At 70.6% G+C, this 113535-nt stretch carries 104 protein-coding genes and 2 pseudogenes (2 of these 106 running past the window's edge); 72 read left to right on the plus strand and 34 right to left on the minus strand.

Annotated features, from left to right (window positions below):
- Together ACIBX3_RS32005 and ACIBX3_RS32010 are read left to right on the plus strand one after the other, a co-directional pair.
- A protein-coding gene (locus ACIBX3_RS32005) for a hypothetical protein (protein ID WP_397123465.1) crosses the window boundary here: on the plus strand, window positions 1–398 show its final stretch. 442 nt of this gene lie to the left of the window's left edge; the window shows 398 of its 840 coding nt (coding positions 443–840); the start codon falls outside the window, past its left edge; it ends in the stop codon at window positions 396–398.
- Between the two features lie 163 nt (window positions 399–561).
- Window positions 562–1830, plus strand: coding sequence for a hypothetical protein (locus ACIBX3_RS32010; RefSeq protein ID WP_397123467.1), 1269 nt, complete (start codon window positions 562–564; stop codon window positions 1828–1830).
- A gap of 1 nt (window position 1831) precedes the next feature.
- On the opposite strand, the gene ACIBX3_RS32015 is transcribed toward ACIBX3_RS32010, so the two are convergent.
- Entirely contained in the window at window positions 1832–2404 is a 573-nt protein-coding gene (locus ACIBX3_RS32015) for an RNA polymerase sigma factor (protein WP_397123469.1), read from the minus strand.
- Between the two features lie 188 nt (window positions 2405–2592).
- Here ACIBX3_RS32015 and ACIBX3_RS32020 point away from each other — a divergent pair, with 188 nt between their 5' ends.
- From ACIBX3_RS32020 to ACIBX3_RS32030, 3 genes are all read left to right on the plus strand, one after another.
- Entirely contained in the window at window positions 2593–3303 is a 711-nt protein-coding gene (locus ACIBX3_RS32020) for a Crp/Fnr family transcriptional regulator (protein ID WP_397123471.1), read from the plus strand.
- Window positions 3304–3517: 214 nt separating this feature from the next.
- Window positions 3518–4807 carry an oxygenase MpaB family protein gene (locus tag ACIBX3_RS32025; protein ID WP_397123473.1) on the plus strand — a complete coding sequence of 430 codons (1290 nt, stop codon included), beginning with the start codon at window positions 3518–3520 and terminating at the stop codon, window positions 4805–4807.
- On the plus strand, window positions 4804–8010 hold the full coding sequence (locus ACIBX3_RS32030; RefSeq protein ID WP_397123475.1) for an ATP-binding protein: 3207 nt from the start codon (window positions 4804–4806) through the stop codon (window positions 8008–8010). Before ACIBX3_RS32025 ends, ACIBX3_RS32030 begins: the two co-directional genes overlap by 4 nt.
- Here the strand turns inward: ACIBX3_RS32030 and ACIBX3_RS32035 are convergent, their stop codons facing one another.
- Window positions 8011–8430 carry a hypothetical protein gene (locus ACIBX3_RS32035; protein ID WP_397123477.1) on the minus strand — a complete coding sequence of 140 codons (420 nt, stop codon included), beginning with the start codon at window positions 8428–8430 and terminating at the stop codon, window positions 8011–8013.
- 117 nt (window positions 8431–8547) lie between these two features.
- Window positions 8548–9714: an alpha-hydroxy acid oxidase gene (locus tag ACIBX3_RS32040; RefSeq protein WP_397123479.1), complete on the minus strand. Its 1167-nt coding sequence runs from the start codon at window positions 9712–9714 to the stop codon at window positions 8548–8550.
- Between the two features lie 205 nt (window positions 9715–9919).
- Here ACIBX3_RS32040 and ACIBX3_RS32045 point away from each other — a divergent pair, with 205 nt between their 5' ends.
- Window positions 9920–10549, plus strand: coding sequence for a metal-dependent phosphohydrolase (locus ACIBX3_RS32045; protein WP_397123742.1), 630 nt, complete (start codon window positions 9920–9922; stop codon window positions 10547–10549).
- Here the strand turns inward: ACIBX3_RS32045 and ACIBX3_RS32050 are convergent.
- Genes ACIBX3_RS32050 through ACIBX3_RS32060 form a run of 3 tightly spaced genes read right to left on the minus strand, consistent with a single transcriptional unit; the run spans window position 10502 to window position 12711 of the window.
- A complete protein-coding gene (locus tag ACIBX3_RS32050) occupies window positions 10502–10765 on the minus strand; it encodes a DUF4031 domain-containing protein (protein WP_397123481.1) in 264 nt (87 codons plus the stop codon). The two genes, ACIBX3_RS32045 and ACIBX3_RS32050, sit on opposite strands and share 48 nt — an antisense overlap.
- Window positions 10762–11517, minus strand: coding sequence for an HAD family hydrolase (locus ACIBX3_RS32055; RefSeq protein ID WP_397123483.1), 756 nt, complete (start codon window positions 11515–11517; stop codon window positions 10762–10764). The genes ACIBX3_RS32050 and ACIBX3_RS32055 overlap by 4 nt, the downstream gene beginning before the upstream one ends.
- Window positions 11518–11535: 18 nt before the next feature.
- Window positions 11536–12711, minus strand: a complete 1176-nt coding sequence (locus ACIBX3_RS32060; protein WP_397123485.1) for a cytochrome P450 — start codon at window positions 12709–12711, stop codon at window positions 11536–11538.
- A gap of 349 nt (window positions 12712–13060) precedes the next feature.
- Here ACIBX3_RS32060 and ACIBX3_RS32065 point away from each other — a divergent pair, with 349 nt between their 5' ends.
- The 8 genes and pseudogenes from ACIBX3_RS32065 to ACIBX3_RS32100 all read left to right on the plus strand — a co-directional run bounded on the left by ACIBX3_RS32065 (window position 13061) and on the right by ACIBX3_RS32100 (window position 20784).
- Window positions 13061–14299: a hypothetical protein gene (locus tag ACIBX3_RS32065; RefSeq protein WP_397123487.1), complete on the plus strand. Its 1239-nt coding sequence runs from the start codon at window positions 13061–13063 to the stop codon at window positions 14297–14299.
- Window positions 14300–14309: 10 nt separating this feature from the next.
- Window positions 14310–15002, plus strand: coding sequence for a DUF2786 domain-containing protein (locus tag ACIBX3_RS32070; RefSeq protein ID WP_397123489.1), 693 nt, complete (start codon window positions 14310–14312; stop codon window positions 15000–15002).
- Window positions 15003–15102: 100 nt separating this feature from the next.
- A pseudogene (locus tag ACIBX3_RS32075) lies at window positions 15103–15252 on the plus strand (hypothetical protein); the annotation flags it as partial.
- Window positions 15253–15367: 115 nt separating this feature from the next.
- Complete coding sequence (locus ACIBX3_RS32080) at window positions 15368–16066, plus strand: hypothetical protein (protein WP_397123491.1); 699 nt, start codon at window positions 15368–15370, stop codon at window positions 16064–16066.
- A gap of 117 nt (window positions 16067–16183) precedes the next feature.
- The gene (locus ACIBX3_RS32085; RefSeq protein ID WP_397123493.1) at window positions 16184–17197 is read left to right on the plus strand and encodes an Ldh family oxidoreductase; all 1014 of its coding nucleotides are present in this window, start codon (window positions 16184–16186) and stop codon (window positions 17195–17197) included.
- A 72-nt stretch (window positions 17198–17269) separates the two neighbouring features.
- Complete coding sequence (locus tag ACIBX3_RS32090) at window positions 17270–18580, plus strand: MFS transporter (RefSeq protein WP_397123495.1); 1311 nt, start codon at window positions 17270–17272, stop codon at window positions 18578–18580.
- Between the two features lie 3 nt (window positions 18581–18583).
- Entirely contained in the window at window positions 18584–19348 is a 765-nt protein-coding gene (locus ACIBX3_RS32095; RefSeq protein WP_397123497.1) for an SDR family NAD(P)-dependent oxidoreductase, read from the plus strand.
- Complete coding sequence (locus ACIBX3_RS32100) at window positions 19348–20784, plus strand: mannitol dehydrogenase family protein (RefSeq protein WP_397123499.1); 1437 nt, start codon at window positions 19348–19350, stop codon at window positions 20782–20784. The genes ACIBX3_RS32095 and ACIBX3_RS32100 overlap by 1 nt, the downstream gene beginning before the upstream one ends.
- Window positions 20785–20822: 38 nt before the next feature.
- Here ACIBX3_RS32100 and pgm read toward each other — a convergent pair whose 3' ends face one another.
- Window positions 20823–22451, minus strand: a complete 1629-nt coding sequence (pgm, locus tag ACIBX3_RS32105) for a phosphoglucomutase (alpha-D-glucose-1,6-bisphosphate-dependent) (protein ID WP_397123501.1) — start codon at window positions 22449–22451, stop codon at window positions 20823–20825.
- 97 nt (window positions 22452–22548) lie between these two features.
- On the opposite strand from pgm, the gene ACIBX3_RS32110 reads away from it, so the two are divergent.
- The 3 genes from ACIBX3_RS32110 (at window position 22549) to thrS (ending at window position 26117) form a co-directional block, all read left to right on the plus strand.
- Window positions 22549–23448 (plus strand): TIGR03564 family F420-dependent LLM class oxidoreductase, encoded by a 900-nt coding sequence (locus ACIBX3_RS32110; RefSeq protein WP_397123503.1) that lies wholly within the window; start codon window positions 22549–22551, stop codon window positions 23446–23448.
- A 30-nt stretch (window positions 23449–23478) separates the two neighbouring features.
- A complete protein-coding gene (locus ACIBX3_RS32115) occupies window positions 23479–24084 on the plus strand; it encodes a glycoside hydrolase family 25 protein (RefSeq protein ID WP_397123505.1) in 606 nt (201 codons plus the stop codon).
- A 68-nt stretch (window positions 24085–24152) separates the two neighbouring features.
- Window positions 24153–26117: a threonine--tRNA ligase gene (gene thrS, locus ACIBX3_RS32120; protein WP_397123507.1), complete on the plus strand. Its 1965-nt coding sequence runs from the start codon at window positions 24153–24155 to the stop codon at window positions 26115–26117.
- Between the two features lie 78 nt (window positions 26118–26195).
- On the opposite strand, the gene ACIBX3_RS32125 is transcribed toward thrS, so the two are convergent.
- Window positions 26196–26921, minus strand: coding sequence for a PIG-L deacetylase family protein (locus tag ACIBX3_RS32125; RefSeq protein ID WP_397123509.1), 726 nt, complete (start codon window positions 26919–26921; stop codon window positions 26196–26198).
- A gap of 59 nt (window positions 26922–26980) precedes the next feature.
- Between ACIBX3_RS32125 and ACIBX3_RS32130 the strand changes: the two genes are divergently transcribed.
- From ACIBX3_RS32130 to ACIBX3_RS32140, 3 genes are all read left to right on the plus strand, one after another.
- Window positions 26981–27472 carry a sigma-70 family RNA polymerase sigma factor gene (locus ACIBX3_RS32130; protein WP_397123511.1) on the plus strand — a complete coding sequence of 164 codons (492 nt, stop codon included), beginning with the start codon at window positions 26981–26983 and terminating at the stop codon, window positions 27470–27472.
- Window positions 27473–27474: 2 nt separating this feature from the next.
- Window positions 27475–27633 carry a hypothetical protein gene (locus ACIBX3_RS32135; RefSeq protein WP_397123513.1) on the plus strand — a complete coding sequence of 53 codons (159 nt, stop codon included), beginning with the start codon at window positions 27475–27477 and terminating at the stop codon, window positions 27631–27633.
- A gap of 258 nt (window positions 27634–27891) precedes the next feature.
- On the plus strand, window positions 27892–28101 hold the full coding sequence (locus ACIBX3_RS32140) for a hypothetical protein (protein ID WP_397123515.1): 210 nt from the start codon (window positions 27892–27894) through the stop codon (window positions 28099–28101).
- A gap of 262 nt (window positions 28102–28363) precedes the next feature.
- On the opposite strand, the gene ACIBX3_RS32145 is transcribed toward ACIBX3_RS32140, so the two are convergent.
- Window positions 28364–28846 (minus strand): Asp23/Gls24 family envelope stress response protein, encoded by a 483-nt coding sequence (locus tag ACIBX3_RS32145; RefSeq protein ID WP_397123517.1) that lies wholly within the window; start codon window positions 28844–28846, stop codon window positions 28364–28366.
- Window positions 28847–28923: 77 nt separating this feature from the next.
- Here ACIBX3_RS32145 and ACIBX3_RS32150 point away from each other — a divergent pair, with 77 nt between their 5' ends.
- A complete protein-coding gene (locus tag ACIBX3_RS32150) occupies window positions 28924–29454 on the plus strand; it encodes an HIT family protein (RefSeq protein WP_397123519.1) in 531 nt (176 codons plus the stop codon).
- Here ACIBX3_RS32150 and ACIBX3_RS32155 read toward each other — a convergent pair.
- From ACIBX3_RS32155 to ACIBX3_RS32170, 4 genes are all read right to left on the minus strand, one after another.
- Entirely contained in the window at window positions 29410–31491 is a 2082-nt protein-coding gene (locus ACIBX3_RS32155) for a hypothetical protein (RefSeq protein WP_397123521.1), read from the minus strand. The two genes, ACIBX3_RS32150 and ACIBX3_RS32155, sit on opposite strands and share 45 nt — an antisense overlap.
- Window positions 31492–31653: 162 nt before the next feature.
- Complete coding sequence (locus ACIBX3_RS32160; RefSeq protein ID WP_397123523.1) at window positions 31654–31851, minus strand: hypothetical protein; 198 nt, start codon at window positions 31849–31851, stop codon at window positions 31654–31656.
- A 131-nt stretch (window positions 31852–31982) separates the two neighbouring features.
- A complete protein-coding gene (locus tag ACIBX3_RS32165) occupies window positions 31983–33545 on the minus strand; it encodes a glycoside hydrolase family 10 protein (protein ID WP_397123525.1) in 1563 nt (520 codons plus the stop codon).
- Between the two features lie 136 nt (window positions 33546–33681).
- The gene (locus ACIBX3_RS32170) at window positions 33682–35820 is read right to left on the minus strand and encodes an elongation factor G-like protein EF-G2 (RefSeq protein WP_397123527.1); all 2139 of its coding nucleotides are present in this window, start codon (window positions 35818–35820) and stop codon (window positions 33682–33684) included.
- Window positions 35821–35966: 146 nt separating this feature from the next.
- On the opposite strand from ACIBX3_RS32170, the gene pgsA reads away from it, so the two are divergent.
- The 20 genes from pgsA (at window position 35967) to ACIBX3_RS32270 (ending at window position 58420) form a co-directional block, all read left to right on the plus strand.
- Window positions 35967–36590: a phosphatidylinositol phosphate synthase gene (gene pgsA, locus ACIBX3_RS32175; protein ID WP_397123529.1), complete on the plus strand. Its 624-nt coding sequence runs from the start codon at window positions 35967–35969 to the stop codon at window positions 36588–36590.
- A complete protein-coding gene (locus ACIBX3_RS32180) occupies window positions 36587–37510 on the plus strand; it encodes a phosphatidylinositol mannoside acyltransferase (RefSeq protein ID WP_397123531.1) in 924 nt (307 codons plus the stop codon). The genes pgsA and ACIBX3_RS32180 overlap by 4 nt, the downstream gene beginning before the upstream one ends.
- Window positions 37507–38637 (plus strand): glycosyltransferase family 4 protein, encoded by a 1131-nt coding sequence (locus tag ACIBX3_RS32185; protein WP_397123533.1) that lies wholly within the window; start codon window positions 37507–37509, stop codon window positions 38635–38637. The genes ACIBX3_RS32180 and ACIBX3_RS32185 overlap by 4 nt, the downstream gene beginning before the upstream one ends.
- 8 nt (window positions 38638–38645) lie before the next feature.
- Window positions 38646–39176: a hypothetical protein gene (locus ACIBX3_RS32190; protein ID WP_397123744.1), complete on the plus strand. Its 531-nt coding sequence runs from the start codon at window positions 38646–38648 to the stop codon at window positions 39174–39176.
- 63 nt (window positions 39177–39239) lie between these two features.
- Complete coding sequence (locus ACIBX3_RS32195; protein WP_397123535.1) at window positions 39240–40256, plus strand: DUF3048 domain-containing protein; 1017 nt, start codon at window positions 39240–39242, stop codon at window positions 40254–40256.
- A gap of 105 nt (window positions 40257–40361) precedes the next feature.
- The gene (gene pdxS, locus ACIBX3_RS32200; protein ID WP_397123746.1) at window positions 40362–41276 is read left to right on the plus strand and encodes a pyridoxal 5'-phosphate synthase lyase subunit PdxS; all 915 of its coding nucleotides are present in this window, start codon (window positions 40362–40364) and stop codon (window positions 41274–41276) included.
- A 216-nt stretch (window positions 41277–41492) separates the two neighbouring features.
- Entirely contained in the window at window positions 41493–43175 is a 1683-nt protein-coding gene (locus tag ACIBX3_RS32205; RefSeq protein ID WP_397123537.1) for an alkaline phosphatase D family protein, read from the plus strand.
- A 45-nt stretch (window positions 43176–43220) separates the two neighbouring features.
- A complete protein-coding gene (locus ACIBX3_RS32210; protein ID WP_397123539.1) occupies window positions 43221–44069 on the plus strand; it encodes an endonuclease/exonuclease/phosphatase family protein in 849 nt (282 codons plus the stop codon).
- A 115-nt stretch (window positions 44070–44184) separates the two neighbouring features.
- Entirely contained in the window at window positions 44185–44763 is a 579-nt protein-coding gene (pdxT, locus tag ACIBX3_RS32215; RefSeq protein ID WP_397123541.1) for a pyridoxal 5'-phosphate synthase glutaminase subunit PdxT, read from the plus strand.
- 3 nt (window positions 44764–44766) lie between these two features.
- The gene (locus ACIBX3_RS32220; protein ID WP_397123543.1) at window positions 44767–45522 is read left to right on the plus strand and encodes a YebC/PmpR family DNA-binding transcriptional regulator; all 756 of its coding nucleotides are present in this window, start codon (window positions 44767–44769) and stop codon (window positions 45520–45522) included.
- A gap of 117 nt (window positions 45523–45639) precedes the next feature.
- Window positions 45640–47604 carry a hypothetical protein gene (locus ACIBX3_RS32225; protein ID WP_397123545.1) on the plus strand — a complete coding sequence of 655 codons (1965 nt, stop codon included), beginning with the start codon at window positions 45640–45642 and terminating at the stop codon, window positions 47602–47604.
- A gap of 11 nt (window positions 47605–47615) precedes the next feature.
- On the plus strand, window positions 47616–48773 hold the full coding sequence (gene eis / locus ACIBX3_RS32230; protein WP_397123547.1) for an enhanced intracellular survival protein Eis: 1158 nt from the start codon (window positions 47616–47618) through the stop codon (window positions 48771–48773).
- A 401-nt stretch (window positions 48774–49174) separates the two neighbouring features.
- Window positions 49175–49705, plus strand: a complete 531-nt coding sequence (gene ruvC / locus ACIBX3_RS32235) for a crossover junction endodeoxyribonuclease RuvC (RefSeq protein ID WP_397123549.1) — start codon at window positions 49175–49177, stop codon at window positions 49703–49705.
- A gap of 91 nt (window positions 49706–49796) precedes the next feature.
- On the plus strand, window positions 49797–50417 hold the full coding sequence (gene ruvA / locus ACIBX3_RS32240) for a Holliday junction branch migration protein RuvA (protein ID WP_397123551.1): 621 nt from the start codon (window positions 49797–49799) through the stop codon (window positions 50415–50417).
- 348 nt (window positions 50418–50765) lie between these two features.
- Window positions 50766–51797, plus strand: coding sequence for a Holliday junction branch migration DNA helicase RuvB (ruvB, locus tag ACIBX3_RS32245; RefSeq protein WP_397123553.1), 1032 nt, complete (start codon window positions 50766–50768; stop codon window positions 51795–51797).
- A gap of 217 nt (window positions 51798–52014) precedes the next feature.
- Entirely contained in the window at window positions 52015–52389 is a 375-nt protein-coding gene (yajC, locus tag ACIBX3_RS32250) for a preprotein translocase subunit YajC (protein ID WP_397123555.1), read from the plus strand.
- A gap of 43 nt (window positions 52390–52432) precedes the next feature.
- Window positions 52433–54250, plus strand: coding sequence for a protein translocase subunit SecD (secD, locus tag ACIBX3_RS32255; RefSeq protein WP_397123557.1), 1818 nt, complete (start codon window positions 52433–52435; stop codon window positions 54248–54250).
- A 1-nt stretch (window position 54251) separates the two neighbouring features.
- Complete coding sequence (secF, locus tag ACIBX3_RS32260) at window positions 54252–55241, plus strand: protein translocase subunit SecF (RefSeq protein WP_397123559.1); 990 nt, start codon at window positions 54252–54254, stop codon at window positions 55239–55241.
- A gap of 267 nt (window positions 55242–55508) precedes the next feature.
- Complete coding sequence (locus tag ACIBX3_RS32265) at window positions 55509–56027, plus strand: adenine phosphoribosyltransferase (protein ID WP_397123561.1); 519 nt, start codon at window positions 55509–55511, stop codon at window positions 56025–56027.
- A 203-nt stretch (window positions 56028–56230) separates the two neighbouring features.
- The gene (locus ACIBX3_RS32270; RefSeq protein WP_397123563.1) at window positions 56231–58420 is read left to right on the plus strand and encodes a RelA/SpoT family protein; all 2190 of its coding nucleotides are present in this window, start codon (window positions 56231–56233) and stop codon (window positions 58418–58420) included.
- A gap of 31 nt (window positions 58421–58451) precedes the next feature.
- On the opposite strand, the gene ACIBX3_RS32275 is transcribed toward ACIBX3_RS32270, so the two are convergent.
- The 3 genes from ACIBX3_RS32275 to ACIBX3_RS32285 all read right to left on the minus strand — a co-directional run bounded on the left by ACIBX3_RS32275 (window position 58452) and on the right by ACIBX3_RS32285 (window position 61829).
- Window positions 58452–59543, minus strand: a complete 1092-nt coding sequence (locus ACIBX3_RS32275) for a cupin domain-containing protein (protein WP_397123565.1) — start codon at window positions 59541–59543, stop codon at window positions 58452–58454.
- Between the two features lie 109 nt (window positions 59544–59652).
- Window positions 59653–60882 (minus strand): DUF349 domain-containing protein, encoded by a 1230-nt coding sequence (locus tag ACIBX3_RS32280; RefSeq protein ID WP_397123567.1) that lies wholly within the window; start codon window positions 60880–60882, stop codon window positions 59653–59655.
- 62 nt (window positions 60883–60944) lie between these two features.
- Complete coding sequence (locus ACIBX3_RS32285) at window positions 60945–61829, minus strand: peptidylprolyl isomerase (RefSeq protein ID WP_397123569.1); 885 nt, start codon at window positions 61827–61829, stop codon at window positions 60945–60947.
- Between the two features lie 138 nt (window positions 61830–61967).
- Here ACIBX3_RS32285 and ACIBX3_RS32290 point away from each other — a divergent pair, with 138 nt between their 5' ends.
- The 3 genes from ACIBX3_RS32290 to aspS all read left to right on the plus strand — a co-directional run bounded on the left by ACIBX3_RS32290 (window position 61968) and on the right by aspS (window position 65723).
- Window positions 61968–62648 carry an MBL fold metallo-hydrolase gene (locus ACIBX3_RS32290; protein ID WP_397123571.1) on the plus strand — a complete coding sequence of 227 codons (681 nt, stop codon included), beginning with the start codon at window positions 61968–61970 and terminating at the stop codon, window positions 62646–62648.
- Entirely contained in the window at window positions 62648–63904 is a 1257-nt protein-coding gene (hisS, locus tag ACIBX3_RS32295; RefSeq protein ID WP_397123574.1) for a histidine--tRNA ligase, read from the plus strand. The genes ACIBX3_RS32290 and hisS overlap by 1 nt, the downstream gene beginning before the upstream one ends.
- A gap of 70 nt (window positions 63905–63974) precedes the next feature.
- Window positions 63975–65723, plus strand: coding sequence for an aspartate--tRNA ligase (aspS, locus tag ACIBX3_RS32300; protein ID WP_397123576.1), 1749 nt, complete (start codon window positions 63975–63977; stop codon window positions 65721–65723).
- 52 nt (window positions 65724–65775) lie between these two features.
- Here the strand turns inward: aspS and ACIBX3_RS32305 are convergent, their stop codons facing one another.
- Window positions 65776–66684 (minus strand): peptidylprolyl isomerase, encoded by a 909-nt coding sequence (locus tag ACIBX3_RS32305; RefSeq protein WP_397123578.1) that lies wholly within the window; start codon window positions 66682–66684, stop codon window positions 65776–65778.
- Between the two features lie 169 nt (window positions 66685–66853).
- Between ACIBX3_RS32305 and ACIBX3_RS32310 the strand changes: the two genes are divergently transcribed.
- The 11 genes from ACIBX3_RS32310 to ACIBX3_RS32360 all read left to right on the plus strand — a co-directional run bounded on the left by ACIBX3_RS32310 (window position 66854) and on the right by ACIBX3_RS32360 (window position 78675).
- Window positions 66854–67336 carry a DUF2231 domain-containing protein gene (locus ACIBX3_RS32310; RefSeq protein ID WP_397123580.1) on the plus strand — a complete coding sequence of 161 codons (483 nt, stop codon included), beginning with the start codon at window positions 66854–66856 and terminating at the stop codon, window positions 67334–67336.
- A gap of 207 nt (window positions 67337–67543) precedes the next feature.
- Entirely contained in the window at window positions 67544–68845 is a 1302-nt protein-coding gene (locus ACIBX3_RS32315; RefSeq protein WP_397123582.1) for a replication-associated recombination protein A, read from the plus strand.
- A gap of 99 nt (window positions 68846–68944) precedes the next feature.
- Window positions 68945–69694, plus strand: a complete 750-nt coding sequence (locus tag ACIBX3_RS32320) for a cyclase family protein (RefSeq protein WP_397123584.1) — start codon at window positions 68945–68947, stop codon at window positions 69692–69694.
- A gap of 40 nt (window positions 69695–69734) precedes the next feature.
- The gene (locus ACIBX3_RS32325; protein WP_397123586.1) at window positions 69735–70598 is read left to right on the plus strand and encodes an oxygenase MpaB family protein; all 864 of its coding nucleotides are present in this window, start codon (window positions 69735–69737) and stop codon (window positions 70596–70598) included.
- 86 nt (window positions 70599–70684) lie between these two features.
- Window positions 70685–71074 (plus strand): DUF948 domain-containing protein, encoded by a 390-nt coding sequence (locus tag ACIBX3_RS32330; RefSeq protein WP_397123588.1) that lies wholly within the window; start codon window positions 70685–70687, stop codon window positions 71072–71074.
- On the plus strand, window positions 71071–71301 hold the full coding sequence (locus tag ACIBX3_RS32335; protein ID WP_397123590.1) for a hypothetical protein: 231 nt from the start codon (window positions 71071–71073) through the stop codon (window positions 71299–71301). Before ACIBX3_RS32330 ends, ACIBX3_RS32335 begins: the two co-directional genes overlap by 4 nt.
- 21 nt (window positions 71302–71322) lie before the next feature.
- Entirely contained in the window at window positions 71323–73995 is a 2673-nt protein-coding gene (alaS, locus tag ACIBX3_RS32340; RefSeq protein ID WP_397123592.1) for an alanine--tRNA ligase, read from the plus strand.
- A 1-nt stretch (window position 73996) separates the two neighbouring features.
- On the plus strand, window positions 73997–74476 hold the full coding sequence (ruvX, locus tag ACIBX3_RS32345; RefSeq protein ID WP_397123594.1) for a Holliday junction resolvase RuvX: 480 nt from the start codon (window positions 73997–73999) through the stop codon (window positions 74474–74476).
- 346 nt (window positions 74477–74822) lie between these two features.
- On the plus strand, window positions 74823–76358 hold the full coding sequence (mltG, locus tag ACIBX3_RS32350; RefSeq protein WP_397123596.1) for an endolytic transglycosylase MltG: 1536 nt from the start codon (window positions 74823–74825) through the stop codon (window positions 76356–76358).
- 210 nt (window positions 76359–76568) lie between these two features.
- Entirely contained in the window at window positions 76569–77729 is a 1161-nt protein-coding gene (gene mltG, locus ACIBX3_RS32355; protein ID WP_397123598.1) for an endolytic transglycosylase MltG, read from the plus strand.
- 88 nt (window positions 77730–77817) lie between these two features.
- On the plus strand, window positions 77818–78675 hold the full coding sequence (locus tag ACIBX3_RS32360; protein ID WP_397123600.1) for a shikimate dehydrogenase: 858 nt from the start codon (window positions 77818–77820) through the stop codon (window positions 78673–78675).
- Here ACIBX3_RS32360 and ACIBX3_RS32365 read toward each other — a convergent pair.
- Both ACIBX3_RS32365 and ACIBX3_RS32370 read right to left on the minus strand, forming a co-directional pair.
- Entirely contained in the window at window positions 78647–79066 is a 420-nt protein-coding gene (locus tag ACIBX3_RS32365) for a type II toxin-antitoxin system VapC family toxin (protein ID WP_397123602.1), read from the minus strand. The two genes, ACIBX3_RS32360 and ACIBX3_RS32365, sit on opposite strands and share 29 nt — an antisense overlap.
- Entirely contained in the window at window positions 79063–79350 is a 288-nt protein-coding gene (locus ACIBX3_RS32370; RefSeq protein WP_397123604.1) for a type II toxin-antitoxin system Phd/YefM family antitoxin, read from the minus strand. The genes ACIBX3_RS32365 and ACIBX3_RS32370 overlap by 4 nt, the downstream gene beginning before the upstream one ends.
- 335 nt (window positions 79351–79685) lie before the next feature.
- Here ACIBX3_RS32370 and infC point away from each other — a divergent pair, with 335 nt between their 5' ends.
- The 7 genes from infC (at window position 79686) to ACIBX3_RS32405 (ending at window position 86868) form a co-directional block, all read left to right on the plus strand.
- On the plus strand, window positions 79686–80273 hold the full coding sequence (gene infC, locus ACIBX3_RS32375) for a translation initiation factor IF-3 (RefSeq protein WP_342779225.1): 588 nt from the start codon (window positions 79686–79688) through the stop codon (window positions 80271–80273).
- A gap of 122 nt (window positions 80274–80395) precedes the next feature.
- On the plus strand, window positions 80396–80590 hold the full coding sequence (gene rpmI, locus ACIBX3_RS32380; protein ID WP_397123606.1) for a 50S ribosomal protein L35: 195 nt from the start codon (window positions 80396–80398) through the stop codon (window positions 80588–80590).
- A gap of 28 nt (window positions 80591–80618) precedes the next feature.
- A complete protein-coding gene (rplT, locus tag ACIBX3_RS32385) occupies window positions 80619–81002 on the plus strand; it encodes a 50S ribosomal protein L20 (RefSeq protein ID WP_043622113.1) in 384 nt (127 codons plus the stop codon).
- 174 nt (window positions 81003–81176) lie between these two features.
- The gene (locus ACIBX3_RS32390; protein WP_397123608.1) at window positions 81177–81977 is read left to right on the plus strand and encodes a TrmH family RNA methyltransferase; all 801 of its coding nucleotides are present in this window, start codon (window positions 81177–81179) and stop codon (window positions 81975–81977) included.
- 50 nt (window positions 81978–82027) lie between these two features.
- Window positions 82028–83122: an ATP-binding protein gene (locus ACIBX3_RS32395; protein ID WP_397123610.1), complete on the plus strand. Its 1095-nt coding sequence runs from the start codon at window positions 82028–82030 to the stop codon at window positions 83120–83122.
- A gap of 141 nt (window positions 83123–83263) precedes the next feature.
- Window positions 83264–84304: a phenylalanine--tRNA ligase subunit alpha gene (gene pheS / locus ACIBX3_RS32400; RefSeq protein ID WP_397123748.1), complete on the plus strand. Its 1041-nt coding sequence runs from the start codon at window positions 83264–83266 to the stop codon at window positions 84302–84304.
- Window positions 84304–86868 (plus strand): phenylalanine--tRNA ligase subunit beta, encoded by a 2565-nt coding sequence (locus ACIBX3_RS32405; protein ID WP_397123612.1) that lies wholly within the window; start codon window positions 84304–84306, stop codon window positions 86866–86868. The genes pheS and ACIBX3_RS32405 overlap by 1 nt, the downstream gene beginning before the upstream one ends.
- 45 nt (window positions 86869–86913) lie before the next feature.
- Here ACIBX3_RS32405 and ACIBX3_RS32410 read toward each other — a convergent pair whose 3' ends face one another.
- Complete coding sequence (locus tag ACIBX3_RS32410) at window positions 86914–87489, minus strand: Uma2 family endonuclease (protein WP_397123750.1); 576 nt, start codon at window positions 87487–87489, stop codon at window positions 86914–86916.
- Between the two features lie 104 nt (window positions 87490–87593).
- Here ACIBX3_RS32410 and ACIBX3_RS32415 point away from each other — a divergent pair, with 104 nt between their 5' ends.
- On the plus strand, window positions 87594–87827 hold the full coding sequence (locus ACIBX3_RS32415; protein WP_397123614.1) for a hypothetical protein: 234 nt from the start codon (window positions 87594–87596) through the stop codon (window positions 87825–87827).
- A gap of 7 nt (window positions 87828–87834) precedes the next feature.
- On the opposite strand, the gene ACIBX3_RS32420 is transcribed toward ACIBX3_RS32415, so the two are convergent.
- Complete coding sequence (locus tag ACIBX3_RS32420) at window positions 87835–88449, minus strand: Uma2 family endonuclease (protein WP_397123616.1); 615 nt, start codon at window positions 88447–88449, stop codon at window positions 87835–87837.
- Window positions 88450–88566: 117 nt separating this feature from the next.
- Here ACIBX3_RS32420 and ACIBX3_RS32425 point away from each other — a divergent pair, with 117 nt between their 5' ends.
- On the plus strand, window positions 88567–89313 hold the full coding sequence (locus ACIBX3_RS32425; RefSeq protein WP_397123618.1) for a metallophosphoesterase family protein: 747 nt from the start codon (window positions 88567–88569) through the stop codon (window positions 89311–89313).
- Here ACIBX3_RS32425 and ACIBX3_RS32430 read toward each other — a convergent pair.
- From ACIBX3_RS32430 to ACIBX3_RS32455, 6 genes are all read right to left on the minus strand, one after another.
- Window positions 89310–90596: an MFS transporter gene (locus ACIBX3_RS32430; RefSeq protein ID WP_397123620.1), complete on the minus strand. Its 1287-nt coding sequence runs from the start codon at window positions 90594–90596 to the stop codon at window positions 89310–89312. The two genes, ACIBX3_RS32425 and ACIBX3_RS32430, sit on opposite strands and share 4 nt — an antisense overlap.
- A 107-nt stretch (window positions 90597–90703) precedes the next feature.
- Window positions 90704–91057, minus strand: coding sequence for a nuclear transport factor 2 family protein (locus tag ACIBX3_RS32435; RefSeq protein WP_397123622.1), 354 nt, complete (start codon window positions 91055–91057; stop codon window positions 90704–90706).
- Window positions 91058–91073: 16 nt separating this feature from the next.
- Window positions 91074–91481 (minus strand): hypothetical protein, encoded by a 408-nt coding sequence (locus ACIBX3_RS32440; RefSeq protein WP_397123624.1) that lies wholly within the window; start codon window positions 91479–91481, stop codon window positions 91074–91076.
- A 141-nt stretch (window positions 91482–91622) separates the two neighbouring features.
- On the minus strand, window positions 91623–91745 hold the full coding sequence (locus ACIBX3_RS32445; RefSeq protein WP_397123626.1) for a hypothetical protein: 123 nt from the start codon (window positions 91743–91745) through the stop codon (window positions 91623–91625).
- Window positions 91746–91958: 213 nt separating this feature from the next.
- Complete coding sequence (locus tag ACIBX3_RS32450) at window positions 91959–92156, minus strand: hypothetical protein (RefSeq protein ID WP_397123628.1); 198 nt, start codon at window positions 92154–92156, stop codon at window positions 91959–91961.
- Window positions 92157–92447: 291 nt separating this feature from the next.
- Window positions 92448–94112 (minus strand): class I adenylate-forming enzyme family protein, encoded by a 1665-nt coding sequence (locus tag ACIBX3_RS32455; protein ID WP_397123630.1) that lies wholly within the window; start codon window positions 94110–94112, stop codon window positions 92448–92450.
- A 300-nt stretch (window positions 94113–94412) separates the two neighbouring features.
- Between ACIBX3_RS32455 and ACIBX3_RS32460 the strand changes: the two genes are divergently transcribed.
- Window positions 94413–96029 carry an endo-1,4-beta-xylanase gene (locus tag ACIBX3_RS32460; protein ID WP_397123632.1) on the plus strand — a complete coding sequence of 539 codons (1617 nt, stop codon included), beginning with the start codon at window positions 94413–94415 and terminating at the stop codon, window positions 96027–96029.
- Between the two features lie 256 nt (window positions 96030–96285).
- Window positions 96286–97104, plus strand: a complete 819-nt coding sequence (locus ACIBX3_RS32465) for a maleylpyruvate isomerase family mycothiol-dependent enzyme (RefSeq protein ID WP_397123634.1) — start codon at window positions 96286–96288, stop codon at window positions 97102–97104.
- Between the two features lie 212 nt (window positions 97105–97316).
- Here the strand turns inward: ACIBX3_RS32465 and ACIBX3_RS32470 are convergent, their stop codons facing one another.
- From ACIBX3_RS32470 to ACIBX3_RS32480, 3 genes are all read right to left on the minus strand, one after another.
- A complete protein-coding gene (locus tag ACIBX3_RS32470) occupies window positions 97317–98723 on the minus strand; it encodes a serine hydrolase domain-containing protein (protein WP_397123636.1) in 1407 nt (468 codons plus the stop codon).
- A 1-nt stretch (window position 98724) separates the two neighbouring features.
- The gene (locus tag ACIBX3_RS32475) at window positions 98725–99783 is read right to left on the minus strand and encodes an alpha/beta hydrolase (RefSeq protein ID WP_397123638.1); all 1059 of its coding nucleotides are present in this window, start codon (window positions 99781–99783) and stop codon (window positions 98725–98727) included.
- A gap of 62 nt (window positions 99784–99845) precedes the next feature.
- Complete coding sequence (locus ACIBX3_RS32480) at window positions 99846–100307, minus strand: hypothetical protein (protein ID WP_397123640.1); 462 nt, start codon at window positions 100305–100307, stop codon at window positions 99846–99848.
- A gap of 457 nt (window positions 100308–100764) precedes the next feature.
- On the opposite strand from ACIBX3_RS32480, the gene ACIBX3_RS32485 reads away from it, so the two are divergent.
- The gene (locus ACIBX3_RS32485) at window positions 100765–102045 is read left to right on the plus strand and encodes a histidine kinase (RefSeq protein ID WP_397123642.1); all 1281 of its coding nucleotides are present in this window, start codon (window positions 100765–100767) and stop codon (window positions 102043–102045) included.
- Window positions 102023–102709 (plus strand): response regulator, encoded by a 687-nt coding sequence (locus tag ACIBX3_RS32490; RefSeq protein WP_397123644.1) that lies wholly within the window; start codon window positions 102023–102025, stop codon window positions 102707–102709. The genes ACIBX3_RS32485 and ACIBX3_RS32490 overlap by 23 nt, the downstream gene beginning before the upstream one ends.
- Window positions 102710–102717: 8 nt before the next feature.
- On the opposite strand, the pseudogene ACIBX3_RS32495 reads toward ACIBX3_RS32490, so the two are convergent.
- Window positions 102718–102843: pseudogene (locus ACIBX3_RS32495) on the minus strand (zinc-binding dehydrogenase); the annotation flags it as partial.
- Between the two features lie 47 nt (window positions 102844–102890).
- On the opposite strand from ACIBX3_RS32495, the gene ACIBX3_RS32500 reads away from it, so the two are divergent.
- From ACIBX3_RS32500 to ACIBX3_RS32515, 4 genes are all read left to right on the plus strand, one after another.
- On the plus strand, window positions 102891–103295 hold the full coding sequence (locus ACIBX3_RS32500) for a VOC family protein (RefSeq protein WP_397123646.1): 405 nt from the start codon (window positions 102891–102893) through the stop codon (window positions 103293–103295).
- A gap of 270 nt (window positions 103296–103565) precedes the next feature.
- Window positions 103566–104492 (plus strand): hypothetical protein, encoded by a 927-nt coding sequence (locus tag ACIBX3_RS32505; RefSeq protein WP_397123648.1) that lies wholly within the window; start codon window positions 103566–103568, stop codon window positions 104490–104492.
- 3 nt (window positions 104493–104495) lie between these two features.
- Window positions 104496–105350: a hypothetical protein gene (locus ACIBX3_RS32510; RefSeq protein ID WP_397123650.1), complete on the plus strand. Its 855-nt coding sequence runs from the start codon at window positions 104496–104498 to the stop codon at window positions 105348–105350.
- 134 nt (window positions 105351–105484) lie between these two features.
- Complete coding sequence (locus ACIBX3_RS32515) at window positions 105485–105838, plus strand: hypothetical protein (protein WP_397123652.1); 354 nt, start codon at window positions 105485–105487, stop codon at window positions 105836–105838.
- 97 nt (window positions 105839–105935) lie between these two features.
- Here the strand turns inward: ACIBX3_RS32515 and ACIBX3_RS32520 are convergent, their stop codons facing one another.
- The 3 genes from ACIBX3_RS32520 to ACIBX3_RS32530 form a co-directional block, all read right to left on the minus strand.
- Window positions 105936–111149, minus strand: coding sequence for a DNRLRE domain-containing protein (locus ACIBX3_RS32520; RefSeq protein WP_397123654.1), 5214 nt, complete (start codon window positions 111147–111149; stop codon window positions 105936–105938).
- Between the two features lie 85 nt (window positions 111150–111234).
- Window positions 111235–112197, minus strand: a complete 963-nt coding sequence (locus tag ACIBX3_RS32525; RefSeq protein ID WP_397123656.1) for a hypothetical protein — start codon at window positions 112195–112197, stop codon at window positions 111235–111237.
- A gap of 160 nt (window positions 112198–112357) precedes the next feature.
- Window positions 112358–113535, minus strand: partial view of an AMP-binding protein gene (locus tag ACIBX3_RS32530; protein WP_397123658.1) — the 3' portion only. 250 nt of this gene lie beyond the right edge of the window; the window shows 1178 of its 1428 coding nt (coding positions 251–1428); the start codon falls outside the window, past its right edge — the gene reads right to left on this strand; it ends in the stop codon at window positions 112358–112360.

The following is a 113535-nucleotide window of genomic DNA, read 5'->3' on the forward strand; positions in this document are numbered from 1 at the left end:
ACGAGGTGCTGCTTCCCCGCCAGGTCTGGGAGATCGCCAGGCTCCTGCGGACGCAGACGGACCTGCAGGAGGAGCAGGACCGGGCCCGGCAGGGCCTGGTGACGCCGGAGCTGCTGGCCGTCCTCGAGCCCCAGCAGGAGGCGCTGAACCGCTCGGTCGCCGCCGTGACCGCCAGGGTCGAGGGCCTGGAGCGGTACGCCCGCCGCGTCCAAGAGGCCGACGCCGCCCTGCGCGCCCGCGAGGCGCTGGACAACAACGACAAGTACCGCGACCTGCTGGCCCACACGGACGACGAAGAGGGCATGCGCGCCCTCGCCGCCCACGGCGACGCGCTCGAGGAGACCCTGGCCGAGAGCGTGCGCGAGGCCATCGAGGCGGGCCAGACCCTCACCCCCTGATCGATTCTCCTGCAAGCCCTTCGCAAGTCACTCCTCCTACGCTCGGTGCCCGGCGGCCGCGGGGAGGCCGGCGGCTCAACGGGCCGGCCGCCGCCTGTATCTGACGCCCGTGGGGACGCTCTTACTCCGTGAGGCGACGGGACCAGTGAAACGGGGAGACCTCATGTCCGACACTCCGATGACAGCGGACGACGTGCTGCGCATCGCGGCCTACAAGGACCGGAGCCCGGCCCTGGAAGCGATGGTCATCGCCTACGCCTACCACCGCGTCGCCGGGGACCTGGCCGAGCATCTCGGCAAGGACGCCAACAACTGGTACTGCTACGCCACCTGGACCTCCAAGGCGGTGGGAGAGAGCCTCGACCTCACTCCCGACTCGCCGTTCATCGAGGACTTCGGCCGCAGGTTCCGGGTGCCGCGCCGTTTCCGCCGGCTCTTCCGCGCCACGCTGCTCACCCTGCTCGGCCCCAGCTACCAGCTCGGGCTCGCGCTGGCCAACCGGGCCATCTTCCTGGAGACGGCCAGCCTCGCGGTCAACCTGTGGAACGACACGCCGGATCGGTTCCTGAAGGTGAGCCCGGAGTCCGACCTGACGCCGCGGCCGCCGGAGTTCCTGACGGAGCTGCTGGAGCAGGCCGACGCCCGCTACCTGCGGGACGCCGCGCGGCTGCTGCTGGAGGCCAAGGAGGCCGCCGACCCGCGGGCGCGGGCCGAGCTGATGCTGGGGGCCAACATCGCGCTGTCGGCGTACGAGCAGAAACGCGCCCAGAAGGCCCTGGAGCTGGTGCTCTACCGGCCGGTGAGGTGGCTGACACGGGTGTCGTGGCGGTCGCTGCGCTCGCTGGTGACCCGCCGTCCCTTCCCCAGGTTCCGCCTGTACGCCGCCCGGCACGAGGACCAGCCGTGGCTGACCCGCAAGCTGGAGGACCTGTGGGCGGGGCTCTACACCCGCCACCTGTTCTACGTGCGCACGCCGCTGAGCGACATCAAGGTCGGCAGGCCGCTGGAGGCGCCCGAGGGTGTGGACATGGCGAAGGCGTGGGCGCCGATCCAGGACGAGCGGGTCCGCAAGCTGGCCGAGGAGTTCATCACCGACGACCAGGAGGCGTCCACGGCTGGGGTGGCCAACTGGGTGTCCTACCCCGACCGGATGCGCTTCATCGTCAGCTACTTCCGCGTCTACCAGCACGTACGCGCCCTCTACGACGTGCCCTTCGACAAGAAGATCGCCGACGGGCTCGCCGAGGAGATGGCCCGCGGCCTGGTGCCGCAGGCCGTCAGCGAGATGTTCAAGAACAACCCCGGCCTGCCCGCCATCCGACGCAAGGTCTACCGCTACCCGGCCGAGACCGACCCGGACGCGTACGAGATGGCGCACTTCGACTTCGAGCCGTTCCTGGAGGCGATCCGGCTTGACCCCAGCACGAAGTAGTTCAGTCCAGGAAGTCCCTGGTGATCTCGCGGGCCTGGAGAAGCCCGCGTAGCTTCGCGAAACAGCGGGCTCGGGTGGGCCCGATGCTCCCGACCGGCCTGCCCAGCCTGCGTGCCACGTCCACGTAGTGCGGCTCGGAGGTTTCCGTGAGCACCCTGAACAGGACCCGTTGCGCGTCCGGCAGCTCCTCGACCAGCTCGTCGAGCGTGCCGGCCAGCCACGCCCTGGCCAGCTCCCTGTCCACGTCGTCGGTGCTGCCCAGCGTGTCGAGGTCGGGCGTGCAGATCTCCTTCGTCCGCCTGGTGACCTTCAGGCACTCGCGGAAGGCGATCGTGGCCAGCCAGCCGGCCATCCGCTGCCCGTCGGCCACGCTCTTGAGGTTCTGCCAGGCCAGCAGCCAGGTGGTCTGCAGCACGTCCTGGGCGTCCTCGTGGCCGAGCCGGAAGCGGCGGATGCGCGCCTTCAGCATCGGGGTGAACTCCTCGACCAGGCGTTCCCAGGCGCCGGCGTCGCCGTCTTGCGCGGCGGACACCAGCGCGCCCGTGTCGAGGCGTTCGATGGTCTCCAACTGCATGTCTGACTCCTCACCGGTCCGGGTACTCGGGGGGCCATTTCCGGCCGGCAACCCCACGGTCCGCCTGAAGATCCGCCAGGGCTGTCTCGGACGTGACAGTCTTGATGTGGTCTCCGTCACATTCGCGACATGGGAGAGATCGCTTGCCGCTTACTGCCCGGACGCCGATTGCGGCCTAAAGTTCTTTCATGAACGGGCGCAGCGGGGCTCCACAGGATGTTCAGCCGGTCGCGGCCGTGCTGGCGGAGGTCCCGTTGTTCCGCGTACTCGGAGAGAGCGGCATCCAGAGCGCGGCGCGGGCCGGGCTGGCGCGCCGCTACCGGTCCGGGCAGATCATCTTCCACCAGGGGGACCCGGGGGAGTCCCTGCACGTCCTGCTGGACGGCCTGGTGAAGGTGGTGTTCACCACCGAGCACGGCGACGAGATCGTGCTCAACATGCTGACCCGCGGCGACACCTTCGGGGAGATGGCGCTGCTGGACGGCTCGCCGCGGTCGGCCTCGATCGTCACCGTGCGGCCGTCGTGGGTGTTCGCGCTGCCCCGGGTCCGGCTGCTGGAGCTCATGCGCGGGCACCCGGCACTGGCCGACGAGTTCCTGCGCATGCTCGGGCACATGGTGCGCAGGCTCACCGGCCAGGCGGCGGACCTGGCCTTCCTGGACCTGGGCGGGCGGCTGGCGAAGCTGCTGCTGCAGCTGGCCGACAAGCACGGCAGCACGGAGGGCGTGGTGAACCTGCCCGGGCTGACGCAGTCGGACCTCGCCGCGCTGATCGGCGCGACGCGGCCGGCCGTCAACCGGGCCCTGCAGTCGCTCGTGTCACGGCGCCTCATCGCCATCGAGGGCCGGACGATCACGCTGCTGGACGTCGCCGCCCTGCGCAAGCGGGGCGGGCTCTGACCGAATCTGGAGTACGGGGCACATGAACGAACGCAACGACAGGGAGCGAACCCGACGCGGCGAGTGGAGTGGAGGCCCGGCGGAGGAGGGACTCCGCGGAGCGAGTGAGGAGGGTGAGCGACCTATGAGCAGGGAGCGAACCCGACGCAGCGAGTGGAGTGGAGGCCCGGCGGAGGAGGGATTCCGCGGAGCGAGTGAGGAGGGTGAGCGACCCATGGGCAGGGACGAACGCTGGCCCGAGGAGAGATTCCGGCAGCTGAGACAGCAGGCGGATCCGGAGATCGACGAGGTGGTGGCCCGCTATCTGAAGGAGCAGCCCGACGGGAGCGGCCCGCTGGAGCTGGTGAAGGCGGTGATCGAGGAGCTGGGCCGGGCCAAGCGGGAGGCCAGGGCGCCCGCGGGCGAGCCGCCCGCCTCCTGGATCTTCGACGCGCTCGGCTTCGCCAGGGAGCTGCCCGACTGGGGAGATGACACGGAGCTGCTGGCCAGGGGGCAGGCGGTGTTCGCCCACTACGGGCTCTACCAGTCGGCCGCGCTGTTCTGCAAGTGCCTGCCCATGGCGTACGTCGAGGTGTCCAGCGCCAAGGTGCTGGCCGGCGTGTCCAACCTGGCCACGCACAGCCTCACCCGCCGGGTGGCCGAGACCGGGCAGATGCTGATCGACGTGATGGGGCTGAAGGCCACCGGCAGCCTGCTGCCCGGCGGGCCCGGCCACACGACGGCGCTCGGGCTGCGCATCCTGCACTCGTTCGTGCGCGCCCTGGTCGAGGAGCGCTTCGGCGACCACTGGGACACCGCGAAGTACGGCCCGCCGGTCAACCAGGAGCTGCTGCTGGCCACGATCTTCGACTTCTCCGTGGTGACGTGGGAGGCACTGGAGTGCATGGGCGTGACGCTGACGGACGAGGAGCGCGCCGCCCACCTCTACACGTGGAGCGTGTTCGGCCACCTCATGGGCGTGGAGGCGTGCCGGGAGGGGCCGCTCACGCTCGACGACGTCGGCCCGGTCAGCGAGCGCATGGGCCGCCTGTACGAGTCCAGCGACGAGGGCCGCATGCTCATGGCCAAGCTCCTGGAGGAGATGGAGGAGTTCATGCATCTGGGCTGGCGCAAGCTGCCGCGCAGCCTGGTGCACTGGGTCTTCCGCGACGCCGCCCACGGCGCCGCCCGGGTGCCCGAGCTGCTGGGCGTGCCGCCGGCCGCGTGGTGGTGCACCGCCCTGTTCACGCTGGCGCGGGCGGCGCACCGGCGGCCGTGGCTGGGCCGCCCGGTCGACGGGGTGGTCCGCTGGCTGGTGCGCAGGGCCGGGCGGCACATCGTCATCGCCCTGGTCGACCGCCACTCCGACGGGAAGGCGCCGTTCCGGATCCCCGGTGAGCTGGCCCGCGCCTGGCGGATCAGACAGTCGGCGGTCGCCGTTAAAACCCGCGAGATCCGGCGCGGCGTGCGGCAAAATATCCGGCAGAAGGTACGAGCGCCCTCGCGGAAGGGGCTGCGCGCGTGACTGTCCCGCACGAGCCAGGCACGCTGACCACGGCGACGATTCTGTTCACCGACGTGGTCAGCTCCACCGCGCTGCGGATCAGGCTCGGCGAGGAGCGGGCCAACGTCGTCTTCCGCCGCCTCTACCAGCTGCTCCACTCCGTGGTGACGGCGAGCGGCTCGACGTTCACCAAGAGCCTGGGCGACGGGCTGATGGCCGTGTTCGACTCGGCGACCGCCGGGCTCGACGCGATCATCGCGGTGGAGCAGGCGGTGGCCGACGAGAACGAGCGGGCGCTGGAGAAGATCTCCATCAAGGCCGCGCTCGCCGCCGGCGACGTGTGCTGGGGCCATGACGACGTCAGCGGGCTGCCGACGGTGGAGGCGGCCCGGCTGGTCGCCGTGGCGGAGGGCGGCCAGGTGCTCTGCACGGACCTGGTGCGGCGGCTGGCCCAGGGGCGCAGCCGGCACGAGTTCAAGGACCTGGGGCGGCTGCCGGGCAAGGGGTTGCGCGAGCCGCTGCACACGTACGAGCTGCATTGGCAGAACGCCGACCACCACCAGAGCGGCGGGCTGCCCACCTGGCTGGACAACGGCCACGTGCTGCCGTTCGTGGGCCGGGACGAGGAGCTGCGGGCGCTGGACGGGGAGCTGGCGGCGGCCGAGTTCGGCAGCGGGCTGGTGATACTCCAGGGGGAGCCCGGCGTCGGCAAGACCCGGCTGGCGTCCATGGTGGCCAGGCAGGCGCTCAAACGGCAGTTCACGGTGCTGGCGGGGCGGTGCACGGATCCGGCGCGGCAGGCGTACGAGCCGATCGCCGGCGCGGTGGAGCGGCTGGCCCGCACCTCGCCCGCGCTGCTCCTGCGGGCCGGGGTCGACCAGCAGTGCGGCCAGCTCGTCCGGCTGGCCCCGTCGCTGGGCGCGCCGCCGCTCTCACTGGAAGTGCCGCCGGCCACGGAGCCGGTCTCGGAGCGCTACCACCTGATGGCGGCGGCCCGCACCCTCATCGAGCGGCTGACCACCGTGCGGCCGGTGCTGCTGGTGATCGACGACCTGCAGTGGGCGACGCTGGAGTCGCTGCAGATGCTCCACGCCCTCATGTACGACGCCGACGCCATGCCGCTGCTCATCCTGGCCACCTCGCGGCCGGTCCCGGTCGAGTCGGCCATGCCTGAGCTGCACAAGCTGACCGCCGACGGCCGCGTCGTGCAGGTGTCGTCGTTCGGCCTCGACGAGGTCTCCGACGTGCTGGCGGAGGTCCGTCCCGGCGGCGACGCCGAGCTGCTGCACCGCATCACCGGCGGCAACGCGTTCCTGATCAGCGAGGTCGCCAGGGAGCTGGCGGCCGGCACGGACCTGGAAGCGCTGACCGTGCCCGACTCGGTCACCAGGATGGTGCTGGCCCGGCTGGCGCAGCTGCACCCGGACGCCAGGGAGCTGGTCAGCCTGCTGGCGGTGGGCGAGCGGATGGAGCCGGCGGAGCTGCGCCTGGGGATCGGCCTCGACGAGGCCCGCTTCGTGGCCGCCGTGGAGGAGGCGATGGGCGCCGGCCTGGTCACCATGTCGGGCCGCGGGACCTGCCGGTTCTCCCACGAGCTGACCAGGAACGCCCTGTACGCCACGCTCTCCCCGCCGCGGGCCGGGCTGCTGCACGGGCGGGTGGCCGACGCGTTGTGCCGGACGGACCCGAAGGCCATGGAGTCGCGGCCGTACGTCGTGGCCGCGCATCTGCTGGCCGCCGCCGAGCACGGCCGCGACCCGGCCCGGGTGGGCGCAGCCGCGGACGCGGCGGTGCGCGCGGCCGAGCACGCGCTGGAGGGGCTGGCCCACCGCGAGGCCGTCACCTGGTACCAGCGGGTGCTGGAGCTGCTGGCGGACTTCCCAGGCGCCACCCTGGAGCGGCGCGCGGAGCTGCTGATGGAGTGCGGCAGGGCGATGTGGCTGGCCGGCCACCCGGACGCCAGGCCGACCCTGGTGGCGGCCGCCGGCCTGGCCAGGGAGTGCGAGCGCGGCGACCTGATCGTCACGGCGGCGCTCGGCGGCGACCGCGGCTTCACCAGCATCTCGGCCACGCCCGACCAGCAGCGCATCGCGTTGCTGACCGAGGCCAGGCGGCTGGTCGACTCCACCGACGTGAGCACCCGGGCGCTGCTGGCGGCCCACCTCGCCGCGGAGCTGATCTGGGCGCCCGACGGGGAGCGGCGCTTCGCGCTGAGCGACGAGGCGGTGGCCCTGGCCCGCAAGTCCGGCGACCCGCGCACGCTCGCCCTCGTGTTGTGCCTGCGCAGCCTGACCATCATCCCCGCCGACCCGCTGCACCAGCGCCACCGCGACGGCGACGAGATGCTGGAGGCGGCCCGCCGCACGGGCGACGACCTGGCGCTGTTCCACGCGTACGTGCAGCGCACCCCACCCGTCCTGGACAGCGGCGACGCCGCCCGCGCGGCCACGCTGCTCGACCAGGCCGACGAGATGGCCCACCGGCTGGCGCAGCCGCACCTCCACTGGCTGGTCGGCTACTCCAGGGCGGGCCTGACCCTGATGCAGGGCGACCTGGCGCAGGCCGAGGCGGAGGCCACCGCGGCCATGCGGCTCGGCTCGGAGATCGGCAGCCGGCTGGAGGCCGTGGCGATCTACGCCGAGCAGATCGCCGAGATCCGGCGGCTGCAGGGCCGGCTGTGGGAGCTGCGTGACCGGCTGCGCCGCGCCGCCCAGGCGCCCCGCGTGGACCCCGTGCACGCGGTGCTGCGGTACCTGTGCGAGCTGGACGACGAGGAGGCCGGCCCGCTGCTCGAACGCATCCTGACCGAGCAGGGCGTCGTTCCGCCGCGGAACATGGCGCACCGGCCCGCCCTGGACAATCTGGCCGTCGCCGCCGGCCGGCTGGGCCGGGCGGACCTGGCCGGGCGGCTGTACGCCTCCTTGGCCGCCGAGGGCGAGACCTTCGGGCACGGGACGGTCGCGCACCACTGCGGCCACCACTACCTGGCCCACCTGTCCATGACCATGGGCGACCCGGGCCGGGCCGCCGAGCACTTCGAGGCGGCCGCCGAGGTGCACGAGCGGCGCGAGGTGCCGCTCATGCTCGCCGAGTCCCTCCTGGACTGGGCGGACCTGCTGGAAGGGGGCGAGGTGAGCGGACCCAAACCGGCGGACCTGCGCGAGTGGTGCGCCACGCTGCTGTCCGGCCGCGGCGCCCTCCTCCTGGAGCGCCGCCTTCGTTGATCATTCCTTCACCACGATCTTGCTGATCACCACGAACCCGCCGAGCGCCCCCGCGGTGCCGGCGGCGGTCGTGGTGGTGAGGTTGACCACGAGGTCATAGGTGCCCGCGTCGAGCTGGCCGCGCATCGGAATGGAGGCGGTATATCGGCCCGAACCAGGGGTGAAGGTCATCTCCACCGGAGGCGAGGGGTGTCTCGACTCACCGCCGCCGAGCAAGTCGGCGATGATCTCCAATTGCCAGCAACCGGCCAGCCAGTCGACGAGCTCGCCCGATACCTCCCAGCTCACGTCCACGGTCCAACCCTCGCCGCGCCGTACGACATTCGTGGGCTGCGCGCCCGGATCGACAACCTGCCCGTGAAGAATGCCGGTCAACTGCTCGGCCGGCACTTTCATCACTTGGAACTCTCCGGTTGCCATCTCGATCTCCTTTCCGGGTGAGGACCAGGTCCCCGTGTGAAGGAGCAGAGGGGCCACACCTCTGGCTAAATACGCGTCATGTCTGACAAGAACCGCCGGACACCGGTGAGGGCCGCTCTAGCGGAGGCGTACGACGTCCCGGTCGAGACCGGCTACGCCGCCGCTCACGCCGAGCAGCCGCAACGTCCGTACGAGCTCGGCGCGCAGCAGGTCGAGCGCCCGCGTCACCCCCGGCTCGCCGCCGGCCATCAGCCCGTACAGGTAGGCCCGGCCGACGAAGCAGGCCCGCGCCCCCAGCGCGACCGCGGCGGCCACGTCCGCCCCGGTGCGGACACCGCCGTCCAGGAACACCTCCGTGCGGTCGCCCACCGCGTCCACCACCTCGGGCAGAAGCTCCAGCGGCGTGGGGGAGCGGTCGAGCTGCCGCCCGCCGTGGTTGGACACCACCAGCCCGTCCACCCCGACGGCCGCCAGGTCCTTGGCGTCGTCCACCCGCTGCACGCCCTTGACCAGCAGCGGCCCCCGCCACGCCGACCTGATCCACTCCAAGTCCTTGATCGTCACCGAGGGGTCGAACATCATGTTCGTGATGCCCGCCAGGTCGCCCGGCGCGCCGTCCACGGTGGCGAACCTCAGCGGCTCGCTGGTGAGGAAGTCGAACCACCACGCCGGGCGCCGCAGCGCCTGCAACGCGCTGCGCCAGCGCAGCGACGGAGGGACCGTCAGGCCGTGCCTCACGTCCCGCAGCCGCGCCCCGGCCACCGGCACGTCCACGGTCACCACCAGGACGTCCATGCCCGCCTCCCGGGCCAGGGACAGCGTGTCCAGGCTGCGGGCACGGTCGCGGACGACGTACAGCTGGAACCAGTTCCACCCGCCGGGCGCCGCCGCCGTCACGTCACGCGCGGTCGTGGTGCCCATGGTGGACAGCGTGTACGGCACGCCCGCCCGCTCCGCCGCCCTGGCCACGGCCCGCTCACCCGCCCGGTGCATCATCCTGGTGAACCCGGTGGGCCCGAGCACGACCGGCATGGAGATCCGCCGGCCCAGGATCTCGGCCGCGGTCGGCGCCTCGGCGACGTCGCGCAACACCCGCGGGCGGAACTCGACCCGATCGAACGCCTCCGCCGCCCTGGCCATCGACCGCTCACCCTCCGCGCCGCCGTCCACGTAGTCGAAGACCATCCGCGGGGCCCGCTTGCGCGCGAGCTCCCGTAGATCGTGGATGTCCGCCGCCTGGGCCACGCGCTGCCGCCTGGACCATCGCGGCTTTTGGGGCAGCACGTCCCGCAGCTCCCGCCACCGTGGCAGGCGCCGCGGCTCCTCCTGATTCGCGCCTATGCCCAGGACGCTACCAAAGGCCCTCGGTGAGTACGGTGGGACGGTGATCGACGCCCATGGCCCCACGCCCGCGGACGACGACGTGACGCGACGCGCACACGGCCCCGATGCCCGCGGCGCAGACGATCGGGACCGCCGGACCCCGCTGATGGCCGATTGGGTCGCGCTCGTGGGTGACACGCCGGCCTCACTCGCCGTGGGGGCCGAGCTGATCGCCCGGTGGGCCGAGCCGCACCGCCGCTACCACGACCTCGATCACCTCGCCGCCGTCCTCGACGCCATCGACCGTCTCCCCGCGGAGGCCGGCGACGCGGCGGCGGTGCGGCTGGCGGCCTGGTTCCACGACGCCGTCTACGACGGGAGGCCGGGCTGGGACGAGGAGCGCAGCGCCCAGCTCGCCCAGTCCAGGCTGCCCAGGTGCGGGGTGCCCGCGGCCCGGGTCGCCGAGGTGGCCCGGCTGGTACGCCTCACCGCCGCGCACGACACCCTGACCGGCGGCGACGCCAACGGCGCCGTCCTGTGCGACGCCGACCTGGCCGTGCTCGGCGGCCGGGGATACGCCGCCTACGCGGCGGCCATCCGCCAGGAGTACGCCCACGTGCCGGACGACCTGTTCAGAAAGGGCCGCTCAGAGGTGCTGCGCCGCCTGCTGGCCACCGAGCGCCTCTACCGCACCGCCCGGGCACGCGACCTGTGGGAGGACCGGGCCCGCGCCAACATGGCCGCCGAGCTAGCGGCGCTTGCGGCGGCGCAGCCCGGCCGCGATCAGGCGTCGTAAGAGCTCCCGGGAGCTGACCGCCTCCGCCCCCAGGGACACCGCCCGCGCGTGCACGGTCTCCGGCACGTCGTAGTGATCCCGGTCGAACGCCCGCTCGGGCACGCCGAGCCGGTCCGCGAAGTCGTGCAGCTCCTCCAGCGAGTGATCGCTGACCAGGTGCGACCACATGAGGCCGCGCGGCCCCGGCCAGTTGGGCGGGTCGATGAGAACGGTCACGTGGTCAAGGGTAGGACCCGTCCGCGTACCTCGATCTCGCCCAGGTCGGACACCACGACGCCGGCCCCGTGGGCGCGCAGCTCGCCCGCGGTGCCGCCCTCCCTGACGACCCCCACCACCAGCCCGAACGAGCCCTTCCCGCCCGCCTCGACCCCGGGCAGCGCGGCGTCCACCACCGCGACCCCGGCCGGGGGCAGGTTGAGGCGGCGGGCCGCCTCCAGGAACAGGGCGGGATCGGGCATGCCCGGCAGGTTCATCAGCGCGGCGTCGTTCCCGTCGATCAGCACGTCGAACAGGTGGGACACGCCGGCCGAGTTCACCAGCTTGCGGCCGTGCAGGCTGGCGGACACGGCAGCCGTGCGCGCGCCCCGCCGCCGCAGCTCGTGCAGGAGCGAGACGGTGGCGGGGAACGCGGCCACCCCGTACTCGTCCACCTGCGCCATGAAGGTCTGGTCCTTGGCCAGGCCGAGCCCGTGCACGGTGGGCGCGCCGGGCTCGTCGTCCGCAGAGCCCTCGGGCGGCGTGATGCCGCGCGAGGCCAGGAACGTGCGGATGCCGTCGAGCCGCGGCCGCCCGTCCACGTGGCGCAGGTAGTCGTCGCGGATGTCGAACGGCGCCGAGCGGCCGCGCAGGAACGCGTCGAAGACGTGTTTCCAGGCGGCCGCGTGCCCCCGGGCGGTGTCGGTGACCACGCCGTCGGTGTTGAACACGACGGCCCTGATCCTGGCCAGGTCGATGACAGGCTCGCTCACACTGCGAACGTAGCCGCTCTACCAGGCGACGGGTAGCTCCTTGACGCCGTAGACGATGGCGAGCTCCCTGAACGGCACCTCGCCCGCGACCCGCAGTGCAGGGAAGCGGCGCAGCAGGGCGGGGAAGGCGATGCGCATCTCCATCTGCGCCAGCGGCGCGCCGATGCAGCGGTGGATGCCGTGGCCGAAGGCCAGGTGCGACACCTCGCGGCCGGGCCGGATCTCGTCCACGTCCTCGCCCATGGCCGCCGGGTCGCGGTTCGCGCCGATGAGCGAGCAGAGCACCAGCTCGCCCTTCTTGATCGTCACCCCGTGCAGCTTCAGGTCGTCGCGGGCGAAGCGCGGGAAGGCCACCTGCACGACCGACATGTACCGCAGCAGCTCCTCGACGACGTCGTTGATGTAGCCGTCGACCTCGCGGACCTTCGCCGCCTGCTCCGGGTTCCGCAGCAGCCACAGGGTGCCCAGGGCGAGCATGCTGGTGCTGGTGTCGTGCCCGCCGGTCAGCAGGCCGTCGGCCATGCTGGCCAGCGTACGGTCGTCCAGCTCGTCCCCGTGGTCGCGCAGCAGCTGCCCCAGCAGGCCCTCGCCGGGGTTCTGCCGCTCCCTGGCGACCAGCTCGATCAGGTACGTCATCGCGTCGTTGATCGCCTGCAGCGACGCCTCGGGCCCGGCCGTGAAGTCGAAGCGGTCCTTGCTGATCTTCACGAAGTCGGCGCGCTCGTCGTACGGGACGCCCAGCAGCTCGCACACCACCAGAGACGGGATGGGCAGCGCGAACTCCTCGAAGAGGTCCACCGGCATGCTCTCGGCGCCCCTGGCCTCGATGCGGTCGAGTGCTTCGGCCACGATGGCCTCGATGCGCGGCTCCAGCCGGCGCAGGCGCCGTACGGTGAACTCAGGGGTCAGGAACCTGCGCAACCGCGTGTGCTCGGGCGGGTCGCGGAATCCGAGGCCGCCCGGGTCCTCCTGGTTGGAGCCGAGACCGATCACGCCCGCGAAGTCGTTGCTGAAACGCTCGTGGTCCCCGAGCACCGCGCGGACGTCCTCCCAGCGGGTGACGAGGTACACGGTCTGGCCGCCGGGGATCTCCATCGGGAAGACCGGATGCTCGGCCCGGATGCGCCCGAGCTCGCCCACGGGGTGGAACCCGTCGCGCATGAATTGGACGAGCGGGAACTCATTGTCTGACATCGATATCCGTCCTGCTGGGATACATCGCACTGCTTGGGATAAATCCCTCGTCAGATGGTCCCATCCACAGGGGGTGCTCAGCGCCCTCCATAAGGACGAATTTTCCCTCAGCCCAGCGTATGGCTGAGGGCGCCATCGGCCCCGCGACGCCTCACCCGCCGGCCAGAATCTGGTCACCTCACCGGGCGGCGGCTCGGTGCGGTCGGCAGAGGCCGGGTACCGACCGTGTTGAAGGTGGGAAACGAGGGCAAAGTGGGGCAGCAGATGGTGTTTGGCGTACAAGGTGGCGACATTCTGCGATGATCTCGTCGCATAGAGCCGGAGTAGAGCCCCCCACGGATAGTGACAGATGCCGACATTCGAGGAAATAGCAGCCTTCGTCACGGAGAAGCCGCTCGCCACCGCTGTCATCGCGCTGCTCAGCCTAGCTGGGCTGGCGCTCGCGTTCCTGGTCCTCAGGATCGCCTGGAAGGCCACCTTCTGGTTGTTCTCCAGATACGTCGCCCAGCGTCCCATCGAAGACGTGCTGACCATCGTGGCCGCGTCCATCGCCACCGGCGTGTCGGCGCAGGGCATGTGGCGCTTCTCGGGCGACGTGCTGGGGCTCGACGGGCCGCTACGGCTGCTGCTGTTCGCGTTCATCGAGGTCGCGATCATCACCTCCGCCGTCCGCGCCCGCCGCAACATGCGCGAGAACTTCTCCGCCGGCATCGACGGCATCGCCGTGTGGGCGCTGACCTGCCTGACCGCCGTGCTGTCCAGCATGGACGCGCGCAGCCTGCCCGAGGCGCTGTTCCGGCTCGCCGCGCCGCTGGTGGCCGCCTGGCTGTGGGAGCGCGGCATGGCCATCGAACGCCACCGCATCCGCGGCACCGGGCGCATCAACTGGCGGCTCACCCCGGAGCGGCTGCTGGTGAGGCTCGGGCTGGCCGAGGTCAGCGACCGTACGGCGAGCGAGGTCGACGCCCACCGCAGGCTCACCCGGGTCGCGCTGGCCGCCAAGAAGGCCAAGGCGCTGCGCGAGAACGGCGCCCCCGAGCGCAAGATGCGCGCCGCGCTGGCCAGGCTCGACAAGGCCATGGACCAGGCCGTCGAGCACACCGGCCTGGCCGTGGACCCGGCCCGCCAGGAGGCGCTGCTGGCCCAGATCGCCGCGCTCTACAACACCACCGCGCTCATCGACGCCGACCCCCGCGTGCCCTGGGAGCACGACGCCGAGCAGCACCCGGTGCCCGCCCGCCCGGCGTTGCCGCCCGCGCTGGCCGAGCTCGTCGACGACGAGGACGAGGATGTCGAAGTGTTCGACACCACCCCGCAGGTCGTCTCCACCGCCGAGCGCGCGGCGCTCATGCGGGCCGCCCGCGAGTACTGGGACCGGCAGATCGCCAAGGGCATCGTGCCCCGTACCGTGGACATCGCCCAGGAGATCGGGATCTCGCTGGCCTCGGCACGCGAGTATCGTGCCCTGTGGAAACTGGAGCCGCAGGCGCACGCCCTCATCGAGGCGCTGTACCACCAGCACGGCATCGTCGACACGGGCGCCTTCCCCGTCATCGGGGCCGACGGGAGGGTGCTGACCAAGCACTAGGGGAGCGCGTTTGCCGCGTGATCGCACGCTCGACCGGGTCAGGAAACTCCTGGCCAAGGCCGAGCGCACCGACAACGAGCATGAGCGGGCCACGTTCATGGCGGCCGCGTCGGCGCTCATGGCCAAACACGGCATCGACGCGCTGCCGCCCGCCGGCACGCGGCAGGTCCCCGGTGACCGGATCGTCTCCCTGTCCAACCCCTGGGCCAGGGAGAAGGCCCGCCTCGTCAGCCTGGTGGCGCAGGCCGTACGCTGCCGGCCGCTGCTGATCGGGCGGGGCGACGGGGGCCAGCGGGTGCACGTGTTCGGCTTCGCCGCCGACCTCGAGCGCGCCGACCTGCTGGCCACCTCGCTGCTGCTCCAGATGGCCTCCGGTCTGGCCCGCGTGCGCCCGCCCGAGGACGTGACGGCCGTGCGGGCCTACCGGCGGTCGTGGCTGCTGGGTTTCACCGACGAGGTGTACCGCCTGCTGTGCGAGGCCGAATCCCGCGCCGAGTCGGAGTCCGCGGGCCCGGGGACCGTGCTGGTGCTGGCCGACCGCCGTGCCGAGGTGGAGCGCGCGGTGGCGGCGTACTACCCGAAGATCAGGATGAGCGTCCCCCGCACGAGCGGCACCGGCTACCACGACGGCGTGACCGCCGGCCGCCGCGCCGACCTCGGCCGCACCGGCATGACGACCGCGACCGCGCGCGAGCTCACCTGACGTGGCTTCCGAAGGATGCCGCCATCGATCGTGGCGGATGGTGACTTTCCCCTTTTCTTGATGTTCGGCCCTTGGCGAAGATCGGTGACGCGTTTACCGTGTGATCGTTTTGGCCTTCCGTCAATGGGGTGATCATGAGGGCTCCGCGCTCGACATCAACGACCGGGGGCAGATCTCCGGTTGGACGAGGAACGCGGCAGGCCGGTCACAAGCGATCCTCTGGGACGACGGCCATGTCGTCGATCTGGGCACCCTCGGAGGCCCGACGAGCAGCGGCTCGGCCATCGACGAGGAGGGCCGGGTCGCAGGCAGCAGCTACACGTGGGAGAGCAAGGGCCACGCCTTCCTCTGGCACGGACGGGACCATGCGGGATCTGGGCAACTTCGGCGGGCTCACATTCCCCAAGGACGTCAGCCAGGGCGTCGTCGTCGGGGAATACATCGCCTACGAGCCCGGCAACACCCGCCGCACGCAGGCATTCGTGGTCCGGAACGGCGTCAAGACCGACCTCGATGTCATCGCCGGCAGCGGGGCCTCGGACATCAACAGGGCCGGTCAGATCGCCGGAACGCACCGCCGCACAGACACGGTGGGCCTGCCGGCGGACCAGCAGACCCAGCGCGCCTTCCTCTGGGAGAACGGCACCGTCACGGAGCTGGGCACGCTGGGCGGCATCTGGAGCCAGGCCACCGGCCTCAACAACCACGGCCACGTCGTCGGCCAGTCGGCGCTCGGCACGGACGGCGTGCTCCAGGCCGGATTCGTGTGGAGCCGCGAGAGCGGCATGCGCCGCATCGCGGACGGCGGCGGTCAGGCGCGGCCGACGGCCGTCAACGACCACGGCGTGATCGTCGGAACCCACACCTGTGACCCGGCCGGCGGCACCGCCCACCCGGCGGTGTGGACCGACCAGGCCCAGGCACCGGTCCGGCTGCCGGACCCGGCGGGAGCTTCGGCGACGGCCGTCAACGCCATCAACGGCAAGGGAGAGATCGCCGGGACGGCGATCTCTCCCGACGGCGAGTGGCACGCCGTGCTCTGGAGGCCGGCGGCCGCAGGCTGAACCCCAGGGCGCGGACGAGGGGCCGGTAAGCCCTTTCCGGAGATCCGTTTGGGCGGGCGTGGAACGGGCATAAGCGCGCACACGGAACGCAGTCCTCACGATGCGGACAGGTGGCCCGTGAACACATCCCCTCATCTGGTCGCCGCCGACCCTCTCCGCGACCTCGCCAGGGATCTCCTGATCGCGGCCGGCGTGCCCGCCGACCTCGCCGCCACGGTCTCGGCGTCCCTCGTCGGGGCCGATCTCGCCGGGCACGGCTCCCACGGTGTGCGGCGGCTCATGCCGTACCTCGAGAGGATCGAGGCCGGTGTGATCGTGCCCACCGCCCGGCCAGAGGTGGTCTCCAGCCGTGGCGCCACCGCCGTGGTGTCCGGGCGGCGCGGGTTCGGGCAGGCCGCCGCCAGGCTGGCCGCCGAGCAGGCGGCGCGGCTGGCCCGGGAGCACGGTGCGGGGGTCGTGGCGATCAGGGAGTGCAACCACGTCGGCAGGCTCGGCGAGTACGCCGAGTCGCTGGCCGCGCAGGGCCTGATCGCGCAGGTCGTGGGCAACGCGGACCCGACCGTCGCCCCGTACGGCGGGCACCGCAGGATGCTCGGCACCAACCCCATGGCCTGGGCGGTGCCGCGGGCCGGCGGCGCGGCCGTGGTCATGGACTGGGCCACCGCCGCCATGGCCGAGGGCAAGCTCGGCCTCCTGCGCGTGGCCGGTTCGCCGGCGCCGGGCGGGGTGCTCGTGGATCCCGAGGGCCGCCCGTCCACCGACCCGGGCGACTTCTACCGGGGCGGCGCGCTGCTGCCGTTCGGCGGCCACAAGGGATACGGCCTGAGCGTCCTCATCGAGCTGGTCGGCGGCCTGCTCACGGGCACCGGCACCGCCCCCTCGCCGGAGTACGACGGCACCTTCGGCACGGTGATCAGCGCGGTCGACCCGGCCGCGTTCGTCCCTCTGGAGAGCTACGTCGCCCAGGTCGAGTTCTTCTGCGAGGCCTTGCGCGCCTCCGGCCCCGGAGTGGTCGTTCCGGGGGAGCCGGAGGCCGAGGCGCGCACGACGCGGCTGAAGGAGGGGATCCCGGTGCCCGCACCGGTGTGGGCGGAGCTGGCGGCGCTCGCCGCGCGGCTCGGCGTTCCGTAGGTGCAAACCCCGCTACCTGTGGCGAGCCGCTGGACGCGGCCCACCATGGCCGGAGAGGCCCCTGGAGGTTAGATGTCCGCCACACCCGAGTTAAGGCGCGTCGTCCTGGGCGCCCTCGTCGGCACCGCCCTGGAGTGGTACGACTTCTTCATCTACGGCACCGCCGCCGCCCTCGTCTTCAACCGGTTGTTCTTCACCGACGCCGACCCGGCGGCGGGCACGATCGCCGCGTTCGCCACGTTCGGCGTGGGGTTCGTGGTGCGGCCGTTCGGCGGCGTCCTGTTCGGCCACCTCGGCGACAGGATCGGCCGCCGCTCCACCCTGATCATCACCACCGTCATCATGGGCGTGTCCACCGGGCTGATCGGCCTGCTGCCGACCTACCCCGCCATCGGCGTGGCCGCTCCTCTGCTGCTCACGCTGCTGCGGGTCTGCCAGGGCCTGGGCGCGGGCGCGGAGTTCGGCGGCGCGGCCACGCTGCTTGCCGAGCACGCCCCGCCCGGCCGGCGCGGCTACTACGCCTCCTACGCCCAGACCGGCGTGCAGATCGGTCTCGTGCTCGGCACCTCGGCGTTCCTGCTGGTCCAGCTGCTGCCCGAGGAGGACTTCCTGGCCTGGGGCTGGCGGTTGCCGTTCCTGGTGAGCTTCGCGCTGATCGGCGTGGCCCTGTACGTGCGGCTGCGGGTGGCCGAGTCGCCGGTGTTCCGCGAGATGGAGCGCAGCCGCGAGATCGTCAAGCTGCCGATCAGGGACGCGCTGGCCCGCTACCCGCGGAACTTCTTCGTCGGCGTCGGGGCGCACATCTGCGACACGGCCGTGGTCTACACCCTCGCCACCTTCAGCGTCGCGTACGCCACCCGCGAACTCGGCCTGACCAGCCGGACGGCGCTGTTGGGGGTGATCCTGTTCGGGCTGACCGTGATCGTGCTCCAGCCGGTCTACGGGCACCTGTCGGACCGGGTGGGGCGGCGGCCGCTCAACCTGTTCAGCGTGGTGTTCGTGGCGGTGTTCGCGTACCCGTACTTCCTCATGGTCGACACCGGCGTGCCCCTGGTGGTGTGGCTGGCGATGATGATCATGGGGGCGTTCGGGTTCGCGCCGCAGGTGGCCGTGCAGCCGGTGTTCTACGCCGAGCTGTTCGGGGCGCGGGTCCGCTACACCGGGTTCGCCGCCTCGCGCGAGCTGGGGGCGGCGCTGGCCGGGTTCTCGCCGCTGATCGGCGCGGCGCTCGCGGCGCGGCTGGACGGGGAGCCCTGGCTGGTGGCGGCGTTCCTCATCGGGACCGCCGTGATCTCGTTCTGGGCGTTCTGGGCCTCGCGGGAGACCAAGGACATCGACATCGCGGCCGCCGACCCGCTGCGGAGACCACTCGTGGAGGAGTAGGGCATGGACATCAACGGGACGGTGGCCGTGATCACCGGCGGAGGCACCGGCATCGGCGCCGCCGTGGCGGAGAGCCTGGCCAGGAAGGGCGCGGCGGCCGTGGTCGTCAACTACTCGCGTTCGGCGGCGGACGCCCAGGCGACCGTCTCCCGGTTGGCTGAGCTGGGCTGCAAGGCCGAGGCCATGGCCGCCGACGTGGCCGACGACGCCGCCGTGCGCCGCATGGCCGAGCGCGTACGCGACCGGTACGGGCGCGTCGACGTGCTCGTCTGCAACGCGGGCACGACCAAATGGGTGCCGTTCGCCGACCTGGAGGGGCTCACCGACGACATCTGGCGGCAGATCATGGGCGTCAACCTCATGGGCCCGTACTACTGCGCCCGCGCCTTCGCCCCCGACCTGCGGGCCGCCCGCGGCGCCGTCGTCAACGTATCCTCCATCGCCGGGATCCTCGCCACCGGCTCCTCGATCGCCTACAGCGTCAGCAAGGCGGCCCTGCTCCAGCTCACCCGCGACCTGGCGGTCGCGCTCGGGCCCGAGGTCAGGGTGAACGCCGTCGCGCCCGGCATCGTGGCGACCCGCTGGCACATCGACCGGGTGGGGGAGCAGGGCTTCACCGAGATGGCGGCCAGGGAGGAGGCCAAGGCGCCGCTGCGGCGCACGGCCCGGCCCGAGCACATCGCCCAGATGGTGACCGCGCTGGTGGAGGCCGACATGGTGACGGGGGAGGTGCTGGTGGGCGACGGGGGCCGGCACCTGGGGTACTGATGCGGCTGTCGCGGCTCGCCCTGGCCGTGGTGCCCCCGTCGGCCAGGCCCGGGATCGGGCCGGGCGAGCTGCGCACCGGGATCGTGCACCTGGGCCTCGGCGCCTTCCACCGGGCACACCAGGCGCTCTACACCGAGGACGCAGGCGACCCCGCGTACGGCGTGTGCGGCGTGACGATGCGCAGCATGGCCGCGGCCGAGCTGCTGAGGGCGCAGGACCTGCTGTACTCGGTGCTCGAACTCGACGGCCAGGACGCCTCGATCCGGGTGTGCGGCATGCTGACGGAGGCCGTGGGCCCGCAGGAGGGGATCGCCAGGATCGCCGACCCCGCCGTGCGCGTGGTGACGACGACCGTGACCGAGCCCGGCTACCGGCACGACCCGGCCACCGGGCGGCTGCGCGCCGGCGATCCCGACGTGGCCGCCGACCTGGCCGGAGGGCCGCCGCGGACGCCGGTGGGGCGGCTGGTGGCGGGGCTGCGCGCCCGCCGCGCCGCCGGCGCCGGGCCGGTCACCGTCATCTGCTGCGACAACCTGGTGGGAGGGGGCCGGCTGCTGGGCGGGCTGGTGACCGAGTTCTGCGAGCTCGCCCGCGAGGAGGGCCTGCTGTCCTGGATCGGCGACGGGAACGTCGCCTTCCCGTCGTCCATGGTGGACCGGATCGTGCCGGCCCCCACCGGCGCCGACCGGGCCGCGGCGGCGCGGCTGCTCGGTGTGGAGGACCGGGCGGCGCTGGCCACCGAGCCGTTCCGGCAGTGGGTGATCGAGGACCGGTTCGCGGGCGGGCGGCCGCCGTGGGAGCGGGCGGGGGCGGTGATCACGCCGGACGTGGAGCCGTACGAGACGATGAAGCTGCGCCTGCTCAACGGCGTCCACTCGGTGCTGGCCTACCTGGGCGCGCTCGCGGGGCTCGGCACGGTCGCCGAGGCGATGGCGCGGCCCGAGCTGGCCGAGGCGGGCCGCCGCTACCTGGAGCTCGACGCCGCGCCCACGCTCGTGCCGCCGCCCGGGACGGATCTGGACGCCTACCGGGAACAGCTGCTCGCCCGCCTGTCGAACCCGGCGCTGCGGCACCCGATCGCGCAGGTGGCCGCCGACGGCACGCACAAGCTGCCCCAGCGGCTGCTCCCCGTGATCCGCGACCGCCTCGCCCGGGGCGCCGAGCCCCGCTGGGCGGCGCTGGGCGTGGCGGCCTGGATGCGGTACGTCTCCGCGGGCCGGGCGGACGACGGCACGCCGCTGACGGTCGCCGACGCGATGGCGGCGCGGCTGGCCATGCCCGGGGCCGGCCCGCGCGAGGTGGTGGACCGGCTGCTGGGCCTGACGGAGGTCTTCGGCGAGGACCTGCGCCAGGACGGGACCCTGCGCACGCTGCTGTCGGACTGGCTCACCCGCCTCACGGCCGACGGCGCGCTCGCGACCGCCCGCACCGGCTGACAGGCCCCTGCCTCAGCGGCCTGTGCCCGCACGGCCGGTCAGCCGAGGGCGGCCGAGACCAGGGACCGGGCCTCCTCCTGGACCTTGGCCAGGTGGTCGGGGCCGCGGAAGGACTCGGCGTAGATCTTGTAGACGTCCTCCGTGCCCGAGGGCCGGGCGGCGAACCAGGCGCTCTCCGTCGCGACCTTCACCCCGCCCAGCGAGGCCCCGTTGCCGGGCGCAGACGTCTGCACCGCCGTGATCGGCTCACCCGCCAGCGACGAGGCCGTCACCTGCTTGGCAGACAGCTTCCCGAGCACGGCCTTCTCCTCGCGCGTGGCCGGGGCGTCCACCCGGGCGTACGCGGGCTCGCCGAAGCGCCCGATGAGATCCTGGTAGTGCGCGCTCGGCGATCTGCCGGTGACGGCCAGGATCTCCGACGCCAGCAGCGCCAGGATGATCCCGTCCTTGTCGGTCGACCACACCGATCCGTCCCGCCGCAGGAAGGACGCCCCCGCGCTCTCCTCGCCGCCGAAGCCGAGCGACCCGTCGAGCAGTCCGGGCACGAACCACTTGAAGCCCACCGGCACCTCGTACAGCCGCCGCCCCAGCGATGCCGCGACCCGGTCGATGATGCCGCTGCTCACCATGGTCTTGCCGACCCCGGCGTCCGACGGCCAGCCGTCGCGGTGGGCGTACAGGTAGGAGATGGCGACGGCCAGGTAGTGGTTGGGGTTCAGGAGGCCGCCGTCGGGCGTGACGATGCCGTGGCGGTCCGCGTCGGCATCGTTTCCCGTGGAAATATCGTATTTGTCGCGATTTGCAATGAGTGAGGCCATCGCGTACGGCGACGAGCAGTCCATCCGGATCTTGCCGTCCCAGTCGAGCGTCATGAACCGCCACGTGGGATCGACCCGCGGGTTGACCACGGTCAGGTCGAGGCGGTGCCGCTCGGCGATCTCCCCCCAGTACGCCACGCTCGCCCCGCCGAGGGGGTCGGCCCCGATCCGCACCCCGGCCGCCCTGATCGCGTCCAGGTCCACGACCGACGGCAGGTCGTCGACGTACGAGCCGAGGAAGTCGTAGCGCCCGGCCAGCCCCACGGCCTTCGCGTACGGGATCCGCCGCACGGCGCTCATGTCGCGCAGCAACCGGTTGGCCCGGTCCTGGATCCACGTGGTCGCGTCGGTGTCGGCGGGCCCGCCGTGCGGCGGGTTGTACTTGAAGCCTCCGTCGCCGGGCGGGTTGTGCGACGGCGTGATCACGACCCCGTCGGCGAGCCCCGACATGCGCCTCCGGTTGTGCCGCAGGATGGCGTGCGAGACCGCCGGCGTGGGCGTGTAGCCGTCACGCGTGTCGATCAGCACCTCGACCCCGTTGGCCGCGAGCACCTCCAGCGCCGACACCCGCGCGGGCTCCGACAGCGCGTGCGAGTCGATGCCCAGGAACAGCGGCCCGTCGGTGCCCTGGGCCTGCCGGTATTCGCAGATGGCCTGGCTGGTGGCCACGATGTGGTCCTCGTTGAAGGCGGTCTTCAGCGACGACCCGCGGTGCCCCGACGTGCCGAACGCCACCCGTTGGCCCACCTCGTCGGGGTCGGGATGCAGGGAGTAGTAGGACGTCACCAGCCGGGCGACGTCGACCAGGTCGGCGGGCTGAGCGGGCTGTCCGGCGCGATCGTGGGTCATGAAGGCCACTTTACAAATGCGTTCCGGCCCGGCGGATGACCGCATGGCGGCGTGGGAGGGTAGATTCGCGTCAGCCACCAGAATGGAGTTCTGTTCCATGCGTTACGGTTACTACCTCACCGAGCCGAAAGGGCCCGACCCGATCGGCGGGCTGCGCGACCAGATCGCCCAAGCGGCCGCGGACGGCTTCACCTCGGCCTGGCTCTCCAACATCTTCAGCCTCGACGCCATCACCGCCCTGACCGCCGCCGGCGCCGGCGGGCCGGCCATCGAGCTCGGCACCGCCGTCGTGCCGACGTACCCACGGCACCCGGCCGTGCTCGCCCAGCAGGCCATGACCGCCAACGCCGCCCTCGGCGGCCGGCTCGTGCTCGGCATCGGGCTGTCCCACAAGATCGTCATCGAGGGCATGTACGGCTACGACTTCGACCGCCCCGGCCGGCACATGAAGGAGTACCTCGACATCCTGATCCCGGCCAGCCGCGGCGAGCACGTCAAATACACGGGCGAGACGCTCAAGGCCGACATCAGGCTGACCACGCCGGGAGCCGGTTTCCCCGTGCTGATGGCCGCGCTCGGCCCGCGCATGCTGAAGATGGCCGGCGCCGTGGCCGACGGCACCGTCCTGTGGATGACCGGCCCCAAGACCATCGCCGACCACATCGCTCCCACGATCACGGCGGCGGCCGCCGAGGCGGGCCGCGAGCCGCCGCGCATCGTCTGCGCGCTGCCGGTCTGCGTCACCGACGACCCCGAGGCGAGCGTCCAGCGCGCGAACGAGATCTTCGCGGTGTACGGACAGCTTCCCTCGTACCGTGCCATGCTCGACAGGGAAGGCGCCGCGAACCCCGGCGACGTGGCCATCGTCGGCGACGAGGAGACCGTGCTGGCCAAGCTCGAGGAGGTGGAGCGGGCCGGGGTGACCGATTTCGTGGCCTCCGTGTACGCCAACCGGGAACGCACACGAAACCTGCTGATCGGCGCGGCGAAGGTTTGATCTGAGCACATCTCAATAAACTCCGGCAAGGTGAAGCACGTGCTCCAAGGCATCGATGTGTCCAACTGGCAGGGTTCCGTCAACTGGACCGGTCACGCCGAAGCCGGAGTGGCCTTCGCCTTCGCCAAGGCGACCGAGGGCGGCGACTACGTCGACAAGTGGTTCGCGCGAAACTGGAACGGCATGCGCGAGAGCTGGATCGTCTCCGGCGCGTACCACTTCGCCCGGCCCAAGGGCGACCCCATCGCGCAGGCCCGCCACTTCCTGGCCACGATCAGGTCGGCCGGCGGCCTGCGTCGCGGCGACCTGGTCGCCCTCGACCTGGAGGACGCCGACGGGCTGCGGCCCGAGCAGGTCGCCAGGTACGCGCGCCGCTGGTGCCACCACGTCGAGCGGCACGGCCACGTGCGGCCGTTCATCTACACGTACTTCTCGTTCGCGAACGGCGGAAACTGCGCCGGCCTGGCCGAATACCCGCTCTGGGTCGCCGGTCCCGAGCATCCCCGCGGCCGTCCCCTGGTGCCCAGGCCGTGGCGCGACTGGACCATCCATCAGTACGCCAACAGCCCGATCGACCGCAACGTCTTCCACGGGACCCGCAAGGAGCTGACAAAGCTGGGGTTTCACCCGCGATAGCATCGGTGTTCACCATCGAAGCAGCGCCGGCGCCGAGCGCGCCGGAGCGCGATCTCAAGGGAGTCACCGTGTCAGCCGAGCTACGCATCACCCTCGCCGGAGCCGAGCGTGTGGTCGCGGCCGGCACGACGGCCGGTGAGGCGCTCGAGGCCGACGGCCGCACGGTCATCGCGGCCCGGGTCAACGGCGTGCCGCGCGACCTGGCCCATCCGCTGGCCCAGGACGACGTGGTCGAGCCGATCGAGGTCTCCAGCGAGGACGGCAGGGCCATCGTCCGCCACTCCACCGCCCATGTCATGGCGCAGGCGGTGCAGGAGCTGTTCCCCGAGGCCAGACTGGGCATCGGGCCGCCCGTGGACAACGGGTTCTACTACGACTTCGACGTCAAGCAGGCGTTCCAGCCCGACGATCTCAAGCGCATCGAGAAGCGGATGCGGGAGCTCGTCAAGGAGGGGCAGCTTTTCTCCCGCCGGCCCGTCACCGACGAGGAGGCACGCGAGGAGCTCGCCGCGGAGCCGTACAAACTGGAGCTGATCGGGCTGAAGGGCGGCGCCGACGCGGAGGAGTCCGTCGAGGTCGGCGCCGGGCAGCTGACCATCTACGACAACCTCGACGCCAAGACCGGCGAGCTGCGCTGGAAGGACCTGTGCCGCGGGCCGCACGTGCCGTCCACGCGGTCGATCCCGGCCTTCAAGCTCATGCGCTCCGGCGGCGCCTACTGGCGCGGCAGCGAGAAGAACCCGCAGCTGCAGCGCATCTACGGCACCGCGTGGGAGTCCCGCGACAAGCAGGACGAATACCTCAAGCTGCTGGAGGAGGCCGAGAAGCGCGACCACCGCAAGCTCGGCGTCGAGCTCGACCTGTTCAGCTTCCCGCCGGAGCTGGGCAGCGGCCTGCCGATCTTCCATCCCAAGGGCGGGATCATCCGCAAGGAGATGGAAGACTACATGCGCAGGCGGCAGGCCGAGGCCGGCTACGAGTTCGTCAACACGCCGCACATCACCAAGTCGTCGCTGTTCGAGACCTCGGGACACCTTCCGTGGTACGCCGACGACATGTTCCCGGCGTTCGAGCTGGAGGGCATCGAATACCGCGTCAAGCCGATGAACTGCCCGATGCACAACCTGATCTTCCGGGCGCGCGGGCGTTCTTACCGCGAGCTGCCGCTGCGGCTGTGCGAGTTCGGCTCGGTCTACCGCTACGAGAAGTCCGGCGTGGTGCACGGGCTGACCCGGGTGCGCGGCATGACGCAGGACGACGCGCACATCTACACCACCCGCGAGCAGATGGCCGACGAGATCAAGTCGCTGCTCAGGTTCGTGCTCAGCGTGCTGCGCGACTTCGGCCTGACCGACTTCTACCTGGAGCTGTCCACCCGCGACGACTCCGACAAGTTCATCGGCGACCCGGCCGAGTGGACGGAGGCCACCGACGCGCTGCGCCAGGTGGCCACCGAGTCGGGGCTGACGCTGGTGGACGACCCGGGCGGTGCGGCCTTCTACGGCCCGAAGATCTCCGTGCAGGCCAAGGACGCCATCGGCCGCACCTGGCAGCTGTCCACCATCCAGCTCGACCTCAACCAGCCCAAGCGCTTCGGCCTCGAATACCAGGCGGCGGACGGCAGCCGGCAGACCCCGGTGATGATCCACCGGGCGTTGTTCGGCTCCGTCGAGCGCTTCCTCGGCGTGCTCACCGAGCACTACGCCGGCGCCTTCCCGCCCTGGCTGGCGCCGGTGCAGGTGGTGGGCATCCCGATCGCCGACGCGCACGTGCCCTATCTGCAGGATGTGGCCAAGAAGCTGCGCGAGTCCGGCGTCAGGATCGACGTCGACGCCTCCGACGACCGCATGCAGAAGAAGATCCGCAACGCGCAGAAGGCCAAGGTGCCCTTCATGCTGCTGGCCGGTGACGACGACATCGCCAACGGGGCGGTCTCGTTCCGCTACCGCAGCGGCGAGCAGAAGAACGGCGTGCCGGTGGACGAGGCGATCACCGAGATCGTCAACGCCGTGGAGCGCCGCATCCAGGTCTGACGGCGCGTGGGACGGGGCGGCCGAGGGTGATGAGCTGGAGGACGCCCGTCCCGGTCTTCCCGACGCAGAAGCGGTGAATCAACAGGGAAACAGGCGGAATGTAACGGCGGGGCGGCCGCCGAACCGCTTCGCCTCCTCCCGGGCGTAGGTCTCGATGAGGTCGCGCGCGTACGCCTCGGGGTCCTCGGTGGTGAGGGCCTCGATGTAGGCGCGGTGCTCCATGAGGGAGCGCACGCCGCGCTCCAGGCCGTCGGTGACGTCCACGGCGTGGGTGGGGGAGTCGGTGCCGGCGACGGCGACCCAGCGGACGCCCTTCCAAGGCGCGGCGTCGGTGTCCGGAAATATCCATCGATTGCCGGCGTCGCCGGCGGCGTCCAGCACCGCCCTGCCGACCGCCCGGTGATCCGGCGTGTTCCAGTACGTGCCGCCCCACGTGTCGTCCGGGTTCAGGGTGATCACGAGCTCCGGGCGGTGCCTGCGGATGGCGGCGGCGATGTCCCTTCGCAGCGTGAGGCCGTATTCGATCACCCCGTCCCGGTGGTCGAGGAACTCCACGCTCGTCACCCCCACCACGGCGGCGCTGGCCCGCTCCTCGCGCTCGCGCGCCGGGCCGCTCTCGGCGGGTTCGAGCGTGTCGATGCCGGCCTCGCCCCTCGTGGCGATCACGTAGGCCACCTCGCGGCCGGCGTCGGTCCAGGTCGCGATCGCGGAGGCGCAGCCGTACTCCAGGTCGTCGGGGTGGGCGACGATGGCCAGGGCGCGCTGCCAGTCGCCGGGCATGGGCTCGAGCTGATCAGTGGTCATGGACCTCACCTTAGACAGCGGCGCGCGGCACTGACATGGCCGCCGGCAAGGAGGAGCCGATGGGGCGGCGGGACGACGTGGTGGCGGCCGTCCGCGCCGGTGACCGGGCCGGGTTCGGCGCGCTGGCCGAGGCGTACCGGCACGAACTGCACGTGCACTGCTACCGCATGCTGGGCTCGTACACCGACGCCGAGGACATGGTGCAGGAGACGCTGCTGCGGGCCTGGCGGCGGCGGGAGACGTTCGAGGGGCGCGCGACGCTGCGGGCCTGGCTCTACCGCATCGCCACCAACGCCTGCCTCGACCTGCTGTCCGGGCCCGCCCGCGCGCGCGAGGTCGCGGCCGGCGCGGGGAGCGAGCCGGGCTCGCCGCTCGCCGACGTGCCATGGCTGCAGCCCTACCCCGACCGGCTGCTCGACCTGGCCGCGCAGGGCGAGCCGGACGCGGTGACCGTCGCGCGCGAGACGATCGAGCTGGCCTACCTCGCCGCCATCCAGCACCTGCCGCCGCGCCAGCGAGCCGTGCTCATCCTGCGGGACGTGGCCGGCTGACGATGCCCCCGGCCGCACTGGTGTACGACGGCCGCACTGCCATCCTCGACATGTGGCGGCCCGTCATGACCGGGCCGGAGGCGTGGGGGACATGGAAGGCCCTGGAGACGCGGGCCAACCGCAGACCGGCCGTCGCCAACTACGTTCGCCGCACCGGGTAGTCCCGCTACACCGCCGTCAACGTCGACGTGCTGCGGATCGAGGACGGCCTGATCGTCGAGATCACGACGTTCGGCACCGAGCTGCACGCCGCGTTCGGCCTTCCCGAATTTCTGTGACATCGCCGATTCCTTCCGGCGGGCGCCGCCGTCATACGGGCGTACACCCCTTCAGGAAGGAATCGATCATGACCGAGTACGCGCAGCGGCAGCCCGACGCCCAGCTCAAGGCCCTGGACCGGCTGGCCGGCACCTGGCGGGGTGACCGGCGGCGCCCCGGGCACCGTGACCTACGACTGGATGGAGGGTGGCTTCTTCCTGCTCCAGGACGTGGATCTGGTGCAGGACGGGCAGCCGATCAAGGGAATGGAGATCATCGGCAGGGACATGCCGTTCGGCGCCGACAAACCGGGCGAGGACATCAAGTCCCGGTACTTCGACAGCCAGGGCAACACGCTCGACTACGTGTAGGAGCTGGAGGGGGACACACTGACCATCTGGGGCGGTGAGAAGGGCTCGCCCGCCTACCACCGTGGCACCTTCACGGCCGACGGCAAGACGGTCAGCGGCGCCTGGGTGTACCCGGGGGCGGCGGCTACCCGTCGGAGATGACCCGCGTGGACTGATCGCCCACCGGCCACCGCGGGGCCGGGCTCCGCTCCGGCGGGCGGCGTGAGGGGGCGACGCCCGCCGCGCCCGCCGTGGCCCCTCCCGTGGCGTGAGAGGTCCTGCGTCAGGTGGGCATGAGGGCGGGGTCCTCGGCGGCCGGGTCCTCGGCGGGGGACGGGCGGACCTCGCCGGGCATGCGAACGTCGTCCACCGTTACGTTCACCTCCATGACCCGCATGCCGAGCATCCGGCTGACGCTTCTGGCCACGTTGGTCTTGACCTCCGCGGCGACCTCCATCACCACGTGCCCGTACTCGACCACGATCGTCAGGCTCACGGCCACCTGGCGGTCGTGGATCTGCGCGCTGACGCCCTGGTTGCCGCGCCGAGCCCCGATGCCGATGCGGTCGCGTACGGACTCGAACGCCCGCGCCAGGTCGCCGCCCATGTCGGCGACCCCGGCCACCTCCAGGGCCGCCAGGGCGGCGACCTTCTCCACCACCTCGTCGGCCACCTTGATGCGTCCCTTCACGGTGGCACCAGGCGTGTAAGCGGGGACCGGGCTGTCGGCGGGCGGGACGGGGTGCTCGGCTAACGCGTCACTCATCACGGCCTCCTGTAGGCGAATGCTCAGGATTGTGCCGGAAGAGCATGCCGTTTGTCCGTGGTCCTATGCTGCTAGTTATGCACGATCAGGCAGGGGCAGGGACCCCGGACAACTTCGACCGTCTGTGGACCCCGCATCGCATGGCCTACATCAAGGGCGAGAACAAGCCGACGGGCACCGGCCCCGGCGACGGGTGCCCGTTCGACGCGATACCCAAGATGAGCGACGAGGACGGCCTGATCGTCGCGCGCGGGGAGAAGGTTTACACGGTGCTCAACCTTTACCCGTACAACTCCGGACACCTCATGGTCGTCCCCTACCGGCACGTGTCCGACTACGACGAGCTGCTCCCGGACGAGCTGGTGGAAATGGGGGAGTTCACCCAGAAGTCGCTGCGTGCCCTGCGCAAGGCGAGCGGCGCGCAGGGCTTCAACGTCGGCATGAACCTCGGCCACGTGGCGGGCGCGGGCATCGCCGCGCACCTGCACCAGCACGTGGTGCCCCGCTGGGGCGGCGACACGAACTTCATGCCGGTCGTCGCCCAGACCAAGGTCCTGCCGCAGCTACTTCGCGACACGCGCCAGCTGCTCGCCGACGCCTGGGACTGACTCCTCCCGCTGGGTGAGCACGCCGATTCCGGTGGCCAGCAGCAGCGGCACGGCCAGTGCCAGCGCCATGGACAGCACGGCCGCGCCCGAGTCGTTGACCAGCATCCCGACCACGCCGCTGACCAGCGTGCCGATGAGCCCGGCCCGCAGCGCGGGAGAGTGCTCGAACGCCGCCGGCACCACGCCGGCCGAGGCCTGCTCGGGCCGCAGGATCGCGTACACGAGGAACGCCACGGCGACGATCACGATCGGCATCAGGTTGGGGTTGAGCAGCGTGCCGAGCATGGCCATCAGCTTGCGCCAGATGACGTCGACGGCCTCGCCGTTCAGCACCTGGCCCACGAACCTGCCCAGGTGCGTCTGCTCGTTGGCCGGCTTGAGGTAGTTGATCCAGGCGAATGTCATCACGATCACCCCGCCGGCGACGCAGAACAGGCCCAGCTTCACCAGCGACACCCGCTTGCCCGACAGGATGAGCGCGGTCACAGCGATGCCCGGCACGAACGCGATGACGCCGCCGAAGTCGCTGCCCATCCCGGAGCCGCCGAGCACCATCGCCGCCGCCCCGAGCCCGACGATCGCGGCCAGGCCCACCTTGCCCGGCCAGCGGTGCGCGATGGTTGTCGTGGCCAGCAGCGTCCCGGTGGCCAGCAGCGCGAACGGGATGTTGCCCAGCCCGAAGTAGCGGGCCCCCTGCTCGGCGCTGTAGCCCATGAAGCTGTTGAGCTGGAGCGTGGTGCCGGTGAGCAGGTCGCCGGCCAGGGTGAGCGCGGTGACGCCGGCGACCACCGCCAGCGGGCCGAGCGGCCTGCGCCGCCAGGGCCCGGCCAGCGCCACCACGGTGATCGCGGCCCACCAGGCCAGCATGGCGCCGAACAGCTCGAGGTGGGTGGCCCACGGCAGCAGGTTGACCAGGAACGAGGTGACGGGCAGAGCGGCCAGGGCCACGGCGGCCACGCGTACCCAGGGCAGGTGCTTGCGGCGGCGCAGCAGCAGGAACGCCAGCACGTAGAACAGGACCTGCAGGACCGCCAGGGCCGTGAAGTATTGCCCCTTCGCCGAGCGCATGGTCTGGGCGGTGGCGTCGGCGCGCTGGAGGCGTTCGAACGTGGCGCCGGCCTCGCCGACCCGCATCGGCACGCCCACGACCGTGGCGGGCACCGGCACGCCGAGCTCGGTCAGCGTGGTCGAGGTCAGGTCGGGAAGGATCGAGATGTCGTCGCGGCGGGTGGAGGCGGCGCCGAGCAGACGGCCCTGCGCGCCCGGCTCACGCAGCGCGGCCACCCGCAAGTGGGGCACGGAGCCGTGGTCGGACAGGCCTGCGAGCAGCACCGTCGTGTCGGCGGGCAGGACCGACAGCAGCGCGCCGGCCTTGGCGTCGGCCAGGCGCAGCGCGTCGCGCCGCTGCGCGACGGTGAGCCGCTCGGGCACCTTGGGCAGTTTGTCTTCGGCGGTCAGGTAGGGGCGGACGAGATCGTCCACGTCCATGGCGATCATCCGGCACTTCTCCAGGTCGGGAGTCTTCACCTGGAGCGGCGAGGCGTGGTAGTGCTGCACCGCGCCCTGCCGGTCGGCCAGCGCCAGCGCGGCGCCCGGGCCGATGGCGATCGAGCACTGGCCGGCCGTCTTCAGCGACTCGCCCAGGACGCCGGCGTTGCGCTGCCCGGCCACGTCGATGAGGTAGCGGTAGTCGGGGACGACCGCGCCCTCGCCCTGGACCTCCGGCATCGGGGGCGCGCCGCAGCTGTAGCCGACAGCCGACCTGGTGCCCGCCGACACGGTCAGCCAGCCGTCGTAGGGGCAGGTCACGTTGCCGACCGTACGGACCGACAGGGAGCCGATCGCGCTCGCTCGGGCCAGCTCCCACAGGTTGGGCGTATCGGCCTGGGTGAGGTCGTTCCAGTGCAGCCCGGACACCCCGATGAGCGCCACCCGGCCGGTGCCGTCCTCCGCCCGGGCCTCCGCCCCGGCGGACGGCACATGGCCGAGCAGCAACTGGCCGAGCAGCACGGCCAGCACGATTACCGCGCGCCTCACCCCGATGACCTCCCGCTGTCGATGATGTCCGTGGCACGCCGGAGCAACGGCGCGTCCCGGCGCCACAGGCTCCGACTACCCTCTCACGAAGCGGAAGTACTCGGATGCGCCTTCGCGGTCGCGAGCAGCGCACGGGCGCCGCGGGAGCGGGCGGCCCGATGGTCAGGCCCGGACGGGTGTGAGCCAGGGGCGGTAGCGGTCGTCGCGGCCGTGCACGACGGCGCGCGTGTTGTGGGGGCGGGCTGCCGGTGTGGGCGCGGCTTGCTGGACCAGGCGGTGGCCGGGCTGGTCCGCGCCTGGGCCGAGCTCCGGATTACCCGCGACGAGAGCCGCACGGGCGCCTCCCAGCCCAGGCGTCATCCGGTCTGCGACGTGCCGGCACCCGCGGGCGGGACGAAGGGCCGACCGGAAACGGCCGGCCCTCGGATCGCGGACGATGGTGCCGAAGACGGGGCCGGTGTGGTGGGCGGCCCCGGCGGGTCAGGCGTGGATCAGATCTCGTCCACCCTCACCTTGACCGGCTTGCTCTCGTTGTGCAGGCGGTCGAGCGAGGTGATCAGATACGTCCCCGCCGCCTTGGCGGTGAAGGACGGCCCGGCGACCACGGCCACCAGGTTGCGGGCGTCCGTGCCCTGGCAGTTCTTGCCGGACTTCGGCACCTGGTAAACGGCGTACGCCCGGGCCCCCTCCGAGGCGGTCCACGTGAGCGTCGTGCCCGAGGCCTTGGCACCCGCAGGCTTGGCCGGGGCCTGGCCGCCGCGGTCCTTCATCAGCGGCAGCAGGGCAGGACGGCCGTAGTGGTCCTTGGCGACCCGGTCCATCGCGCCCAGCGGGTTGGTGAGCAGTTGCTTGGCGCTGAAGTAGACGTCGCCGTCCACCTGCCGGTACTTCCGGTTGAGCGTCAGGTGCGCCGACATCTCGCCCGGCTTGGTCCAGGCCTTGTCGTCCTTGGCGCCGACCCGGTAGAGGGCCTGCCCGATGTACAGGTGGACGTCGGAGTCCTTGACCGCCCCGGCCCACCACGGCGCGAGCGCCTTGTAGTCGGCCGCCTTGAAGCCGCGCGACCAGTAGAGCTGCGGCATCACGTAGTCGACGGTGCCCGCGTCGATCCACGCCTTCGCGTCGGCGTAAATCGAGTCATAGGCGGACATGCCGTTGGTGTTGGACCCGGACGGGTCGTTCGACTTGTTGCGCCAGATGCCGAACGGGCTGATGCCGAACTTGACGTGGGTCTTCCGCTCGTGGATGGCCTTGTCCACCTCGGCGACGAGCGTGTTGACGTTGTCGCGCCGCCAGCCGGCCAGGCTCTTGCCCTTGCCGTACTTTGTAAAGGCGGCCTTGTCGTTGAACTGCCCGCCCTCACCCGGATACGGGTAGAAGTAGTCGTCGAAGTGCACCCCGTCCACGTCGTAGCGGTCCACGACGTCCGAGATGACCTTGACGACGTGCTCGCGCACCTGCGGCAGGCCCGGGTTGAAGTAGACACGGTCGCCGTACTTGACCGTCCAGTCCGGATGTTGCCGAGCCGGGTGGGCGGCGGGGAGTTTGGCGACGTTGGCGTCGTACGAGGCCCGGTACGGGTTGAACCAGGCGTGGAACTCCAGGCCGCGCTTGTGCGCCTCCTCGATGAGGAACGGCAGCGGGTCCCAGCCGGGGTCCTTGCCCGCCTTGCCCGTCAGGAACTGCGACCAGGGCTCGATCGACGACTTGTAGAGCGCGTCGGAGGCGGGTCGCACCTGGACGAAGACGGCGTTGAGGTTGCGCCTGGCGGCGCTGTCGAGGATCTTGACGTACTCGGCCTTCTGCCGCTCGGCGGACAGGCCGGTGCGGGAGGGCCAGTCGATGTTCTTGACGGTGGCGATCCAGACGCCCCGAAGCTGGCGCTTCGGGTAGCGGGCGTCGGGCTTGCAGGCGGCCACGGGGGCGGCTGCGGTGGTCGTCTTCTTCTCGCTCGCTGCGGGGCTCTCGGTGGCACCGGGGCCGAACATGTAGGCGGCGGTGGTGGTGACGACGGCGAGGGCTGCGGCGGCTAGGAGTGGGCGTCCAGTTCGCATAGTGCCACCCAGTGTGACACCTGCTCGCAGATGCTCGGGACGGAAAACGCAACAAAGCCGTGATTGTTTTGTGATATAAGCGCACAGCTGGGCCGGGAGGGACCAGATTTCCCTCCCGGCTCCTCAGCTCCGCCGCTCAGTCCGTCGCCGCCACCTTGCCTGCGAGGTTCGGCGGCAACGGCTCATAGCGCAGGAACGAGCGTGTGAAGGTTCCCGTGCCGTGTGACATGGATCTCAGGTCGATGGCGTACCTGGTGATCTCCAGCTCGGGCACCTCGGCCTTGACCAGCGTGCGGCCGGCGCCGACGGGCTCGGTGCCGAGCACCCGCCCGCGCCGTGACGACAGGTCGGACATCACCGATCCGACGTGGTCGTCGGCGACGAGCACCGAGATCTCGTCCACCGGCTCCAGCAGCAGGGTCGGGACCTTCGCCGCCGCCTCCTTCAGGGCCAGCTGGCCGGCGATCTGGAAGGCCATGTCGGAGGAGTCGACCGAGTGGGCCTTGCCGTCGTACAGCGTGACGCGCACGTCGACCATCGGGTAGCCGGCGACGACGCCCCGCTCCATCTGGGCGCGCACGCCTTTCTCCACCGACGGGATGAACTGCCGGGGCACCACGCCGCCCACGATCTTGTCCACGAACTCGAACCCGGTGCCGGACGGCAGGGGCTCGACCTCCAGGTGGCAGATCGCGTACTGGCCGTGGCCGCCGGTCTGCTTGACGTTGCGGCCCATCGCCTGGCACTTGCCGCCGAACGTCTCGCGCAGCGGCACCCGCAGCTCGATCCGCTCGACCTCGACGCCGTGCCGCTTGGCCAGCCGGTCGAGCAGCACGTCGGTGTGGGCCTCGCCCATGCACCACAGGACGAGCTGTCGGGTCTCGGCGTTGTTCTCCAGCCGCAGCGTCGGGTCCTCGGCCACCAGCCTGCCGAGGGCCTGCGACAGTTTGTCCTCGTCGGCCTTGGACTTGGCCCTGATCGCCACGGGCAGCAGCGGCTCGGGCATGGCCCAGGCGGTCATGAGCAGCGGCCGGTCGACCTCGGACAACGTGTCGCCGGTCTCGGCCCGCGACAGCTTGGCCACGGCCACGACGTCGCCCGCGGCTCCCTTGGCTATGGGGCGCTGGTGCTTGCCGAGCGGGCAGGTCAGCGTGCCGATGCGCTCGTCCACGTCGTGGTCCTCGTGCCCGCGGTCGGCCAGGCCGTGCCCGGACACGTGGACGGTCATGTCGGGGCGGAGCGTGCCGGAGAAGACGCGGACGAGGCTGATGCGGCCCACGTACGGGTCGCTGGTGGTCTTGACGACCTCGGCCACCAGCGGGCCGTCGGGGTCGCAGGCATTGACCTTGACCGGTTTGCCGGACAGGTCGGTGATCTCGGGAAGCGGGTGTTCGAGGGGCGAGGGGAAACCCTGGGTGATGACCTCGAGGATCTCCTGCGCGCCGACGCCGAGCCCGCTGCACAGCACCGGGTAGAAGCTGCCGCGTGCGACGGCCTTCTCCAAGTCCTCGATGAGAACCTTGGTGTCGATCGGCTCGCCCTCGAGGTACCTCTCCATGAGCGTCTCGTCTTCGCTCTCCTGGATGATGCCCTCGATCAGGGAGCCGCGGTACTCCTCGATCTGCGCTTCGTACTCCGCGCCGGGGTCGTTCTCGGTGCGGGAGCCGGTCGCGTAGTTGTAGAACTTCTGGGTGAGCAGCCCGATCAGCCCGTTGACGTGCCCGTTGGTGATCACCGGCAGGTAGAGGGGCGCCACGCCGTCGCCGAAGACGTCCTGGCAGGTGGCGAGCACCTCGTCGAAGTCGGCCCGCTGGTGGTCGATCTTGGTGATCACGACCGCCCGCGGCATGCCGACCTGGGAGCACTCCTCCCAGAGCATCTGGGTGAGCCCGTCGATCCCGTCGGAGGCCGACACCACGAACAGCGCGGCGTCGGCCGCGCGCAGCCCGGCTCGCAGGTCGCCCACGAAGTCGGCGTAGCCCGGGGTGTCGAGAAGGTTGATCTTGATGCCGTTGTGCACCAGGGGCGCCACGGCGAGGTTGACCGACCGCTGCTGTCTGACCTCGACCTCGTCGAAGTCGCTGACCGTGTTGCCGTCCTCCACCCGTCCCGGGCGTTGAATGGTGCCCGTGGCGGCCAGCAGCTGCTCGACGAGTGTCGTCTTACCCGCTCCTGAGTGGCCGACCAGCACGACATTGCGTATCGCATCCGCCCTGTCGGCCGCGGGTGCCCTGCCCGCGGCTCCCACGGCGCCGCCTGAACTTCTTTCCGCCACATCAGCCTCCAGCGTTGGTAGTAGGTTTCCCAACGCCGCGCCCGCGCGGAAGGTGACAGAAACCGCATGGACGCGGTGTGTTCACCAAATACCCGTGTGGCGGATATCACAAGGGGGGCGGGGCAAAGAAAGTTGTCAGGTCTGTGATGGCCTACGATCGGACGGCGATGCTCAAACTCCTGCGCCCGGCCATGACCCGGATACTCACACCGCTGGGCAGGGCCCTCGTGGGCCGCGGGATCGGCCCGAACGCCATCACGGCGATCGGCACCCTCGGCACCGTCGTGTCCGCCCTGACCTTCTTTCCCCTGGGCCAGCTGACCTGGGGCGCCCTCGTGATCACGGTCTTCGTGCTGTTCGACCTGCTGGACGGCGTGGTGGCCCGGCTCGGCGGGAAGGGGGGCAGCACCTGGGGGGCGTTCCTGGACTCGACGCTCGACCGGGTGGCCGACGCCGCCATCTTCGCGGGCCTGATCTTGTATTTCGTCTCCGAAGGCGACACGCTGATGGCCTCGGTGACGCTGGTCTGCCTGATCGCCGGCGCCCTGGTCTCCTATGCCAAGGCCAGGGCCGAGGGGCTCGGGCTCACGGCCGACGTCGGGCTGGCCGAGCGGCCGGAGCGGCTGGTCGTGGCGCTGGTCGCGGCCTGCTTCTACGGGCTCGGCGTGCCGTACGTCCTCCCGGCGGGGATGTGGCTGCTCGCGGTCGCCAGCGTGATCACCGTTGGGCAGCGGGTGTGGCACGTGTACGAGCAGACGAGGGAGAGATGAGCGAGAAGGCGTCGTTCGGCGATCGCGTCGTGGCCGCGGGCTTCGCGGCAGGCTGGAAGCTCGTGCCGCTGCTGCCCGAGCGCCCGACGGCCGCGGTCTTCCGGCTGCTGGCCGACCGGGTGTGGGCCAGGCGGGGCAAGTCGGTGCGCCGGCTGGAGTCCAACCTGGCCAGGGTGACCGGCCTGGACGTCGGCAGCCGTGAGCTGCGTGAGCTCACCAGGGCGGGCATGCGCTCGTACTTCCGCTACTTCCACGAGGTCTTCCGGCTGCCGTCGATGCGGACCGAGGAGGTCGTGCGCCGCACCCACGTCATCGGCGCCGAGCACGTCCACGACAACGTGGCGGCGGGGCGGGGCGTGGTGCTGGCGCTGCCGCACATGGGCAACTGGGACCAGGCCGGAGCGTGGCTGGTGGGCGTGGGGCATCCGTTCACGACGGTGGCCGAGCGGCTCAGGCCTGAGTCGCTGTTCCGCCGGTACGTCGCCTTCCGAGAGGGGCTCGGCATGGAGGTGCTGCCGCTGACCGGCGGTGACGGCCACAACTTCGCCACGCTGGCCATGCGGGTGCGCAAGGGCGGCGTGGTGTGCCTGCCGGCCGAGCGCGACCTGACCAAGAGCGGCATCGAGGTGCGCTTCTTCGGCGCCACCACGAAGGTGCCCGCGGGACCGCCGCTGCTGGCGGTGCAGACCGGGGCGGCGCTGCTGCCGGCGACCGTCTACTTCGTGGGCGACGACTGGGGCATCCACATCCACGAGGAGATCCCGGTCCCGGAGGAGGGTACCCGGCAGGAGAAGGTCGCGGTGGTGGCGCAGCGGCTGGCCGACGTGTTCGAGAAGGGGATCTCCGAGCATCCGGAGGACTGGCACATGTTGCAGCGGCTCTGGCTGGAGGACCTGCCGCTCCAGAGGGTGGGCCCATGAGGGTGGGCCTCGTGTGTCCCTACTCGTGGGACATGCCCGGCGGGGTCAAACAGCACATCGACGACCTGGCTCAGGCGCTGGTGGCGCAGGGGCACGACGTGTCGGTGATCGCGCCGGCGGCCGACGACGTCGAGTTGCCTCCTTACGTGACGGGGGCGGGCCGGGCGGTGCCGGTGCCGTACAACGGGGCGGTGGCCAGGATGTCGTTCGGCTTCCTGTCCGCGGCGCGGGTGCGCCGGTGGGTGCGTACGGGCGAGTTCGACGTGCTGCACATCCACGAGCCGCTGATCCCGAGCCTGGGCGTGCTGGCCTGCTGGGCGGCGAAGGGGCCGATCGTGGCCACGTTCCACGCGTCGTGGTCGCGCTCGCGGGCGATCGCGGTGGCCGAGCCGCTGCTGCGCAGCGCGCTGGAGAAGCTCAGCGGCCGCATCGCGGTGTCGGACGCGGCGCGCAAGAGCCTGGTGGAGCAGTTCGGCGGCGACACGGTGCTGATCCCGAACGGCGTGACGGTCTCCCGCTACACCGAGGCCGAGCCGCTCGACGGGTGGGGCCCCGACGGGGCGACGATCGGTTTCCTGGGGCGGATGGACGAGGAGCGCAAGGGGCTGCCGATCCTGCTGGAGGCGTTCGCGACGCTGGCGGCCCGGCGGCCGGAGGTGAAGCTGCTCATCGCGGGACCCGGCGACGCCAAGGAGGTCTACGAGCGGGTGCCCAAGCGTTTCCACGACCGGGTGACGGTGCTGGGCATGGTGAGCGAGGCCGACAAGATCCGCGCCTATCACTCGGTGGACGTCTTCTGCGCGCCGAACACGCGCGGGGAGAGCTTCGGCATCGTGCTGGCCGAGGCGATGGCGTCCGGGGCGACGGTCCTGGCCAGCGACATCCCGGCCTTCCGCAAGGTGCTGGGTGAGGGGCAGGCGGGCGCGTTGTTCGCCAACGGTGACCCGGAGTCGCTGGCGCGCGAGGCGGCCGCGCTGCTGGACGCGCCGGAGCGGCGGTCCAAGCTGGCCGCGGAGGCGCTGGTGGCGGTCAGGAAATACGACTGGTCGACGGTGGCGCGCGACGTCGTTCGCGTCTACGAGACGGTCACCACGAGCGGCGCCGGGCGGGTGGAGGAGGACCTGTGACGTCCACGATGGTCGTGCTGATCGTGGGCATCGTCGTGGTGCTCATGGCGGTGTACGTCTCCTGGCGTGCGGGGCGGCTGGACCGGCTGCACATCCGCCTGGAGCTGGCCCGCGAGTCGCTGGAGGCGGCGCTGATGCGGCGCCGGGCGGTGGTGCTGGAGCTGGCCGGCTCGCGGCTGCTGGACCCGGCCACGTCGCTGGTGCTGGCCGCGGCCGCGCACGAGGCCAGGATCGCCGGTCCGGAGGAGCGCGAGCACGCCGAGAGCGACCTGTCGCGGGCGCTGCGTGCGGCGGTGGACCAGGAACGGTTCAGGGAGAAGCTGTCGGAGGCGCCGGGCGGCGGCGATCTGCTGGAGGAGCTCGACACGGCCGTGGCCAAGGTGGTCTACTCGCGGCGCTTTTACAACAACTCGGTGTCGGTCACGCGTGCGGCGCAGCGCCGGTGGCTGGCGCGGACACTGCGCCTGGCGGGGCACACCGAATACCCCGAATTCTTTGAGATTGATGACAATCCGCCTGCGACTATGGCAACTGAATGACCTGATTTGGGGAAGCCAGTAAGCTTCATCCCGTTTTGCGGGCTGAAGCGAGGAGAGTTACACGTGCGGCTACCCCGGATCATCACGGTCACGCTGGCCGGAGCGGCCGTCCTGCTCCCCGTCACGGCCTGCTCCTCCGATGAACCCGCTCCGGGCCAGGCGCCGCAGGCCTCCACGGCGGCGCCCAGCGAGGAGCCCACCGAGGCCGCCCCCGGGCACCCGTTCACCGGGCAGCCGTACGAGGAGCTCAAGCCGGTGGTCGCCGTGAAGATCGAGAACACCGCGGCCGGCAAGCCGCAGCTCGGGCTCAAGAGCGCGGACATCGTCTACATCGAGCAGGTCGAGGCCGGGCTGACCCGGCTCATGGCCATCTTCTCCTCCAGGCTGCCGGCCAAGGTGGGCCCGGTCCGCAGCGCCCGCATCTCCGACCTGCACCTGGCGGCGCAGTTCGGCAAGCCGGCCTTCTCCTACTCGGGCGCGCAGACCAAGATGCTGCCGCTCATCGCCGAGGCGTCGCTGTTCGACGTGGGCGACACCCGCAACCCCGGGGCGTACTTCCGCCAGCCGGGCCGCTTCGCCCCGTACAACCTGTTCGCCAACAGCAAGCAGCTGGTGGCCAAGGCGCCCAGGGCGAGCAAGGCCAAGGACATCGGCTTCACCTTCGGCGAGGCCCCGGCAGAGGGCGGCGTGGAGCGGAAGTCGTACACCGTCAAGTGGCCCGCCGCGCGCTTCACCTTCGCCTGGTCGCAGCAGCAGAAGAAGTGGATGATCTGGCAGGACGGCAAGAAGGACATGGCCGCCGAGGGCGGCCAGCTGGGCGCGCCGACGATCGTGGTCCAGTACACCAAGACCGAGCGCTCGCAGTTCCACGACAAGAACGACAGCTATACGCCGCTCGTGCACACCACGGGCAAGGGCAAGGCGATCGTGCTGCGCGACGGTAAAGCTTTCAAGGCGAACTGGGAACGGGAATCGGAGAAGGACGGCACGACGTTCACCACTGAGAGCGGCGAGCCGATGAACTTCGCGCCCGGCCAGGTCTGGGTGGCCCTCGCCAGCCGCAAGCCCGTCATCCCCTGAGAATTTCCCGGTAAGTCCTGACATAGTGGCATGTCGGGAGAGAGGTCTTTCAGGACCTACGATGGGCTTGATAACTTACCGATTCGCCGTTGAGAGCCCGTGAGGATGACCGTGTCCAGCAGCACGCCAGAGAACACCCCCGTCACCGGAAGCGCCCGCGTCAAGCGCGGCATGGCCGAGATGCTCAAGGGCGGCGTCATCATGGACGTCGTCACCGCCGAGCAGGCCAAGATCGCCGAGGACGCAGGCGCGGTCGCCGTCATGGCGCTCGAGCGCGTGCCCGCCGACATCCGTGCGCAGGGCGGCGTGTCCAGGATGAGCGACCCCGACATGATCGACGGCATCGTCGGCGCCGTGTCGATCCCCGTGATGGCCAAGGCCCGCATCGGCCACTTCGTCGAGGCTCAGGTGCTGCAGTCGCTCGGCGTCGACTACATCGACGAGTCGGAGGTGCTCACCCCCGCCGACTACGCCAACCACATCGACAAGTGGCAGTTCACGGTGCCGTTCGTGTGCGGCGCCACCAACCTGGGCGAGGCCCTGCGCCGCATCACCGAGGGCGCGGCCATGATCCGCTCCAAGGGTGAGGCGGGCACCGGCGACGTGTCCAACGCCGTCACCCACATGCGCACGATCCGCGGCGAGCTCAAGCGCCTGGCCTCGCTGCCCGAGGACGAGCTGTACGTCGCCGCCAAGGAGCTGCAGGCGCCGTACGAGCTGGTCGCCGAGGTCGCCAAGACCGGCAAGCTGCCGGTCGTGCTGTTCACCGCGGGCGGCATCGCCACCCCGGCCGACGCCGCGATGATGATGCAGCTCGGCGCCGAGGGCGTGTTCGTGGGCTCGGGCATCTTCAAGTCCGGCGACCCGGCCAAGCGCGCCGCGGCCATCGTCAAGGCCACCACCTTCCACGACGACCCCGACGTCATCGCCAAGGTCTCGCGCGGCCTGGGCGAGGCCATGGTCGGCATCAACGTCGACGAGATCCCGCAGCCGCACCGCCTGGCCGAGCGCGGCTGGTAGACCCGGCGCGCCGGCGCAGGTCACGGGCCCGCCCGCGTGAGAAGATCGCGTCGGCGGGGTGTGCCACGCGGCCGGGGGACATGGCGAAAAGTGCCGAATTTGGCGACATCCGCGAAGGATGTCGCCTTTTTCGTGTTGTGTGGTGTTCACCGCGTAGTCATGATCCTGAGTCAGGCTACGGGGCGTCCCTCACCCTGATCGTCCCAGGAGCCACACGTGTCCAAGCTGAACCGCCGGCATTTCCTCGTGACAGGGTTAGCGGCAGGCGCCGCCGCGGCCATCCCCGCCGGGGCCGCGCACGCCGGCGAACCCGATCCCGCCGCCGAGACCGCCCAGACGCTGGCCTCGCGCGGGCTGCGTACCGACCCGTTCACCTTGGGCGTCGCCTCCGGCGACCCCGACCACGAGGGCTTCGTGCTGTGGACCAGGCTCGCCCAGGAGCCCCTCGCCGAGGACGGGCTCGGCGGCATGCCGCAGCGGCCCTTCCCGGTGCTCTGGCAGGTGTACGCCGACGAGCGCGGCCGCCGCGTCGTCCGCTCCGGCGTGACCGTGGCCGCGCCGGAATGGGGCCACAGCATCCACGTAGAGCTCAAGAACCTCAGCTCCGACCGCGAGTACTGGTACCGCTTCCGCGTCGGCCCGTACGTCTCCCCGATGGGCCGCGCCCGCACCGCCCCGCACCCTCTGTCGTACGGCGGCGCCCTGGCCATGGCGTTCGTCTCCTGCGCCCAGTACGAGCACGGCTTCTTCACGTCCTACCGCCGGCTGGCCGACGAGCACCCCGACCTGATCCTGCACCTGGGCGACTACCAGTACGAGTACACCAAGAACACCTACAACATCCCCGGCGGCAACATCCGCCACCACGAGGGCCCTGAGACCGAGACGCTGGCCAACTACCGCCAGCGCCACGCCCAGTACAAGGCCGACCCCGACCTGCAGGCCGCGCACGCCGCCGCGCCGTGGCTGGTCGTGTGGGACGACCACGAACTGGACAACAACTGGGCCGACGAGATCCCGGAGAAGCCCGAGGTCCCGCAGCCGAACTTCCTGTCCCGCCGCGAGGCCGCCTTCCGCGCCTACTACGAGAACATGCCGCTGCGCCGCTCCTCCATCCCGCGCGGCATCGACATGCAGCTCTACCGGCGCATCCGGTGGGGCCGGATGGCCACCTTCCACATGCTCGACACCCGCCAGTACCGCGACGACCAGGGCTGCGGCGACGGCTACAAGGACTGCCCGGCCTCGATCGACCCCGCCCGCTCGATCACCGGCGCCGAGCAGGAGGCCTGGCTCCTGGACGGATTCCGGCACTCGCGGGCGCAGTGGGACATCCTTGGACAGCAGGTGTTCTTCGCCCAGCGTGACAACAACGCCGGCCCCGCCAAGGTCACCAGCCAGGACGCCTGGGACGGCTACGTCGCCTCCCGCCGGCGCATCACCCAGGGCTGGCTCGACGCCCAGGTGCGCAACCCCGTCGTGCTGACCGGCGACGTGCACGCGCACTGGGCCAGCGACCTCAAGCTCGACTACGACGACCCGACCGGGCCGTCCGTGGGCTCCGAGCTGGTGGCCAGCTCGATCTCCACGGGCGGCAACGGCGCCGACTCCGACCCGTCCGCGCATCCGTTCCTGAAGATCAACCCGCATCTGAAGTTCTACAACAACCAGCGCGGTTACGTGCTGACGAAGATCGAGCGCGAGCAGATGACGGCCGACTTCAAGGTCGTGCCCCGGGTCACCGAGCCCGCGGCCGAGGTCTACACGCGGGCCACGTTCGTCATCGAGGACCGGGCGCCCGGGGTGCAGCAGACGTACCTGAGGCCGCTCGACCCGACGATGCGCAGCCAGGGGATGACCGTGGAGGAGACGGTGCGCCTCGAGACCGAGCGTCCCTAGCGGATCGCGTGCCCGGCCGCGCAGCGGCGGCTAGACTGTCCGATCATGGTGGGACAGGTCCTGCTGCTCGTGGCCGGGTTGCTCGCGGCCCCCGCGCCTACCGACCTGTCCGTGATGACCTGGAACGTCTGCACCGGCACCAACTCCGACTGCCCTTTCTACCGCGCGGGCCCCGTCGAACTGGCGAACACCATCGGCACGTATGCGCTCAACCAGCCGATCAAGCCCGACGTGATCTTCCTGCAGGAGTTCTGCACGGGCGCCGACGGCGCGCTGGAGCTCTGGCTGGAGCAGCGCACCGGCCGGAAATGGACGATCGGCTCGTGGGGCCTGGTCTCCCACGACGGCTCCCCGTACGCCTGCCACCCCGACCGCCTCGGCCGCCCGCGCGGCGCCCAGAGCATCGCCGTCGCCGTGGCCGGCGAGGCCACCTTCGCCGTCCATCCCCTGCCCGCGCCGCCGTGGTTCGTCAAGCGCGCCGCCCTCTGCGCCACCATCCCCGCCAGGAAGGTCCACGCGTGCGGGACCCACCTGTCCTCCGGCGCGCAGTACGACGACCGCCGGCCCGGCGCCCCCTACCGGACCCGGCAGATCAGGCGCCTGCTGGAGATCGCCGCCAAACCTGGGCACCGGACGGTGCTCGGCGGCGACCTCAACGTCGCGCCACCCGACAGCGGATACGGCAGCGCCGCCGGCCGCCGCGCCGTCGCGCCGGTCTACCGGGCGTACGAGGAATGCGACCAGCGCGGCCGGCACCGCACCGGCCGCCGGACGCGCGAGGACAAGAAGCTCGACTACCTGTTCGCCCCCAAGGGCACGGTGCGGCGCTGCCACGTCGAGCGCGACGTGACCCTGTCCGATCACAAGCCCGTCTACGTCAAGCTGACCTGGTAGACGCGGACTGCGTCCGCTGCCTGCGGCGGGCGGCTGAACGGGGCCGCCGGAGGAAGATGCCCGGCCATCCTGGTGTTGAATTGTCGGAACCCGCACCCGGACGGAAGGATCGACTGTGCCCACGATCGGTGTACTCGCTCTCCAAGGAGACGTGCGCGAGCATGCGCGCATGCTCCAGGAGGCAGGCGCGACGGCCGTCGCCGTACGCAGGCCCGCCGAGCTGGACGCGGTCGGCGCATTGGTCATCCCCGGCGGGGAGTCGACCACCATGTGGAAGCTCGCCGAGACCTTTGACATGCTCGAACCGCTGCGGATGCGGGTCAAGGAGGGCATGCCCGCCTACGGCTCCTGCGCAGGCATGATCATGCTGGCCGACAGGATCGAGGACGGCATCGCCGGCCAGCAGACCATCGGCGGCATCGACATGGTCGTCAGGCGCAACGCGTTCGGGCGCCAGGTGGACTCGTTCGAGGCGGATCTGGACTTCGCGGGCGAGGAGGTGCACGCGGTGTTCATCCGCGCACCCTGGGTCGAATCCGTCGGCGACGACGTCGAAGTGCTGGGCCGGTGCGAGCCTGGGGATAGGATCGTCGCGGTCCGTCAAGGTCCGTTGCTCGCGACGTCGTTCCACCCCGAGCTGACCGGGGACACGCGCGTGCACCGTTACTTCGTAGACATGGTTAGGGAGCTCTAAGTAATGTCCGGCCACTCCAAATGGGCGACGACGAAGCACAAGAAGGCCGCGCTCGACGCCAAGCGGGGCAAGCTGTTCGCCAAGCTCATCAAGAACATCGAAGTGGCGGCCCGGACCGGTGGCCCTGACCCGGACGCCAACCCCACCCTCTTCGACGCCATCTACAAGGCGAAGAAGAGCTCCGTGCCCAACGACAACATCGAGCGGGCCCGCAAGCGGGGCGGCGGTCTGGAGGCCGGCGGCGCCGAATACCAGACGATCATGTACGAGGGCTACGCGCCCGGCGGCGTCGCGGTGCTCATCGAGTGCCTCACCGACAACCGCAACCGCGCCGCCTCCGAGGTGCGCGTCGCGCTGACCCGCAACGGCGGCTCCCTGGCCGACCCCGGGTCCGTCTCCTACATGTTCAACCGCAAGGGCGTCGTGATCGTGCCCGGCGACGGGCTCGACGAGGACACCGTGCTCATGGCCGTGCTCGAGGCGGGCGCCGAAGAGGTCAACGACATGGGCGACTCCTTCGAGGTCGTCTGCGAGGCCGGGGACCTGGTGCCGGTGCGCAAGGCGCTGCAGGAAGCCGGGATCGACTACGACTCGGCCGAGTCGAGCTTCCTGCCGACGATGAGCGTGCCGCTCGAGGAGGAGGGCGCCAAGAAGGTGTTCCGCCTCATCGAGGCGTTGGAGGACAGCGACGACGTGCAGAACGTCTACGCGAACTTCGACGTCAGCGACGCCGTGCTGGAGCGCCTGGGCGCCGAGTAGGCATCCCCGCCGCCATGTCCGAGGGCTCGGTTCCGCCGGGCCCTCCCGTGCGCGTGCCCGCGGACACGATGCTTTTCGCGTGCGCGAACGCCCGTGAGCGGCGTAGGGTCGGGCGACGTGACTTCCCCTAACCCACCACAGCCGTCCTACCGGGTCATCGGCTGGCTGCTGGCCGTCCCCGCCCTCTTCGGCACCCTCATCACCCTGGTGCTGCCGACGGCGCAGACGATCTGGCTCAGCTTCCAGAGCGGCGGCGTCCTCAGGGAGAGCACCTACGCCGGGACGGACAACTACGCGCAGCTGCTGGGCGACGACAGGTTCTGGCGGGCGCTGGGGTTCACACTCTCGCTCACCCTCGTGCCGCTGCTCGTGGCCGTCGTGGTGGCGCCGCTGCTGGCGCTGGCCCTCGACCGGGCCGGCACCTGGCCGCGGCGGGCCGGGCGGATCGTGCTGTCCCTGGCGATCGTCACGTTCTCGCCGGTGGGCGTGGCGGCGGCCTGGTTGCGCGGGTTCGGGCCCGACTCCTCCGGCCTGCTCACGCTGGCCCGGGAGCTGACCGAGCCCGGCACCGCGCCGGGCGCGCTGCGGCTGATCGTCGCCGCGGCGACGTTCGGCGTGGTCTGCTCGCTGGCCGTCCTCGCGTTCCTGCCCGCCCTGCGCGGCGGCGGCGTCGTGCCCGCCATGTTCGTCGTCGGCGTGCTCGTGGCGCTGACCACCGTCGCCGTCGGGCTGCAGACCTTCTCCATCGGCCTGGTGCTCACCGCTGGAGGCCCTCAGCGGTCCACAGAGACGCTGGCGGGGCTGCAGTACGACTACGCCTTCAGGCTGGCCGATTTCGGGCTGGGAGCGTCCGTGGCGGCATTCTCGGGGGTGGTCGTCGGCGTGCTGGGCATCATCGCGACCGTCGTCGCCGTGGCCTTCCGCACCCGCATCGCCCTCGTCCCGTCCACCGGAACCCGCGCCCCGGACGCCTCTGCCATAGGGACCCCGGCCCCAGGCGCCATGCCTGCCGGTCCGGGTGGTCCTTCCGGTGCGGGCGGCCTTTCCGGTCCGGGCGGCCTTTCCGGTCCGGGTGGTCCTCCGGGTCCGGGCAGTCCTTCCGGTCCCGCCTGGCCTCCTGCTTCGGCCGGAGCCGGCGCCCCCGCAGGACCTCCCGTCTTCGGGCCGCACGCTCCCGCGCCGCCGCTCTCCGCGTCTCCGGCCGGCGGGCCCCTCGGCTCCGCGTCTCCTCCCACCGGCCCTCCCATCGGACCTCCCGCAGGGTCTCCGCTCGGCGGGCCTCCCGCCGCCGGAACCTTCGGGCCCGCGCCCACGCCGCCCTCCAGCCGCCGCGCGACGACCGCCGGTGTGGTCGCGGGGGTGTCGGCGCTGGTCCTCTTCCTGGCCGTGGGCGTCCTGCTGGCCTGGCCCTGGATCTCCGGCGTGCTGGCCTCGCCCGGCAGCCCCGCGGGGGGCCTGCAGGCGCAGGTCAACACCTGGGTGCCCGCCATCGCCGGGGCACTGGTCTCGGTCGGCGTCGCCTACCTCGCCGCGCTCGGCATCGGCGGTCTGCGGCCTCTAGGCCGCGGCAGCGACTGGCTGCTGCTGGTGTTCGCGCCCTGGCTGTTCGTCGGCACAGGCCCCCTCGGCGTCGCGAACTGGCAGAACATGCGCAACCTCGGCCTGATCGACACCTTCCTCGCGCTCTTCCCGCCCCTCCTGGTGAGCGTCCCGGCCCTGCTCGTGCTCACCCTGCTGTGCAGGGGACTGGCCGAGCGCAACGACAGGGACTTCTTCAGCGGTGTCGTCCTGCCCTCGCTGCCCATGGCGGGCATCCTGACCGGGGCCGTCGCGCTGGTGAACGCCCAGGACCTGCTTTGGCCGCTGCTCGTCGTCCAGCAGCCCGCCCTGCACACGGCTCCCGTCGCCCAGATGATCCAACTCGCCCGGTTCGGCGGCCCCACGACGTTCGACGTCGGCGGGACCACGCCGCTGCTCGTGGTCGCCGTCGCGCTGGCGGCCGTGGTGGCCGCCCAATTGTTCTACCTCGACAGACTCGTCATCTCGGCAAACGGTTCGACATCGCGTCCCCCCGCTGCGTAGGTTGGCCCACCGTGGAAATTCGCGATCTGACCCCGGACGACCTCGACGCCGTCCTCGATCTCCGTAAGCGCTCGTTCGGCCCGACCTCACCGGACGACGCCGACCGGTGGCGCCGCGCGGTCACGCCCGCGCTCGGCCAGGGCCGCTACCTGGGCGCGTTCGACGGCTCGAGGCTCGCCGCCTCGGCCCGGCTGCGGCAGTTCACCCAGTGGTGGCACGGCAGGCCGCAGCCCATGGCCGGGATCGCGGGCGTCACCGTCAACCCCGAGGACCGCGGCCGCGGGGTCGGGACCCGGATCATGCGGGCCGTCATCGAACGGGCCGCGGCGCTCGGGGACGCGGTTTCCGCGCTCTATCCGGCGACCACGCCCCTCTACCGCGGCGTCGGCTTCGAACACGCCGGAGCCCAGCACAACGTGACCTTCCGCGCCGAGGCCCTGCGCCAGATCCGGCCGTCCGGCGAGGTCAAGCTGCGCAGGATGGGGCCCGGCGACGCCGCGGAGGTCATCTCGGTGCTGCGCCGCGTGCACGGCGCCACCCGCGCCAGCGGGCCCGTCTCCTGGGACGAGCCCACCTGGAGCCTGCGGCTGGAGAACAAGGACGACTTCCTCTACCTCGCCGACGACGGCTTCGTGGTCTACCGGTGGCGCGGCGAGGACATCCTGGTCGACAACCTCGTCGCCGGGTCGGAGAAGACCGCCAGGACGCTGTGGTCCCTGGTGGGCAGCGCGTCATCGATCGCCGAGCACATCGTCGCCCCGGTAGCGCCCGACGACCCTGTGCTGTGGCTGCTGCGGGAGCGGAGCAAGGACCAGGTCAAGCAGATCCGCTGGATGTTCCGGGTGCTGGACGTGGCCGCCGCGATCGAGCGCAGGGGATACCCGGTGCCCGTGACCTGCGACGCGGTCGTCACCGTGGAGGACCCCGTGCTGGGCGGTGGCACGTGGCGGCTGGAGTTCTCCGGCGGCTCGGGCGCGGCCACGCCGGTCGCGGAGTCCGCGGCCGGAGCACCGGGTGCCGTGCTCGGCGCGAACGGCCTGGCCGCGCTGTACTCCGGGATCCCGGCGGCCACGCTCCGCCTCGCCGGGCTGATGTCCGGCGACGACCGGTACGACGAGGCCCTCGACACGGTCTTCGCCGCGAGGCCGTACACGCTCGACTACTTCTGACAGAGCACGAACAGTTGCCGGCATCCGCTGTGCGAGCCGGTGATCACCGGTAGAACCGCTGATCGATTTCTCCCGCTCGACGGGTTGCAGCGAATGGTAATCGCGATGTAACTTTCTGCCGCGGCAGGGTGTCTGGCCGGCGTCCGGTCCCCGCCTCCATCGGTGTCACGCCGTGCTTGCCGGACGGACGCGGCTTCGGCTTCCATCGCATCGCCGTCCAGCCTCGGCCGGCGTGCGACGAGACTGCGCCGATGTCCGTTTTGCGTAGGTGAACACAGAACCGAAGACGCTGTCCCTGCCGGATCGAGGCGGCAGCCGGGCGTTTCACGATGCGCGGGCCACCTCGGCCGGGGTAGAGTCTCGTGCCGAACAGGTGTTCGGCGGCGCGGAGGGACAGGCCGGTGCGGGTGATGGGCGTCGATCCGGGGCTGACCCGGTGCGGCCTGGGAGCCGTCGAGGGGCGCCCGGGCGCGCCGCTGACGCTGGTGGCCGTCGGGGTGGTCCGCACCGGCGCGGACGAGGAGCTCGGCACGCGCCTGATCGGCATCGAGGCCGGGATCGAGCAGTGGCTCGACGACGTACGCCCCGACGCGGTCGCGGTCGAGCGGGTCTTCAGCCAGCACAACGTACGCACGGTCATGGGCACCGCGCAGGCCGCCGGCATCGCCGTGCTGTGCGCCGCCCGGCGCGGGCTGCCCGTGGCGCTGCACACGCCGTCCGAGGTCAAGGCCGCCATCACGGGCAGCGGCACCGCCGACAAGAAGCAGATCGGCGCCATGGTCACCCGCCTGCTGCGCCTGTCCGAGATGCCCAAGCCCGCCGACGCCGCCGACGCGCTCGCCCTGGCCATCTGCCACGTGTGGCGCGGCGGCGCCCAAAGCCGCCTCTCCGCGGCCCTGGCCAAGGCCACCCGGAAGGACCCCAGGCTGTGAGGGCGCAGGTCGCGGGAGAGCCGCACCCGCTGGTCATGAGGAAAGGGCGCCGAACAATGATCGCGCCGATCGTCGGGAAGGGTGTGGAGCTGTGATCGCGTCAGTCGCGGGGAAGGTCGCGGCCATCGCGCCGGACGCGGCCGTCATCGAGGTCGGCGGCGTCGGCATCCTCACCCACTGCACCCCCGGCACCCTCGCCACGCTGCGCATCGGCGAGCAGGGCCGGCTCGCCACGTCTCTGGTGGTGCGAGAGGAGTCGCTCACCCTCTACGGCTTCGCCACCGACGACGAGCGCGCCGTCTTCGAGCTCCTGCAGACCGCCAGCGGCGTCGGCCCCAAGCTGGCCCTCGCCATGCTCGCCGTCCACACCCCCAACGCGCTGCGCGTCGCCGTGGCCGGCGCCGACCTCAAGGCCCTCACGCAGGTTCCGGGCATCGGGCAGAAGGGTGCTCAGCGCATCGTGCTGGAGCTCAAGGATCGGCTCGGCACGCCCGAGGCGGCCCTCAACGCGGCGCTCAACGGGCAGCGGCGGGTGGCGGTGTGGCGGGAGCAGGTCCACTCGGGGCTGGTGGGGCTGGGCTACTCCAGCAAGGACGCCGACGAGGCGATCGCCGTCGTGGAGCCCGACGCCGACGCCGAACTCGCCGCGGGCCGTCAGCCCCAGGTCGCCGCCCTGCTCAAGGCCGCACTCCGAGCGCTGAACATCCGATGACCCCTCACCGCACCCCGCCCACCCCCCGGCGCTCCGCCTCCGGCCTCCCGCGACCTGTCCTCGGCCTCCGGGGACCCGTCACGGGCGGTCAGCAGCACATCGCCGCGCGCCGTCCCTCAGGGGTGAGGGCTGAGGGCCGTACGGTGAGAACTTCGGACCCCCGGGTTCGGTATCGCGGCGGCGAGCCATGGCCGGGGGACGGCGGCGCGTGCGTCCCGGGCACGGTTCACGCGTCCGGTGACCGTTCCGGGTCATGGCGGGACGCGGCGCCGGGCGGGGTCGGGCGGGCTCGGGGCGGCATCGGATGTGGTGGTCGTGGCGTGATCCGGGTGAGGAGGTGTGGTCGGGGTGGGGTTTGAGCGGGAGCTCGTGTCGCCCGATGCGGCAGGCGACGAACTGCAGATCGAGGCGGCGCTGCGGCCCAAGCGGCTGGGCGAGTTCATCGGGCAGGGCCGCGTGCGCGAGCAGCTGTCACTCGTGCTGGAGAGCGCGCTGCGCCGGCGGCGCCCGCCCGACCACGTGCTGATGAGCGGCGGCCCGGGACTCGGCAAGACCACCCTGGCCATGATCATAGCGGCCGAGCTGAACGCCCCGCTCCGCATCACCTCGGGCCCCGCGCTGGAGCGGGCGGGCGATCTCGCGGCCATCCTGTCCACGCTGGCCGAGGGCGAGGTGCTGTTCATCGACGAGATCCATCGGATGGCCAGGCCCGCCGAGGAGATGCTCTACCTCGCGATGGAGGACTTCCGGGTCGACATCGTGGTCGGCAAAGGCCCGGGCGCCACCGCCATCCCGCTCGACATCGCGCCGTTCACGCTCGTGGGAGCCACCACGCGGGCCGGGCTGCTGCCGGCGCCGCTGCGTGACAGGTTCGGCTTCACCGCGCACATGGACTTCTACGAGGTGGGCGAGCTGGAGCAGGTGCTCTACCGCTCGGCCAAGCTGCTCGCCGTCGACCTCCCGGCCGAAGGCGCCCACGAGATCGCCAGGCGGTCGCGCGGCACGCCCCGCATCGCCAACCGCCTGCTCAGACGCGTACGCGACTTCGCCGACGTGCGTGCCGACGGCCTGATCAACCGCGACATCGCCTCCGCGGCGCTCAACCTGTACGAGGTGGACGCCGAAGGGCTCGACCGGCTCGACCGGGCGGTGCTCGGCGTGCTGCTGAAGAAGTTCGGCGGCGGCCCGGTCGGCCTGTCCACCCTGGCCGTGGCCGTGGGGGAGGAGCCGGAGACGGTCGAGGTGGTGGCCGAGCCGTTCCTCGTACGCCAAGGACTGCTGGCCAGGACGCCGCGCGGCCGGGTGGCGACCGCGGCGGCCTGGATCCACCTCGGAATGACCCCGCCCCCCGACGCGTTCGGAGCCGCGAATATCGACTGATCACAGATCGGTTGCAACCATTTCAAATTGGGAACTTCCCCGCGCGCCGAAACGCTGCCTCGTTGCCGCGTTTCGCAACAACCGCCTACACTCCGTGCCTTGGCTGGCTGTGTAGGCTGACGGGCTGAGCGGCGCGGCCCGAAGCAACGCACGGAATTTCCGGCGCGAGGCCGGTGTCAACTCCTTGTACGACAATGGAAGGTCGCCCCTTATGGACATGGGACAACTCGGAAGCATCCTGCCGCTGATTCTTCTGGTGGTGGTGTTCTACTTCCTGCTGATCCGCCCCCAGCGCAAGCGCCAGCAAGAGGCGATCCGGATGCAGAACTCCCTGACACCCGGCACCCGCGTCATGACCACGACCGGTCTGTTCGGCACCGTGGTCGCGGTGGACAATGATGACGTCATCCTCGAGGTCGCGCCCGGGATCGAGACCCGCTGGGTGAAGGCCGCGATCGGCCGCATCCTCACGCCCGGCGATGCCCCGCCGGCGGACGAGACCGACGCCGACGAGGACGGGGAGGACAAGAGCGAGTCCGAGGCCACCGTGGATCGCAACGACGGCCAGGACTCCAGCACCAAGCAGTCCTGACTAAGCTCTGCGACAAACCTCTATCCGAAAGAACTGACGACCAGTGGCCCGACCGACCAGCCGCCACAGCCGACCGGGGCGCACGCTCCTGGTGCTGCTGGCGCTCATCCTCGCCATGGGCGCGACGATGCTCCTGCAGAAGGCGTTCACGCCCAAACTGGGGCTCGACCTCGCCGGCGGCACGACGGTGACTCTGTCGCCCGTGACTCTGAACAACGCGAGTCCTCCAGAAGAGATCCTTGACCGCGCGGTCAACATCATCCGCGACCGCGTCAACGGCACCGGCATCTCCGACGCGGAGGTCGCCAAGTCAGGCGACAACATCATCATCTCCATCCCGGGCGTCGGGCAGAGCGAGGCCATCAAGCTGGTCGCCACCACCGCGGAGCTGCGCTTCCGGCAGGTCCTCGCCATGGAGGCCACGCAGCTGCCGCAGGAGCTGGCCACGAACGCGCCCACGCCGAGCGCCTCGCCTTCCGCGACCGGCTCGGCCAAGCCGTCGACTCAGCAGTCGGCCAAGCCGACCGGGTCCCAGTCGGCTGACACGCCGAAGCCCACCGCGTCTCCGACGGGCAAGGCGCTGTCGCAGGCGCTGACCGCGCCGTCCCCGAGCGCGTCGGCCTCCGCGCAGCCGTCGGCCACGCAGAGCGCCCAGGGCCAGAAGCAGGACACCAAGAAGGGTCAGGACGCCAAGGCCACGCCGACGGCGTCGCCGAGCGCGCAGGCCAGCACGCCGCCCACCCAGGACCCCAATGCCGGCATCGACACCACGGGCATCGACCCGGCGGTGCTGGCGCAGTTCAACAAGCTCAACTGCGCCGACCCGGCCAACCGCGGCCAGGGCGTGCAGGACGACCCGAAGAAGCAGTACGCCGCCTGTGAGTCCGACGGCAGCTTCAAGTACGTCCTCGACGTCGCCAAGGTCGTCGGCACCGACATCAGCACGGCCACCGCCGGCATCCCCCAGGGCAGCGCCGAGTGGAGCGTCCAGCTCGACTTCAAGAGCCAGGGCGCCGGAGCCTGGGGCCAGCTCACCACGCAGGCGTACAACTCGCAGGAGCCGCGCAACAAGGTCGCGGTCGTGCTCGACGGCGTCGTGATCACCGCGCCCAACATCATCGGCCCGATCACCGGCGGCCGTGCCGAGATCACCGGCCAGTTCAACCAGGCCACCGCCACCCAGCTGGCCGAGCAGCTGAAGTACGGCGCGCTCCCGCTGAAGTTCAACCGCAGCTCCATCGACACGGTCTCCTCGACCCTGGGTCAGGACCAGCTGGAGGGCGGCCTGATCGCCGGCATCATCGGCCTGGTGCTCGTGGTGCTCTACTGCCTGCTTTACTACCGGGGTCTGGGCATCGTGGCGGTGCTGAGCCTCGTGGTCGCCACGATCATCACGTACACGTCGGTGGTCGTGCTCGGCCACAACGCCAACTTCCGGCTGTCGCTGCCGCACATCATCGGCCTGGTGGTCTCGATCGGCATCACCGCCGACTCCTTCATCGTGTACTTCGAACGCATCCGCGATGAGATGAAGGAGGGCCGGCGGACGCTTCGCGCGGCCATCGAGGTGGCCTGGGTCCGTGCCCGGCGCACGATCCTGATCGCCGACGCCGTCATGTTCATCGCCGCGATCGTGCTCTACTTCCTGGCGGTGGGCGGTGTGGCCGGGTTCGCCTTCGCGATGGGCCTGACCACGCTGATCGACATCGTGGTGGTGTTCCTGTTCACGAAGCCGTTCATCGCCCTGCTGGCGAGGCTGAAGTTCTTCGCCAAGGGGCACCCGCTGTCCGGTCTCGACGCCGAGCGCATGAGCGAAGCCGGCAGCACGGGCACCCGCACGACCACCCCGCAGGAGGCCTGAGATGGGACTCGCGCGTCGCCTCTACCGCGGCGAGATCGACGTCGACTTCGTCGGCAAATGGAGACTCTGGTACAGCCTGTCCGGCCTGCTGCTGGCCGTCTCGCTCGCCGGTCTGCTGATCAACGGGCTCAACCTGGGCGTGGAGTTCAGGGGCGGCTCGGTCTTCACCTTCAGCGCGCCCAGCGCCACCATCGAGCAGGTCCGCGAGACCTTCAGTGACGAGGGCGTGCACCAGCCGATCGTGCAGACGGCCGGAAACGGCTGGCGGGTCACCACCGAGACCCTTTCCGAAGGCACGCTGAACCAGGTCCAGTCCGGGGTGGCCAAGGACTTCAACGTCCCGGTCGGCCAGGTCAGCATTCAGTCGATCGGCGCGTCCTGGGGCGGTGAGGTCTCCCAGAAGGCCTGGATCGGCCTGGGCGTGTTCATGCTGGCGATCATCTTGTACCTGTCGATGGCGTTCGAGCCGAAGATGGCGCTGGCCGCGATCGTCGCGCTCATCCACGACCTCGTCATCACGGCCGGCATCTACGCCTGGTCGGGCTTCGAGGTCACGCCGGCGACGCTGCTGGGCTTCCTGACCATCCTCGGTTATTCGCTCTACGACGCGGTCGTGGTGTTCGACATGATCAAGGAGGTCACGGCCAAGCTGGGCCACACGTCGAAGATGACGTACTCGATGGCCGCCAACAACGCGCTCAACCACACGCTGATCCGGTCGCTGAACACGTCACTGGTCGCGATCCTGCCGGTGGCGGCGATCCTGTTCATCGGCACCACGCTGCTCGGCGCCGGCACGCTGAAGGACCTGTCGCTGGCGCTGTTCGTCGGCATGATCGTCGGCACGTACTCCTCGCTGTGCGTGGCCACGCCGCTGCTGGTGACGCTGAAGGAGCGCGAGCCGAAGTACCAGGCCATCGCCAAGCGGCTCGCCTCGACGGGCGGCAAGGGGGCGAAGGGCTCCAAAAGCGCGGCGGTAGCCAAGGGATAGCCGCGTACGGCACGGACGACGCCCCCGCCCATTGCCGGGCGGGGGCGTCGCGCCGTCTCGGGGCCGCAGGACGTCCCTTGAGCGCCGCATGGATGTCCCTGGAGGTCCGGAATGGTCCGGAGGACTTCCGCGCCCGTGAGGACGTCTGCGGCGCCATAGAGGGCATCCTGGGCCGCCCGCCGGGGCGGGACCGGTCCGCCTGAGGGCTGGAATGCACCATCATGGAGCCCGGCACGACGGCCGGTGGAGAGATGCGAGGGAAACGCCATGAGTGAGCTGAGCACGATGATCCTGGACCGGATCAGGGACGTGCCCGACTATCCCAAGCCGGGAGTCATGTTCAAGGACATCACCCCGCTCCTGGCCGACCCGGTCGCGATGGCGGCCGTGGTGGACGAGCTGGCCGGGCTGCACCAGGTCGACAAGATCGTGGGGATCGAGGCGCGCGGGTTCATCCTGGCGGCGCCGGTGGCGTACCGGGCAGGGGCCGGGTTCGTGCCTGTGCGGAAGAAGGGGAAACTGCCCGCCGAAACCCTCGAAGAGTCCTACGATCTGGAGTACGGCTCCGCGACCATCGAGGTCCACCGCGACGCGTTCGCGCCCGGCGACCGCGTCCTCATCGTCGACGACGTGCTGGCCACGGGCGGCACGGCGAAGGCGACCATGGATCTGGTGAAGCGGGCCGGCGCCGACGTCATCGGCATCGCGGTGCTCATGGAGCTGGCATTTCTCAAGGGCCGCGAGCGTTTGACGGGAGTGAACCTGCATTCCCTCGTGATCGTCTGAGCCCGGCCCGCGACGGCCCGGGTTCGCCACCTGGATACACTGGGGGATCTGGACTCGAACGTGAGGAGCCAATTGCGTGAGGAGCCATTGCGGGAGGAGTCTGTGTGCCCCGTGATGCGGTCGTGCCCGAGGTAGCCGACTCCGGCAGCGCCGAGCCGTCCGGCGTTCCAGCGACGCGCCGGCGACGGTTTGGGGGTGGGGCCATGAACCCGGTGCTGGAGCCGCTGTTCCGCACGGTCCGCGCCACCCACCCCAAGGCCGACCTGCGCGTGATCGAGCGCGCCTACGACGTCGCCGCCTACCACCACCGCGACCAGAAGCGGAAGTCCGGCGACCCGTACATCACGCATCCGCTCGCCGTGGCCACCATCCTGGCCGAGCTCGGCACCGACGACGAGACGCTGTGCGCGGCGCTGCTGCACGACACTGTCGAGGACACCGCCTACGGCCTCGACGAGCTGCGCGGCGACTTCGGCGACACCATCGCGTCTCTGGTCGACGGCGTGACCAAGCTGGACAAGGTCAAGTTCGGCGACGCGGCGCAGGCCGAGACCGTGCGCAAGATGGTCGTCGCCATGTCGCGCGACATCCGCGTGCTGATCATCAAGCTGGCCGACCGGCTCCACAACATGCGCACCATGCGCTACCTGCCCGAGCACAAGCGCCACCAGAAGTCCCGCGAGACGCTGGAGATCTTCGCCCCGCTGGCCCACCGCCTGGGCATGAACACGATCAAGTGGGAGCTCGAGGACCTCGCGTTCGCCATGCTCTACCCCAAGCGCTACGACGAGATCGCGCGCATGGTGTCGGAGCGGGCCCCGCGCCGCGACCTGTTCCTGCAGGAGGTCATCGAGAAGGTCTCGGGCGACCTGCGCGAGGCGAAGATCCGCGCGGTGGTCAAGGGCCGGCCCAAGCACTACTACTCGGTCTACCAGAAGATGATCGCCAGGGACGTGGCGTTCGACGACATTTACGACCTGGTGGGCATCCGCGTGCTGGTCGACAGCGTGCGCGACTGCTACGCGGCGCTGGGCACGATCCACGCCCGGTGGAACCCGGTGCCGGGGCGGTTCAAAGACTACATAGCGATGCCCAAGTTCAACATGTACCAATCGCTGCACACGACGGTGATCGGTCCCGAGGGCAAGCCGGTGGAGCTGCAGATCCGCACCCACGCGATGCACCACAGGGCCGAATACGGCGTGGCCGCGCACTGGAAGTACAAAGAGGAGGTCGGCGGCGGCCCTCCCGGCAAGGTCAAGCCGGGCAGCGACATGGCCTGGCTGCGCCAGCTCCTCGACTGGCAGAAGGAGACCTCCGACCCGGGCGAGTTCCTGGAGTCGCTGCGGTTCGACCTGTCGGTGTCCGAGGTCTACGTGTTCACCCCGAAGGGCCAGGTCATCGCCCTGCCCGAGGGGGCCACACCGGTCGACTTCGCGTACGCCGTGCACACCGAGGTGGGCCACCGCTGCATCGGGGCGCGCGTCAACGGGCGGCTGGTGCCGCTGGAGTCGCGCCTCGGCAACGGCGACACCGTCGAGATCTTCACCTCCAAGTCGCCCGACGCCGGGCCGTCACGTGACTGGCTGAAGTTCGTCAAGTCGGGCCGCGCCCGCAACAAGATCCGGCAGTGGTTCTCCAAGGAGCGCCGCGAGACCGCGATCGAGGCGGGCAAGGAGGCCATCGGCCGCGCCATGCGCAAGCAGGGGCTGCCGCTGCAGCGGCTGATGTCCGGCGAGGCGCTGCTGGCGCTGGCCCGCGACCTGCGCTACCCCGACGTGTCGGCGCTGTATGCGGCCGTGGGCGAGGGGCACGTCGCGGCGCAGGCCGTCGTGCAGAAGCTGGTGGCCTCGATCGGCGGCGTCGACAGCGCCGAGGAGGACATCGCCGAGACCTCGCTGCCGACCCGGCTGCGCGGCCGTCCCCGGGGCGGGGGCGGCGCCGGCGTGGTGGTGGCGGGCGACGCCGACGTCTGGGTACGCCTGTCGAAGTGCTGCACCCCTGTGCCCGGCGACGAGATCGTCGGGTTCGTCACCCGCGGGCACGGCGTGTCCGTGCACCGGGGCGACTGCACCAACATCCAGCAGCTCAAGTCGCAGCCGGACCGGCTGGTCGAGGTGAGCTGGTCGCCGAGCGACGACAGCGTGTTCCTGGTGGCCATCCAGGTGGAGGCTCTGGACCGGCCGCGCCTGCTCTCCGACGTGACGCGTACGCTGTCCGACCAGCATGTCAACATCCTCAGCGCCTCGGTGACGACGTCGCGGGACCGGGTGGCGATCAGCAAGTTCACCTTCGAGATGGGTGACCCGAAGCACCTGGGGCACGTGCTGAAGGCCGTCCGCAGCATCCAGGGCGTCTTCGACGTCTACCGCGTCAGCGGTGCCGGCGGCTGACCCGCCGCGTCCGGCCGGCGCGGGGCGGAGGTCAGTGGGGGCGGAGGTCCGGGAGGTTGACCACGATGGCCTCCTGGGTGCTGCGGGCGATCACGACGACGGCCTCCTGTGACGGGTCGGGGTTCTCCTCCCGGTGCGGCACGTACGGGGGCACGAAGACGTAGTCCCCGGGCTTGGTGTCCAGCCGGACCTCCCGCGCCCCGTCGAGGAACACGAACGACGGGGTGCCGCTGACCACGTAGATCGCCGTCTCGGAGGCCCCGTGGTGGTGGTCGGAGGAGCGGGTGGCGGGCGCGACATGGGTCTGGCCCATCCAGAGCCGCGAGGACCCGGCGGTGGCGCCGCTGACGGCGGCCAGCCGCCGCATGCCGGAGCTCTGCGCCGTCTCCCCCGAGAGCTCCCCTGAGGCCACGTGACGCAGCGGCCGGTGAAACGGGTCACCCTCGGCCCGGTATCCTTCCCAGAGCCGCCCTCCCGCCCTCTCCAGCACCCCTGAGGCCACCGCCGCCAGGCGTACCGGGTCGTCATGCACGGCCAGCAGCTCAGCGGCCAGTTCCGGGTCGTGTGCCCGCAGCTCGCGCAGCAGCCACTTGCCGCTGCCCTGCCACCGGCGCCCGAACCCGAGCGCCAGCCGGGCCGTCTCCTCCACCACCTGCCACCGGATGAATGTCTGCTCGCCGGGATCCGTCGCCCCCGACAGGTCGTCCAGGAGGTCGGACAGGCAGTAGCGGGCCCGCTCGGCCTGCGTGTCCGTCAGCCCGCCGGGACCGGCCGCCAGGCGTACGCCCAGCGTCGCCTGCAGGTCGCTGGCCCGGCCGCTGGTCCGGTCGGTCAGCACCGCGCCCTCGGCGCACATGCGCGCCAGGCTCGGCTGCCGCCGGTCGAAGTCCTTGTCGAGGTAGGCGTGCAGGCTGGTCTCGCTGTGCACGAACAGTTCGACCGGCCAGCCGCGCCACCGCAGCGACTCGCGGTAAGGCCTGGGCAGGCCGTCGAGCACCACCACGACGTCGAGATCGGAGGTGCTGGTGCGGTGCTCGGTGAGCACGCTGCCGCCGACGAAGGCGTACAGGGCTCCCGGGAACATCTCCTCGACCAGGGCACGCGCGACGCTGACGGGATCCATGCCGTCAGCGTAGATCGCGGGGCCCCTCCGCGTCCGCCCGATTCCCTGTGATCGGGCGGGAAAGCACGTCAGGGACCGGGCGAGGCGGCCGGACGGCCGCTCGCCCGGCTCAGCTGAACTCGGCCAGCGTGCGCTCGGCCTCCTCGAGCCAGGAGCGGCGGGCGACCAGTGCCTCCTCGGCCTCCTTGACGTCCTTGGCGCGCCCGGCGGCCTGCGCCTTGGCCAGCCGCTTCTCCAGCTGCTCGATCGAGGTGCGCAGCTGGTCGACCGTGCTCTGCGCGCGGGCCCTGGCCTCGGGGTTGGAGCGCTTCCACTCGGCGTCCTCGGCCTTGCGCACGGCCTCGTCCACCTTGCGCAGCCCGCCTTCGAGCCGGTCGCGCTGCTCACGCGGCACGGGCCCGGCGGCCTCCCACCGCTCCAGGATGTGGCGCAGCGCGCCCCTGGCCGTGCGGATGTCGGTGACCGGGAGGATCTTCTCCGCCTCGGCCAGCAGCTCCTCCTTGACCTGCGCGTTGGCCGCCAGCGAGGCGTCGCGCTCGGCGAAGACCGCCGACCGGGCCTGGAAGAACTGGTCCTGGGCGGCCTTGAAGCGGGCCCACAGCTCGTCCTCGGCCTCGCGCGAGGCCCGGCCCGCGCTCTTCCACTGCTGCATCAGCTCGCGGTAGACGGCCGCGGTCTGACCCCAGTCGGTCGAGTCGGCCAGCGCCTCGGCCTCGGCGACGATGCGCTCCTTGGCCGCGCGAATGCCCTCACGCTGCTCGTCCAGCCCCGCGAAGTACTGCTTGCGCCGCTTGGCGAACGCCGTGCGGGCGGCCGACAGCCGCTTCCACAGCGCGGCCTCGGTGACCCGGTCGATCCGGTCCGCGGCCTTCCACTCCTCGACCAGCTGGCGCAGCCGCTCGCCGCCCGACTTCCAGTGGGTGGTCTCGTCGGCGATGCGCTCGGCCTCGGCGACGATGCGCTCCTTGACCGCCCTGGCCTCGGCGCGCGCGTGCTCGCGGGCCGTCTTGACCTCCTCACGGCGCTGGGCGACCAGCTCCGTCAGGCCGTCGAGCCGGGTCGTCAGCGCGGCCAGGTCGCCGATGGCGTGGGCGTCGGCGACGGCCTCGCGCAGCTTGGCGATGCTGGCCTCGGCCTGCGCCGGAGCCAGATCAGTGCCCCTGACCCGCTGTTCGAGCAGCTGAACCTGGCCCGCCAGCTCGTCGTACTTGCGATGGAAGTAGGCCAGTGCCTCTTCGGGTTCACCGGCCTGCCAGGAGCCGACGGCCCGCTCTCCCTCAGCCGTACGCACGTAGACGGTGCCGTCGTCGTCTACCCGGCCCCACGGGTCGGTGCTCACCGTGTCCTCCCGCACTTTCCATCAGACCCTTCGGGACTACTTCGTCCCTAGTTTGTATTACGTCAGCTCTTGCCGGCGATTGTCACGTCTTTGATTTCGACGGTTTGCTTGGGTGCCCCAGTCCCGCCTCCCGAGTCGGCGATGATGCCTGCTTTGTTCACCTTGTCCAAGATGTCGAGCCCCTTGGTGATCGTACCCACCGGCGTGTAAAGCGGGTCGAGCTGGATGTCTCCGTAAACAAGGAAGAACTGGCTTCCCGTGCTGCCGGGCGCCTGGGTTTTGGCCATCGCCATCACGCCGCGCTTGTACTGGGCGCCCTGGAGGTTCTCCTCGGCCAGTACGTACCCGGGGCCGCCGGCGCCGTCCTGGCTCTTGCCGTCGGCCTTCGCGGTCGGGTCGCCGCACTGCAGCATCGGGAACGCGTCGCTGCCGAGCCGGTGGCACTTGGTGCCGTCGTAGTAGTTCTTCTTCGCCAGGAACTCCAGTGAGTTCGTGGTGCAGGGCGCCTTGGCGTTGTTGAGATCGACCACGATGTCGCCAAGATTTGTCGCGATCGTCATCTTCTTCGTGGCGGGCGTCGTCTTGACCTTCTTCGGCGGCGTGCCGACGTCCTTCACCTGACCGCCCGCCGTGTCGGCGGCGTAGTCACAGGTGCCGGTCGCCGCGTCGTACGGCTTGGGCCCCGTGCTCGCCGCCGTGGCGCTGGGCGCGGCCGTCGCGGTGTCCGCGGCGGACGCCGTAGGTGAGGCGGCCGCCTCCGTCGCCGGGTCGTTGCCGCCGAGCACCGCCACCGCGGCGACGATGCCACCGACCACGATGACCACGCCCACGGTGGAGCCGATGATCGCGTTGCGCTTGGCCTTCTGCTCACGCTCGAGACGGCGCTGCATCTGCCGCTCGTAGTGCTCGCGAGCCAGCGCCTTCTGCCGGTCCTTCCCCGTGGCCACCGCTTTGCCTCCCATAGTGAATCAACTGAGGTGGGCGAATCGTATCGGCCAACGGGTAATGATTCGCAGCCCGGCGACCCGCACCGGTACCCTTCGGTTACATTCCCATTGGCTTTTCGACGAGATCACCTGAGGCAGATGCTCATCGCCGGCTTCCCCGCAGGGGCCTTCCAGACCAATTGTTACGTCGTCGCGCCTGCCGCCGGTGCGGAGTGCGTCATCGTCGATCCAGGTCAGGACGCGGCCGACGGCGTCGACGAGCTGCTGCGCGAGCACCGGCTCAAGCCGGTCGCGGTCCTGCTCACGCACGGCCACCTCGATCACGTCTGGTCGGTCGCCCCGGTCTGCGGCGCGCGCGACGTCCCCGCGTGGATCCACCCGGAGGACCGCCACCTGCTGAGCGACCCGGCCGCGGGCTGGTCCGACACGAGCTCCTCGCTGTTCGGCGGCCTCACGCTGAGCGAGCCCGACGACGTGCGCGAGCTGACCGACGGCGCCGTCCTCCAGCTCGCCGGCCTCGAGCTCGTGGTCGACCACACGCCCGGCCATACCAGGGGGTCGGTGAGCTTCCGGCTGCCCGATGACGAGATCATGTTCTCGGGCGACCTGCTGTTCGCCGGCTCCATCGGACGCTCTGACCTTCCGGGGGGCGACTATCCGACGATCCTGCGCAGCCTGGCTACCAAGTGTCTGCCGCTGCCTGACGATACGGTCGTTCTGCCGGGCCACGGACCACAGACCACGATCGGCCGCGAGCGCGCGACCAACCCATATCTGAAAGAAGCAGCGCCGCACGCCGGTCCCACACGAGGGATCTAATGAGCTTCCAAGCACCCAAAGGCGTCAAGGAATACGTTCCGCCGCAGGCCTCGACGTTCTACGCCATCCGCGGAGCGTTCGCCGAGACGGCCAGGCGCGCTGGATACTCCTACCTGGAGACCGCGGTCTTCGAGGACACCCAGCTGTTCGCTCGCGGCGTAGGGGAGTCCACTGACGTCGTCAGCAAGGAGATGTACACCTTCACCGACCGCGGCGGCCGGTCGCTGACGCTGCGCCCGGAGTTCACGGCCGGCGTGCTGCGCGCGGTCCTGGAATACGGCCTGCACCGCGGCCAGCTCCCGGTGAAGGTGTGGACCGACGGGCCGGTGTTCCGCGCCGAGGCGCCGCAGGAGGGCCGCTACCGGCAGTTCTACCAGCTCGACCTGGAGGCGATCGGCAGCGAGGACCCGGCCGTCGACGCCGAGACCATCGCGCTGGCCTGGCAGTGGTATTCCGCGCTCGGTCTCACTCAGGTGCGGCTGCTGCTCAACTCGCTGGGCTGCAAGGAGTGCCGCCCGGTCTACCGGGCGCGGCTGCAGGAGTTCCTCCGCGCGCTCGACCTCGACGAGGCCACCAGGGCGCGGATCGAGATCAATCCGTTGCGCGTGCTCGACGACAAGCGTCCCGAGGTCCGCGCGCAGCTCGAGGGCGCGCCGCTCATCGGTGATCACCTCTGCCCCGACTGCAATGCCTACCACGACCGGGTCAAGCAGCTCCTGGCCGACCTCGGCATCAAGTGGGAGGACGCGCCGCGGCTGGTGCGCGGGCTCGACTACTACACCCGCACCACGTTCGAGTTCGACCACCCGCTGCTGGGCGCGCAGTCCGGCATCGGTGGCGGCGGACGCTACGACGGGCTCTCCGAGGCCATCGGCGGGCCGCCGCTGCCCGGCATCGGCTTCGGCCTCGGCCTCGACCGCACCGTCATCGCCCTGGAGCGGGAAGGCGTCGCTCCCGCCGCGCCCTCCCGCTGCGAGGTGTACGGTGTGGCGCTGGGCGACGAGGCGGCGCGGGCCATGTTCAAGCTTCTGAACGAGCTGCGCGCGGCCGGCGTCGCCGCCGACATGGCCTTCGGCGGCAAGGGGCTCAAGGGCGCGATGAAGGGGGCCGACCGTTCCGGTGCCCGTTTCGCGCTGATCCTGGGCGAGCGCGACCTCGCGGCCGACGCCGTGCAAGTGAAGGACCTGAGCACCGCTGACCAGACCGAGGTGCCGCTGGCCCAGGTCGTCGGCTTCTTGAAGGGGAAAGTGCAGTGATCCGCCAGTCAGCACGTGCCGGGTCGCTGCCGCCCCTCGTCTACCTCTATCCGCACGAAGGGAAAGTGCAGTGATCCGCACGCATACGGCCGGGTCGCTCCGCGAGGAGCACGCCGGGCAGAAGGTGACGCTCGCGGGATGGGTGGCCCGCCGCCGGGACCATGGCGGCGTGGTCTTCATCGACCTGCGTGACGCCACCGGCTCGGCGCAGGTGGTCTTCCGCGAGGAGGACCACGCCCACGACCTGCGCGCCGAATACTGCGTGAAGATCGTCGGCGAGGTCCGCGTCCGCCCGGAGGGCAACGAGAACCCCGACCTGCCCACCGGCAAGATCGAGGTCGTGGCCGACACGGTGGAGGTGCTGAGCGAGTCGGCGCCGCTGCCGTTCCCGATCGAGGGCAACGTGGGCGTGTCGGAGGAGGCGCGGCTGAAGTACCGCTACCTCGACATCCGCCGCCAGCAGGTGGCCACCGCGATGCGCGTCCGGTCCAAGGCGACCTACCTGGCCAACGAGACCATGAACGAGCTCGGCTTCGTCTACGTCGAGACGCCGACCCTGACCCGTTCGACCCCCGAGGGCGCGCGCGACTTCCTCGTGCCGGTGCGCCTGCAGCCCGGCAACTGGTACGCCCTGCCGCAGTCGCCCCAGCTGTTCAAGCAGCTGCTGCAGGTCGCCGGCCTGGAGCGTTACTACCAGCTGGCCAAGTGCTACCGCGACGAGGACCTGCGGGCCGACCGGCAGCCGGAGTTCACCCAGATCGACGTCGAGATGTCCTTCGCGGACCAGGAGGACGTCATCGAGGTCGGCGAGAAGCTGATCGGCCGGTTGTGGCGGGAGATCGCCGGCTACGAGCTGCCGACGCCGCTGCCGCGCATGACGTACGCCGACGCGATGGCCCGCTACGGCTCCGACAAGCCCGACCTGCGCTTCGGCCAGGAGCTGGTCGAGATGACCGACTACTTCGCGAACACGTCGTTCCGCGTGTTCCAGGCCGAGTACGTCGGCGCGGTCGTCATGCCGGGCGGGGCCTCGCAGACGCGCAAGGAGCTCGACGGCTGGCAGGAGTGGGCCCGCTCGCGCGGCGCCAAGGGCCTGGCCTACGTGCTCGTGCAGGAGGACGGGACGCTCGGCGGCCCGGTCGCCAAGAACCTGTCGGAGGAGGAGGCGGGCGGGCTGGCGGCCAAGGTCGGCGCCGGCCCCGGCGACGCGATCTTCTTCGCGGCCGGCCCCAGGCACGCCGCGCGCGACCTGCTCGGCGCGGCCCGGCTGGAGATCGGCCGCCGCTGTGACCTCATCGACGAGTCGGCGTGGTCGTTCCTGTGGGTCGTCGACGCGCCCATGTTCGAGCCGGTGCACGACGAGGTGGGCCGCGAGATCGGCTGGACGGCCGTGCACCACCCGTTCACCGGGCCGAAGCCGGAGTGGGCCGACAACTTCCAGGACCACCCGGGCGAGGCGCTGGCCTACGCGTACGACATGGTCTGCAACGGCATGGAGATCGGCGGCGGCTCGATCCGTATCCACCGGGCCGAGATGCAGCAGCGCGTCTTCGACGTGCTCGGCATCTCCAAGGAGGAGGCGGAGAGCAAGTTCGGCTTCCTGCTGGAGGCGTTCAAGTACGGCCCGCCGCCGCACGGAGGCATCGCCTACGGCTGGGACCGGATCTGCATGCTGCTGTCCGGCGGCGAGTCGATCCGCGATGTGATCGCCTTCCCGAAGACGGCCTCCGGGTTCGACCCGCTCACCGGCGCGCCCACGGCGATCACGGCCGACCAGCGCAAGGAGGCGGGCGTCGACGCCCAGCCGAAGAACGCCTGAGCATGACGAAGCCGGTAGGGCGCCCGCCCTACCGGCTTTCTCATGAGCCTGCTCAGGAGAACGTCATGCTCTTGATGACCACCGGGTTCTTGGGGGCGGTGGTGCCGCCCTCACCGGTGACGTCGCCCTGGTTGACCAGCAGGTCCTTGCCGTCCTTGGCCAGTCCGAGCAGCACGTCCATGCCCTCGCTGACCATGCCCACGACCGAGTAGCCCGCGCCGATCTGCGTGTTGTCGTCCGACAGCGAGATGACGAACTGGCTGTTGTTCTGCCCGGCCGCCTCGGGCGGCTGGGACATCATCACCACGCCCTTGACCGGGGGGATCTCGGTGTTCTCATCGCCGTAGACGTAGCCCGACGTGCCCTGGCCGTCGCCCACGTTCTTGCCGTCCGCCTTGGCCAGCGGATCGCCGCACTGCAGCAGGTGCACGCCCGCCACGTCGGGGGTGACCAGCCGGTGGCACTTCATGTTGTCGTAGAAGTGCTTCTTGGCCAGGAAGCTGAGCGAGTTGACGCTGCACGGCGCTGCGGTCGTCATGAGGTCGACGACCACCTTGCCGCGGTTGAGGTTGATCGTCCACTTCTTCAGCTTCATGTTGGGCTTCTTGCCCGGCAGTCCCACGAACTTGTTCGGGACGGAGGTGTCACGCTTGTACGTGCACGTCACCGAACCCGGCTTCACCGGGGGCGCGGTGCTCGGGATCGCCGGAACGGACGCGGAGGGGGAGGAAGAGGCGGAGGCGGACGCCGAAGGCGTGCTCGCCGCCGACGCGGCCTCGGATCCGTCCTTGTCGACCAGCGTGGTCGCGGCGAAGACGCCGCCCGCCACCACGACGACGGCCACGCCTGCGCCGATGAAGGTGTTCCGCCTCGCCTTGGAGGACTGCTCGGACGCTGCGCGCTTCTCCTGCCGCTCCTTGTGCTCCCGCGCCAGCTCGTTCTTGCGGTCTTCGCCGCTCACCGCTCGTCTCCTTCATCCTTGCCGACATATGACCAAACAACTCCGCGCATGCTACCGGCCGCTGGTATGTGCCGGACGTAAGTGGTGAAAGCCGTGATGTGCGACTTGTGAGGTCACGAACCTTATGGTGCTCCCACACGTAGTTGAAATGAGCACTAAGGAGCCCCCCATGTTCGACCAGATCCTGGACCTCCCGGCCCACCCGCTGATCATCCATTTCGCCGTCGTCCTGACCCCGCTCCTTGTCGCCGCGGCGGCGGTCTACGCGCTGCTGCCGCGCTGGCGGGCGTACGTGGCCTGGGCCGTCGTCCTGCTCTCCCTGGGCGCCCCCGCGGCCGTCTACGCGGCCAGGGAGAGCGGCGAGAGCCTCAAGGCCGCCCGCTTCGCGAGCGCCGACGGCGAGCTCGGCGCCCGCATCTCCACCCACCAGAGCTTCGCCACCCCGCTCCTGCTCTCGGTGCTCGGCCTGGCCGCGGTCTCGCTCCTGCTCGTGTACGTCACCCGCCCGGCCCGCGACTCCGTCGGCCGCGACCGGTTCGGCCGTGTCACGACGTTGATCCTCTCGGGCGTGACCCTGGTGCTGGCCGGAGTCGCCGGCTACTACGTCTTCCGTGCCGGCGACTCCGGAGCGAGAGCCGTGTGGGGCATGTAATCTCGCTTCGTGGACAGCGTCTCTGACTGGCTGAGAGTGCCGATCGTCGTCACGCCGTGGTGCCGATGCCGGCCTGTTGGCGCGAGTCCCTCCGGACGCCGGCCCACCCGGGCCGAGGCCGAATGGGGGAGGGTGCCCCGCGTCGCCTGGGCACGGGGCGTTTGATTACGAGCGGTAACTTTATGATTACTCTGGATCGCGAGTCAAGTGGATAGCCTGTTCGACTCAGCGGCTGAGGAGGCCACCCCGCAGCCCCTCGCGGTGCGCATGCGCCCGCGCACCCTCGACGAGGTCATCGGCCAGCGGCACCTGCTCGGGTCAGGCACGCCGCTGCGGCGCCTGGTCGAGAGCGAGGCCCCCATGTCGCTGTTCCTGTGGGGGCCGCCGGGCACCGGCAAGACCACGCTGGCCTACGTCGTCTCCAACGTGACCGAACGCCGCTTCGTCGAGATCTCCGCGGTGTCCGCCGGCGTCAAGGACGTGCGGGCGGCCATCGACAACGCGCGGCGCGAGCTCGGCATGACCGGCCGCCAGACCGTGCTGTTCGTGGACGAGGTGCACCGCTTCAACAAGGCCCAGCAGGACGCCCTGCTGCCCGCCGTGGAGAACCGCTGGGTCACGTTCATCGGAGCCACCACGGAAAACCCGTTCTTCTCGGTCATCTCGCCGCTGTTGTCGCGCTCGCTGCTGCTCACGCTGGAGTCGCTGTCCGACGACGACATCCGCACGGTGCTGGAGCGCGCCGTCTCCGACCCGCGCGGCCTGGACGGCCGCGCCACGCTCGCGCCGGAGGCCCTCGACCATCTCGTCCGCCTCGCCGGAGGGGACGCGCGCAGGTCGCTGACGTACCTGGAGGCGGCGGCGCTGCTGGCCGACGACATCACCGTGGAAGTCGTCGAGAAGGCCGTCGACAAGGCCGCCGTGCGCTACGACCGGCAGGGCGACCAGCACTACGACGTGATCAGCGCGTTCATCAAGTCGATGCGCGGATCCGACGCCGACGCCGCGCTCCACTACCTGGCCCGCATGATCGAGGCCGGCGAGGACCCGCGCTTCATCGCCCGCCGCATCGTCATCTTCGCCTCCGAGGACGTCGGCATGGCCGACCCCACCTGCCTGCAGACGGCCGTCGCCGCCGCCCAGGCCGTGCAGCTCATCGGCCTGCCCGAGGGCCAGATCAACCTCGCCCACGCCGTCATCCACTGCGCCCTGGCGCCCAAGTCCAACGCCGTCGTCAAGGCCATCGGCGCCGCGATCGGCGATGTCCGCCGCGGCCTCATCGGCCAGGTCCCCGGTCACCTCCGCGACGCCCACTACCCGGGGGCCGCCAAGCTGGGGCACGGGGAGGGCTACAAATATCCGCACGACTTCGACCACGGGCTCGTACGCCAGGACTACGCGCCTGAGCAGGTCCGGGACCGCCGCTACTACGAGCCGACCCGGCACGGCGCCGAGGCCCCGGTGGCCGACCGCTGGTCCAAGATCCGCGACTTCCTCCGCGGCTCGTGACCCCGGTTCCCGGCGGTCGGGGCCGTTCGGAGCAGGGCCCCACCGGGGGACGGGACCGTCCAGTGGCGGCCGGCCGCGGCGCGGTAGATTGATCGCGCCATGACCGACCACCGCGCCTCCTTCGACGCCTCGATCGCCTTCAGCAACGGCGGTGACCTCACCGTTCACGGGTTCCGCGTCGACGTGCCCGGCCCCGGCGCCACCGAAGCCGAGATCGCCGCGCTGTTCGTGGCCTCGCTCGGCCTGCTGATGACCGACACCGTGGAGCTGGCCAACGTGCGGATCTTCGCCGAGCCGCACAAGGGCACCCGCGGCGGCCCGTCGGACCGGGCCGGCGCACCACCGCACGACTCCGGCGACGCGCTGGTCGAGCTCAACCACCTCCCTCAGGAGGGCGGCACCTACCTGGAAGCGCCGAACGGCGACCTCCCCGCCCTCACGCTGCCGCGGACGGTCGACCTCCCCGCCGTGGTGATCCGGGTGACGGGCGCCGAGCGGCGGTCCGTGGACGTGGGGTCGCTGGCCGCCTTCGACGTCCGCGGCTGCGCCGTCCTCCTCCACACCGGCGTGCGCGAGGGGCACTGCCTCACGGGGGCGGCCGCGGCCTGGCTGGTGGAGCACGAGGCCGCGCTGGTCGGCACCGACGCCGACGGGCTGGACGACGGCGCGCGCGACGAGCGGCCCGCCAGACGGATCCTGCTGGGCGCGGGCGTGCCCGTCGTCGAAAGGCTGACCGGGCTGGAGGACCTGCCGCCGACCGGGGCGCTGTTCACGGCGGCCCCGCCGCGCCTCACGGGCGTCGCACGCGTCCCGGTACGCGCCTATGCCCGCGTGCGCGTACGTAGGTGAAAGCCGTACTAAACAGGCGTTCACGGGGAATCACAACCGTGTGAAGGCGACTGTTACCCCCGGCGGCGGCCTGTTCGGCCCCCAGTCGATCACCTGGAGAATCCACACCGAGTCCCTCGGCTGGCCCGCCGTGCTGCGCGCCTTCCAGCTGCAGGCACTGCATCCCCGCACCCTCCGCGGCATCACCCAGAACTGCCTGCTGGACGACCCCGAGGTGGCCCGCGAGCGGCTGCGGCGCCAGCTCGAGTTCGTCACCGTACGCACCTTCGGCACCCACGAGCAGGCCGAGCAGGCAGCCGAGCGGGTACGCCGGGTGCACGCCCGCCTCATCGGCCTCGACACCGACACCGGCACGCTGTTCCGCGTGGACGACGAGGAGAACCTGCGCTGGGTCCACTGCGTGGAGACCGCCTCGCACCTGGAGATCGCCCAGCGCGCCGGCGTGCCGCTGACCGGCGCCGAGGCGGACGCGTACGTGGCCGAGCAGCGGCGCAGCGCCCGCCTCGTCGGCCTGCGCGACGTTCCCGGCGACGTGGGGGAACTGCGCGACCACCTCGACGGCATGCGCCCCTACCTGTCCGCCACCGACGAGGCCCGCGACGCGCTGCGCCGCAGCGTCAGCCCCCGGCTGTCGTTCCGGCTGGCGTTCCTCGCGCCGCCGCTCGCGCTCGGCTCACTGCCCGCCGCCGGCGCGCTCGCCTTCGCGACGCTGCCCGCGTGGGCCAAAGAGATGTACGGCTGCCGCGGCAACAGCGCCGCGGAATTCGCGGCCGACACGGCGCTCAAGGCCCTGCGCGCGGCGGCCGGCGCCATGCCGGAACGGCTGGTCGCGCCCGAGATCAGGGCGGCCCGCGGCCTCATGCGGGCGGCCACGGAAGTGCGCGGTGCCGACGTGGCGGCCTGATAACGGCTCGCCGACCTCACTAACCTTGTCCTTCGAACGCGATAGGGTCTTGCCGTTCCGGCCCAGCGTACGAGGGAGATGAGCGGATGCTTACCGCTGGAGAGGTCGCCGGGCTGATCGCCGCCACGGGCTGGATAGTCCTGGTCTGCGTTCTCGCCATGGTGCTCGTCAAGCTCGCCCGGCTGCTCACGGAGACCACCAAGGCGGTCTCCGACCTGAACAACCGCCTGACGCCGCTGCTCGAGGACATGAGCGTCACGGTCAACGAGACCAACAGGCAGCTGATCGCCGTCGAGGCCATCGCCAAGGACGTCAAGCAGGTCAGCGGTCACGCGGCCAAGCTCAGCGCGGTCACGCAGACCATCTTCACCGGGCCGCTGATCAAGGTGTCGTCGCTGGGTTACGGCGTGCGGCGGGCCATCGAGGCCCGCCGGCCGGCCAGGCCCAGGCCCAGGCAGCCGAGGCGGACGAGATGATCAGAAGGCTGTTCTACCTGTCGCTCGGCGCGTTCCTCGCCTTCTGGGTGATGCGCAGGTTGCAGGCGCTCCACCCCAACCACGTCATCCACAGGACCGCCGACGGTGCGGCGGGCATGCTCCGGCGGGTGAGAGACTTTACCTCTGACGCGCTCGGCGAGGCCGCCGAGCGGGAAACCGAGTTGCGGGCGCGCTTCGGGCTCGACAACGCTGAAGACAACAACTGACTAACGCAAAGGATGGCCAACATGGAGTCGGCAGAGATCGCCCGCCGCTTCCTGCGCTTCTTCGAGGAGCGTGGGCACAAGGTCGTGCCCTCGGCCAGCCTGATCGCTGAGGACCCAACGCTTCTCCTGGTCAATGCCGGTATGGCGCCGTTCAAGCCGTACTTCCTGGGGCAGCGCACGCCTCCGGCGCCCCGGCTGGCCACCGCGCAGAAGTGTGTGCGCACCCCCGACATCGAAGAGGTCGGCAAGACGACCCGGCACGCGACGTTCTTCCAGATGCTGGGCAACTTCTCCATCGGCGACTACTTCAAGCCCGAGGCGATCCCGTTCGCGTGGGAGCTGCTCACCCGCTCCGAGTCCGACGGCGGCTTCGGCTTCCCCGAGGACCGGCTGTGGGCGACGGTCTACCTCGACGACGACGAGGCGTTCGACATCTGGCGCAACCGCGTCGGCCTGCCCGAGGAGCGCATCCAGCGGCGCGGCCTGGAGGACAACTACTGGCACATGGGCGTGCCCGGTCCCGGCGGCCCCTGCTCGGAGATCTACTACGACCGCGGCGCCGAATACGGCAAGGAGGGCGGCCCCGTCGCCGACGAGGATCGCTACCTCGAGGTGTGGAACCTCGTCTTCATGCAATACCAGCTCAGCGCGGTCCGCACCAAGGTGGACTTCGACGTCGCAGGGGAGCTGCCGGCCAGAAACATCGACACCGGCATGGGCCTGGAGCGCATGGCGGCGATCCTGCAGGGCGTCGACAACATCTACGAGATCGACACCACCTACAAGATCCTCGACCGGGCGGCGGAGCTCACCAAGACCCGCTACGGCCGCGACCACCGCGCCGACGTCAGCCTGCGGGTGATCGCCGACCACGTGCGCACCGGCACCATGCTCGTCGCCGACGGCGTCATGCCCAGCAACGAGGGCCGCGGCTACGTCCTGCGCCGCATCCTGCGCAGGAGCATCCGCAACCTGCGCCTGCTCGGCTCCGGCGACGACCGCTACATGCACGACCTGACCGACGTCGCGATCAACGTGATGGGCGAGCAATACCCCCAGCTCAAGGTGGACGCGCCGCAGATCCACGGGGTCATCGACGCCGAGGAGGCGTCGTTCCTGGGCACGCTCCGCACCGGCACCGCGATCTTCGACGTGGCCGTGGAGGAGACCAAGCGCAAGTCCGGCACCACGCTGGCGGGCGCGCAGGCGTTCCAACTGCACGACACCTACGGCTTCCCGATCGACCTGACGCTGGAGATGGCGGCCGAGCAGGGGCTCAAGGTCGACGAGGAGGGCTTCCGCCGGCTCATGAAGGAGCAGCGGCAGCGGGCCAAGGCCGACGCCGCGGCGAAGAAGACCGGCAACGCCGACATCTCCGTCTTCGGGCACCTGCTGGAGGCGGCGGGCAAGGTCGAGTTCCTCGGCTACGACCAGACCGAGGCCGACACGAGCGTGTTCGGCATCCTCGTGGACGGCGTGTCCGTTCCGGCGGCGGGTGCGGGCACGACCGTGGAGGTCGTGCTCGGGCGCACCCCGTTCTACGCCGAGGGCGGCGGCCAGCTCGCCGACCAGGGCGTGATCCGCACCGGCGGCGCCGAGGTCGAGATCGTCGACGTGCAGTCCCCGCTGGCGGGACTCGTCGTGCACCGCGGCAAGATCCGCGGTGGCGAGCTGAAGGTCGGTGACGAGGCGCAGGCGGAGATCGACATCGAGCGCCGCCGCGCGATCTCGCGCAGCCACAGCGCCACTCACCTCGTCCACCGCGGCTTCAAGAACGCGCTCGGCGAGAGCGCGGCCCAGGCCGGCTCCGAAAACTCGCCCGGCCGCTTCCGCTTCGACTTCACCGCGGCGGGCGCGGTGCCGCCGAGCGTGATGCGCGACGTCGAGGACGAGGTCAACGCGGTGCTCATCAACGACCTCAAGGTCAACGCCTTCTACACCTCGCAGGCCGAGGCGAGGGCGATGGGCGCGCTGGCGATGTTCGGCGAGAAGTACGGCGACGAGGTCCGCGTGGTCGAGATCGGCGACTACTCGCGCGAGCTGTGCGGTGGCACCCACGTGCACAGCTCCGGCCAGCTCGGCCTGGTCAAGGTGCTGGGCGAGCAGTCGGTCGGCGCTGGCGTGCGCCGCGTCGAGGCGCTCGTCGGCATCGACGCCTTCCGCTTCCTGGCGCGCGAGAGCGTGCTGGTGGCGCAGCTCACCGAGCAGCTCAAGGCGCGCCGCGAGGAGCTGCCCGAGCGCATCGACGGCATCGTCACCCGGCTGCGCACGGCGGAGAAGGAGCTGGAGAAGCTCCGCTCGGCCCAGGTGCTCGAGGTGGCGGGCGATCTCGTGTCGCAGGCTCGCGACCAGCAGGGCGTCTCCGTCGTGACACACCGCGCGCCTGATGGCACCGGCGCCGATGATCTGCGTAAGCTCGCGCTTGATGTGCGTGGCAGATTCCCGGCCGACCGGCCGGCGGTCATCGTGATCGCCGGTGTCCCCTCCGACCGGCCCGTAGTGGTTGCCACGGTCAACGAGGCGGGGCGCGAGCGGGGGCTCAAGGCCGGACAGCTGGTCGGCGTCGCCGCCAAGGCGCTTGGGGGTGGCGGTGGCGGCAAGGATGATGTCGCGCAAGGCGGCGGCTCACGACCGGAGGCGATCGGCGACGCGCTGCGCATGGTCGAAGAGACCATCACGGGGCAGCTCGGCTGACATGAGGTTCGGTTCACGGATAGGCGTGGACGTCGGCTCCGTGCGTGTCGGCGTGGCCCGCAGCGACCCCTCGGGGCTGCTGGCCACGCCGGTCGAGACCGTCAAACGGGGCAAGGGCGACCTCGACCGCATCGCCGCGATCGTCGCCGAGCACGAGGCGATCGAGGTCGTGGTGGGACTGCCCACTTCGATGTCGGGACGCGAGGGGCGGGCGGCCGAGCTGGCCCGCCGGTTCGCCGCCGACCTTGCGGCCCGGCTGGCGCCCACGCCCGTACGACTGTTCGACGAGCGACTGACCACGGTCGCCGCCCAGCACGGGCTGCGGGCCAGCGGCGTCAAGGCCAAGAAGCAGCGCGGTGTCGTCGATCAGGCGGCGGCGGTCGTGCTTTTGCAGGACGCGCTCGACTCCGAGCGCGCCACGGAAAGACCACCAGGCAGGCCCGTCGAACCGCCCCCAGCGGCCGACGGACCTGCCCAATGAGCCGGCGGTCCACGGGGCGGGGGAGCACCTGGACGACCGGCGACCGGTCCGGTCGGCGCGGGTGCGTGGCGTTGTCCGGAGGCTGGTCGGGTCGGCGCGGGTGCGTGGCCCGGAGTGCGAGTTGGGCGGCCGGGCGCGCAGGCATGACGTGGGTTGTGCGCCGGTTCGCCGGACACGAGCGCGTGATACCGCCCGGAGGCTTGTCCGGGCGGCATGAGCGCGTGGCGTCGAGGGCGAGCGGGCCGGGCGCGCGTGGGAGCGCGTGGGTGGCTCGAGACCGGCTGGCCGGGCGTGGGAGCGTGGCGGCGCGCCGGAGGGGCCGGACGGTGACTGGCGGGGTGGTCGTGTGAGCGGCACGCCGAATGAGCCGCCGAACGGCACGCCAGAGGACGAGGATGACATCGGCGACGTGATCCCGTTCCAATCCGGTGACCCGGAGCCCGAACCCAGTGCCGGTGCGGCGGCCGATGAGCCCGAGGCGCAGGACAGCGATCGGCCTCCGCTTGAGGGCGGCGGCCGGCTGCGACCCGAGGGCGGCAGCCCGCTCCAGCCCGGGGCCGGCGCTGCGCTACAGCCGGAGGATGCCGGCCCGCTCCAGGCCGAGGACGGCGGCTCGCGTCAGTCCGAGCACGGGAACCGGAGTGAGAACGGCGGCTCGCGTCAGTCCGAGCAGGGGAACCGGAGTGAGGCCGGAGGAGATCGGCGTCAGGCCGAAGGTGGGAGCCGGCCTCAGACCGAGGGCGGCCGGCGTCACCCCGAAGGTGGGAACCAGGGGCCGGACGAGGGGGGCGATCGCTTTCCGGCCGGCGGCGATGCCGAGGCGGGCGTCAACCCGCTGCCCGGGGGGAGGCGGCGGGCACTGCGTAAGGCCGGCCTGGTGTCCGCGGGCCTGGTCGCGTCCCTGGTGGCCTTGGGCGCGGGGGCGGTCGCGGTGCTCAAGCCCTACCTCAGCCCCGCCGACTTCGAAGGGACCGGCAGCGGCGCGGTGACGGTCAGGATCGCGCCCGGCTCCACTGCCGAGGCCATCGGGTCGGCGCTGGCCGAGGCCGGGGTCGTGGCGAGCACGCAGTCGTTCGTCCGTGCGACCGAGGACCGCGCGGTGGCCGACCGGCTGCGGCCGGGCCACTACCGCCTGCGCAAGGGCATGGCCGCGAGCGCGGCGCTGGACCTGCTGCTCAGCTCCGCCTCCCGGGTCGTGCGGCGCGTCACCGTGCCCGAGGGCATGCGGACGAGCGAGGTTCTGAGCCGTCTCGCCGAGCGTGCCGGGCTGCCGCTCAAGGAGCTCCAGAGCGTCGACAAGGCCCTGGTCGGCCTGCCCAAGTACGCCCCCGGCCTCGAAGGATTCCTCTTCCCCGCCACGTACGAGATCGAGCCGGGCGACACCGCCGTGGACGTGCTCGCCGCGATGGTCGAGCGGTTCGGCGTCGCGGCCAGGAAGGTGCGGCTGGAGGAGGAGGCGGCACGCGTACACCTGACGCCGCTGGAGGCCGTCACGGTGGCCAGCCTGATCCAGGCCGAGGGCGGCACCGACGAGGACTATCCCAAGATCGCTAGGGTGATCTACAACCGTCTCGAGCGGGGCACCCCGCTCGAGATCGACAGCACCGTCCTGTATGCGCAGAACCGGCGGACGTTGAGGGTCACGGAGAGCGACACTAGGGTGGACCATCCTTACAACACCTATCGCCACAAGGGACTGCCGCCGGGGCCCATCGCCAATCCCGGGGAAAAGGCGCTGATAGCGGCCTTGCACCCGGCCAAGGGCGATTGGCACTGGTTTGTAACGACGGATCCGGCGCATAGAATCACCAAATTCACCAACAAAGAGAGCGAGTTCGTGAGATACCGGGAAGAGTTGAACAAGAACCTCGGGGCGAGCTGATGTCCGACGGGACCGCTTCTCTCTCCACGCAAAAGCCTCAGAACGGGGCATGCGTCCTCTTCTCGTCCCATAGCATGGCTACTCAGAGTGATCCCCGCCGATCATGGGAGCATGACCGGTGGCTTCCCCCGTTCCGCTCGGTACCCCTGCCGGTTGGGCACTTCCGCTTGACTCCCGGCCGGCTGTACCGGGAGATTGGCCAGCGAACCTATGAATGATCTCGATCTGAACACGCTGCTCGGCGCCGAGGACGACGAAGGTCAACCCCGGCGCCGCACCCGAGGCTCCAGCAGGCGCGGCGGCAACCGCAGGCGACGCCGCCGCAACCGGGGCGGATTCGTAGCGCCGCTGCTCGCCTTCGTCGTACTGGCGGGCATCATCGGCGGCGGCGGATACTACGGCTACCTCTGGCTCAGTGACGCCCTCGTGCCCGACGACTACACCGGTCAGGGCACCGGCGAGGTCGTCATCGAGATCAAGGCGGGCCAGAGCGCGTCGGAGGTGGCGCAGGAGTTGGAGCGGCAGGGGGTCGTCGCCAGCGCCAGGGCGTTCACCAACGCGATCGGCAACGCGAACAAGAGCGCCTCGCTGCAGCCCGGGTCGTACAAGCTGCGCAAGAACATGTCGGCGGCCGCCGCCGTGTCGATGCTCACCCCGGAGAACCGGCTGCTCGCCAAGGTGACCCTCCGGGAGGGCCTGCGTCTGTCGGACACCCTCAAGACGCTCGCCAAGGAGACCGGCAAGCCGGAGAAGGAATTCCTCGCGGCGGCCAAGAAGGCCGGCGGCCTGGAGCTGCCGTCGTACGCCAAGGGCAAGCTGGAGGGCTACGCCTTCCCCGCCACGTACGAGTTCCAGCCCAAGACCACTGCGTCGCAGATGCTCGCGATGATGGTCGACCGGTTCAACCAGACCGCCAAGAGCGTGGACCTCGAAGGCGGCGCCAAGGCCCTCGGGCGCACACCGCACCAAATCATGATCATCGCCAGCATCATCCAGGCCGAGGCCGGGCGCGCCGAGGACATGCCGAAGATCGCCCGTGTCATCTACAACCGGATGGCGCAAAAGCCGCCGATGACGCTGTCGATGGACAGCACGGTGATGTACGCGCTCGGCAAGTACGGCACCTTCGCCACCACCGCGGACCTGCAGACCAAGTCCCGCTACAACACCTACAAGTATCAGGGGCTGCCGCCCGGCCCCATCGCCAACCCCGGAGACCACGCCATCGAGGCCGCGCTCAACCCGGCCAAGGGAGACTGGCTGTACTTCGTGGCCACCGACAAGAGCGGCGTCACCAGGTTCGCCAACACCGATGCCGAGCACCAGGCGCTGGTCGCCGAGTGCAAGAAGAACGGCGGCTGCGGCGGCTGACCGTCCCGGCCGGGAAGCGCCGTCCGCCCCGGGTGCGCAGCGCGCCGGGCGGACGGCGATAAGGTCTTCCTGGTCGGAAGGAGTGAGGATGCGGGCCGCTGTGTTGGGGTCGCCCATCGCCCATTCGCTCTCGCCCTACCTGCATCGGGCCGCCTACGAGGCGATGGGTCTCGACGGGTGGAGCTACGAGCAGTTCGAGTGCGACGAGGCGCGGCTGCCGGGGCTGCTGGGGGAGCTCACCCCCGTGCGCGGGCAGGGGCCGGACGACGATGACGCATGGGCCGGGCTGTCGCTGACCATGCCGCTCAAGCGGGCCGTGCTGCCGCTGCTCGACACCGTGTCCGAGCTGGCCGTCGAGGTCGGCGGGGCGAACACGGTGGTGTTCCGCGACGGGCTGCGGCACGGCGACAACACCGACGTCTACGGCATCGAGCAGGCGCTGGCCGAGGCCGGAGTGCCGGCGCCGCGCTCGGCCACGGTGCTGGGCGGCGGCGCCACGGCCGCCTCCACGCTGGCGGCGCTGCGCGATCTCGGGCTGTTCTCGGCGACCCTGCTGGTGCGTGACCCGGCGCGGGCGGGCGAGACGATCGAGGTGGCCGAGCGGCTGGGCGTGGCGCTGGCGGTGGAGACGTTCGACAAGCTCGACGCGCTCACCGGCGTCGACCTGGTGGTGTCCACGTTGCCGGGCGGCGCGGCCGACGCCTTCGCCGACCGGCTGGCCCCGGTGCCCGCGCTCTTCGACGTGGTCTACTCGCCCTGGCCGACCGCCGCCGCGGCGGCCGTGAAGGCGGCGGGCGGGGTCGTGGTCGGCGGGTTCGCGATGCTGCTGCATCAGGCGGTGCGGCAGGTCGAGTTGATGACCGGATGGACGGATGTGCCGGTCGAGGCCATGCGCACGTCCGGTCAAGCGGAGATCCTCAGGCGGGCGGCCAGTCGAACGGGTTGATCGTTTTCACGCCGAGCCCGGTGAAGTCCTTCACGTTGCGGGTCACGAGGATCCAGTCATGTGTGCTCGCGGTGGCGGCGATCAGGCCGTCGACGATCGGGAGGGGTCGTATGGCGTGCAGCCGCCCCCATTCCTCGGCCACGGCGGTGGTGACCGGCAGGATCCGGGTCTTGAACTCGCGCTGGAGATGAACCAGCCAGCTGTCGTAGCCGCCTGCCCGAGCCGGATCGCGGCGCCGCAGCAGCTCGACGCCCTTGCGGATCTCGCCGAACACCATGACGCTCACGTAGAGGTTCGGCCCGGTGATGGTGTCGAGCCACGCCTGCAGGTTGGCATCGCTGCTGCGCTTGGTCATCTCAGACACGACGTTGGTGTCGAGGATGTAGCTCATTCGATGCCCTCGAAGTCGATGTCCCGCATCTCGGTGCTCTTGTCGCGAGCGAGGTCCAGCTCGCTCAGGTCAGGACCGGAGAGCAGGAACTCTTTGAAGTCCGGCTTCGGCCCCTGGTCCTTGAGCTGACGGTATTCCTCCATGTCGATGATGACGGCCACGTCCCGCCCGTGCCTCATGACGATCTGCGGCCCTTCGTCATGCGCTCGGCGGACGACCTCGCTGAACCGCTGCTTGGCCTCCTGCAGTTGCCATTTGGTCGTTTCGATATGCTCTGCGGCCATCTGACCCCCTTCTGACTATTTTCCTGGACAGAATTCTACGGCAGGACATCTGGCCAGCGGGGATGATTCGGGGAAGCCGCGTGGTTGTGGTAATGTAGCTCTCTGATCGGTCCGGCATTCCTTGCTGGACGCGCAAGCGGAGGTCTCCTCCCACCCGGGTCGCCGAAAGGTGGCCGGGTCCAGGATCACGCCGGACTACTCCGGGGAGCTCGAGGCCACGAAAGCCACAGAGCTCAGTGGCCCCGCATGCGCGACGTGCGGGGCTTTTCGCGTTCGGTAACGCGGGAGGCCCTCGGCACGACGAGCACGTAGGGATCGCAAACCTAGGAGGCCCCATCAGCACTGAGCCCCGCATCAACGAGCGTATCCGAGTTCCCGAGGTTCGCCTCGTGGGCCCGAACGGCGAGCAGGTAGGCATCGTCTCGATTCACGATGCGCTGAAGCTCGCCCAGGAGGCCGACCTCGACCTCGTCGAGGTCGCGGCCACGGCTCGACCGCCCGTGTGCAAGCTCATGGACTACGGCAAGTTCAAGTACGAGTCCGCGATGAAGGCGCGCGAGGCGCGCAAGAATCAGGCGCACACGATCATCAAGGAGATCAAGCTCCGGCCGAAGATCGACCCGCACGACTACGAGACCAAGAAGGGTCACGTGGTGCGGTTCCTCAAGGCGGGAGACAAGGTCAAAGTCACGATCATGTTCCGCGGACGCGAGCAGTCCCGGCCGGAGCTCGGCTTCCGGTTGCTGCAGCGACTCGCGGACGACGTCCAGGAGCTCGGCTTCGTGGAGTCCCACGCCAAGCAGGACGGCCGCAACATGATCATGGTGATCGGTCCGCACAAGAAGAAGGCCGAGGCCAAGGCCGAAAAGGCCGCCGCCAAGGCGCAGCGTGGCAGCGAGGAGACTTCCGTACAGGAAGGATGACCCGCCGTTGGGGTTAGCCTTACATCGCCCCAGCAGCCACCGGCAGACGAAAGACGCCGCGACCGGGTCGGCCAAGCACCGGCCCGGCCACCGGCACGACCGAAACGAGGAGAGACGGCGACATGCCGAAGATGAAGACGCACAGTGGTGCGAAGAAGCGGTTCCGGCTCACCGGCACCGGCAAGATCAAGCGTCGCCGTGCCGCCCGTGCGCACTACAACGAGTGGAAGTCGTCCACGCTGACGCGCCGTCTCAAGAACGAGGTCGTCCTTTCCGACGCCGACACCAAGAAGATCAAGAAGCTGCTCGCGAAGTAAGTAGCGCGATTCCCCGGGGAGAAGAAACATGGCACGCGTGAAGCGGGCGCTCAACGCCAAGAAGAAGCGCAGGGTCGTCCTCGAGAGGGCGAGCGGTTACCGTGGCCAGCGGTCGCGTCTGTACCGCAAGGCCAAGGAGCAGATGCTCCACTCGATGACGTACGCCTACCGGGACCGCAAGGACCGCAAGGGGGCCTTCCGCCGCCTGTGGATCCAGCGGATCAACGCCGCGGCCCGTCAGAACGGCATGACGTACAACCGCCTGATCCAGGGTCTGCGCCTGGCCAACATCGAGGTCGACCGCAAGATCCTCGCCGATCTCGCGGTGAATGACAGCCAGACCTTTGCCACGCTCGTCGAGGCCGCCAAGAAGGCGCTTCCGGCGAACGTGAACGCTCCGGCCGCGAGCTGAAGCGATTGCCGTAAATGAGGGGCCCACCGATGACGGTGGGCCCTTTGCTATACGTACAGCGGCCGCTACGCAGGTGAACCGCTGACCGCGGCCCCGCCGTACGACCAGGAGGCGGCCGGCGCGGGCGCGGAGATCACTGCCTGCGGCGGACCGCTGCACGACGAGGGGGAGAGCATGGCCGGGTCCGAGCTGACCAACGTGAAGTCGCCGCGGGTGAAGGCCGCCAGGCGGCTCACCAAGCGGGCCTTCAGGGAGCAGGACCGCAAGTTCCTGGCCGAGGGCCCGCAGGCGGTCCGTGAGGCGCTCAGGCTCGACGGCGTCGTCCTGGAGCTGTTCAGCACGGCCGAGGCAGAGCTGCGCCACCCCGAGCTGATCACCGAGGCCACGCTCAGGGACGTGCCCGTGCACCGCGCCAGCGGAGAGGTCATGGCCGAGCTGTCGCAGACCGTGACCCCGCAGGGGCTGGTGGCGATCTGCACGCTCGTGCACGTCCCCCTGGAGGCGGCGCTGAAGGAGCCGCGCCTGGTCGCGGTGCTGGCACATGTGCGCGACCCGGGCAACGCCGGCACCGTTCTGCGCGCCGCCGACGCCGCCGGGGCGGACGCGGTGGTCTTCACCGACGCCTCCGTGGACCCGTACAACGGCAAGTGCGTACGCGCCAGCGCCGGCAGTCTCTTCCATTTGCCCGTCGTCGTCGGTGCACCGGCGGGCGCCGCCGTGCGTCAACTGAAGGAGCGGGGTTTGCGCGTGCTGGCGGCCGACGGCGCGGGCAAGCACACGCTCGACGACGTCGACCTGTCGGGTCCGACCGCGTGGATCTTCGGGAATGAGGCCTGGGGACTGCCGGAGGAGCTACTCGCCGACGCGGATGATGTGGTCAGAGTGCCCATCTACGGACAGGCTGAAAGCCTCAACCTGGCCACCGCGGCGGCGGTATGCCTTTACTCCTCCGCTAGGGCGCAGCGAGTGTCCTAGGCGGCGGGAAACCCGCTATTGTCGGCGTTGTAGGCGGAGGAGGCGGGGTCGTGCACGGCGCAGAAACCGACGGGCAAGTAGTGGCCGCCGCGTGCACGATAGCCATCGACGACCTTCCTGACGGCCTCATCGTGACCGACCGATATGGCTGCGTGTTGTCCGTCAACCGGGCCGCGGCCCGGCTCACCGGAGTCGCCATGGAGCGCGCGGTCGGGCGGCACATGAACGACGTGTTCCCCTTCCGCGACCACGACGGGCGCGACTGGTGGAAGGCGCTCGACCCCGAGGGCGGGCTGCGCTCGAGGAGCCGGGTGCCGGAGCGTCCGCTGCACCTGCCGGGCGGCCAGGAGCTCTACGTCGCCGCCAGGCTCGTACGCGAGCCCGAGCGCGGCGGCGAGGTCGAGCGGGTGACGATCACCCTGCGCCACGGCGGCGCCCGCGCCCGGCTGGAGCGCAGCCGCGCCGACCTGGTCTCCACCGTGGCCCACGAGCTGCGCTCACCGCTGACCAGCGTCAAGGGGTTCACCGCGACCCTGCTGGCCAAGTGGAGCCGCTTCACCGACGAGCAGAAACGCGTGATGCTCGAGACGGTCAACAACGACGCCGACCGCGTCACGCGGCTCATCACCGAGCTGCTCGACGTCTCGCGCATCGAGTCCGGGCGGCTGGAGGTGCGCCGCCAGGTCGTCGACGTGCCCGCCAGGGTGCACAGGCTCATCGCGGGCCGGGTGGCGGCCGGTGAGGCGGAGGACCGCTTCCGGCTGATCGTGGACGACGACCTGCCGGAGATGTGGCTCGACCAGGACAAAATCGACCAGATTCTGGGTAACCTGGTGGAAAATGCGCTGCGCCACGGGCGCGGCATTGTGACAATCGAGATCGAGTCTGTCGGATGGGGAGTTGCCGTGTCGGTGCGCGATGAGGGCGAGGGCATCGAGCCCGAGCTGGCTCCGCGCGTCTTCAGGCAGTTCTGGCGGGGCGGCAACAGCCGCAGGCGCGGCGGCACGGGGCTCGGCCTGTTCATCGTGAAGGGCCTGGTCGAGGCACACGGTGGCACGATCACCGTGCAGCGGGCGCCCGAAGGCGGGGCGGAGTTTCGATTTACCGTGCCCACCGGCACGCCCGACTTCGCCACGTCTGCTTAGAAGGCCTCGAAGGCGGGATTCGGGCCCGGTGGGCCGACGCCACTAGACTCTTTTCCGCTCAAGCCCTGGATACGGAGCTCACTCTTGTCTGACTACGACCCCGTCGAGGTGACACCGCTGCATGCCGATGAGGTGTCGCGCATGGAGGCCGACGCCATCGCGGCGATCAAGGCGGCCGACAGCCTCGACGCACTCAAGCAGGCCAGGCTGGCGCACGCGGGCGACCGCTCGCCCATCGCCCTGGCCAACCGCGAGATCGGCGCCCTGCCGCCGGCCGCCCGCGCCGAGGCGGGCAAGCGCGTCGGCGGCGCCCGCAGAGCGATCAACGAGGCGCTGGCCGCCCGCCAGTCCGAGCTGGAGGCCGAGCGCGACGCGCGGGTGCTCGTCGAGGAGACCGTCGACGTCACCCTGCCCTGGGACCGCCGGCCGCGCGGCGCCCGCCACCCGCTGACGACGTTGCAGGAGCGCATCGCCGACGCGTTCGTCGCCATGGGCTACGAAGTGGCCGAGGGCCCCGAGCTCGAAGGCGAGTGGTTCAACTTCGACGCGCTCAACATCGCCAAGGACCACCCGGCCCGCTCCGATCACGACACGTTCTTCGTCGGGTCCACCGAGTCCGGCATGGTGCTGCGCACGCAGACCTCGCCGGTGCAGATCCGGGCGCTGCTCCAGCGCGAGCTGCCGGTCTACGTGATCTCGCCGGGCAAGACGTTCCGCACCGACGAGCTCGACGCCACCCACACCCCGGTCTTCCACCAGACCGAGGGACTGGCCGTGGACGAGGGCCTGACGATGGCCCACCTCAAGGGCACGCTCGACCGGTTCGCCGAGGTCATGTTCGGCAAGGGCATCACGACCCGGTTCCGGCCCAACTACTTCCCGTTCACCGAGCCGTCCGCCGAGATGGACCTCAAGTGCTTCGTCTGCCGCGGCGCCTCGGCCGTGCCCGGCAACCCGCCCTGCCGCACCTGCAAGTCCGAGGGCTGGATCGAGTGGGGCGGCTGCGGCATGGTCAACCCGCGGGTGCTGATCGCGTGCGGCGTGGACCCCTCGCGCTACTCCGGGTTCGCGTTCGGCATGGGCATCGAGCGGACCCTGATGTTCCGCCACAACGCCGAGGACATGCGAGACATGGTCGAAGGAGACGTGCGCTTCACGCTCCCGTTCGGAATGGAGATCTGATGAAGGTCCCGCTCTCCTGGCTGCGGGAGTATGTCGATCTCCCGGCGGTCACCGCCCACGAGGTGGCCGACAAGCTCACCGCGGCCGGGCTCAAGCTCGAGTCGATCACCTCGCACGGCCACGACGTCAAGAACGTCGTGGTCGGCGAGGTCCTCGAGATCGAGGAGCTGACCGGTTTCAAGAAGCCGATCAGGCACTGCAAGGTCGAGACCGGCGAGGCGACGCCCCGCGAGATCGTCTGCGGTGCCGCCAACTTCGTCGCCGGCGACCGTGTTCCCGTCGTGCTGCCCGGCGGCGTGCTGCCTGGCGGGTTCGAGGTCGGCGCGCGCAAGACGTACGGGCGCATGTCCGAGGGCATGATCTGCTCCGAGCGTGAGCTGGGGCTGGGCGACGACCACGGCGGCATCATGGTGCTGCCCGCCGGCACGCCGGTCGGCGCGGACGTGGTGGAGCTGCTCGGGCTGCGCGACGACGTGATCGAGCTGGAGATCACGCCCGACATCGGCTACGCCCTGTCGATCAGGGGTGTGGCCCGCGAGGCGGCGACCGCGTTCGGGGTGGCCTTCCGCGACCCCGCCGACGCGAGCTCCGTCGAGCTGCCCAAGGAGACCGGGCCCGTGTGGCCGGCCTCGATCGCCGACCCGACCGCCTGCGACCGGTTCGTGCTGCGCGAGGTCACCGGCTTCGACCCGGCCGCCGAAAGCCCGCTCTGGATGCGCACGCGCCTCACCAGGGCCGGCATGCGGCCGGTGTCGCTGGCCGTCGACATCACCAACTACCTGATGCTGGAGCTCGGGCAGCCGCTGCACGCGTTCGACCGGGCCAAGCTCAAGGGTGAGGTCGTCGTGCGGCGGGCGGTGGCCGGCGAGCGCCTGGAGACGCTCGACCACGTCGTCCGCGAGCTCGACCCCGACGACATCCTCATCACCGACCAGTCGGGCCCGATCTCGATGGCCGGCACCATGGGCGGGCTGGCGACCGAGATCTCCGACGAGTCGACCGCCATCGTCGTCGAAGCCGCCCACTTCTCCGCGACCGGCATCTCGCGCGAGTCGCGCAGGCACGGGCTGGTGTCGGAGTCGTCCAAGCGGTTCGAGCGCGGCGTCGACCGCGAGCTGCCGCTCGTCGCCTCCTGGCGGGCGGTGCAGCTGCTGGCCGAGCTGGGCGGCGCCACCATCCAGCCCGGGGTGACGCACGCCGAGGTCGAGGTGTCGCCCGCGCGCATCGCGATCCCGGCCGGCTACCCGGGCACCGTGGCCGGCGTCCCCTACTCGAAGGACATCGTGGTCGCCCGGCTGGAGCAGGTCGGCTGCGTCGTGGTGGACGGCGACGACCCCGCCGTGCGCAAGGGCGGCGTCGACCCGACCGGCGTCGTGACCGGCGGCGCGCTGGCGGCCAAGCTGGCCGTCACCGGCGACGACATGATCACGGTGACGCCGCCGTCATGGCGGCCCGACCTCACCGACCCCAACGACCTGGCCGAAGAGGTCATCCGGCTGGAGGGCTACGAGGACCTGCCGTCGTTGCTGCCCAGCGCCCCCGCCGGGGCCGGGCTCACCGAGGGCCAGCGGCTGCGCAGGCGGGCCGGCCGGGCGCTGGCCGAGGGCGGTTACGTCGAGGTGCTGAGCTACCCGTTCATCAGCCCGGACGATTTCGACCGGCTGCTGCTGCCGGCCGAGGACGCGCGACGCCACGCCATGCGGCTGGCCAACCCGCTGTCGGAGGACGAGCCGCTGATGCGCACCACGCTGCTGCCGGGGCTGCTCAAGACCCTGGTACGCAACGTCGGGCGCGGCTTCCCCGACGTGGCGCTGTTCGAGACCGGATCCGTCTACCGGCCGCGCGAGAGCGCGCCGCAGGTGGCGCCGGTGCTCGGCGTCGAGCGCAGGCCGAACACCGAGGAGCTGGCCTCGATCGAGGCGGCGCTGCCCGACCAGCCGCTGCGCGTGGCGGTCGTGCTGGCCGGCGAGTTCGAGCGGTCCGGCTGGTGGGGCGCCGGCCGGCAGGCTTCGTGGGCCGACGCCGTCCAGGCCGCGCGGCTGGTCGCGGCCGAGGCGCGGCTGGAGCTGTCGATCAGCGCCGACCAGCACGAGCCGTGGCACCCCGGGCGCTGCGCCGCGCTCTACGTCGGCGACACGCTGGTGGGGCACGCGGGCGAGCTGCACCCGCGGGTGATCGAGGCGTACGGGCTGCCGCCACGCAGCGCGGCCATGGAGCTGGAGCTCTCGCGCCTGGAAGCCGCCATGACCGGGCCTGTCGAGACGCCTCCGGTGTCCGCCTACCCGGTGGCCACGCAGGACGTCGCCCTGGTGGTGCCCGACTTCACGCCGGTGGCGGACGTGGAGACGGCCCTGCGTGATGGGGCCGGGGAGTTGCTGGAGGCGATCCGGCTGTTCGACGTGTACGCCGGGGAGCAGGTGGGCGAGGGGAACAAGTCGCTCGCCTACACGATGCGGTTCCGGGCCGCTGACCGTACGTTGACGGTGGAGGAGACCACGGCGGCGCGGGATGCGGCGGTGGCGATGGCGGCCGATCGTGTGGGGGCTCAGCTCCGTAGCACCTGAGCCGGGGAAGGGCCGGTACGGCGGGTGCCGTGCCGGCCCTTTCGCTTATATGCGGTCGATTTCGGTGAGGTCGATGTCGAGGTCGAAGGGAACGGTGAGCTTCAACCTGTCGTGATGGATGCCGGTCACGGCATAGGCCTTGGTGGCTGGGTCGAGCTCGTAGACGTAAACGACCGCTTCGTCAGACTGGTCTTCTACGCGCCAGAAGTGGGGGATGCCGGCCTCGGCGTAGAGCACGGGCTTGCGCTTGCGGTCGCGCGCCTTGGACTCGGGGGAGACCACCTCGACGACCAGCATGACATCTTGCCCCCGGTAGAAGGTCTGCCTCCTGGCGTCGGCCCTGGCAGGAATGACGCAGAGATCTGGCTCGGGACGCTGGTCCGTGTCGAGGATGACGCTCATCTCGCGACGCACACGAAGCTCTGCCGGTGCCGCACGACGCAGCTCGCTCTCGAGGAGCGATACGGTGCGCATGTGGAAGGAGGCTTGGGGGCTCGCGAAGACCAAGCTTCCATCGATCAACTCTGTGTGCGCAGGCAAATCCGGAATGCGATCGAGATCTTCTGCGACGAAGCCCCGCGGCGGCGGGAAGACCCAGTCGGGGAGCGAGGGAGACGTCATCTCAACGATCACCGCTTCGGCAGTCGTGGTCCAACGCTACCCACCTATTGTGCTCACGCCACGTGAACGGCGATACACGCTCGCGGAGTGAAACAATTGAGATCATGACGCAGCTGCTGGTGTTCGGAGAGCGTAAGGACGCCGAGGAGGTCGCCGAGACGCTGGGGGAATGGTTCCCCGAGCTCGGGGTGCCGCGCGTCGTGCGGGAGACGCTCGCCGGTGAGGACGACGCGGAGGACGCGCAGTGGCTGGTCCTCCTGGAAGGGCTGGACCACCACGCTCTGGCCAAGGTGGACGAGCTGGTGGAGCGATACGACGGGTGGCGGGAGGCGGGCTGAGCCGCTCTTATCGTGTTCTGCTCTTGTACAGCGTGGTGAGGTCGATGTCGATGTCGAAGGGAACCGAGACCTTCAGCCGGTCGTGATGGACGCCGGTGATCACGTAGGACTTGGTGGCGGGATCGATCTCATAGACGAAGACGGCTGGCATGTCGTTGATTTCTTCGACTCGCCAAAAGTGGGGAATCCCGGCTTCGGCATAGAGGGTGGGCTTGCGCTCTCTGTCACGCACTTCGGAGTCTGGTGAGACCACTTCGACAGCGAGGAGCACGTCCTCGGCCTTGTAACAGGTGACGCCTTGGTTGATCGCGGCGTTGGGCCCCAGGATGATGACGTCAGGCTCGGGACGCTGCTGGGGGGCTAGCTTGACGCTCATTTCTTGGCGCACCTCGTGTCCTGCCGGCACGAGGTCTTCCAGGACGACGTGCAGCCGGAAGATGACCGTGTGATGGAAGTCTCGCTGGGGGCTCGCGAAGACCAAGCTTCCATCGATCAACTCTGTGTGCGCAGGCAAATCCGGAATGTGATCGAGATCTTCGGCGACGAAACCCCCGGGCGGCGGGAAGACCCAGTCGGGCAGCGAGGAGGACGTCATCTCGTGGATCACCGCTTCGGCCGTCATGCTGCAACGTTACCAATGTAATCCCATCACGCCATGTGAATGGACGGATACTTAATGAGTCGTTCGTTGGGCGCGAACGGCTCTCCCGTCAGGGCTTGGATCAGGGAGAGTGGTGCCATGCGTGTCGCCGTGTTGTCCGACGTCCATGGAGTGCTGCCCGCGCTCGAAGCCGTGCTGGCCGAGCCCGACGTGGCCGCCGCCGACCTCATCCTGCTCACCGGGGACGTCGCGGCGGGGCCGATGCCGGTCGAGACCTTGGATGTGCTCGTGGCCCTCGGGGAGCGGGCGTTGTGGCTCAGCGGGAACGCCGACAGGGAGCTCGTGGAGGTGGCCGGCGGGAAGGCCTGCCCCTATGCGATCTCCCAGTGGGCGGGGGAGCGGCTGCGGGCGGATCAGGTCGAGCTGCTGGCCGGGCTGCCCGCGCGGCAAACCCTCGAGATGGGGCGGCTCGGGACGACGTTGTTCGTGCATGCCACGCCACGCAGCGACGAGGAGATGATCCTGGTCGACAGCTCGCTGGAGCGGTGGGCCGAGGTACTGGCCGGGGAGACGGCCGGGACCGTGGTGCTGGGCAACACGCACATGCCGTTCGTACGGCTGGCCGACCGGGTGCTGGTCGTCAATCCGGGATCGGTCGGGATGCCGTACGGGAAGGGCGGGGCGGCGCACTGGGCGTTGCTGGATGGTGAGAGCGGGGCGGTCAGCCTTCGGTGGACGCCGCTCGATGCCGCCCGGGCGGGGGAGCGGCTGGTCGCCGAGAGCGGGTTCGACGGGATCGAGGAGTGGGTGGGGGAGTACGTGACCGGCGTCTACTCCGATGCCGAGGCGTTGCGGGTGTTCGCGAAGGCGGAAGGCCGCGCTTAGACGGCCATCTCTCTGCGGGCCTTCTCCGCCAGGGCGTGCTCGTCCGTCCTGGCGTCGTAGCGGCGGAACTTCGGCAGGGCGGCGGCCAGCGCGAGGACGGCGCCGACGCACAGCAGGCCGCCCGCGCTCAGCGAGAAGCGGGTGCCGCCGAAGTTCGCCATCAGGCTGGCCCGGGCGTTGCCCAGCATGGGGCCGCTGGCGTACGACAGGAGCTCGATGCCGGCGAGCCGTCCCCGGAGCTCCGGCGGGATGGTCTGGTTCCACATCGTCATGCGGAAGATGCCGCTGACCATGTCGGCCGCGCCCGCCAGCGCGATGCAGACGAAGACCAGCCAGACGTTCGGGGCCAGGCCGGTCAGGGCGACCGCGACACCCCACAGTGCCGCCGCGATGATCACGCCCAGGCCCTGCCGCTGCACCCGGGCCGCCCAGCCGCCGGTGAGGGAGGCGATCAGCGCGCCCACCGCGCCGGCCGAGTACAGCAGCCCGAGCGCCTGCGGCGCGCGCAGCTCGTCGGCCAGGAACGGGAACAGCGCCGTCGCCATCGCGAACACCATGGCCGCGATGTCCACCAGGTACGTCCCCATGAGGTCGCTGCGCCCCACCGCGTACCGCACGCCTTCGACCAGCGACTTCAGCGACGCGGGCGCGGCGTCCTCGGCGGGCCGCAGTGACCTGATCCGCCACAGCAGCACCAGCGACAGCACGAACGTCACCGCGTCCGCTCCGTACGCGACCGCCACGCCGAGGGAGGTCACCAGCAGGCCGCCCAGGGCCGGGGCGACGATGGCGCCGAAGTTCCAGCGCAGGCTCGCCAGCACCGCCGCCGCGCCCTGCTGCTCGTGCTTGACGACCTGCTGGAACACCGCCTCCATGCTCGGACGCTGCAGGCAGGCGACGCCGGTGGAGACGGCGCCCATCACGTACAGGACCCAGACCTGGGGGTTCGGCAGCAGCGCGTTGACCATGAGGATCGCCGAGGTGACCAGCAGGCCCAGCTCGCTCAGTACGATGATCTTGCGGCGGTCCATGGCGTCGGCGATGGCCCCGCCCCACAGGCCGCACACCACCATCGGCACGAACTCCGCCAGGCTCACCAGCCCGACGGCCAGGTAGGAGCCCGTCAGCTCCTTCATCTGGTACGGCACCGCCACCATGGTGACGAACGTGCCGAACATTGTGATGACGCCGGACACGAACAGCAGGCGATAGTCGCGTGACTCGCGCAGCGGGCTCAGGTCAAGGGAAAGGTGACGGAAAAGGCGTTTCACGTGATCGGACACGAAGTTAGATTGTCCGTTGGATTTCGTGGCCCGGGCAAATGGATTTCCCACTCTGCGGACACGAAAAGGGCCCCGGGGACGTCCGGGGCCCTTTCACGGCGGTGGCGTCAGGCGGCGGGGAGCTTGTCCAGGAAGCCCAGGACCTTGCGGATCCTGCCATCCTCGGCCAGCTCCACGACGTCGAAGCCGCTCGCGACCGGCTCCCCGCCCGCGGGGCCGAGGTGCCAGGTGAACCTGGCGATGTGGTGATGGGCGTCGTACAGCTCGCCGGCGGTGAAGACGAGGCCGGGGAACATGCCCTGCGCGCCCTCGATCACCGCGGCGATCCCGGCGTGACCGGCCACGTCGGCCAGCGGATCGGTGTAGGTGCCGTCCTCGGTCCACAGCTCGGCCACGGCCTTGGCGCGGGCGTCGGCGTCGGTCTCGTTCCAGGCGGCGATGTAGCGGTCGATGAAGTTCATGGTCTTCCCCTTTTGATTACTGGTTGCGGGCCTTGCGCAGGCCCATGATCTGCAGTTCGGCGAATCCGGCGACAGCCAGGGCCTGGGCGATGGCCCAGATCGCGCCGGCCGTGGTGAAGTCCAGGGCCCCGGTGACGACGGCTGCGACGCTGCCCAGGGTCCAGATGACGTTCAGGGCGATCACGGCCTTGGTGGCGGCCGGGCTGATCGCGCGGCGGCTCGCCAGCAGGCCGACCGCGGCGCCGTACACGAGCAGGAAGACGCCGATCCCGCGCAGCGGGGTCGCGTCCGGGCCGAGGAGGTCACCCACCGGGCCGGCGAAGGCCAGGTAGACCAGTCCGTTTCCGCCGGTGACGACGGCGTCGGCGGCCAGCGCGAGGCGCAGGAACTTGGCCTTGTCGGCGGTGACGGTAACGGCGGTCATCTCGGGCTCCTTATGGTGGTTCTTGGTGCGACACCTGAAATATGTCAGCCAAGGCGTAGGGGCCGCGATTACGTGCCAGGTAAGCGGGACCGGCTGTCCCATGGCCGACCAGCGGTGACGCCGGTCAAAACGGGACCGTGGTCACCGTGCCCCGGCCGGCTTGCGGTAGGTGACGACCTTGTCGCCCTTGCCGGGGAACGCCATGATCAGCAGGCGCCGGCCGCTCTCCCGCTCGCCCTTCCACGGGAACCACGCGTAGTGCACGCGGATCCGTTAGGGGCCCCGGTAGCCGTCGAGCGCGAGGCCGGGCAGCTCGGCGCCGCCCATCTGGTCCTCGAACACGATGGAGTCACCGGCGCGCTCGTAGCCCACTTCGACGACGTGGTCCCAGCCCTTGGTCTCGACCGGCGGGCGGCGGGCGTAGGTCTCGACGGTGACGCACAGGTTCCTTGACCCGGGTCGCCGTGACCGGCTTGATCAGCGGGCGGTGGCGCGGGGTGGCGTCGCACATACGCTGCGCGTGTAGACGCCGCACAGGCGCCGGCCGTGGGCCAGGAGCACCTGGTCGGGTGTGGTGGCGGCGAACTTGAACCGGGTGTTCTGCCGGATGCCGCACACGAACGTCTGCTCGGCGGTCAGCGCGGGCTCCTTGTATTCGCCGGTTCGAGGGTCCATGTGCGGCTCGCAGTCCTCGGCCGTGGTGACCGCGCCGCGGGCCTGGCCGGCCGTGGGCAGGAAGCAGCAGGATCCACCATGAGACGGTGAGGTGTTCGAACGCCTCCTCCCGCGCGACCAGCCGCCAGACGGGGTTGACGTCCCCGGTGGCCACGGCGGCGACGCCGAAGGCGAGCGCCGTGGCCACGTAGACGGCGGCGACGAAAGCGGCGATCCCGCCGAGACGGTGGCGACGCACGAGGCACTCCTGGGGGTTGGAGCGCCAACTCTAGCGAGCCGCCGAAAAGTCGATCAAGTGGTCCCGAGAATCTCCCGGCGCAGATGGGTCTTGAGGATCTTGCCGCCGGGGTTGCGGGGCAGCTCGCCCTCACGGAACCAGAGGTGAGACGGGATCTTGAACTTGGCGATCCGGCCGGCCAGGAACGCCTGGAGCTCCTCCGGCGTGACCGACCTGCCCGGGGCCAGTCGGACGACCGCGCCGACCTCCTCGCCCAGCTCGTCGTGCGGCACCCCGATCACAGCGGCGTCGTCGACCGCCGGGTGCTCGAACAGCGCCGCCTCCACCTCGGCGCAGTAGACGTTCTCGCCGCCCCTGATCACCATGTCCTTGGCCCGGTCCACGATGTAGACGAAGCCCTCGTCGTCGATCTTGGCCAGGTCGCCGGTGTGCACCCACCCGTCCACGAACGTCTGCGCCGTCGCCTCTGACTTGTTCCAGTAGCCGAGGATGACGTTCGGGCCGCGTACGCACAGCTCGCCCACCTCGCCGGTCGGCAGCTCGCTGCCCATGGGGTCCACGACGCGCACGTCCACCACGGGCGAGGGCAGGCCGATGCTGTCGGGCTTGGCGTGGTAGTCCGCGCCGCCGTTGCCGACGGCCAGGCCCGTCGTCTCGGTCATGCCGTAGCCGTTGGAGGGGGCGCGGTCGGGGAGGTTCTCGGTGATGCGCTCCAGCAGCTTGGGCGGGGCTGGGGCGCCGCCGTAGCCGAGGGTGGTCAGGGACGACAGGTCGTACTTGCCGAAGTCCGGGTGGGACATGAGCTGCCAGGCGTTGGTCGGCACGCCGATCATGGTGCTGGCCTTCTCCCGCTCGATCAGGCGCAGCGCCTGCTCGGGGTCCCACTTGTACATGAGCACCAGGCCGCCGCCGGTGAACATCATCGTCGTCATGGCCGAGAAGCAGCCCGTGACGTGGAACAGCGGCACGGTCAGCAGGGTGACCCGGCGCGTGCCCGCCGCCGCCGCGAGGTCCTTGCCCGCCATCGCGATCGCGCGCATCAGCCCGTAGGCGACGGTCATGGGGGCCTGGCCCAGGTTGCGGTGGCTGCCCAGCGCGCCCTTGGGGTTGCCTGTCGTGCCGGAGGTGTAGAAGATCGTGGCCGGGTCCTCGGCGGCCAGCTCCACACCGGGCAGCTTCACGTCGGCCGCGACCTCGCCCATGACGTCGTCGAACGCGCGCGCCCCGGCCGGCGCCTCGCCCCTGGTGACGATCAGCGGCACGCCCGTCGAGGCCAGCCGCACGGCCCGCTCGGCGTCCGCGATCAGCACCTTCGCGCCGGAGTCGCGCACGCCGTAGGTCAGCTCGGACTCCGTCCACCAGGCGTTGAGCGGCACGGCGACGGCCCCGGCGGCCAGCACCGCCGAGAACGAGATCACCCATTCGGGGTAGTTGCGCATGGCCACGGCCACCCGGTCGCCCTTGCGCACGCCGTACTCGTCGACCAGGCGGTTGGCGAGCGTGGCGGCGCGGCGGAAGTGGTCCTCGAACGTGATGTGCTCGTCCTCGTACACGAGGAAGACCTTGTCGCCGTGGAACCTGCTGTTCTCCAGCAGGGTGCGGAAATGGACGGGTGCGTGCTTCCACGTGCGTACCCCGGAGTCGCCGATCTCCTCCATCTCGAAGAGCTGGCCGGGACCGGTGAGCTGGGCCTGGACCTGGGCGTGCGTAAGGGTCATCTGCAGAACGCTCCCCGCGGGTGGACGATTATTCTGTGATAAATCACAGTACCGACCGGTAGGTACGTCGCGCTAGGGCTCCCGCGCTCGATGAAACTTTCATAAAATGACCGATAGTTTCTGCTCCCCCAACTGCTGGTTTAGCTGCCGCTCGGGATCGGTATTGACCCTCCACTTGCATGTCAATACCGTCTGCGATGCGATTCAAGAGGGATAGAAACTTTCGGATCGAGTGCCTGCCTCCGGAGGTAGATGTTCGTGCTTTCGTCCTCGCTCGTCAGAGTCCTCACCTTGGTGGGGATGTTCGCAGCCTTCCTCCTGCCCGCCACGTCGGCCGACGCGTCGGCGCCCCTGCGCACGCACGCGGCCGCCCGCGGCAAGTTCATCGGTGCGGCGCTCGCCACCAACCCGCTGGCCAACGAGACCGCCTACCGCAACATCGCGGCCACCGAGTTCAACCAGGTCACCGCCGAGAACGCGATGAAGTGGGACGCCACCGAGCCCAACCCGAACCAGTTCAACTTCTCCGGCGCCGACGCCATCGTCAACTTCGCCACCCAGAACAACCAGCAGGTCCACGGTCACACGCTGGTGTGGCACAGCCAGACGCCCGGCTGGGTGCAGGGTCTCGGCGCCACCGCCATGCGCTCGGCCATGCAGAACCACATCAGCCAGGTCGTCGGCCGCTACGCCGACAACGCGACCGTGGTCTCGTGGGACGTGGTGAACGAGGTCTTCGACGACAACGGCGGCATGCGCACCTCGTTCTGGTACAACACGCTCGGCCAGAGCTACATCGCCGACGCCTTCCGCGCCGCCCGCGCCGCCGACCCCGACGCGCGGCTGTGCATCAACGACTACAACGTCGAGGGCATCAACGCCAAGAGCACCGCGATGTACAACCTGGTCTCGTCGCTGCGGCAGCAGAACGTGCCCGTCGACTGCGTCGGCTTCCAAGGTCACCTCGCCATCCAGTACGGCTTCCCGAACGACCTCCAGCAGAACCTGCAGCGCTTCGCCGCTCTCGGCGTCCAGGTCCGGATCACCGAGCTGGACGTGCGCATGCAGATGCCCAGGGACGCCACCAAGGACGCCACGCAGGCCACCTACTACCGCAACGTCGTCAACGCCTGCCTGGCGGTGACCGCCTGCGCCGGGGTCACCATCTGGGGCTTCACCGACAAGTACTCGTGGGTGCCGGACACCTTCCAGGGCCAGGGCGCCGCGCTGATCTACAACGAGAACTACCAGCAGAAGCCGTCGTACACCGCCGTGCACGATGCGCTCGCCGGCGGCACGACCACCGACACCACGCCGCCGACCACGCCCGGCACGCCCGCCGCGAGCAACGTCACCTCCAACTCCGCCGCCCTGACCTGGACCGCCTCCACCGACTCGGGCGGCAGCGGCCTGGCCGGGTACAACGTCTACCGCGAGCAGGGCGCCACCGACCCGCTGCTCGGCCAGAGCACCACGAACTCGATCACGCTGACCGGCCTGAGCCCCGAGACCCCGTACCAGGTGTACGTGCGGGCGCGTGACGGGGCGGGCAACCTGTCCGGCAACTCGCCGACGGCCGCGTTCACCACCATCGCCGGGCCCGGCGGCAACGGCGGGTGCACCGCGACCGGCACGGTGCAGAACCAGTGGAACAACGGGTACGTGGTGCAGCCGGTGACCGTCACCAACACCGGCACGTCCGCCAAGAGCGGCTGGACCGTCACGTTCACTCTGCCCGCGGGCCACCAGATCACCGGCTCCTGGAACGCCTCCCTGACGGTGAGCGGGCAGACCGTCACCGCCAGGAACGCATCCCACAACGGCAACCTGGCCCCGAACGCCGGCACCACCTTCGGGTTCCAGGCCGGTCGGCCGAACGGGAACACTCAGACGCCCTCCGGGTACACCTGCGCCTGAGCGTTCCGCGAATCCCCTGGGCGTCCTCCTGCGCCCAGGGGATTCTCTCTGCCGGGAGATATTGACATTTAAACCGTTGAGGTCTGTCGTTCGCCATAGGAGGTGAACGGCTGCTTTCACATCCCGCCGGTCCGGCGGTAGGTCCGGCGGCTTGGCTCTCGCCGCCGGGCGGCCGTCACGGTAGCAGAAAGTCAGCGGCCGTATACGACAATCCCTCCCCCGGGTGAAACCCGGTTCTCCAGTTCAAGGAGGGTCCATGAACGAATGGGACGCCACCTCGTACGCGGGCAAGGACACCATCCTGCGAGTCGTCAGGGACGAGGCCGAGCGGCTGTTCGCGCTGGCCGAGCCCGAGGAGGCATGGGAGGCTCCGACCGCGTGCCCGGGCTGGACGACGCGTGACGTGGTCGCGCACATCGTCGACACGACCGAGGGGTACTTCGCCGCCTTCGACGCCGCCCGCCGTGGCGGGGACTTCGGATCGGCGTACGGGCTGCCGGGCATGGGCGAGCGCGTCAACGAACAGGCGGTCGCGCTGCGCGGGATCCCGCAGAAGGAGCTGCTCGACCGGCTCAAGACGGACTTCGAGCGGATGCACGCGATGCTGCGCGAGCTGGGCCAGGACGAATGGGCCGGGATGACCGTCCCGCACTTCTACATGGGGCCGCTGCCCGCCTACTTCTACGCGGCCGGTCAGCTCATGGACTACGCCGTGCACTCGTGGGACATCCGGCAGGGAACGGGCCGGGCGCACGGGCTCTCGGGGGAGGCGGCCGACCTGCTGGTGCCGTTCATGTTCGTGCTCTGGCAGTCCACGATCAGGAAGGAGGCGGACCTGACGACGCCGTTCGAGCTCGGGATCCGGGTGGGCGGCGTCAACGGCGGCGACTTCCGGGTCTCGGTGGGGCCTGACGGCATGACGTACCAGATGGGGAGCCTGGACGGGCTGCCGACGCTGATCGAGTTCGACGCGGGGAGCATGGTGCTCACGACGTTCGGGCGCAGCAACGCCGGCACCGTCAGGGGCGATCTGACGATCGCCGACCGCTACCTCAACCTGTTCTTCCGTATCTAGCGCCGACCTGCGGCTTTTCGACCTGCCGGTCAATGTACTGGCAGGTCGTTGAGCTGCGTAAACAGCGTTTGCCGCGATTGGCTGTGATCGGCCGCAGTCTGCTCTCGGACGGCCCAGAGACGGACAGGGCGCCCATAACGCAGAGCCCACTCGGGGGTCAGCTCACGTGCCGCCGCCAGCACTATCCAACCGGCATCACCAGCAGCATGGGCTCACGCGGGGGCGCAGAACTCGGCCCGCAGCAGGTCGTACAGCATGACCAGCTCGTTGGGCTCGTACTTGCCGGTCTCGGTCGGGTGCGGTTTGCCCGGCCAGTCGCCGTTGAGGTTGACAGCCAGGCCGCGGCTGCCGTCTTCGGTGACGTAGGCGTAGGACATGGATCCGGGGATGGCGCCGTTGTGGCCCCAGACGGTTACCGGGTCGCCGCCGCCCGGGCAGGTGAAGGTGCGCTGGGTGATGCCCAGGCCGTAGCGGGCCCAGACCTCGCGTACGCCGTACACGACGTCCTCGCCCTGTTCGCCGTAGCGGTAGGCCAGGTCCTCCTGGTCCTCGACCCAGACCGGATGCAGCGTGCGCATCTCGGTCATCATGGCCGGGGGCAGCAGCCCGCCTCTGGTCCAGGCACGGAGGTAGGTGAGCAGGTCGGCCGTGGTGGAGATGGCGTCACCCGTGCCCGGGCCCATCGTCGGGTTGAGGTTGGTGGCCTCCCAGATGCCCAGCGGATGGCCGGGCATCAGCTGGCCGCTGTAGTGGACGGCGTGCGGCTGGGGCAGCGTGGTGTCGGCTCCCGGCATACTCGTGCCGGTCAGGCCCAGCCTCTGGATGATGCGGGTGGTGATCTCCTCGGAGTGGGTCCTGCCGGTCACCGCCTTGATGATCATGGAGAGGGCGACGTAGTTGGTGTTGGAGTACTCAAAGCGCTCCTTGGCGGCCGGGGAGCACTTCTTCTTCGGATCGGTCGGGTGATCTGCACAGGGGGGCAGGTCGGGACGGAAGTTCGGGCCGTGCTTGACCGCGGTGCGCAGCAGGTCGGCGGGCGCGTAGGTGGTCTTGCGGGCCCCCATGATGTCCAGGCCGATGCCCGCCATGAAGCCGGGGTCGGCGGTGTAGCTGTACAGGCCGCTGGTGTGGCCGAGCACATCCCTGATCGTGATCTTGTTGGCGTCGAAACACAGCGAGCCGTGCACGTAGAAGATGTTGCAGCCCTTGACCGCGCCGGGCAGCCACTTCTCGATCGAGTCCGACAGCCTCAGCTTGCCCTCGGCGACCAGCTGCAGCACCACGATGGAGGTCATGGTCTTGGTGATGCTGGCGATCCGGAAGTGCTCACCGGCCTGGCGCGGCCGGGTGGCGCCAGTGGGCGTGGGCGACTCGGCGATGCCGGTCTGGACGGTGGAGATCTGCTCGCCGGCCATGGCACGGGCGATGAACCCGTACATCTTGCCTTTCTTGGCGGGGTCGGCCGGCGCGACCTGGTTCTGCGGGTCGTTGGTCTGGTAGCGGGCCATGGCCTCGCGCAGGGCGGGCCGGTCGGTCTCGGCCGCCACCGGCGTCTGCAGGGCGGCGGCGATGGAGACGGCCGCGAGCAGGCCGCCGAGCCTCATCATCCCGGTGCTCATCTCAGGCTCCAATCGCGGTCATCAGCATGGTCTCGGCCCGCTGGAGCTGCCGGTTCCAGTTGCTCCAGTCGTGCCTGCCGTAGGGCATGATGATCAACCGGGTGTTGAGGTCGTGCTGCTGCAGCTCGTCGTAGAAGCTGAGCGCCATGCCGTAGGTGGTCTGCTCGACCACGTCCACCGCCCAGGGGTTGCCGTAACCGTTCCGGCTGCCCGCATGGCCGTCGCCGGTCGAGACGAACAGCTCCACCCCGCGCAGCCGGTCGGCCAGACTGGCCGGGTTGTGCTGCTTGAACACCCAGGCCGGATCCCCGTTCAGGTCACCTGGTTCCACCTCCGCCGGATCGCCCCACATGTCGGTCCAGGCCACGCCGCACTTGGCGGCGCCCGACTTGATGGCCAGCATCGGCGAGATACCGGGGGCGGGCGTGTAGAGCGAGTCCAGCGCGCCGCTGAAGGAGGCCGCGGCCTTGAACATGCCCGGGTTGCGCGCGGCATACAGCATCGCGCCGCCGCCGCCCATCGACAGGCCCGCGATCGCCCGCTCGGTCCCGGCGTGGAACACCTCCTCCACGTACCGGCGCAGGTAGGTCAGATGGAAGGTCTCCCACTTGCGGGCCTTGCCGTCGGCCGGGACCTTCAGCCAGTCCGAGTAGCCGCCGCACGTGGAGCCGTCGGGCATGACGGTGATGACTTCCCGGTCTTTGAGGATGTTCCAGGCGTCGCCCTTGTCGGCTCCCCCGGTCCAGTCGGTGGGGCCGCCATCACCCCCGTGCAGCAGCCACAGCGTCGGCCAGGTACGGCTCGCGTCCGGGCTCCAGCCCGCCGGCAGGATGAGCCGGGCCTTGACCGGCCCCGGCACGATGGTCGAGGTGACGGTCAACTCGACCAGGCGGTCACCGGGGGTGTACCCGGCGTGCCAGGACGCCGGGTTCGCCCCCCACAGCGTCTTGCTCTCATCGACGGTGAACTCGGGGACCGCCCCCGCCGTCGTCTGGGCGGTGGCGGGCAGGGGGGAGAGCAGGGATAAGATCACCGCAGTGATCACGGCCAGCTGTTTCATCGGGTCTCCTGGAGCACTGGTGGAGCGGCGCCCCAGGAGACCTGGGGCGCCGCTGCGGGGGGTTAGTTGCGGCAGGTGGGGCTGCGGGTGTACCAGCGCCAGCCGTCGAGGCCGCCGGTGTAGTCGAACTTCACCTCCGTGCAGCCGTTGTTGTTCCTGGCTGTCTGGAAGGTTTTGTGGATCTGCCACGCGGTGACGTTGACCACGCCGAGGCAGACCGCCTTCTGCATCGGTGTCCTGATCCACTTGGACCCGCACCCGGCGCTGGAGAGCGCGCTGACGAGCACATATACGGGGGAGTTCGCGATGTACCGCGACTCGCCCCGGCTCCAACGGGTGTAGATCGACCAGCCGGAGGTCACGCGCGGGTCGGCGACCACCGGGAAGACCGGGGTGACCGTCTGGCCGTCCACGACCTGCGGCGACAGGTCGACAATCAGCTTCAGCGTCGTGCCGTCGATGGTGTAGCGGGCCGGCCAGGTCCGGCCGGCGGCAGTCGCGCCCGCGGGGATCTCCACAGCCATGGCTCTGACCCGGCCATGGGATCGGGAGAACCTAGACCCCGATTTGTGAACATGCCGAATACGCAAGGCGTCTTCCTTTAACTTAACGAGGCGGGCAGGGCGGATTCCGCCGGTGCCGTCGATGAGCAAGGCCGTCCGGTGCGGGTGAGGGGTCAAATCGGAAAGCTACCGGCGGGCGCGATGAGTCGAAATACCGCGCGAAGATGATTTTTGTGTGACTGTGGCGGTACACCTGCGGCGGTATGCCCTCTGAACTCGCGCGGTATATAGCGGAGCCAGAAAGGCAATCGAGGGATATCTGGCTAGTGCCGCCAGCATCTTGGATTTGCCCCCGTTTCGTGAGGACGCGCCGATAAGGTCCTACCGCGGTCGGCGTGATCGCCTCGGACCCTGTTGGGCAGGGCCTGGGGCTGCATTGCCTGCGGAGCGGGGGACAAGATGGCACTAGCATGCGCGGATGCGGACTACCGCGCTGCTGCGGCGGCTGACGACCATCGACCCCCGCATCGTGGACGCGGCGTTGGCGGTGGCGTTCACTTTGATCAACGTGGTCTGGGCGTTGAGCGGTGATCCACGGCAGGCGGTGCGGCCGCCGGACACCTGGTCACTGCTGCTGACCGCGGCGGCCAACCTGCCGTTGGCCTTTCGTCGGCGCTGGCCGCTCGCGGTGCTGGCGGCCTGCTGTACGGCGGCGCTGACGTATCACCTGCTGGGCTACGACCCCGACCAGAACGTCCTGGGGTCGTTGCTGGCACTGTATTCAGTGGCCGCCCATCGGCCACTGTCCGTCTGCCTGGCCGGCAGCGCGCTGACCGTGCTCGCGTGGGCGTACGCCTCGGCGGCGCAAGACCCCGCCGCGACCTGGTGGGCGGCGCTGATCCGGGCGCTGGTCGTGTGCGGCTTCATGGTCGCCTTCGGGCTCATCGCCCGACTCCTGGCGCAGCGGCACCGGCGGCAGGCCGAGCTGACCGCCCGGCTGCGCGAGCTGACCCGGCGGCTGCGCCAGGAGCGCGACAGCACCGCCCGGCTGGCGGCGGCCGGGGAGCGGGTCCGGATCGCGCGCGAGCTGCACGACGTGGTCGCCCATCACGTGTCGGTGATCTCGGTCCAGGCCGAGCTGGGCCAGTACGTCCTCACCTCCGATCCGGCCACCGCCGCCACGGCGCTGGCCACCATCGCCGACACCTCCCGGCAGGCGCTGGAGGAGATGCAACGCCTGCTGTCGATCCTGCGGATCGGGGTCGAGGACTCACCACCGGCCTACGACGCCACCCCGGGACTGGGCGGTCTGGCCGCACTGATCGAACGGGTCCGCACAGCCGGGGTCACCGTAGAACTAACCGAGATCGGCGAACCACGCCCCTTACCGCCGGGGCTGGAGCTGTGCCTGTACCGGATCGTTCAAGAGGGCCTGACCAACATCCTCAAGCACGCCGCCCCCACCCGAGCGCAGCTGACCCTGGAGTATGCCCCCGACGCGGTGACGGTGCAGATCACCGACGACGGCCCCTCAGACAGCCTCGCCAAGCGCCGCCAACCCAGCAAAGTGACGCAAACCACACCGGGTTATGGATTGCTCGGCATGACCGAACGCGTCAAGCTGTACCGCGGCACGATCACCGCGGCTCCGTGCCCCACCGGCGGTTTCCGGGTCGCGGCGCGTGTCCCCCTGCCCGTCCATCCCGGCGAGCAGCCCACCCCGGCGATAGGCAACGATGATCACAGTGTTGGTCGCTGACGATCAGGATCTCATCCGGGTGGGGTTGGTCGCCCTGCTGCGCGCCGCCCCGGACCTGACCGTGGTCGGGGAGGCCGCCGACGGGCACGAAGCGGTACGGCTCGCCGCCGCCACCCACCCTGATGTGATCTTGATGGACATCCGGATGCCCGGCATGGACGGTATCACCGCCACCCGGCACATCCTGACCGACTCCACCGCCCCCCGCCCTCCGCAAATCCTCATTGTCACCACCTTTGACATCGACGAATACGTCTACCAGGCGCTCCGCGCCGGAGCTTGCGGCTTCCTGCTCAAGCAGACCCCGGCCGCACGCCTGCTGTCCGCCATCCACACCGTGGCCGCCGGCGATGTCCTGCTGTCACCCACCAGCACACGCCGACTGATCGAAACTTTCAGCCCCGCCCCTGCGCCCGCCGCCGAGGCCGGCAAAGCCGAGCTGGCCACCCTGACCGCCCGCGAGCTCGAGATCATCACTCTGGTCGGCCGGACTCTGTCCAACCACGACATCGCCGAACGCCTGTGCCTGAGCCAGGCCACCGTGAAAACCCATCTCAACCGCGCCATGACCAAACTCGGTCTGGCCAGCCGTGCGCACGCCGTCGCCCTCGCCTACGACCTGGGACTGGTCACCCCGCGCCGAAACACCCTCGGCATGGCGTAGACGTGATCTCAGCCGCGCGCATCGCCGGCGGGGATGAGGAGGGTCTTGCCGGTGGTGGTCCGCGACTCGATCGCTCGATGCGCGGCGGCTGCCGCCTCGAGCGGGAAGGTCTGGCCGATGACCGGCCGCAACTTCCCGTCGGCCGCGCCCCCCGTTCCCTGCTCCGTGGCAAGATCGCCTGATGCTGCAACTCACGGATTTCATCATCGACTGCCCGGACCCGATGAAGCTGGCGGCCTTCTACTCTGCAGTGACAGGCCGCCCCATCAAGAAGAGTCACAGCCCCGACAACTGGGCCGGCATCGCCTTCGGCGCGATCGAGCTGGCCTTCCAGCGGGTGGAGAACTACCGCCCCCCGCACTGGCCCGACGACGAACACCCCAAGCAGTTCCACCTCGACTTCGAAGTCGACGAAATAGAGCCCGAACAGCGCCGCGTCATCGAACTCGGCGCGACACTGCAGCAGGACATCATCGGGCCCGATGGCTACGGCTGGCGGGTCTACACCGACCCAATTGGGCATCCCTTCTGCCTGTGCCGCAACAAAGGCGTCACGTGGACCGACCAAGGGGTGGTGTTCCCGTAAGCAGGGTTAGTTCTCAAGGCCTGTTTCTTGCGTTCCCGGCCGTCGCCTATGGAGGGGACGCCAGGCATCCGGTCTGCGAGGACGGCTGAGCACCGAGTTGGCGAGCTCCGCCAACTCGGGTGCTCAGTCACAGTGCGCGCGTTGGTGCCTCGCTTATCTGGGGTGACTCTCTATCGGCAGCGCGATCGGTGGCGTTCCCCACGCCCGTGGGGCGCTCGTGCAAGCGATCGGCAAGCGTGCGGAAATGGCTTCCCGAGATAGTCAGGGCTCGTGAGCGCGCTCGTCCTCGACCCCAGCCTTCCTGAGGGGCACCGCCGGCTGATGGCCACCCGCCCGGAGCTCCTGCCCCCTGCGCCGGAACGGCCCGCCTGGGGCGGGCGGACGCCCGGCGACGTCCTGACCGCCCTGCCCCTGTCCACGCTGTGGGGTTTCCTCCCCTTCGTCGTCGGCCTCGTCCACCGTGGCCGGCTCATGCTTCTGGCCGGTTCGCTGCTGCAGGCGGCATCGCTCGCCGTCTGGATCCGGTACGGCTCCACGGCGTTCTTCCTCGCCGCCCTGGCCATGCAGGTCACGGCCTTCCTCGTGCTCCTGGCCCTGGCGGGCGAGTCGCCCGTGGCAGCCTACGGTCGCCGCCACCGCGGCAGGTACGTGACCGCCACCATGCTGGAGCCGCTGGACGCCGCGCTGCTGAAACGGACGGTGGACGCCACCGCCACGGTGCTGCGGTCCAGACTCGACCGGGACGGCCTGCTCGACGGCATCGCCAACCGGGTGATCCTGCCCCGCCAGGCGTGGGAGATCGCCGAGACGCTGACCGAGCTGACCCGGCTGCGGCGCGAGCAGGCCGGCGCACGGTCGGGCCGCGTCACCGAGCGCATCTCCGCCGTGCTCGAACCCCAGGAGGAGGCGCTCAAGGTGGCGACCCGGGCGTTGGCCCGGCGCATCTCCGCCCTGGAGGAATACGCGCGGCGTACCGAGGAGGCCGAGGAGGTGTACGCCGAGTGGCGGACTCTGCAGGATCTGGCCGACGACGGCGACGCCTATCACGAGCTGCTCTCCAGGACCGTGCGCGACGATCTCGCGGCCGGCGAGGTCGGCGAGCTGGCCGAGCGCGCCGGGAGCCTCGAGGCCTCCCTGCGTGAGAGCGTCGAACAGGCCCGGCTCGCCGGCCTCACCCTGATTCCCCAGGAGGGCTGACCCGTGCCTCGCACCTCCGACCGTATGCGGCGGCTCATGGCCCCGTTCCCGTCGTGGATCCCGCTCCTCGGCTCCGCCGTCCTGCTCGCCGAACTGGTCATCGGCATCCCCATGGCCGTCGACGGCGGCGGATCCGACCCGGTGCCCCGTTCGATGGAGAGCTCGTCCCCGATCGTTACGGCCACTCCCGTCAGTCCGCGGTCCGCCGAGCCGTCGCCCACCCCCACCCGCGTGACGCCGACCCCGACTCCGACCCCGACCGGGCCCGAGGTCAGAAGGATCCCCGAAGGGACCGTCGTCAAGCTCCGCCGCTACCGCGGCCAAGGCTCTCCCGTGATCGGCAGGGTGACCGACCCCAAGACCGGCCTGTCGTTCGCCGAGCTGGGCTCCCCGTGGCGGCGAAGCCGCGCGGTCAGCGACGGTCCCGTCAAGGACGGCCGATACAACCTTCGCCAGACTCTGCTGACCGAGACGTACGGCTCGGACGACGATCGCGAGTGGTGGGCCGACATCGACTCCCAGCACCTGTGGTCCGACCTCGACGCCGGAGACAGCCCCTACGACGCCGCCCGGGCGATGCTCGACTACAAACAGGGCGGTGCGTTCCCCAATGGGACGACGGGCCGTGACATCGCCTCGCAGCCGGTGGGGCGTGGCTGGCTGCTCGCCCGGATGATCCAGATGCCGCCGAGCCCGGACGGCCGCAAGGCCAGGCGGGAGCTGTCGGTCGCGATCGCGGTCGATACGGGACGTCCCCGGCCCGCCGTCCTGTGGATCACCATCCCCGACACGCACCAGCGCCTGTGGCCGGACGTCGACACGCTGGTGAAGTCCCTCAAGGTCGTTCCCCGGCGCTGAGCCGCACGCCGCGACCTCGCTCCTCCCGGCGCACGCCCTGGCGCAGTCCGCCCGGAGCGGGGAGGCCACAAATGCGCGACTGTCGTCAGGTTCATCGATGATCACCTTGTTGTGCTGAAGGCAGCAGCACGTGAGTGACCGCGCGCAGCACATCGGGCGAGGCCTGCGCCAGGCTCTCGTCGAACCATTCGCCCTCAGCAGGCAAGCCGTCGAGCAGCGCTGCGGCGCACCCGGTGTCGGTGCGGCTGTTCGTGAGCAACCGGGACGGCGGGCCGGTGCTGCTGCCAGCCTTCACACAGGTGTGGCAGCGGGCCCTTACTCGTGCGGGAATCGTGCCGGTGTTGGAGGAAGGGGAGGCGCGCGGGGCACGGTTCCGTGAACACGGGATGCACATGCTTCGCAAGTACTTCACGAGCGTGCTCCTGGCCGGGGCGGAGAGCCCGAAGGCGGTGGCAGAGTGGCTGGCGGCCCACGGGGACGGCGGATGAGCGTTGTACCAGGTCAGACCAAGCATGTTGCCTCAACCTGTTCTTCAGGATCTGACCGGCGACCCCGCCCGGGAGACCCGGGCGGGGCCGCATCGGCTCAGTACGGCCGCTGGAGGTAGCGGCCGAGCGACGGGTCGTACAGGCGGCCCGACACCAGGACCGTCCCGTCCAGCGTGGTCGGGTGGAACGCGCCGCCCAGCCAGCCGTAACGGCGCGGCTCAGAGGGCACGCCGAACTCGTCGTACCCGGTCACGGTGGCCAGGCCGCTGTCGAGCTCCAGCTCGGTGCCCACGTGCCCCCCGACGGTGAGCAGCAGGACCCGCACCGATCCGGTCGCGCCCGTGAACGCGGCCAGGTCGCCGCCGACGCCGGCCACGTGACGGACGACCGCGCCGTTCTCGGCGGCCCAGGAGGGCCGGTCGCCGTCGGAGGCGTAGTGGTGGACGGTGACAGTGCTCGTCGCGGTGCCCGTTTTGGTGGTCTCGTTCCTGATCCGGCCCGCCGGGTCGTGCGTCCAGGTCAGGCTCCGCTCGCCGGAGGTCTGCTTGGCGGGCAGGCCGCCGGCGAAGTAGCCGATGGTGCGCCCGCCCGGCAGCGAGGTGGTGCGGCCCGCCGGGTCGTAGCCGTAGCCGTCGCCGGTCAGCCTGCCGTCGGAGGTGTAGGCGTACGTGGTGATCGTGGCGGCGGAGTCGTCGGCCACCGGGCAGTCCTCCTCCGACGCCTGCACGGCCAGCCGGACCCGGTTGCCCGCGCCGTCGTGGCCGTAGCGGCGCAGCGTGCACAGCGGGAACGCCATGTCCAGCGCCGAGGCGAGCTGGCCCGCTTGGTCGTAGCCGAGCTGGCGCTCGCTCATGGTGTCGGTGCGCATGCGCAGCAACTCCTGACCGTGGACGTTCCGGCCTATCTGGTCGATCATCACCGGGCCCTCCAGGCCGTCCCGGGTGTAGATCCGGGCGAAGTTCTGGCCGCGCTCGTCGTACGCCGACGCCACGTGCAGCCCGCCCGGCAGGTCGCCCTCGATCTGGCGGCCCTCGGCGTCGTACCGCGCGGTGAAGGTGCCCGCGACCGAGTCGGTGAGCGAAGTCGGCAGGCCGCGCGGCTCTGCCGCGTGGTCGTAGGCGTAGACCCTGGTGGACGGGGCCGAGTCGGTGACCTTGGCCGGGCGGTCGAGGTCGTCGTACTCGGTGCGGGTCAATCCGCCGTCCGCGTCGGTGTGGGACATGACCCGGCCCAGCTTGTCGTAGGCCGTCACGATCTTCTCCGTGCCGCGCCACCGCTCCGTGGGCCGGCCGGTGGCCGGGCTGTAGCCGAGGCCGATCTCGGCCTCCCCGCCGGTCTGGGTCGCGATGGGCCGGCCGGCCTGGTCGCGCTTGATCGTGGTGACCGTGCCTGCCTCGGTCACCGTGTGCGGGAGGCCGGAGGCGGTGTCGTAGGTGTAGGTACGTCCGCCGTCCTGGCACACCAGACCGGCCCACTCGGGCCGCCCGCCGCACGGGGCGCCGCCGGTCGCCGTGTAGAGGGTGGCTCCGGCGGTGTCGGCGGTGACCGCCTTGCCGCCGGGGTCCCGGACCGTCCTGAGCTGCCGGCCGGTGGCCCAGTCGTAGGTGATGGCGGTGGTTCTGACGTCCACGTCGGGCTTGGACTCGCGCCCGACGATCACGGCGCCGGTCTTGACGGTGGTCGGCAGGTCGCGGGCCGTCGCGGAGGCCGGCCGGCCTTCGTCGTACGTGCTGGCGGTGCGGGTCCTGGCGCCGATGGCGTACCCGACCCCCAAGCCGTCCACGTCGGACTCCAGGTTCACGATGTGGACCGGGCTCAGCTCCTCCAGCTTGCGGCGGCCGGAGGCGTCGTAGACGGAGCGGGTGGACAGCAGCTCGGCGCGCTCGTCCGGGGCGTAGCCGGTGATGGCCAGCTCGACGAGCCGGTAGTCGGTCTCAGGACGCTGGGACAGCTCCCTGTTCGCGGCGGTGAGCACCCGCACCGCGTGGCCGAACCGGTCGTAGTCGGTGGCGGACAGGTGCCCGCCCGGGGTCAGGACGTTGACCGCCCGGCCCGACACGTCCAGGTACGTCACGGTGGGACGGGTCGTGGAGCCCGGCGGGTGCACCGCCGTGGCCGTCACGGGCGCCGCCGCCTGCCCCCAGCCCGCCACCTGCGCGGCCGTCATGTCCGCCGGGCCGCCGCCCGCCTTGGTGAGCGGGACGCCGTGGACGACCGTGGTCCTCGCCTCGCCGGCGACCTGGTCGGCGGTGCCGGGCTTGAGCGTGGCGCGGGTGACGGAGCGCAGGCGGCCGTCGGTCTCGTAGGCGAAGGTCCACGGCAGCTCGCCGGGCGGGGTGAGTGTGGCGACGCGGCCGGCGGAGTCGTACCCGTAGAGGGTCTTCAGCGGCGGGCTGATCCGCGGGTCCCACGCCTCGGCGAGCCGGCCGGCGCCGTCGTAGCCGTACTGGGCGATCACCGCTCCCTTGAGGGAGACGGTGGCCAGACGGCCGGCGGCGTCGTAACCCAGTTCCATCGTGTGCCCCGACCGGGTGATCGACTTGAGCCGGCCGGTCTGCTCGTAGGCGTGGCCGGCGGGGACGTACACGTCCCCCTGCTTGGCGAAGGAGGTGACCTCGCCGCGGGCGTCGGTGAGCGTGTACGTGCCGGTGAGGGTCAGGTCCTCGGCGCCGGGCTCCGGCTTCCAGCCGTCCTTGGTCTTGGTGAACTGCACCGGGGTGCCGTCGGCCCGGGTCAGCTCGACCGAGGTGGGCGAGGTCTCCTTGAGCAGGGTCAGCACGGGCGACCACGCGGCGCCGGGGTCGCGTGAGGAGGCCGTCCGGCCGAGCGTCAGGCCGAAGGGGCCTGCCGCCGTGGTCTGGAGGCGGTAGTCGCCGGTGAGCAGGTTCAGCGTGCCGGGGCCGACCTGGCTGGTGGCGGCCCGGGTTGCGCGGCGGTCCACGACGACCTCGGCCGGGCGGGACTCAGCCGTGGCCCCGGCCGAGCCCGAGATCAGCGCGCGCACCTGGACCGCGGCGTCGCCGAGCTGGGTCGCGGCGTCCCAGACCAGGCCGGACACCCCGTTGGGGGCCGCGACGGGCCAGGCGGCCAGCGGCTTGCCGTCCGCGCCGGCGACGTTCGCCACCGGCAGGTCCGCCCAGGCGTCGGTCTCGGAGCGCCGGTACTGGAACCTGGCCTGGGTGAAGGCCGTGCCCGTCACGGAGAGGGGCACCTTGCCGGTGCTGCGCAGGCCGTCCGCGGGGGCGGTCAGCGAGGCCACGGCCGCGCCGGAACCCACGTTGAAGGTGTAGGCCGTCGTCGGGGAGGCGTTGCCGGCCTTGTCGATGGTGTACACGCTGAGGGTGTGAGCGCCCGTCGTGGCGGGCGTCAGCTTGGCGGTGACGGCCGCGCCGGTGGTGAGCACCTTCGTGGTGGCGCCGCCGCCGAGCTTGTAGGCGATCCAGCCGGTGTCGGTGTTCGCCGGCGTGAGGGTGAACGTGCCCGCCTTGCCGGCGTCGCCGTGCCAGCCGCCGTCGTTCGGATAGTCCGCCGAGCTCACCTTGGGCGCGGGCGGCTTGGCGGTGTCGACCGAGAACGCCCTGGTCTGGTACGCCTTCGACGTCAGTGAGCCGTCGTTGGCCCACGACCTGATCGTGTACGTCTTGCCATGGGCGAGCTTGCCCGCGGGCGCGTTCGCGCCGGAGAAGCCGTTGCTGGCCACGTATGCGCCGTAGAGGTTGTCGATCAGCAGCGTGGAGCCCGCGTACACGTCGAACAGGCCGCGCACGTTCCCGCCGTCGGGGTCGCGCACGTGGTTGCGCAGTTGCGGGGTGAGCGTGTTGGTCCAGAGGGTGCCGTCGTACTCGGTGAACGGCGCGACCCAGGTGGAGACCGGGGTGCTCGGGTAGGAGTTGTACGTCACCGAGATGACCGGCACCTTCGACGCGGCGTTGCCCGAGTTGAACCGCTTCCAGGCGTACTCGTCCGACTCGCTGGCGGCCCGCAGGCCCATGCCGGACTCCTTCCAGCCTTGGGTGGCATAGTGCTGCACCAGCGAGGTGACGTTGGCGGTGACCCAGCCGTCGGCGCAGCCGCTCCCGTAACCCTTCGTCTGGCTGGAGGAGGCGTACTTGGCCGCCATGTGCGGCCCCGGCCAGCGCGACGACTTGGTGGCGCGGTCGGCCGACCAGACCTCCCACGAGCGGGCGTCGCACGACCACGAGTGGTAGTTCCAGAGCTTCAGCGTGGCCGAGACGATCTTCTTGCCCGCGATGCCGGGGGTCTTCCACGTGATGAACGACCGGGCCACCTGGCCGCTGCCGTTGTTGCCGATCTTGAGTTCGTCGACGCCCGACTGGTCGGTGCCGTAGCCCTCCTGCACGAACGTGTCGAAGACCTGGCCCAGGTTGAGCGACGGGTCCACGGTGACGGGATACGTCGTGGCCGGGTCGTTCAGGAAGGCCGGGTCCGGGGTGAGGACGAGGTCGTCGCCGGAGACCTTCATGCCCACGGGGGCGCGGCGCAGATGCTCGCCGGAGACCGGATGCTTGGCGGCGTCCCACATGACCGGCGCGGGGATGGTGACGGCGACCTTGCCCTTGTCGTCGATCAGCTCCACGCCACCGCCGGCCTCGCGCAGCCGGAGGCCCGGCGCCTTCAGCCCCAGCGTGTACGTCAGCGGGCCGGACGGACGGGACTTGAGCAGGAGGAACTGCTCGGCGCCCGTTCTGGTGGCGGTGACGACCAGGTCGGCGCCCGGCATGACGTCCGGGTACGTGGCCGTCTCGCCGGACAGGCGCGGCGCGGGCAGCGTGCCCTTCCACTGCATGGTCACCTTGGCGGCGCCCTCGCCGATCGTGATCAGGTCGGTGGGCGCTGACGCGCCGGCCTGCCGGGTGCCCATGCCGGCGCGTCCGCCGCCGAATCTGAGCGCGCGGCCGTGCCCGCGGGTCACGATCTCGCCTGACGGCGCCCTGGTGAGCGAGATGTCCACCGGGGCCCATTCGCCGTCGCGGCGGAACCTGACGGGGCCGGCGAACGAGTCGACCGTCAGCGTGCCGTCGGGGTTGGCGTAGGTGGTGGTGGTCTCGGTACGGGCGTCCGCGACCTCGACGCGCCGGCCGGTCAGGCGGGCGGACAGCCGGGCGGAGGCCTCGTCGGGCGCGCTCGGCTCGGCCGCGAGGCTGGCGGGGGCGCTCGGGTCGTCGACCGGCTTGGCGGCGGTGGCGGCCGGGGACGGCGAGGCGGCGGGCGGTTCGGCGGCGGCGGGTGACGGGGGCGCGGCCAGCGGCAGAAGCAGGAGGGCGAGGCCACCGGCGAGAGCCCGTGGCATGAGGGCAGGCATGGGTGCTCCGGGAGATGTGCGCGTAGGGCGACGCCCCCGCCGGATCTGGCGGGGGCGTCAGGATGGTGCGGGGTTACTTGCTCTGGCAGCTCTTCTTGCGTACCTCGCCCCAGGCGATCGGCCCGCCCGGGACGTACTGGAGGCGGATCGCGAAGCACTGGTTCTTGTTCGCGGCTTCCCGGACCTTGTAGATGAACGAGGCGACGCCCGCCACGATGATCATCTTGCAGGCCAGCTTGATCTTGCCCTTGGTCTTGCCGCAGGCGGACTTCATCGCTTCGGCCGCGGCGGCAGCGCCGCCGTACAGCCAGGCGCTGTGGATCTTCTTGGTGAGCTTCTTCGAGAAGATCACCCGGCACATGGCCTTCCACCACTCGCACTGCAGTTTCAGCGCCGGGTCGGCGACCACGGGGTAAGCGGCGCCCGCGTGGTCGACCGTCTGGATGAGCGTCATGCCCTCCACCCGGTAGCTGGTCGGGACCGCGTTGCCGTTGGCGTCCTTGGCCCACGGCAGGTCGATCTCACCGATGTAGAAGTCGTCCTGGTAGATCAGCACGGTGCCGTCGTCGTCCTCGACCTCCAGCATGCTGCCCTCGGGGGCGGAGATCGGGAAGCGGTACTCGGTCGGCGCCGAGGCGTCCTTGATGATGGTCAGCGCCCGGGCGATCTGGCCGGTGCGCTGGTGCGCGTAGGCCACGCTGGGCTGCTTGGCGGCGTAGGTGACCAGGCCGGGCAGCGGCTGGTTGCCGGTGCCCGCGGCCTCCGGCATGCCGATGCCGATCTCGGTCTCGGAGACGGACACCGACAGGGTGCGGTCGGGGTCCGTCGCGACGGCGAACGGCTTCTGGACGTCGCCCTCCGGGATCTCGGTGGGCGGGACGGTCTTGGCCTCTTCGACGATCTCGGGGACCACCTGGGTGAGGGCTGCCAGGGCGGGGTCCTCCTGCGCGAAGGCCGGGGTGCCGGCCACGCCCGCGCTGCTGATTGCCAGGGCCGTCGCTAAGGTGACGACGAATGCCCGAGCGGAAATGCGCATGGATGTCCTTCCACATGCGGTGGGGGGTATTGCACAAACGCCGCAAACGTAAAGATCATCGGCGACCATCTGGGTGATCTTGGATGGCCGGTCCGTAAACGTTTGCCGTCGTCCAGGGTTGACTCGCGCGTTTACGGACGGTCACCGCAGGGCGGGCCCGTCATCCCAGGTCGAGCCCTCCGAGGCCGGAGGGTAGCCGGTGCTTGGCCACTCGGGCGGTGGGCGTCCTGGGCAGGGCGTCCAGCTGCTGCCAGAAGCGCGGCACCTTGTACGGCGCCAGCCGCGCGGCCGTCCAGTCGCGCAGCGCCGCCAGGTCGAGCTCGCGCCCGGGGGCCGCGACCACGAACGCCTTCACCTCTTCGTCCGTCAGCTCGGACGGGACCCCCACCACCGCGCATTCGAGCACGTCGGGGTGGCCCTCCAGGGTCTCCTCCACCTCCAGGGGCGAGAGGTTCTCGCCGCGGCGCCGGATGACCTCCTTCTTGCGCGCCACGAACGTGTAGGTCCCGTCGGGGCCGGCCGTCACCAGGTCGCCCGTGTGCAGCCAGCCGTCCTTGACGGTCCGGGCGGTCTCCTCCGGCATGTTCCAGTAGCCGGGAGTCACGGCCGGGTTGCGCAGCAGCAGCTCGCCGTCCTCCGCCACGCGGGCGTGGTTGATGACGCCCAGCGTGGGGTGCTGGCGCGGGGTGCCGAGCGTCTCGTACGGGCGGGCGCCGCGCGGCCAGATCAGGCCGTACGGGGTCTCCGACAGGGCGTAGCCGACCACGATCTCCAGGCCGAAGCGGCGTTCGATCTCCAGCTGCCGCTCGCGCGGCGGGGCCGGGCCCGTATAGCACAGCCGCAGCGGGTTGTCGGCGTCGTCCGGCCGCGGCGGGCGGCGCATGAGGATCTCCAGCATGGCGCCGATCGCGTTGAACTCGGTGGCGCCGTGGCTGCGGGCGTCGTCCAGGAACGTGCTCGCCGAGAAGCGGGGGAGCAGGACCAGACCGGCGCCGCAGGACAGGGAGCCCATCACGGAGTAGGCCGGGGCGTTGATGTGGAACAGCGGAAGCGACGTCATCAGCCGGTCCCGGCCGGTGAGGCCGAGCCAGTGCGGGAAGCCCTGCCCGGCCAGGGCGTAGGCCCGGTGGGTCTGCATGACCAGCTTGGAGCGGCCGGTCGTGCCGGAGGTGGGGATGAGGACGGCCAGGTCGTCCGGCTTCACCAGGTCCGCCTGCAGGCCGGCGGGCTCCGGCCACGGACCCGGCGTGCGGATGACGTGGGCGGGTTTCGCCTGCTCGATGAGGGCGTCCAGCTCGCGGTCCGTGCTGCGCGGGTTGACCGGGAGCGTGATGGCGC

The organism is Nonomuraea sp. NPDC049480, assembly GCF_044465905.1.
Lineage (GTDB): Bacteria > Actinomycetota > Actinomycetes > Streptosporangiales > Streptosporangiaceae > Nonomuraea.

Bases quoted from the DNA above. Each gene is read 5' to 3' on its own strand.
- ACIBX3_RS32010 (WP_397123467.1), top strand. From the start codon at position 562: ATGTCCGACACTCCGATGACAGCGGACGACGTGCTGCGCATCGCGGCC.
- ACIBX3_RS32015 (WP_397123469.1), bottom strand. From the start codon at position 2,404: ATGCAGTTGGAGACCATCGAACGCCTCGACACGGGCGCGCTGGTGTCC.
- ACIBX3_RS32020 (WP_397123471.1), top strand. From the start codon at position 2,593: ATGAACGGGCGCAGCGGGGCTCCACAGGATGTTCAGCCGGTCGCGGCC.
- ACIBX3_RS32025 (WP_397123473.1), top strand. From the start codon at position 3,518: ATGGGCAGGGACGAACGCTGGCCCGAGGAGAGATTCCGGCAGCTGAGA.
- ACIBX3_RS32035 (WP_397123477.1), bottom strand. From the start codon at position 8,430: ATGGCAACCGGAGAGTTCCAAGTGATGAAAGTGCCGGCCGAGCAGTTG.
- ACIBX3_RS32045 (WP_397123742.1), top strand. From the start codon at position 9,920: ATGGCCGATTGGGTCGCGCTCGTGGGTGACACGCCGGCCTCACTCGCC.
- ACIBX3_RS32060 (WP_397123485.1), bottom strand. From the start codon at position 12,711: ATGTCAGACAATGAGTTCCCGCTCGTCCAATTCATGCGCGACGGGTTC.
- ACIBX3_RS32065 (WP_397123487.1), top strand. From the start codon at position 13,061: ATGCCGACATTCGAGGAAATAGCAGCCTTCGTCACGGAGAAGCCGCTC.
- ACIBX3_RS32080 (WP_397123491.1), top strand. From the start codon at position 15,368: ATGCGGGATCTGGGCAACTTCGGCGGGCTCACATTCCCCAAGGACGTC.
- ACIBX3_RS32090 (WP_397123495.1), top strand. From the start codon at position 17,270: ATGTCCGCCACACCCGAGTTAAGGCGCGTCGTCCTGGGCGCCCTCGTC.
- ACIBX3_RS32095 (WP_397123497.1), top strand. From the start codon at position 18,584: ATGGACATCAACGGGACGGTGGCCGTGATCACCGGCGGAGGCACCGGC.
- ACIBX3_RS32100 (WP_397123499.1), top strand. From the start codon at position 19,348: ATGCGGCTGTCGCGGCTCGCCCTGGCCGTGGTGCCCCCGTCGGCCAGG.
- pgm (WP_397123501.1), bottom strand. From the start codon at position 22,451: ATGACCCACGATCGCGCCGGACAGCCCGCTCAGCCCGCCGACCTGGTC.
- ACIBX3_RS32110 (WP_397123503.1), top strand. From the start codon at position 22,549: ATGCGTTACGGTTACTACCTCACCGAGCCGAAAGGGCCCGACCCGATC.
- ACIBX3_RS32125 (WP_397123509.1), bottom strand. From the start codon at position 26,921: ATGACCACTGATCAGCTCGAGCCCATGCCCGGCGACTGGCAGCGCGCC.
- ACIBX3_RS32130 (WP_397123511.1), top strand. From the start codon at position 26,981: ATGGGGCGGCGGGACGACGTGGTGGCGGCCGTCCGCGCCGGTGACCGG.
- ACIBX3_RS32135 (WP_397123513.1), top strand. From the start codon at position 27,475: ATGCCCCCGGCCGCACTGGTGTACGACGGCCGCACTGCCATCCTCGAC.
- ACIBX3_RS32145 (WP_397123517.1), bottom strand. From the start codon at position 28,846: ATGAGTGACGCGTTAGCCGAGCACCCCGTCCCGCCCGCCGACAGCCCG.
- ACIBX3_RS32150 (WP_397123519.1), top strand. From the start codon at position 28,924: ATGCACGATCAGGCAGGGGCAGGGACCCCGGACAACTTCGACCGTCTG.
- ACIBX3_RS32160 (WP_397123523.1), bottom strand. From the start codon at position 31,851: ATGACGCCTGGGCTGGGAGGCGCCCGTGCGGCTCTCGTCGCGGGTAAT.
- ACIBX3_RS32165 (WP_397123525.1), bottom strand. From the start codon at position 33,545: ATGCGAACTGGACGCCCACTCCTAGCCGCCGCAGCCCTCGCCGTCGTC.
- pgsA (WP_397123529.1), top strand. From the start codon at position 35,967: ATGGCCTACGATCGGACGGCGATGCTCAAACTCCTGCGCCCGGCCATG.
- ACIBX3_RS32180 (WP_397123531.1), top strand. From the start codon at position 36,587: ATGAGCGAGAAGGCGTCGTTCGGCGATCGCGTCGTGGCCGCGGGCTTC.
- ACIBX3_RS32185 (WP_397123533.1), top strand. From the start codon at position 37,507: ATGAGGGTGGGCCTCGTGTGTCCCTACTCGTGGGACATGCCCGGCGGG.
- ACIBX3_RS32190 (WP_397123744.1), top strand. From the start codon at position 38,646: ATGGTCGTGCTGATCGTGGGCATCGTCGTGGTGCTCATGGCGGTGTAC.
- pdxS (WP_397123746.1), top strand. From the start codon at position 40,362: ATGACCGTGTCCAGCAGCACGCCAGAGAACACCCCCGTCACCGGAAGC.
- ACIBX3_RS32210 (WP_397123539.1), top strand. From the start codon at position 43,221: ATGGTGGGACAGGTCCTGCTGCTCGTGGCCGGGTTGCTCGCGGCCCCC.
- ACIBX3_RS32220 (WP_397123543.1), top strand. From the start codon at position 44,767: ATGTCCGGCCACTCCAAATGGGCGACGACGAAGCACAAGAAGGCCGCG.
- yajC (WP_397123555.1), top strand. From the start codon at position 52,015: ATGGGACAACTCGGAAGCATCCTGCCGCTGATTCTTCTGGTGGTGGTG.
- secF (WP_397123559.1), top strand. From the start codon at position 54,252: ATGGGACTCGCGCGTCGCCTCTACCGCGGCGAGATCGACGTCGACTTC.
- ACIBX3_RS32265 (WP_397123561.1), top strand. From the start codon at position 55,509: ATGAGTGAGCTGAGCACGATGATCCTGGACCGGATCAGGGACGTGCCC.
- ACIBX3_RS32270 (WP_397123563.1), top strand. From the start codon at position 56,231: ATGAACCCGGTGCTGGAGCCGCTGTTCCGCACGGTCCGCGCCACCCAC.
- ACIBX3_RS32275 (WP_397123565.1), bottom strand. From the start codon at position 59,543: ATGGATCCCGTCAGCGTCGCGCGTGCCCTGGTCGAGGAGATGTTCCCG.
- ACIBX3_RS32290 (WP_397123571.1), top strand. From the start codon at position 61,968: ATGCTCATCGCCGGCTTCCCCGCAGGGGCCTTCCAGACCAATTGTTAC.
- hisS (WP_397123574.1), top strand. From the start codon at position 62,648: ATGAGCTTCCAAGCACCCAAAGGCGTCAAGGAATACGTTCCGCCGCAG.
- ACIBX3_RS32310 (WP_397123580.1), top strand. From the start codon at position 66,854: ATGTTCGACCAGATCCTGGACCTCCCGGCCCACCCGCTGATCATCCAT.
- ACIBX3_RS32320 (WP_397123584.1), top strand. From the start codon at position 68,945: ATGACCGACCACCGCGCCTCCTTCGACGCCTCGATCGCCTTCAGCAAC.
- ACIBX3_RS32330 (WP_397123588.1), top strand. From the start codon at position 70,685: ATGCTTACCGCTGGAGAGGTCGCCGGGCTGATCGCCGCCACGGGCTGG.
- ACIBX3_RS32335 (WP_397123590.1), top strand. From the start codon at position 71,071: ATGATCAGAAGGCTGTTCTACCTGTCGCTCGGCGCGTTCCTCGCCTTC.
- alaS (WP_397123592.1), top strand. From the start codon at position 71,323: ATGGAGTCGGCAGAGATCGCCCGCCGCTTCCTGCGCTTCTTCGAGGAG.
- ruvX (WP_397123594.1), top strand. From the start codon at position 73,997: ATGAGGTTCGGTTCACGGATAGGCGTGGACGTCGGCTCCGTGCGTGTC.
- mltG (WP_397123598.1), top strand. From the start codon at position 76,569: ATGAATGATCTCGATCTGAACACGCTGCTCGGCGCCGAGGACGACGAA.
- ACIBX3_RS32360 (WP_397123600.1), top strand. From the start codon at position 77,818: ATGCGGGCCGCTGTGTTGGGGTCGCCCATCGCCCATTCGCTCTCGCCC.
- ACIBX3_RS32365 (WP_397123602.1), bottom strand. From the start codon at position 79,066: ATGAGCTACATCCTCGACACCAACGTCGTGTCTGAGATGACCAAGCGC.
- ACIBX3_RS32370 (WP_397123604.1), bottom strand. From the start codon at position 79,350: ATGGCCGCAGAGCATATCGAAACGACCAAATGGCAACTGCAGGAGGCC.
- rpmI (WP_397123606.1), top strand. From the start codon at position 80,396: ATGCCGAAGATGAAGACGCACAGTGGTGCGAAGAAGCGGTTCCGGCTC.
- rplT (WP_043622113.1), top strand. From the start codon at position 80,619: ATGGCACGCGTGAAGCGGGCGCTCAACGCCAAGAAGAAGCGCAGGGTC.
- ACIBX3_RS32390 (WP_397123608.1), top strand. From the start codon at position 81,177: ATGGCCGGGTCCGAGCTGACCAACGTGAAGTCGCCGCGGGTGAAGGCC.
- pheS (WP_397123748.1), top strand. From the start codon at position 83,264: ATGGAGGCCGACGCCATCGCGGCGATCAAGGCGGCCGACAGCCTCGAC.
- ACIBX3_RS32405 (WP_397123612.1), top strand. From the start codon at position 84,304: ATGAAGGTCCCGCTCTCCTGGCTGCGGGAGTATGTCGATCTCCCGGCG.
- ACIBX3_RS32410 (WP_397123750.1), bottom strand. From the start codon at position 87,489: ATGACGTCTCCCTCGCTCCCCGACTGGGTCTTCCCGCCGCCGCGGGGC.
- ACIBX3_RS32415 (WP_397123614.1), top strand. From the start codon at position 87,594: ATGACGCAGCTGCTGGTGTTCGGAGAGCGTAAGGACGCCGAGGAGGTC.
- ACIBX3_RS32420 (WP_397123616.1), bottom strand. From the start codon at position 88,449: ATGACGGCCGAAGCGGTGATCCACGAGATGACGTCCTCCTCGCTGCCC.
- ACIBX3_RS32425 (WP_397123618.1), top strand. From the start codon at position 88,567: ATGCGTGTCGCCGTGTTGTCCGACGTCCATGGAGTGCTGCCCGCGCTC.
- ACIBX3_RS32435 (WP_397123622.1), bottom strand. From the start codon at position 91,057: ATGAACTTCATCGACCGCTACATCGCCGCCTGGAACGAGACCGACGCC.
- ACIBX3_RS32440 (WP_397123624.1), bottom strand. From the start codon at position 91,481: ATGACCGCCGTTACCGTCACCGCCGACAAGGCCAAGTTCCTGCGCCTC.
- ACIBX3_RS32450 (WP_397123628.1), bottom strand. From the start codon at position 92,156: ATGGACCCTCGAACCGGCGAATACAAGGAGCCCGCGCTGACCGCCGAG.
- ACIBX3_RS32455 (WP_397123630.1), bottom strand. From the start codon at position 94,112: ATGACCCTTACGCACGCCCAGGTCCAGGCCCAGCTCACCGGTCCCGGC.
- ACIBX3_RS32460 (WP_397123632.1), top strand. From the start codon at position 94,413: ATGTTCGCAGCCTTCCTCCTGCCCGCCACGTCGGCCGACGCGTCGGCG.
- ACIBX3_RS32465 (WP_397123634.1), top strand. From the start codon at position 96,286: ATGAACGAATGGGACGCCACCTCGTACGCGGGCAAGGACACCATCCTG.
- ACIBX3_RS32470 (WP_397123636.1), bottom strand. From the start codon at position 98,723: ATGAGCACCGGGATGATGAGGCTCGGCGGCCTGCTCGCGGCCGTCTCC.
- ACIBX3_RS32475 (WP_397123638.1), bottom strand. From the start codon at position 99,783: ATGAAACAGCTGGCCGTGATCACTGCGGTGATCTTATCCCTGCTCTCC.
- ACIBX3_RS32480 (WP_397123640.1), bottom strand. From the start codon at position 100,307: ATGGCTGTGGAGATCCCCGCGGGCGCGACTGCCGCCGGCCGGACCTGG.
- ACIBX3_RS32485 (WP_397123642.1), top strand. From the start codon at position 100,765: ATGCGGACTACCGCGCTGCTGCGGCGGCTGACGACCATCGACCCCCGC.
- ACIBX3_RS32490 (WP_397123644.1), top strand. From the start codon at position 102,023: ATGATCACAGTGTTGGTCGCTGACGATCAGGATCTCATCCGGGTGGGG.
- ACIBX3_RS32500 (WP_397123646.1), top strand. From the start codon at position 102,891: ATGCTGCAACTCACGGATTTCATCATCGACTGCCCGGACCCGATGAAG.
- ACIBX3_RS32520 (WP_397123654.1), bottom strand. From the start codon at position 111,149: ATGCCACGGGCTCTCGCCGGTGGCCTCGCCCTCCTGCTTCTGCCGCTG.
- ACIBX3_RS32525 (WP_397123656.1), bottom strand. From the start codon at position 112,197: ATGCGCATTTCCGCTCGGGCATTCGTCGTCACCTTAGCGACGGCCCTG.